Source organism: Candidatus Chloroploca asiatica (assembly GCF_002532075.1).
GTDB lineage: Bacteria > Chloroflexota > Chloroflexia > Chloroflexales > Chloroflexaceae > Chloroploca > Chloroploca asiatica.
In genome coordinates this window covers 57,672-166,125 of record NZ_LYXE01000157.1, presented here as the reverse complement: position 1 = coordinate 166,125, position 108,454 = coordinate 57,672, and the positions used below count along the sequence as shown (strand labels likewise).

Annotated in this window: 85 protein-coding genes and 1 tRNA gene (1 of these 86 running past the window's edge); 44 read left to right on the top strand and 42 right to left on the bottom strand. The window is 58.1% G+C overall.

Annotated features, from left to right (window positions below):
- Positions 1 to 249: 249 nt before the first annotated feature.
- The 3 genes from A9Q02_RS19350 to A9Q02_RS19340 are packed head-to-tail and all read right to left on the bottom strand — an operon-like array spanning position 250 to position 3,862.
- Positions 250 to 1,176: a prenyltransferase gene (locus A9Q02_RS19350; RefSeq protein ID WP_245860742.1), complete on the bottom strand. Its 927-nt coding sequence runs from the start codon at positions 1,174 to 1,176 to the stop codon at positions 250 to 252.
- Positions 1,176 to 2,072 carry a homogentisate phytyltransferase gene (locus A9Q02_RS19345; protein WP_097654715.1) on the bottom strand — a complete coding sequence of 299 codons (897 nt, stop codon included), beginning with the start codon at positions 2,070 to 2,072 and terminating at the stop codon, positions 1,176 to 1,178. The genes A9Q02_RS19350 and A9Q02_RS19345 overlap by 1 nt, the downstream gene beginning before the upstream one ends.
- A gap of 41 nt (positions 2,073 to 2,113) precedes the next feature.
- Positions 2,114 to 3,862 (bottom strand): long-chain-fatty-acid--CoA ligase, encoded by a 1,749-nt coding sequence (locus A9Q02_RS19340; RefSeq protein ID WP_097654714.1) that lies wholly within the window; start codon positions 3,860 to 3,862, stop codon positions 2,114 to 2,116.
- Positions 3,863 to 3,956: 94 nt separating this feature from the next.
- Here A9Q02_RS19340 and A9Q02_RS19335 point away from each other — a divergent pair, with 94 nt between their 5' ends.
- Positions 3,957 to 4,472 carry a protein-tyrosine phosphatase family protein gene (locus tag A9Q02_RS19335; RefSeq protein WP_245860739.1) on the top strand — a complete coding sequence of 172 codons (516 nt, stop codon included), beginning with the start codon at positions 3,957 to 3,959 and terminating at the stop codon, positions 4,470 to 4,472.
- Between the two features lie 138 nt (positions 4,473 to 4,610).
- Here the strand turns inward: A9Q02_RS19335 and A9Q02_RS19330 are convergent, their stop codons facing one another.
- From A9Q02_RS19330 to A9Q02_RS19290, 9 genes are all read right to left on the bottom strand, one after another.
- Entirely contained in the window at positions 4,611 to 6,128 is a 1,518-nt protein-coding gene (locus A9Q02_RS19330; protein WP_097654713.1) for a cation:proton antiporter domain-containing protein, read from the bottom strand.
- Positions 6,129 to 6,235: 107 nt separating this feature from the next.
- Positions 6,236 to 7,165 (bottom strand): 2-dehydropantoate 2-reductase, encoded by a 930-nt coding sequence (locus A9Q02_RS19325; RefSeq protein ID WP_097654712.1) that lies wholly within the window; start codon positions 7,163 to 7,165, stop codon positions 6,236 to 6,238.
- A gap of 231 nt (positions 7,166 to 7,396) precedes the next feature.
- Positions 7,397 to 8,344 (bottom strand): GHMP family kinase ATP-binding protein, encoded by a 948-nt coding sequence (locus A9Q02_RS19320; RefSeq protein ID WP_097654711.1) that lies wholly within the window; start codon positions 8,342 to 8,344, stop codon positions 7,397 to 7,399.
- Entirely contained in the window at positions 8,341 to 9,018 is a 678-nt protein-coding gene (locus A9Q02_RS19315; protein ID WP_097654710.1) for a CBS domain-containing protein, read from the bottom strand. Before A9Q02_RS19315 ends, A9Q02_RS19320 begins: the two co-directional genes overlap by 4 nt.
- 24 nt (positions 9,019 to 9,042) lie before the next feature.
- A complete protein-coding gene (locus A9Q02_RS19310) occupies positions 9,043 to 11,142 on the bottom strand; it encodes a dipeptide ABC transporter ATP-binding protein (protein ID WP_097654709.1) in 2,100 nt (699 codons plus the stop codon).
- Between the two features lie 42 nt (positions 11,143 to 11,184).
- Positions 11,185 to 12,174, bottom strand: a complete 990-nt coding sequence (locus tag A9Q02_RS19305) for an ABC transporter permease (RefSeq protein WP_097654708.1) — start codon at positions 12,172 to 12,174, stop codon at positions 11,185 to 11,187.
- Positions 12,175 to 12,186: 12 nt separating this feature from the next.
- Complete coding sequence (locus A9Q02_RS19300; protein ID WP_097654707.1) at positions 12,187 to 13,509, bottom strand: ABC transporter permease; 1,323 nt, start codon at positions 13,507 to 13,509, stop codon at positions 12,187 to 12,189.
- A gap of 74 nt (positions 13,510 to 13,583) precedes the next feature.
- Positions 13,584 to 15,293, bottom strand: a complete 1,710-nt coding sequence (locus A9Q02_RS19295; protein ID WP_172451161.1) for an ABC transporter substrate-binding protein — start codon at positions 15,291 to 15,293, stop codon at positions 13,584 to 13,586.
- A gap of 596 nt (positions 15,294 to 15,889) precedes the next feature.
- Complete coding sequence (locus tag A9Q02_RS19290; protein WP_097654705.1) at positions 15,890 to 16,720, bottom strand: double zinc ribbon and FHA domain-containing protein; 831 nt, start codon at positions 16,718 to 16,720, stop codon at positions 15,890 to 15,892.
- A gap of 242 nt (positions 16,721 to 16,962) precedes the next feature.
- Here A9Q02_RS19290 and A9Q02_RS19285 point away from each other — a divergent pair, with 242 nt between their 5' ends.
- From A9Q02_RS19285 to A9Q02_RS19275, 4 genes are all read left to right on the top strand, one after another.
- Complete coding sequence (locus A9Q02_RS19285) at positions 16,963 to 17,739, top strand: electron transfer flavoprotein subunit beta/FixA family protein (protein WP_097654704.1); 777 nt, start codon at positions 16,963 to 16,965, stop codon at positions 17,737 to 17,739.
- A gap of 13 nt (positions 17,740 to 17,752) precedes the next feature.
- On the top strand, positions 17,753 to 18,730 hold the full coding sequence (locus tag A9Q02_RS19280) for an electron transfer flavoprotein subunit alpha/FixB family protein (RefSeq protein WP_097654703.1): 978 nt from the start codon (positions 17,753 to 17,755) through the stop codon (positions 18,728 to 18,730).
- A gap of 930 nt (positions 18,731 to 19,660) precedes the next feature.
- Positions 19,661 to 19,831, top strand: a complete 171-nt coding sequence (locus tag A9Q02_RS24425; protein WP_172451159.1) for a hypothetical protein — start codon at positions 19,661 to 19,663, stop codon at positions 19,829 to 19,831.
- Between the two features lie 147 nt (positions 19,832 to 19,978).
- Positions 19,979 to 20,458 carry a lasso peptide biosynthesis B2 protein gene (locus A9Q02_RS19275; protein ID WP_172451157.1) on the top strand — a complete coding sequence of 160 codons (480 nt, stop codon included), beginning with the start codon at positions 19,979 to 19,981 and terminating at the stop codon, positions 20,456 to 20,458.
- Positions 20,459 to 20,552: 94 nt separating this feature from the next.
- On the opposite strand, the gene A9Q02_RS19270 is transcribed toward A9Q02_RS19275, so the two are convergent.
- Positions 20,553 to 20,629, bottom strand: a tRNA-Arg gene (locus A9Q02_RS19270).
- A gap of 231 nt (positions 20,630 to 20,860) precedes the next feature.
- Here A9Q02_RS19270 and A9Q02_RS19265 point away from each other — a divergent pair.
- The 4 genes from A9Q02_RS19265 (at position 20,861) to A9Q02_RS19250 (ending at position 25,193) form a co-directional block, all read left to right on the top strand.
- On the top strand, positions 20,861 to 21,877 hold the full coding sequence (locus A9Q02_RS19265) for an ABC transporter ATP-binding protein (RefSeq protein ID WP_097654701.1): 1,017 nt from the start codon (positions 20,861 to 20,863) through the stop codon (positions 21,875 to 21,877).
- A gap of 66 nt (positions 21,878 to 21,943) precedes the next feature.
- Entirely contained in the window at positions 21,944 to 23,047 is a 1,104-nt protein-coding gene (locus A9Q02_RS19260; protein WP_097654700.1) for an ABC transporter ATP-binding protein, read from the top strand.
- An 11-nt stretch (positions 23,048 to 23,058) separates the two neighbouring features.
- On the top strand, positions 23,059 to 24,252 hold the full coding sequence (locus A9Q02_RS19255) for a THUMP-like domain-containing protein (RefSeq protein ID WP_245860734.1): 1,194 nt from the start codon (positions 23,059 to 23,061) through the stop codon (positions 24,250 to 24,252).
- 20 nt (positions 24,253 to 24,272) lie between these two features.
- A complete protein-coding gene (locus tag A9Q02_RS19250) occupies positions 24,273 to 25,193 on the top strand; it encodes a branched-chain amino acid transaminase (RefSeq protein WP_097654698.1) in 921 nt (306 codons plus the stop codon).
- An 86-nt stretch (positions 25,194 to 25,279) separates the two neighbouring features.
- Here A9Q02_RS19250 and A9Q02_RS19245 read toward each other — a convergent pair whose 3' ends face one another.
- Positions 25,280 to 25,813 carry a single-stranded DNA-binding protein gene (locus A9Q02_RS19245; protein WP_097654697.1) on the bottom strand — a complete coding sequence of 178 codons (534 nt, stop codon included), beginning with the start codon at positions 25,811 to 25,813 and terminating at the stop codon, positions 25,280 to 25,282.
- A gap of 117 nt (positions 25,814 to 25,930) precedes the next feature.
- On the opposite strand from A9Q02_RS19245, the gene A9Q02_RS19240 reads away from it, so the two are divergent.
- The 3 genes from A9Q02_RS19240 (at position 25,931) to A9Q02_RS19230 (ending at position 28,369) form a co-directional block, all read left to right on the top strand.
- A complete protein-coding gene (locus A9Q02_RS19240) occupies positions 25,931 to 26,950 on the top strand; it encodes a UbiA family prenyltransferase (protein ID WP_097654696.1) in 1,020 nt (339 codons plus the stop codon).
- Between the two features lie 172 nt (positions 26,951 to 27,122).
- The gene (gene phoU / locus A9Q02_RS19235; protein ID WP_097654695.1) at positions 27,123 to 27,782 is read left to right on the top strand and encodes a phosphate signaling complex protein PhoU; all 660 of its coding nucleotides are present in this window, start codon (positions 27,123 to 27,125) and stop codon (positions 27,780 to 27,782) included.
- A complete protein-coding gene (locus tag A9Q02_RS19230; RefSeq protein WP_097654694.1) occupies positions 27,779 to 28,369 on the top strand; it encodes a nucleotidyltransferase family protein in 591 nt (196 codons plus the stop codon). The genes phoU and A9Q02_RS19230 overlap by 4 nt, the downstream gene beginning before the upstream one ends.
- 110 nt (positions 28,370 to 28,479) lie before the next feature.
- On the opposite strand, the gene A9Q02_RS19225 is transcribed toward A9Q02_RS19230, so the two are convergent.
- Both A9Q02_RS19225 and A9Q02_RS19220 read right to left on the bottom strand, forming a co-directional pair.
- On the bottom strand, positions 28,480 to 28,716 hold the full coding sequence (locus A9Q02_RS19225) for a ferredoxin (protein ID WP_097654693.1): 237 nt from the start codon (positions 28,714 to 28,716) through the stop codon (positions 28,480 to 28,482).
- 122 nt (positions 28,717 to 28,838) lie between these two features.
- Positions 28,839 to 29,495, bottom strand: coding sequence for a Crp/Fnr family transcriptional regulator (locus tag A9Q02_RS19220; protein WP_245860732.1), 657 nt, complete (start codon positions 29,493 to 29,495; stop codon positions 28,839 to 28,841).
- A gap of 54 nt (positions 29,496 to 29,549) precedes the next feature.
- Between A9Q02_RS19220 and A9Q02_RS19215 the strand changes: the two genes are divergently transcribed.
- The 5 genes from A9Q02_RS19215 (at position 29,550) to A9Q02_RS19195 (ending at position 35,010) form a co-directional block, all read left to right on the top strand.
- A complete protein-coding gene (locus A9Q02_RS19215; protein WP_097654692.1) occupies positions 29,550 to 30,323 on the top strand; it encodes an alpha/beta fold hydrolase in 774 nt (257 codons plus the stop codon).
- Positions 30,311 to 31,480, top strand: a complete 1,170-nt coding sequence (locus tag A9Q02_RS19210) for a mechanosensitive ion channel family protein (RefSeq protein WP_216361560.1) — start codon at positions 30,311 to 30,313, stop codon at positions 31,478 to 31,480. The genes A9Q02_RS19215 and A9Q02_RS19210 overlap by 13 nt, the downstream gene beginning before the upstream one ends.
- Positions 31,481 to 31,503: 23 nt before the next feature.
- A complete protein-coding gene (locus tag A9Q02_RS19205) occupies positions 31,504 to 33,552 on the top strand; it encodes an NHL repeat-containing protein (protein WP_097654691.1) in 2,049 nt (682 codons plus the stop codon).
- 130 nt (positions 33,553 to 33,682) lie between these two features.
- A complete protein-coding gene (locus A9Q02_RS19200; protein WP_097654690.1) occupies positions 33,683 to 33,895 on the top strand; it encodes a hypothetical protein in 213 nt (70 codons plus the stop codon).
- A 77-nt stretch (positions 33,896 to 33,972) separates the two neighbouring features.
- Positions 33,973 to 35,010 (top strand): helix-turn-helix transcriptional regulator, encoded by a 1,038-nt coding sequence (locus A9Q02_RS19195; protein ID WP_097654689.1) that lies wholly within the window; start codon positions 33,973 to 33,975, stop codon positions 35,008 to 35,010.
- A 72-nt stretch (positions 35,011 to 35,082) separates the two neighbouring features.
- Here A9Q02_RS19195 and rpmE read toward each other — a convergent pair whose 3' ends face one another.
- The 3 genes from rpmE to rplU form a co-directional block, all read right to left on the bottom strand.
- Positions 35,083 to 35,382 carry a 50S ribosomal protein L31 gene (rpmE, locus tag A9Q02_RS19190; protein WP_097654688.1) on the bottom strand — a complete coding sequence of 100 codons (300 nt, stop codon included), beginning with the start codon at positions 35,380 to 35,382 and terminating at the stop codon, positions 35,083 to 35,085.
- 104 nt (positions 35,383 to 35,486) lie between these two features.
- A complete protein-coding gene (gene rpmA / locus A9Q02_RS19185; protein ID WP_097654687.1) occupies positions 35,487 to 35,762 on the bottom strand; it encodes a 50S ribosomal protein L27 in 276 nt (91 codons plus the stop codon).
- Between the two features lie 14 nt (positions 35,763 to 35,776).
- The gene (gene rplU / locus A9Q02_RS19180; protein ID WP_097654686.1) at positions 35,777 to 36,091 is read right to left on the bottom strand and encodes a 50S ribosomal protein L21; all 315 of its coding nucleotides are present in this window, start codon (positions 36,089 to 36,091) and stop codon (positions 35,777 to 35,779) included.
- 401 nt (positions 36,092 to 36,492) lie between these two features.
- On the opposite strand from rplU, the gene A9Q02_RS19175 reads away from it, so the two are divergent.
- A complete protein-coding gene (locus A9Q02_RS19175; RefSeq protein ID WP_097654685.1) occupies positions 36,493 to 38,529 on the top strand; it encodes a DUF6541 family protein in 2,037 nt (678 codons plus the stop codon).
- 56 nt (positions 38,530 to 38,585) lie between these two features.
- Here the strand turns inward: A9Q02_RS19175 and A9Q02_RS19170 are convergent, their stop codons facing one another.
- From A9Q02_RS19170 to A9Q02_RS19140, 7 genes are all read right to left on the bottom strand, one after another.
- A complete protein-coding gene (locus tag A9Q02_RS19170) occupies positions 38,586 to 39,572 on the bottom strand; it encodes an ABC transporter permease (protein WP_097654684.1) in 987 nt (328 codons plus the stop codon).
- The gene (locus A9Q02_RS19165; protein WP_141509053.1) at positions 39,569 to 41,908 is read right to left on the bottom strand and encodes a hypothetical protein; all 2,340 of its coding nucleotides are present in this window, start codon (positions 41,906 to 41,908) and stop codon (positions 39,569 to 39,571) included. Before A9Q02_RS19165 ends, A9Q02_RS19170 begins: the two co-directional genes overlap by 4 nt.
- A 47-nt stretch (positions 41,909 to 41,955) precedes the next feature.
- Positions 41,956 to 43,311 carry a J domain-containing protein gene (locus A9Q02_RS19160; protein WP_097654682.1) on the bottom strand — a complete coding sequence of 452 codons (1,356 nt, stop codon included), beginning with the start codon at positions 43,309 to 43,311 and terminating at the stop codon, positions 41,956 to 41,958.
- A gap of 77 nt (positions 43,312 to 43,388) precedes the next feature.
- Positions 43,389 to 45,044, bottom strand: a complete 1,656-nt coding sequence (gene nadB / locus A9Q02_RS19155; RefSeq protein ID WP_097654681.1) for an L-aspartate oxidase — start codon at positions 45,042 to 45,044, stop codon at positions 43,389 to 43,391.
- Between the two features lie 59 nt (positions 45,045 to 45,103).
- Positions 45,104 to 46,075 carry a quinolinate synthase NadA gene (gene nadA, locus A9Q02_RS19150; protein ID WP_216361559.1) on the bottom strand — a complete coding sequence of 324 codons (972 nt, stop codon included), beginning with the start codon at positions 46,073 to 46,075 and terminating at the stop codon, positions 45,104 to 45,106.
- 181 nt (positions 46,076 to 46,256) lie between these two features.
- A complete protein-coding gene (locus A9Q02_RS19145; protein ID WP_141509051.1) occupies positions 46,257 to 48,728 on the bottom strand; it encodes a hypothetical protein in 2,472 nt (823 codons plus the stop codon).
- On the bottom strand, positions 48,725 to 50,689 hold the full coding sequence (locus tag A9Q02_RS19140) for a DUF6541 family protein (protein ID WP_141509049.1): 1,965 nt from the start codon (positions 50,687 to 50,689) through the stop codon (positions 48,725 to 48,727). The genes A9Q02_RS19145 and A9Q02_RS19140 overlap by 4 nt, the downstream gene beginning before the upstream one ends.
- 159 nt (positions 50,690 to 50,848) lie before the next feature.
- Between A9Q02_RS19140 and lspA (A9Q02_RS19135) the strand changes: the two genes are divergently transcribed.
- From lspA (A9Q02_RS19135) to mutL, 8 genes are all read left to right on the top strand, one after another.
- Positions 50,849 to 51,367, top strand: coding sequence for a signal peptidase II (lspA, locus tag A9Q02_RS19135; protein WP_245860730.1), 519 nt, complete (start codon positions 50,849 to 50,851; stop codon positions 51,365 to 51,367).
- Positions 51,368 to 51,374: 7 nt separating this feature from the next.
- Positions 51,375 to 51,941 carry a signal peptidase II gene (gene lspA / locus A9Q02_RS19130; protein WP_097654677.1) on the top strand — a complete coding sequence of 189 codons (567 nt, stop codon included), beginning with the start codon at positions 51,375 to 51,377 and terminating at the stop codon, positions 51,939 to 51,941.
- A gap of 7 nt (positions 51,942 to 51,948) precedes the next feature.
- On the top strand, positions 51,949 to 52,902 hold the full coding sequence (locus tag A9Q02_RS19125) for an RluA family pseudouridine synthase (protein WP_097654676.1): 954 nt from the start codon (positions 51,949 to 51,951) through the stop codon (positions 52,900 to 52,902).
- 119 nt (positions 52,903 to 53,021) lie between these two features.
- Complete coding sequence (gene mdh / locus A9Q02_RS19120; protein WP_097654675.1) at positions 53,022 to 53,954, top strand: malate dehydrogenase; 933 nt, start codon at positions 53,022 to 53,024, stop codon at positions 53,952 to 53,954.
- 189 nt (positions 53,955 to 54,143) lie between these two features.
- Positions 54,144 to 55,916: a GAF domain-containing sensor histidine kinase gene (locus tag A9Q02_RS19115; RefSeq protein WP_097654674.1), complete on the top strand. Its 1,773-nt coding sequence runs from the start codon at positions 54,144 to 54,146 to the stop codon at positions 55,914 to 55,916.
- Positions 55,917 to 55,949: 33 nt separating this feature from the next.
- On the top strand, positions 55,950 to 56,141 hold the full coding sequence (locus A9Q02_RS19110; protein ID WP_097654673.1) for a hypothetical protein: 192 nt from the start codon (positions 55,950 to 55,952) through the stop codon (positions 56,139 to 56,141).
- A 50-nt stretch (positions 56,142 to 56,191) separates the two neighbouring features.
- Entirely contained in the window at positions 56,192 to 57,193 is a 1,002-nt protein-coding gene (locus A9Q02_RS19105; RefSeq protein ID WP_097654672.1) for a PP2C family protein-serine/threonine phosphatase, read from the top strand.
- A 154-nt stretch (positions 57,194 to 57,347) separates the two neighbouring features.
- Positions 57,348 to 59,252 carry a DNA mismatch repair endonuclease MutL gene (gene mutL / locus A9Q02_RS19100; RefSeq protein ID WP_097654671.1) on the top strand — a complete coding sequence of 635 codons (1,905 nt, stop codon included), beginning with the start codon at positions 57,348 to 57,350 and terminating at the stop codon, positions 59,250 to 59,252.
- Positions 59,253 to 59,313: 61 nt separating this feature from the next.
- Here mutL and A9Q02_RS19095 read toward each other — a convergent pair whose 3' ends face one another.
- Positions 59,314 to 60,504, bottom strand: a complete 1,191-nt coding sequence (locus A9Q02_RS19095; RefSeq protein ID WP_097654670.1) for a C45 family autoproteolytic acyltransferase/hydrolase — start codon at positions 60,502 to 60,504, stop codon at positions 59,314 to 59,316.
- Positions 60,505 to 60,711: 207 nt separating this feature from the next.
- On the opposite strand from A9Q02_RS19095, the gene A9Q02_RS19090 reads away from it, so the two are divergent.
- The 3 genes from A9Q02_RS19090 to A9Q02_RS19080 all read left to right on the top strand — a co-directional run bounded on the left by A9Q02_RS19090 (position 60,712) and on the right by A9Q02_RS19080 (position 63,822).
- Positions 60,712 to 61,068 carry an SHOCT-like domain-containing protein gene (locus A9Q02_RS19090; protein ID WP_097654669.1) on the top strand — a complete coding sequence of 119 codons (357 nt, stop codon included), beginning with the start codon at positions 60,712 to 60,714 and terminating at the stop codon, positions 61,066 to 61,068.
- A 147-nt stretch (positions 61,069 to 61,215) separates the two neighbouring features.
- A complete protein-coding gene (locus tag A9Q02_RS19085; RefSeq protein ID WP_097654668.1) occupies positions 61,216 to 62,526 on the top strand; it encodes a polysaccharide deacetylase in 1,311 nt (436 codons plus the stop codon).
- Positions 62,527 to 62,703: 177 nt separating this feature from the next.
- Positions 62,704 to 63,822, top strand: a complete 1,119-nt coding sequence (locus A9Q02_RS19080; protein ID WP_097654667.1) for an AI-2E family transporter — start codon at positions 62,704 to 62,706, stop codon at positions 63,820 to 63,822.
- Positions 63,823 to 63,904: 82 nt separating this feature from the next.
- On the opposite strand, the gene A9Q02_RS19075 is transcribed toward A9Q02_RS19080, so the two are convergent.
- Positions 63,905 to 64,390: a hypothetical protein gene (locus A9Q02_RS19075; protein WP_097654666.1), complete on the bottom strand. Its 486-nt coding sequence runs from the start codon at positions 64,388 to 64,390 to the stop codon at positions 63,905 to 63,907.
- Positions 64,391 to 64,555: 165 nt separating this feature from the next.
- On the opposite strand from A9Q02_RS19075, the gene A9Q02_RS19070 reads away from it, so the two are divergent.
- From A9Q02_RS19070 to A9Q02_RS19060, 3 genes are all read left to right on the top strand, one after another.
- The gene (locus A9Q02_RS19070; RefSeq protein ID WP_245860719.1) at positions 64,556 to 66,946 is read left to right on the top strand and encodes an FtsK/SpoIIIE family DNA translocase; all 2,391 of its coding nucleotides are present in this window, start codon (positions 64,556 to 64,558) and stop codon (positions 66,944 to 66,946) included.
- 143 nt (positions 66,947 to 67,089) lie between these two features.
- On the top strand, positions 67,090 to 67,359 hold the full coding sequence (locus A9Q02_RS19065) for a hypothetical protein (RefSeq protein ID WP_097654664.1): 270 nt from the start codon (positions 67,090 to 67,092) through the stop codon (positions 67,357 to 67,359).
- A complete protein-coding gene (locus tag A9Q02_RS19060; RefSeq protein WP_097654663.1) occupies positions 67,350 to 69,743 on the top strand; it encodes an FAD-binding oxidoreductase in 2,394 nt (797 codons plus the stop codon). Before A9Q02_RS19065 ends, A9Q02_RS19060 begins: the two co-directional genes overlap by 10 nt.
- Before the next feature lie 134 nt (positions 69,744 to 69,877).
- Here A9Q02_RS19060 and A9Q02_RS19055 read toward each other — a convergent pair whose 3' ends face one another.
- From A9Q02_RS19055 to fabF, 4 genes are all read right to left on the bottom strand, one after another.
- Positions 69,878 to 71,038 carry a glycosyltransferase family 4 protein gene (locus A9Q02_RS19055; RefSeq protein WP_245860717.1) on the bottom strand — a complete coding sequence of 387 codons (1,161 nt, stop codon included), beginning with the start codon at positions 71,036 to 71,038 and terminating at the stop codon, positions 69,878 to 69,880.
- Between the two features lie 3 nt (positions 71,039 to 71,041).
- Complete coding sequence (locus A9Q02_RS19050; protein ID WP_245860715.1) at positions 71,042 to 71,911, bottom strand: SDR family oxidoreductase; 870 nt, start codon at positions 71,909 to 71,911, stop codon at positions 71,042 to 71,044.
- Positions 71,908 to 72,615, bottom strand: coding sequence for a ribonuclease III (gene rnc, locus A9Q02_RS19045; RefSeq protein WP_097654662.1), 708 nt, complete (start codon positions 72,613 to 72,615; stop codon positions 71,908 to 71,910). The genes A9Q02_RS19050 and rnc overlap by 4 nt, the downstream gene beginning before the upstream one ends.
- Before the next feature lie 111 nt (positions 72,616 to 72,726).
- Positions 72,727 to 73,971 (bottom strand): beta-ketoacyl-ACP synthase II, encoded by a 1,245-nt coding sequence (fabF, locus tag A9Q02_RS19040; protein ID WP_097654661.1) that lies wholly within the window; start codon positions 73,969 to 73,971, stop codon positions 72,727 to 72,729.
- 293 nt (positions 73,972 to 74,264) lie between these two features.
- Between fabF and A9Q02_RS19030 the strand changes: the two genes are divergently transcribed.
- From A9Q02_RS19030 to A9Q02_RS19020, 3 genes are all read left to right on the top strand, one after another.
- Positions 74,265 to 75,452: a M20 metallopeptidase family protein gene (locus tag A9Q02_RS19030; protein ID WP_097654659.1), complete on the top strand. Its 1,188-nt coding sequence runs from the start codon at positions 74,265 to 74,267 to the stop codon at positions 75,450 to 75,452.
- Positions 75,453 to 76,026: 574 nt separating this feature from the next.
- On the top strand, positions 76,027 to 76,527 hold the full coding sequence (locus tag A9Q02_RS19025) for a hypothetical protein (protein WP_097654658.1): 501 nt from the start codon (positions 76,027 to 76,029) through the stop codon (positions 76,525 to 76,527).
- Positions 76,528 to 76,529: 2 nt separating this feature from the next.
- Positions 76,530 to 78,482, top strand: a complete 1,953-nt coding sequence (locus tag A9Q02_RS19020; RefSeq protein WP_097654657.1) for a DUF5671 domain-containing protein — start codon at positions 76,530 to 76,532, stop codon at positions 78,480 to 78,482.
- Between the two features lie 72 nt (positions 78,483 to 78,554).
- Here A9Q02_RS19020 and A9Q02_RS19015 read toward each other — a convergent pair whose 3' ends face one another.
- The 5 genes from A9Q02_RS19015 to A9Q02_RS18995 form a co-directional block, all read right to left on the bottom strand.
- The gene (locus tag A9Q02_RS19015) at positions 78,555 to 79,730 is read right to left on the bottom strand and encodes an acetyl-CoA C-acyltransferase (RefSeq protein WP_097654656.1); all 1,176 of its coding nucleotides are present in this window, start codon (positions 79,728 to 79,730) and stop codon (positions 78,555 to 78,557) included.
- Positions 79,731 to 79,838: 108 nt separating this feature from the next.
- Positions 79,839 to 82,256 carry a 3-hydroxyacyl-CoA dehydrogenase/enoyl-CoA hydratase family protein gene (locus A9Q02_RS19010; protein ID WP_097654655.1) on the bottom strand — a complete coding sequence of 806 codons (2,418 nt, stop codon included), beginning with the start codon at positions 82,254 to 82,256 and terminating at the stop codon, positions 79,839 to 79,841.
- Positions 82,257 to 82,463: 207 nt separating this feature from the next.
- A complete protein-coding gene (locus A9Q02_RS19005; RefSeq protein ID WP_097654654.1) occupies positions 82,464 to 84,611 on the bottom strand; it encodes a glycoside hydrolase family 2 protein in 2,148 nt (715 codons plus the stop codon).
- Between the two features lie 11 nt (positions 84,612 to 84,622).
- The gene (locus A9Q02_RS19000; protein ID WP_245860713.1) at positions 84,623 to 85,585 is read right to left on the bottom strand and encodes a glycosyltransferase family 2 protein; all 963 of its coding nucleotides are present in this window, start codon (positions 85,583 to 85,585) and stop codon (positions 84,623 to 84,625) included.
- A gap of 2 nt (positions 85,586 to 85,587) precedes the next feature.
- The gene (locus tag A9Q02_RS18995; RefSeq protein WP_097654652.1) at positions 85,588 to 88,323 is read right to left on the bottom strand and encodes a beta-galactosidase; all 2,736 of its coding nucleotides are present in this window, start codon (positions 88,321 to 88,323) and stop codon (positions 85,588 to 85,590) included.
- A 124-nt stretch (positions 88,324 to 88,447) separates the two neighbouring features.
- Between A9Q02_RS18995 and A9Q02_RS23900 the strand changes: the two genes are divergently transcribed.
- Positions 88,448 to 88,675 carry a hypothetical protein gene (locus A9Q02_RS23900; RefSeq protein WP_141509046.1) on the top strand — a complete coding sequence of 76 codons (228 nt, stop codon included), beginning with the start codon at positions 88,448 to 88,450 and terminating at the stop codon, positions 88,673 to 88,675.
- Between the two features lie 73 nt (positions 88,676 to 88,748).
- Here A9Q02_RS23900 and miaA read toward each other — a convergent pair whose 3' ends face one another.
- Positions 88,749 to 89,645, bottom strand: a complete 897-nt coding sequence (gene miaA / locus A9Q02_RS18990) for a tRNA (adenosine(37)-N6)-dimethylallyltransferase MiaA (protein WP_097654651.1) — start codon at positions 89,643 to 89,645, stop codon at positions 88,749 to 88,751.
- Between the two features lie 146 nt (positions 89,646 to 89,791).
- On the opposite strand from miaA, the gene A9Q02_RS18985 reads away from it, so the two are divergent.
- Positions 89,792 to 90,394 (top strand): GNAT family N-acetyltransferase, encoded by a 603-nt coding sequence (locus tag A9Q02_RS18985; RefSeq protein WP_097654650.1) that lies wholly within the window; start codon positions 89,792 to 89,794, stop codon positions 90,392 to 90,394.
- 97 nt (positions 90,395 to 90,491) lie between these two features.
- Here A9Q02_RS18985 and A9Q02_RS18980 read toward each other — a convergent pair whose 3' ends face one another.
- The gene (locus A9Q02_RS18980) at positions 90,492 to 92,159 is read right to left on the bottom strand and encodes a PAS domain S-box protein (RefSeq protein ID WP_097654649.1); all 1,668 of its coding nucleotides are present in this window, start codon (positions 92,157 to 92,159) and stop codon (positions 90,492 to 90,494) included.
- A 522-nt stretch (positions 92,160 to 92,681) separates the two neighbouring features.
- Here A9Q02_RS18980 and A9Q02_RS24965 point away from each other — a divergent pair.
- Together A9Q02_RS24965 and A9Q02_RS18970 are read left to right on the top strand one after the other, a co-directional pair.
- Positions 92,682 to 92,900, top strand: coding sequence for a hypothetical protein (locus A9Q02_RS24965; protein ID WP_245860712.1), 219 nt, complete (start codon positions 92,682 to 92,684; stop codon positions 92,898 to 92,900).
- A gap of 381 nt (positions 92,901 to 93,281) precedes the next feature.
- A complete protein-coding gene (locus tag A9Q02_RS18970; protein WP_172451155.1) occupies positions 93,282 to 94,958 on the top strand; it encodes a sensor histidine kinase in 1,677 nt (558 codons plus the stop codon).
- A 77-nt stretch (positions 94,959 to 95,035) separates the two neighbouring features.
- Here the strand turns inward: A9Q02_RS18970 and A9Q02_RS18965 are convergent, their stop codons facing one another.
- Entirely contained in the window at positions 95,036 to 95,527 is a 492-nt protein-coding gene (locus A9Q02_RS18965) for a DUF427 domain-containing protein (RefSeq protein ID WP_097654646.1), read from the bottom strand.
- A gap of 223 nt (positions 95,528 to 95,750) precedes the next feature.
- Between A9Q02_RS18965 and recA the strand changes: the two genes are divergently transcribed.
- The 4 genes from recA to A9Q02_RS18945 are packed head-to-tail and all read left to right on the top strand — an operon-like array spanning position 95,751 to position 99,871.
- A complete protein-coding gene (gene recA, locus A9Q02_RS18960) occupies positions 95,751 to 96,815 on the top strand; it encodes a recombinase RecA (protein WP_097654645.1) in 1,065 nt (354 codons plus the stop codon).
- A gap of 13 nt (positions 96,816 to 96,828) precedes the next feature.
- Positions 96,829 to 97,497 carry a regulatory protein RecX gene (locus A9Q02_RS18955; RefSeq protein WP_097654644.1) on the top strand — a complete coding sequence of 223 codons (669 nt, stop codon included), beginning with the start codon at positions 96,829 to 96,831 and terminating at the stop codon, positions 97,495 to 97,497.
- Between the two features lie 42 nt (positions 97,498 to 97,539).
- On the top strand, positions 97,540 to 98,208 hold the full coding sequence (locus A9Q02_RS18950) for an MBL fold metallo-hydrolase (RefSeq protein WP_097654643.1): 669 nt from the start codon (positions 97,540 to 97,542) through the stop codon (positions 98,206 to 98,208).
- Between the two features lie 10 nt (positions 98,209 to 98,218).
- Positions 98,219 to 99,871: a CTP synthase gene (locus A9Q02_RS18945; RefSeq protein ID WP_097654642.1), complete on the top strand. Its 1,653-nt coding sequence runs from the start codon at positions 98,219 to 98,221 to the stop codon at positions 99,869 to 99,871.
- Between the two features lie 32 nt (positions 99,872 to 99,903).
- On the opposite strand, the gene A9Q02_RS24960 is transcribed toward A9Q02_RS18945, so the two are convergent.
- Together A9Q02_RS24960 and A9Q02_RS25095 are read right to left on the bottom strand one after the other, a co-directional pair.
- Positions 99,904 to 100,572 carry a hypothetical protein gene (locus tag A9Q02_RS24960; protein WP_245860708.1) on the bottom strand — a complete coding sequence of 223 codons (669 nt, stop codon included), beginning with the start codon at positions 100,570 to 100,572 and terminating at the stop codon, positions 99,904 to 99,906.
- 284 nt (positions 100,573 to 100,856) lie between these two features.
- Positions 100,857 to 105,968: a S8 family serine peptidase gene (locus tag A9Q02_RS25095; protein ID WP_172451153.1), complete on the bottom strand. Its 5,112-nt coding sequence runs from the start codon at positions 105,966 to 105,968 to the stop codon at positions 100,857 to 100,859.
- A 465-nt stretch (positions 105,969 to 106,433) separates the two neighbouring features.
- Between A9Q02_RS25095 and A9Q02_RS18930 the strand changes: the two genes are divergently transcribed.
- Positions 106,434 to 108,454, top strand: partial view of a histidine kinase N-terminal 7TM domain-containing protein gene (locus tag A9Q02_RS18930; RefSeq protein ID WP_097654640.1) — the 5' portion only. It continues 130 nt past the right edge of the window; 2,021 of the gene's 2,151 nt are visible here — the first part of the coding sequence; its start codon is at positions 106,434 to 106,436; its stop codon lies beyond the right edge, outside the window.

Genomic DNA, 108,454 nt, shown 5'->3' with positions numbered 1-108,454 from the left:
CTGGCCGCGTTGCAGCGGTCGCTGGCAGCCGCCATCGACCGCCTCCTGTTCCGTCGCTGACTTTGCATCAGCCCTGGGCGGGGAGTAGGGCGATTGCATCATACGAAACCGGATACAAAAAGACGCTCTATCAGGGCACCCGCAAGGGGTGCCCCTCCAGGCTGGGGGCCGGATCCGGTGTACGGGCACCCCTTGCGGGTGCCCTGGCGGGGTGCATACACGCAAGATGCAATCGCCCTAGGCGGGAGCCTATAGCATCAACAGAAACGCCCCGAACTCACACAAGGCGGTGCCAACAATCAGCCCGATACTCCAGAAGCCGAGGGCATTCCAGGTGGCCGGTTTGTACCACGCCCCACGGATCACCTGAAAGCCGAGCCAGAGCGCGATCGGTGCCGTGATAAGCACTGCAAGCGCAACGGGCCATGGCAAGCCAGCGACAACCAGCAAGGGCAAACTCAAGTAGGCGAGGGCGAGCATCGCCAGATAGGGGCCACGCATACGATCTGGGCCAAGCCAGACGATCAGCGTATGTTTGCCTACCAACCGGTCGCCTTCGGCATCGGGCACATTGACCGTCACCAGTTGCCCAAATTGCATCAGGCAGAGCGGAATCGCCACGAGCAGAGGCAGTAGTTCGAGGCTGCCGCGTTGCACCACAAAACCAAGGAGCAACGTAGAACCAGGCACGGTCACGGCACCAAAGAGCTCGCCGAGACGACGTCGATTCAACCAGAGTGGCGGGCTGCTGTAGCTCCATGCAAAAAAGGCCGCGACAAGAAAAACAACAACCGTCAGCAGAGGCGCAGGCGTTTGTGGGGCAAACCAGAGAATCAAGAGCAGACCGAGCACTGCGAAGACGAGCGACGCAATCAGGGCAACCTGCGGGGGAAGGTGCCCCGCCGGCAAGACGCGGCTCCCCCCGGACCACTGGGTCGGGTTGGGATTCGCCTGATCGGCATCAAAGTCAAAGAAATCATTGCTGTAGTGGGCCATCAACTGGGCCGCAAGCATCGCCAACAGACCCCCGAGCGCTGTAACCCAGCTGAGTGTAGCCCCGGCATAGATCGCCGTCACCGCCCCCAGACTATAAAAGAGCGCACCGCCAAGCAGATGCAATGGGCGGCCCAGGGCAATGAGACTCGCCGTTTGCTTCCAGAGGGTGCGTGGCATCATTATGAATTCACCCGAATTAATTCATAAATACTTAACACAATAAACTCAGCATAAAAAATTGCCCAGATAAGCATATAGAAACGCGTGATACTTTGATTGTCGCCCAGATCTACGCGCAGACTACCCCACCAGAAGATCGCACTCAAAACGATGTGGCTCAAGAGCAAAAAGAAGGGGGCGGCACCAGGCATCCAGACGAGGGCAAGCAGCATCGGGATCGCATAACAGACCGTCAAAATCACCCGCCCGCTATTGAGTACCTGGCGTGGCCCGAGGCGGGTCGTAAAGGTCTCGATCTGGTGCAACTGGTCGCCTTCGCGGTCGGGCAGATCTTTGTAGATCGCAATGACAAGGGCAAAGCCAAAAAAGAAGAGCCCGAGCAGACTCAGCGTCACCACCGGGATTTGGCCACCAAAAACTTGATTGTAGTGCAGCGCAAGACCGAGGTTAGCGATCAAACCACGGGCCAGTGCAATGCTCAGTGCCGCAGGAATAGGAAAGCGCTTGAGGCGCAACGGCGGCACCGAATAGATCGTCCCGATCGCCATGATTAGCGCAACCGTCACAAAGAGATAGGGGCCAGCAATCAGCGCCAGCACCAACCCGAGCGCTCCGGCGGCAAACGTAATGCGTCGCCCCTCTTGAGGGGAAAAGTCGCCCGCAGCCAGGGGCAAATGAGGCTTATTGATGCGATCAATGCTCACATCGGTCAACTGATTGAGCCCAACGACATAGAGATTCAGGGCAAGACATGTGATCAACGCCAGGCCAACCGGCCCCAGCGCCGCTGGCAGCGCCTGCAAACTCCCAACCACAATCAGGAAAATCGTGAAGACCTGTACACTCGTGGCAATAATCGTATGCGGTCGTGAAAAACGCAATAAAGTACGCAGCATATCATTTCCACAGAGGAGCCAGGCCCCTCCGCACCTCCTTATCAAGGGTTACCAGACGAACCTATATCAAGTGTAACGGGTTGCTGCTTGGTTTGTTCTTCTTCGATCAGCAACCGTCGGAGCACTTTGCCCACAATCGTCCTCGGCAAATCATCGCGGAACTCGATCTCACGAGGTATCTTGTAATGAGCAAGGTGCAATGCACAAAACGCACGAATCTCCTCAGCCGTAGGATTGGTATCGGGCTTGGCTACAATGAACGCCTTGACCGTATCATCGCCGCGCGCAGGATGCGGAATCCCAGCAACCACCGCCTCCATCACACTCGGGTGCATATAGAGCACCTCTTCGACATCACGGGGCAGCACCTTAAAACCCGAGGCAATGATCATATCTTTCTTGCGATCAACAACATAGAAATAGCCTTCGGGGTCAGCTTTGCAAATATCACCGGTATGGAGCCACCCCTCAGCATCGATTGCCTCAGCGGTCTCTTCTGGGCGTTGCCAATAGCCCCGCATGACTTGCGGGCCACGCACACACAACTCGCCCTGGGCCTGGTCATCAAACGGCAAATTGGCACCAGTTTCAAGCTCAACCAACCGGGCATCAGTATCGGGAAAAGGCACCCCAATGCTGCCCACCTTGCGTCGGCCATGGACAGGATTGCCGTGGGTCAACGGGGAAGCTTCAGAAAGACCATAGCCCTCCACCAGGCGGCCTCCGGTCAGTGCCTCGAAATGTTCTTGCACCTGCACAGGCAGCGGTGCCGAGCCACTGACACAGACCCGCACCGAGCGCAAATCATACGATGCAACATCTTTATGGTTAATGATGCCAATATACATGGCCGGCACACCCGGAAAGATTGTGCAGCGCTCGGCGGCAATAATCCGCATCACATTCTCAATTGGTCGTGGATTCGGCACCGTCACTATTTCAGCACCCAGGCGTATGCCATATAGCATCGCCGTCGTCATGCCATAGACATGAAAGAACGGAATCGCCGCAAGCAACTTCTCGCGCCCCGGCTGCCCATCAACCACCCACGCATCAACCTGAGTCACATTGGCGATCAGATTCTTATGCGAAAGCATCGCGGCTTTGGGAAGACCCGTAGTACCGCCGGTATACTGGAACAGCGCAACTTCATCAGGATCAATGTCCACCTTGGGCGGTGTCGGTGGATAGCGAAGCAAGTCGCTGAAAAAAAAGATGTCCTGTTCAGGACGCACTTCGACCCATTCTGCCGAACGCTGTTGACTCCGCTTGACCAGCAAGCTCGAAGGGAACTTGAGGGTATCAAAGACATGCGCAATGATCACGCGCTTGACTGACGTTTCAGGACGAATTTCGCGCAGGCGCGGCCAGAAGAGGTTGAGCAAGACAATCGTTTCGGCGCCTGCATCAGCGAGTTGCTGTTGCAACTCACGGCTGGTATAGACTGGATTGATATTGACCACCACCGCCCCGATCCGCATCGCGGCAAAAAAGGTGATCAGGTAGTGCGGTGAATTGGGCAACATAAGCCCAACCCGCTCGCCCTTGCGCACACCCAGTTGATACATGGCTGTCGCCATACGATCCACAAGCGTATCAAGTTGCTTGTAGTTGAGCTTCCCGCCAACCGTAAAACGCCCTCCAAGGATATATTTGAGGACGAAATTAGTCGCAGTATGCTCAGGATAACGTCTCGCCGTCTCGCGAAGCAGATCACTCAGGGTTTGTTGAGGATAGGTGAGGTTTGGCGCAACACCCTGCTCATATGCGGCCAGCCATGGTTTTTCCATTGTCGTGTAGATCTCCTTAGATGAACGGCTCTAGGGGGCACATGCCGCATCTATTTCAGTATACCACTGCATCAAAAGCACGGTATACTGCCTTATGATGAAAGTTCTTCCCCACGACAATTGTTACCTGGTTGCGCCCCAGTTGATTGCGGGCGAGTATCCAGGCGCGGCGGTGCCGGATCTGGCGCAACGACGTCTTGCGCTGCACCTCGATGCCGGCATCACCTCGTTCCTTGATCTCACCGAGGTCGGCGCGCTTGTGCCATACGAGGCGCTGCTCGCCACCGAGGCTCAGTTCCGCCAGATGACCGTGCGCTACCGGCGGATGTCGATTGATGACGGCAGCATTCCGCGTTCGCGGGACGCGATGGAGGCGATCCTGGACTACCTTGATGGCGAAATCGCCGCCGGGCAGACGGTCTATCTGCACTGTTGGGGGGGCATTGGGCGAACAGGCACCGTGGTTGGTTGCTGGCTGGTACGTCGCGGGATGCGCGGTGAAGATGCGTTGGCAACGCTTGCCCGTCACTGGCAAGGGGTCGCCAAACGCATCTACCACCCCCACAGCCCCGAAACACAGCAGCAACGAGACTATATTTTGCGTTGGTAAGGCTTACTCTTCAATGCGCGGCATCAAGGGCAAATCGGCATCAACCCATGCTTGCCAACCACCAACGAGGGCACGGGCACGGGGCCAGCCTGCTTTATGCAATTCTCGCGCCACCCGGGCGCTTGTCTCTTCGCTTCCTCAGGTGCAATACGCCACCACCCACGCCTCACTGGGCACGCCGTGCGCTTTGAGGGTCGCTACGGCACGGTCGGGTGGTACGCGCAACGACCCATCGGCCATTGTCTCGGTTGCACGATAGCTGCGCTCGGTACGCACATCAATCAGCACCACTTGCTCACCACGCGACTGATGCAGGCGCAACTGCTCAAGGTTCATCCGTTCCGGCAAACCTGGCGCAGGCATCAGCGGGATCGCTTCGATCTGGCCCGAAGCGGGCATCAGCGGGATTAGCTCACCCTCGGTTGGGCGCTGAGGGGAAGCAAGCACCGGTGCTGGCGCACCTGACGGGGTGCGTCGCCGACGCCGAAGCAGCGGCCAACCGCCCTGCAGCGCCACTGACACAAGGACAACCAGGCTCGCTAGGGCGACCACTCGTTCGCCATCGGGGAGGTCGCCAAAAACAGCGAGTAGCGCCAACAGCAGCGCTCCGAGGCCACGCGGCCCGTACCATCCCAGGGTCAGACGCTCGCGGACCGTCAACCCGACCGAGCCGAGGGCCACGGCAAAGATCGGCAGACGCACCAGCAGTACGATCGCCACAAAGAGCAGCGCCGCCGGCCCGATCACCCCGAGACCACTCCAGATCGGCGATGTACCGAGCAAGACATAGGTGAAAAGCAGCGCCATCTCGGCAGTAACCTGCCCATACTCAAGAAAGCAATCGCAGAGTTCAACGTCAAGCGACGAGACCACAAGGCCAGCGGCGAAGGCCGCGAGAAAGCCACTGCCACCGAGGGCTTCAGCGGCAGCAAAGGCAGCCAGCGCCACGCCGATCACATAGAGCGACTCATACTCGCGGCGCACCCCAAAGCGATCCCGCACCAAAACAAGCAAACGCACTGACGCCACGCCAACAAAGATTCCGGCGAGCGGCCCAAGCAAAAAGAGGCTGACCAGCAGACTCACGAGCGTCCCCGCAGACGGCGTTCCTCCGGCGATCCCAAACGCTAGTGCGATCATCACAATCGGCAAGAGCAGCACATCATTCATGCCGCTCTCGAGGCGCAGCGCAAGGTGCATCCTGGGTGGCATGCCGCTGCCCTGAAGCATGCCACGCAAGACCACCGGATCGGTCGAAGCCACCGCAGCACCGAGAATGATCGCGGCAACGAGCGGGAGATCGAGCAGCCACCAGGCTGCGCCGGCAAGGCCAAACGCAGCCAGTAGCGTCCCGGGGCCAAGAATCAATGCAGCGAGCGTCTTATTGCGCCGCACCTCACCGAGATCGAGCGTCATCGCATCGGTAAAGAGCACCAGCACCAGGCTGAGCGTTGAGACAACGCGCAAAAAGGGATCATCGAGGGTCATATTGACCAGGCCGAGGCCAAACGGCCCGAGCACAAGGCCCAGCAGCAGAAACACCGCTAGCCCCGGCAAACCGGTACGCTCGGCAGGCCCGGCCATCAGTGCGCCACCGATGATCACCGCGCCGATCAACCCGAACATCGCGATCAGTGTTTGCGTGTCAAAGATCATATGTTTTTGTGGTTCCTAGGTTACTGCTCGTGAAAGCTGCCAGCAAAGCTGGCAGCTTTCACGAGCAGTAACCTGTTTCCTGGCGCAACAGGCCCTCTTTTTCCGCATCACAACGCACGCCGCGCTGCCAGTTCCTGAGGGAGCAGGCAGTGGTAGATGAAGTTGTTCGTCGGCGTAGGAACCCCTGCGGCTGCGCCGAGATGAACAATGGCACCATTCTGAGCTTCGAGTTCCGAGGGGCGGCCTTCCATCATATCGCGCTGCATTGAGGAGGTACCAGCAGCGGGCATTTCGTCAATAAAGTTCATGACGGTGGCAACTCGCTCCATATTTAGGGCAACCCCACGGGCCTGGCCTACAGCAACAACTTCGGTCAAGACGGCTTCGGCAATCGCGCGGGTACCGGGCGCGGCACGCCATACACCAATCGGTGCGCGCGTAATCGCCCCCAGGCCACTCCATGTACAGATTAACATAAATTTTTCCCAGGTTGCCACCTGAATATCAGGCGGAACCGAGGCGCGGATCCCGGCGGCTTTAAAGGCCGCCGCGAGCGCTTCAGCGCGGGGGGTACACCGGTTATCACGCTCACCAAAAGCGAGTGACGGCTCAATGCCGCTATGCTTGATCAGGCCAGGACCCCCGATTGACGCCAGGATCCGACAGAGCCCATCCATCGCATGGTCGGGGCCAAGGATTTCGGCAAGGGTATCGCTCGCCTCAATGCCGTTGAGCAATGGCACCACCGCCGTTGTGGGGCCAAGCAAGGGCCGCATCGAGGTCGCTGCCTCGGCGAGTTGCCAACTCTTGACACCGACCAGCACATAATCAACGGGACCCACGTCAGCCGGGTTATCGGTTGCATGCACAGGCTGGATCGTGAAATCACCCAGAAAACTCGCGACCCGCAAGCCATGCTCGCGGATAGCCGCAAGATGGGCACCGCGGGCAATAAAATGGACCTCGTGACCAGCCTGCGCTAGGCGTCCACCAAAATAACCGCCGACACCACCAACGCCAACGATGGCAATACGCATACCACTTCCTTTTTCTGCTGGCTTCGTGTGTATGAAGTTGAGGGCTGCCACCCTAGACCCAATACCTTGCAAATAAGGCGATTGTTTTGACGCAAAGGCGCAACGTTTTTCGCGTACGCGAGCGAACCCTTCGCGTCTTCGCGCCTTTGCGCCTTCGCGTGAGCTTATTTGAAAAGTATTGGCCCTAGACTCCGTGCTTATACTGGCGAGAACATTGCAAAGCTTAACCTCTTACGAGCGCTTGCTCGCAATGGCAGCCATCACCATACCACCTGCAAGGCCAGGGTAGCGACGTAGCTGAGCCCGAAGAACCTGGCTTGCTGAGGCTCCGCCGATGAGCCCCCACCATGCGTTGCCGGTCAGACAACGGCCTTGCGCGATCGTACCGTGTGAGCGCATAAAGTCTAACACGTTTTTGTCGTCTGTTGTCAGTGCCGGCACTATCTGATTCTGTTCAAGCACTTGTCGCGTCTGGCTCTCGATGCTTTGCAGGCTGCGTGCGAAGGTTGCAAGATCATCGGCGGCGGCGGCGGCAAAGAGCTGTTCGCCAGTTTCTTCTGGATCTTCGCTGGAGGCAGACACACGGGCGATCTGGGCAAGCAAACCGCGTTCGTCGGGCAGCGCGGCACCAGGGGCGAGACGCGGCAAGACGAGGACAAAGACCCATGCATGGCGTTCGGGATGCGCAATAGGCTGCTGACGCACAAGGACTGGCAGGCCAGAAGGTCGGGGCTCATCACCCAGCGCAACCTCGACACCCAGCAAACCACCGTGCATTGCACCATAGATGGCAAGCGCATCAGTTGTATCGAGCCCCACAGCAGCCGCGAGACTCGGGAGATTGTCAGCTGGCAACGCATAAAACTGGGCAAGTGTTTGCGCCACCGTCAACGCCAGCGCGGCATCAGAGCCAAGCCCCTGCCCAAGTGGAACAGCCAGTTCAACCTGAAGTTCAACCTGCGCAGGGAGTGCGTAGAAACGCAGGAACGCCTCGGCGTACCGCAGCGCCGCATCAGCACGCGCCCCGGTGACGAGTAACCCATTGCAGGGCTGCGCAATAAGATGCACCGGCGGATGTTGCAACGAAAGCCCAACCAGGCATGGCACTGGCTGGGCTTGATGCGCCACCTTCGCCACACCAAAGGGCAAAAGAGCAGAGCCAACGACACTCGTTTTCATGACTTCACATACGCATAGCTTGCGGTCTCGCGAATATCCCGTAACACCTGGCCGTCAAGTTGCGCAATCGCGTCCACCAGTTCTTCGCGGGTACACCCCACGACCTTGAGCACAACATCCCAGTCATCAGGTTTCTTGGGGGTACGCACATTGCCCAGAGCCATGATCGTCCAGTCCCGATCAGTCACAGCACGAATGAGGCGGAGCAAATCACCGCGTTTGCCCTTGATCCGCACGGTGACGCGCCAACCCGGCTCGAAGGCACCGAGGAGATTGCTCAACTCGACCAGCAGATGATTGTCAGTAATCAGGCCAAGCACAACCGGGCCTTCAAGCACCGCCAGGCCACCGACTTTTGTTTTGATCATGAGCTGCGATGCTTCTTCAAGCGTAGCATGCGGGCCAATCGTCGGCAAATCTCGGGCCTTCAGCATTACCTTTTCGACCGTCAAATTGGCGAGATAATTCGAGATTTCCCACACATCCAGACTTGCCATACGCTCGGGGGGTATCGCAAGACGTGGAGGCGTGATCATTCCAAGAAAGCGCTTGCCATCGCCCACCACAGGTAGATAATAGATCTCATTTTCGACGAGCAACGCACGCGCATCGGCAAGACGTTTATGCGGTTCAATCATAATCGGATGCTGGAGCATATAATCCTTAACCAGCATAAGGCTCCTCCTGCGCCGGGGGCGCTATTCCTGGGACATCTTGACCGCAGGTTCAAAGGCACGCAGTTGATCGAGCGGAATATGACAGAAAATCCGATGTCCATCACCGGCCTCTTGCCATGGCGGCACGGTCGTTGTGCATAGTTTACCATCATCCGGCAAGAGGTGGCGGCGGGGGCAACGTGTGTGAAAACGGCACCCCGACGGCGGATCAAGCGGGCTCGGCACATTCCCCGAAAGCCGCACATGCGCCTGCTCAACCGTGGGATCTGGGATAGGCACCGCCGCCAGCAGTGATTCAGTATAGGGGTGGTACGGAGGCGCATAGATCGCCTCGGCAGGGCCAATCTCGACGATCTGTCCAAGGTACATCACCGCAATCATATCGGAAAAGAAGCGTACCACACTCAAGTCATGGGCAATCATCAAGAGCGTCGTGTTCTGCTGTTGCTGGATCTCGGCGAGCAAATTGAGCACTGCGGCCTGCACCGAGACATCGAGCGCCGACACGGGCTCATCGCAGAGCACAAGATCAGGCCGTCCGGCAAACGCACGGGCAATGCCAACCCGCTGCTTTTCGCCCCCACTTAACTGATTGGGCAAACGATCATAGTAGTGTTCGTCAAGCTTGACCGCTCGCAACAGGCGCACAACCTCGGCCCGGATCTCACTCGGGGGGACAATCTTGAAGCGCCGCAACGGGCGTTCAAGCTGGCGTCCAATGGGATAACTGGGGTTCATCGTTGCATTCGGATTTTGAAAGACCATCTGCAACTCACGGATCGTTGCCATGTCGCGTTTATTGACCTTGCCCCCCAGATCAACCCCCATAAACTCAATCTTGCCCCCCGACAACTCTTCAAGCCCAATGATTGTCTTGATCAGCGTGCTCTTGCCGCAGCCTGATTCGCCAACAACGCCGAGGGTGATGCCTTTCGGCAGGCTAAACGAGACATCATCAACTGCTTTGAGATAACGTGGTTTGGCGAGACCAATCAAGCTCAGCGCCGACGAACTGGCCTGGCGATAGTAGGTTTTGAGTGAGTCAACTTCAAGGATCGGCTCGCTATCAGGTGAAGCCTGCGCGAGGGGGATCAGCGCTTCACTGGGGGTCCACTGTGAGGCATCGATCTCTTCGGCGAAGAGGCAGCGTACACGATGGTTGGGTTGAAACTCGCGTAACGGTATGCGCTTGGCGCGACACGACTCGTGGGCATAATCACAGCGCGGCTCGAAGGTGCAGCCGGCGGGTTGGTTATCGGGTGAAGGCACACGGCCAGGAATTGGATAGAGGACACTGCTTGCCTTGCTGCGGCCAAGCCGCGGCACACAGCGAATGAGCCCCTGCGTATAAGGATGGCGCGGGTTGGCAAAGAGTTCGTGAACTGATGCGATTTCAACCACTTCGCCGGCATACATCACGGCAACCCGATCACAGACACGTGCAATCACGCCGAGGTTGTGGCTAATAAACATAATTGCCGTATCAAACTCGCGCCGTAAATCATCAACGAGATCGAGTACCGTTGCCTCGACGGTGACATCCAGGGCCGTCGTTGGTTCGTCCATCACCAACAGCGCTGGATTATTCAACATCGCCATCGCGATCACCACGCGTTGCTGCTGACCACCTGAAATCTGGTGAGGATACTTTTGCAACACCAGTTCTGGATCGGGCATATTGACTTTGCGCAGCATCGTGACACAGCGTTCGCGGGCCTCTTCCTTCGCCATCCCTCGGTGCGTCATCAACACCTCGGCCATTTGCTTGCCAATGCGCAGCACCGGGTTGAGCGATGTCATTGGATCCTGGTAGACCATAGCAATCTGGTCGCCCCGCAAGCGGCGCAATTCTTCGGGGCTACGCCCAACCAGTGATTGCCCCTGGAACGAGATCGAGCCATGGGCGATCTTGCCATTGCGCCCAAGATAATTGACCATTCCAAAGGCTACGGTACTCTTGCCGCACCCCGATTCGCCCACAATGCCAAGTGCTTCGCCTCGAAAGATCTCGAACGAGACATCACGTACCGCCAGCACATCGCCGGCACTTGTCTCGTAAGCGATGCCAAGGTTTTCGACTTTGACGACTGGGCGATTGGCGATGTCTTCTGACCTTCGCATAGCTATTCCTCTCTCTTCGACACGGACATTGATCGCAAGCCCTTAGCGATAGCGCCGCGTTTCCTCGGACATGCCATCGGCAATCAGATTCAGCCCGACGACCACCATCGCAATCGCCAGCGAACCCCAGAGTGCTTCCCAGGGGCGTCCGGCCTGGATTGAAGAACGTCCAGCCTGGACGATACTGCCCCAATCGGGCGAAGGCGGGGGCAAGCCGAGGCCAAGAAAGCCGAGCGTTCCAATTGAAAAGACGGCATAGCCTACGCGAAGCATCGAGTCAATAATGATCGGGCCACGGGCATTGGGCAGGATCTCAAAGACCATGATGTACCATGAGCGTTCGCCCTGGGTCTGGGCGGCAGCCACATAATCGCGGGTCTTGATATCGAGGGTGAGGCCACGCACCAGACGGGCAATGCCTGGTGCCCCGGCAATCGTGATGGCGATCAAGACATTGGTTGCCGACGCTCCAAATGAGGCAATAATGACGAGGTAGAGCAAGATCTGCGGAAAGGCGATGATCGCATCAAGAATGCGCATCGTCACCTCATCAACCATGCCGCCATAATAGCCCGCGAGCAAGCCAAGCGTGCCACCAACCAGCAAGGCGACCATCACCGAGATGGGGGCCAGGGTTAGGATCAGCCGTGACCCGTGGGCCAGACGCGCCCAGATATCACGCCCACGGGTATCGGTGCCGAGCCAGTGATCCCATGAAGGGCCTTCACGGGTACGTCCACGAAACTGCTCAACCGGTGAATAGCGCGAAAGCCACGAGCGATACTCGTCCGAAGTTGCCCAGGTCGTAATGTCATCGCCACGCACAATACCCGCATAACATGCCGGTGTAACGAGGCAATTATCGGCAAACAGGGCAACCACTACCCAGAAGCCAACCAGACAGAGGCCAACCAGAGCAATGCGTGAGCGGCGAAAGAGACCGAGTTGCGCCCCAAGGCGCTGCCAGCGCGACGTGCTCGTCGCTGGAGGGCTGGGCAACTGGTCACCAGCGGTCTGTTCTGCAGTAGCCATAGGCAAGTTCGCTCATGTATAACGAATACGCGGATTCAAATAGACATAAATCAGATCGGCCAGTAGTTGCGAGACGACCGCAATCACGACCAAGATCATCGTTGCAGCCTGGAGGGCAAAGACGTCATTGTTGAGGGCCGAGGCGAGCACATAACTACCCAATCCGGGAAAACCAAAGAGGGTTTCGACCACCACAATGCCCCCGATCAGCCAGTTGATATGCAGCATAATCACCGTAATCGGGGCCAGCAACGCATTGCGCAGTGCGTGGCGCCAGATGACTTGCCAGTAAGGCAAGCCCTTGAGCACAGCGGTACGAATATAGTTTGTGCGCAAGACTTCACTCATACTGGCCCGGGTGACGCGCAACACATAACCCAGTTCCACCAGCATCAAGGTCATAATGGGCAAAATCAGCATCTGGGGTTGCTCGAAAATCGAGGTTCCTGGTGGAATAACAACGGCACCAGGGAACCAGCCAAGCCAGACGGCAAAGATGACGATGAGAAAAACGCCGCTGGCAAATTCTGGGGTTGCCGTCGCAATCAGGCCACCAACCGACAAGATACGGTCAAGGGGGCGGCCTTCGTACAGACCAGCAATGACCCCGAGGAAGAGCGCTAGGGGCATGATGATCACAAACGCAATGCCGGCAAGAAAGAGTGTATTGAGCAGGCGCGGCACGAGCGTATCAATCACAGGTTGACGCGTAATGAGCGAAATACCGGGATCGCCCCGTAAAAGCCCCTTCTGGAGCGGAATATACGCGCTTGGGGCACCAGCCGTGCTAATCCAGCCGGCCCGGGTTAAGCGTTCCTCACTCTGGTTCAAGCCACGGATCCACATCGCCGCACGGCCATCTTCATTGACGCCCCAGAAGATCTCTTCGCCTTCGTCATTCGTCACCCAGATCTCATCGCCGAGGGTGACAATGCGTGATGGGCCAAGCTTGCCATCGGGCAACGTGTCCCGTTCAAGCTGTAAAATCGTTTCACCATCCTCTGAGCGATGACGATAAATCGTCCCCTCGGAACCACCCACCCACCAGCCGGTCTGGTTATTTTCAGCATCGTAAAACCGATCGACCGGGGCTCCAATTAGCCGTGCCGCTTCACGGTCACTGCCTAGCATCCAGCGCCGATAGCGGGTCAGGGCCGGTTGATCGAGCCCGTTCTGGGCATTAAACGACGCCCGCTGATCCGGGGTAATCGTATTACCCAACACATTCGTTGCCATATCCCCTGGTGCCAGTTCTGAGATCGCAAAGACGGTCACGGATACGGCAAAGAGCGTGACGATCAAGAAGAGAAAGCGGCGTAAGAGGAGTTTGAGCATAAAAGATCCTCTTCTAACGCATACGGTGCCTATGGCACCGTATGCGTTAGGGTTGGGGTTGGCGGCTCCAGAGCTTATGCCCTTGGGTCAAGGTCGGGATCGTACCAGACCCGCAACCACTGATTGTGCAGGGTGGGATGGGCGACCACGCCCTGGAAGGCCGGGTTAAAGACTTCCCAGACACGCTGCCAGACCGCGATCGCTACCGGGCCACGCTCGTTCTGGATACGCTGCAGGTCAGCCATGATCGCCCGTCGGGCTTCGATATCGAGCGTGCCCTGGGCTTGGCGCAGCAACGTCGAAAACTCTTCATCAACCCAGCGCGTCTCATTCCACGGCACGGGACTGCCCGCCTCATCGGCAATATAGGCCAGCGGCAAGAGCATCACCGCCAGGGGGCGATGCGTCCACGGGGTAATGCCAACCGTCGTTTCGGTCCAGATATCCCAGTAGGCATTGTTGGGCATCGTGTCGAGGGTAATATTGAAGCCCCCAGGCTGCGCATCCTGCTGAAGCGTCTCGGCATACGCAACCACATCGGCCCACCCCGTGCCAACCGAAAGATTGAAACTGAGCCCATCGGGGAAGCCGGCCTCGGTGAGCAGTGCTTTGGCTCCTTCAGGATCATAGACAGGGTCGTCCATCGGGGCAAATTCCGGCTGAACCGGTGAGACGTGAACATCGTGACCAATCAGACCCTCGTTGTTGTAGGCGACGCTGAGGATCTGTTCGCGATCCTGACACATCTTGAGGGCAGTGCGTACCCGATTGTCATTCCACGGCTCTTGATCAACCCGCATACGCAGCACGCGGGCCTGCGAGGTGTCAATGCTGTAGACGACAATATTGGGATCATCACGCAACGAGAGGTAGTTCTCGACATTGGGCTCGTACATCGTGTGGATGGCCCCAGTCTGCATTGCCGCCACATACGAGGTGCGGTCGGTGCCAAGATCGATGAATTCCACCGCGTCCAGGTAGGGCAACGGGTCACCATCATCCCCTAACTGCCAGTAGTCGTCACGACGGGTAAATTTGGCCCGCTCGTCAACAACATACTCGGTGAGCGTATACGGACCAGTGCTCGGGTTGGTACCAGTCTTGACGTCACCATTGAAACTGGGGTGCATGATCACGGCTGGATAGTGGTAGAGGTTTTCGGGCACATCCAGTTTCGGCGCGTTCAGATTGAGGCGGATCGTATAATCATCAATCACCTCGACCCCGTCGATCGTCAGGAAACCTTCCCATAGACCAAGGATCGATGAACCAACATCTGGGTTGAGCCACTCACCAAAGTTATAGCGAACATGGTCGGCGACCAGTTCATCACCATTCGTCCACTTGATCCCCTGACGCAACTTGAGGGTCCAGACCGTCAGATCATCGCTTGCTTCCCAACTCTCCAGCAACAACGGGTGCGTAATATTATTCTCATCGGTCTCAGTCAGATACTCAAAGACATGACGAAACGCATTGGCGCTCTCAGTCCACGAGAACCGTGCCGGATGATCAACCGCCTGCACAGCAATGCCAACCCGTAGTACACCGCCACGCTTGATTGCGCCAGGGGTCGGCTCCGCAGGAGCCACAGGCTCAACTGGAGGGGGAGCAGTTGTGGTCGTGCCGCCTCCACAGGCAGCCAGCACTGACGCAAACGGAAGTGATGCGCCGAGCAGCGTTGCTACACGCAAAAAATCACGCCGACTGATGCGGCCCTGTTGTAACTGCGCTTGAGCCTGTTCGATCCCCGGGTGAATGCGCGGAGTGGTATCTTCCTTCATCAGCGTGTGTTCCTCCTTACAATTAAGGTGTCTTCTCTCGTTACCACCGTCATAGTCTATGAACCTGCGCTTGTACGAGCAATGGTGAAGATCAAGATGAAGCCCACAGCAAAGCCCGACCTGCTGTCCTGCGATCAGCATTGCAACATACGCACTTTGCCACAATCAAGGGAAAGACACGCGAGGAAAGAGACAACACTGAACACTACCAATCAATAACTGGCAGGTGCAGGAGCTTATGAAATCAGACGATTAGGGTAATTTAGGTGGAAGAGAAGGAGTAACCACTGCAGGCTACATCTGCTCAACTTTGAAATCAGACGCCATGCATACAACAACAAGCTAACACGAATCAGACTGCCTATGGGTATGCTACAAGCATTGGAAAATCATTCCTTGGCTGTATGCAAAAGCGCAAAATGTACCCCTTTTTGCATCTGTTGGTGCCCAGTATAACACACGTATGCAGAAATGGAACCCGCAAATTGCTGCGAATTTTAATGAATCGGCCGTGACTTCAGGGCTACCGGCCTAAAAACCCGGCGTTCTTCTGACGCACGCTGCCAGCGTGCGTCAGAAGAACTCTTCCCATTCCCCTACAACTGAATGGTGATCACGAGCCGTCCCAGGCGCAATTCGTCACCGTTGATGAGCGGCACCGGCTGGCGAGGGGTAAGCCGAGCGTTGTTGCGAAAGGTGCCGTTGGTGCTGTCGAGGTCTTCGAGATAGATCTGGCCGCCATGCACAAAGATGCGCGCATGACGCCGACCAACACCATGCTCGACCGCACCGTAGGGGGTCAGATCGAGATCGGGGAAGAAGTTGCTGACCGGGTCGGCTCGCCCAAGAAGTGCTTCAGTCGCAGGGGGCAGCGAGAGCCGGGCGTTGTTTGCCCGCATGATCAAGACCGCCGGGGCAAGCATGGCGCGTGGCGGCGGCGGGGCCGGGCGCACTGGCGGCGGTGAAGCAGGAACGACCGGTGGGGCCGGGCGCACTGGCGGTGGTGGCGGCGGTGGTGGAGCCTGGGGCACCGGACGCGGTTGTGCAGCCGGGGTGACTGGTTGGGGTGGAGGGTAGGTTGGCTGTGCTGGGACGCCACCAAAAGGGAGCACTGGGACTGCCGCAGGCGCACTCGGGCGCATCGGGCCAAGCAGGGCCGCTCCACAGTTATCGCAGAACGCCTCGCCCGGAATCACCGATGTGCCACACTGCGGACAGACACTCGGCCCCGGTGAGGCAACCGCAACGCCCCCTTGCACTCCAGGGCTCGCCGGTACGACCGGAGGCACCGGGCGCGCTGGCGGTGGGGCTGGCGACGGTGCCGGTGGCAATGTCTGGGCGGGCAACGGAATCATCTGGGCACCACATTGGTCGCAAAAACGTGCTGAAGCAGGGTTCTGTGCCCCGCATTGAGGACAAAATGGCATTGGTTGTACCTTCCGTTCATTTGCTGGCACGAGAGGCCAGCGCCGCTGGCCTCTCGTGCCAGCAGATGAACGCTTCTGAAGACGTATCTCCCACGAATATTATACGTCAGGCAACCGAGAAATGATGCATCTCGCTTGCCTAAAAGCGTCTGACTGATAGGCTAAAAAGTGGTACAATCAACCCCGTTAGGGAACAGTCATAGCAGCGCACATTGTGCGCTAGGACATGCAAGGAGTTAGGTATGCACATTGTCGTGTGTATGAAGCAGGTACCACGCGATAACTCGGTCAAGATCAATTCTGACCTCAGCATTAACGCCGATGGGATCGAGAAAATTATCAATCTCTTCGACGAGTACGCCATCGAGGAGGGGCTGGCCTGGAATGAGAAGCACGGTGGCAAGTTGACGGTGCTCTCGATGGGGATCGATGAGTGGGTTGAGCAGATGCGACGTGCATTGGCCATGGGGGCAACCGATTCGCTGCTGCTCAAAGATGCGTCGTTTGCCAACCTTGACACGCTCGCTGCCGCCAAGGTTGTTGCCGCTGCCATCAAGAAACTGGGTGATGTTGACCTGGTCTTCTGTGGCCGCAATAGTACCGATGATGAGAGTGGCGCTTTTGCGCCGGCACTAGCGCGTGCCCTGGGATGGGCGCAGTTGACCTATGTGGGCAAGGTGCTCGAAGTTGACCCCGCTGGCAAGAAGGTGACCGCTGAACGCCATCTCGAGACGGTGATCGAGACGGTGACGGCAAGTCTACCGGCGGTCGTCAGTGTGATCAAAGATATTAATAGCCCACGGTATCCGTCGTTGTTGAAGATCAAGAAGGTGGCGAAGATCCAGCCTCCGGTCTGGACGGCTGCTGACCTCGGGGTGAGTGGGTTGAGCGCAGCAGCTACGATTTCGAGCCGCGTTCCACCGCCTCCACGGCCTTCGGGTGAGATCATTGATGGCCCTGATGCCGCAGCAAAGGTTCGCAAGCTGGTCGATAAGTTGCTCGAGAATCAGATCATCTAGAAGGAGCTTCCCAATGGCGGGTGTTCTCGTCTATATTGAGCAGGTCGGCGGTGATGTCGCCGCTGTCTCGCGTGAGTTGATGGGCAAGGGTCAGGAACTGGCGGCAAGCCTCGGCGGGCCGCTCAATGCCCTGGTGGTCGGTGGCGATGTGGCGGGTCTGGCAAATCAGGCCGTGGCCCTCGGTGCAGCAACGGTCTATACGGTGAGTGATGCATCACTGGCGACCTATACAACGGATGGTCACGTCGCCGCCGCCATCGCCGCTGTCGGGGCTGCTCAGCCAGCCTTGATGCTGGCGAGCGCCAGTTTCCAGATGCGCGATTTCGGCGCAGCGCTGGCCGCCGATCTCGATGCCGGGTTGGCCGTTGATGTGACCGATTTGAAGGTTGACGGTGGGGCCGTCAGCGCAGTGCGTCCGTCACACGGTGGCAATGTCATCAATACCTATAGCTTTGCCGCCGGGCGTCCGGTCGTAGCGCTCGTGCGCAAGCAGAGTTTTGCCGAGGCAGCAGGTGGCGCAAGTGGCGGTACGGTCACAAGCCTCCCGTTGCCTGCTACAACGATGCGTACTCAGGTCAACAATGTGGCCCCGAAGACTGGTGCCGTCAACCTAACCGATGCGGCAATCATTGTCAGCGGTGGCCGTGGCCTCAGCGATAAGGACAATTACTACAAGCTGATTCCACCTCTTGCCGAGGCGCTCGGTGGGGCGTATGGCGCTTCGCGTGCCATCGTTGACGCCGGTTGGGTACCCTACGAGCACCAGGTCGGGCAGACAGGCAAGACAGTCAGCCCCAAGCTCTATGTCGCCGCTGGCGTCTCGGGTGCGATCCAACATCTTGCGGGAATGCGCACCAGCCGCAATATCGTCGCTATCAACAAAGACCCCGAAGCACCAATGTTCCGCGTGGCGACCTTTGGCCTCGTCGGCGATGTCAATGAGGTCTTGCCCCTCCTCACTGCCGAGTTGCGCCAACGCCTCGGGCGTTAGTGCCTATGTGCAAACACAAACAGGCCAGCATTGCTGGCCTGTTTATTGTTGTCCTGTAAAGAGCAAGCATACGGCGTTTTAGTTCTGCCGTTACCTCCTAGGCCAGATCCCGGATCAGAAGCGTGCTTGCATGTATTGTTCCGAGTCGGTGCGCATGTGGTTGATGTGAGCTTGCTAGGCATGATTGTCCTCATTGCTATGGCTCGGCTGGTTGATCGTTCTGATCCCAGCCTACCTCAATGAGGGTTCACAAATGCGCACGCCTAAAATCGGGGCACCGCAATGCCCGATGCCTGTGCCCGAACGATGCCCCGCTGCCCGTGCTCCGCTGCCCGTGCTCCGCTGTCGTAAGGCCGAAGCACGCGCCCCATGCGCTGCGTTTGCCCCACGCGCCTAGGGTGGCGCGTGCTTCGGCCCCACGATGCCGCCGTACCGCTTTCCCGCCCCGCTGCCCGTACTGTGCTGCCCGTACTGTGCTGCCCGTACCGCTGCCCGTGCCCCGCTGCCGTAAGGCCGAAGCACGCGCCCCATGCGCTGCGTTTGCCCCATGCGCCTAGGGTGGCGCGTGCTTCGGCCCCACGATGAGGTTCTCTGCACTATGAAGCGGTAGGCTCTCGGTCGATGTGCTGGCGGAATGTGTTTCGCCCACACCCCGCGCCGCAGAACAAGCCCGTCAGGGCACGGCAGCGCCGTGCCCTGACAGGTGCGTGCGCAGAGTCGGCGCAATGCTGTCAGAATCTCTGTTGTTGCAACAACGCTGCAACAACGCCGCAACAACGCTGTAACAACGCTGCAACAGTGTCTGATAATAGGGGAAACGCGCAAGCCTGGGCGCGAGGGCGTCTCGCCTTGAGCTGCGGCATTCCTCCAGAGTTGAGCGCAGTGCCAGTGCAGACGCCAGGTTTGGCTGCAACAGGGGTGTTGACTAGCGTGGAACTGCTGGATTTGAGCATCAATCAGCTCACGCGTGAGATCCCGGCGGAATTTGCCACCTTGACAACCCTGACGAGGCTCGATATCTCTTACAACTTCCTGAGCGCAACCGATGCCGATCTCATCACGTTCCTGAATACAAAAGATCCGGATTGGGCTGCCCAGTAGAACGGCGGTCGCCCCAGCAACACCAGCATGGTCTACCTGCCGCTAGTTGTACGATAAGCCAGCGCCGCGATCACGCGGCGCTATGCCCTCGGCATAGCAAAGTGCAGTATAATCAACCCTGTGCATCGAACTGGTCTGGAGACATCATTGGCACAGGGGTTGTTTCGTCGCCATCAGGCAAAACTGCGCAAACTGGCCGCGCTCTCGTGGGCCGACCGCTGGTTGCTGGTCGAGGTCTTTGTGTTGCTGGGCCTCGCACGCCTCGCCCTGCGCGTCGTTCCGTTTCGCCGCCTCGCCCGCGTACTCGGCACGTTGCACGTCGAGATGCCCACCGAGGCACTGCCTGAACACCTTGCGCAGGCCCGCCGGGTGGGGCTAGCCATCGCTCGTGTGCATCGCTTGACCCCCTGGACAAGCAATTGCTTTCCGCAGGCGCTGGCGGCCCGATCCTGGCTCGCCCGCCGCCAGATCCCCACGACCCTCTACCTCGGCGTCGCCCTGAACAAAACTGATCCCGCCACACCGAGCACGATGGAGGCCCACGCCTGGCTGCGCTGCGGTCCGCTGATCGTCACCGGGGGTCGCGGCAGCGAACGCTTCACCGTAACGGCTTGCTTTGGATCATAACGCGCCTTCCGCAGGCGCACGATCGGGGCACGGCGCCGCCGTGCCCCAACAAAAAACAAGCGCCCAGTTTGCAACTGGACGCTTTATCTTGAACTGGCGACCCCGGTGCGATTCGAACGCACGGCCTTTTCCTCCGCAGGGAAACGCTCTAATCCACTGAGCTACGGGGTCGTATTTGCTCAACCAGCAAGAGTATACCACGCCTCTGGTGATTGTGCAACTGTTGTAAATTCTTGACAGTGTGCCGTGCTCGTGGTACGATCCATCAACACTAGATTTAGGCAAAACGAATGCGCCAGCAAAGTTGCTCTCTCTCGATCCTGGCATGATCGCCAGGCGGTGGTATGCCATACCACCGTCTCTCTTTATGTGCTACATCTGGATATCCAAGCGAGGATAGCGATGGCCCCATTGCTTGAAGTTCGGAACCTAGAAACCCATTTCCATACTCAGGATGGGGTGGTCAAAGCGGTTGATGGTGTCTCGTTTCATGTCAATCGTGGCGAAACCCTCGGTATCGTGGGCGAGTCGGGATGTGGCAAGAGTGTCACTTCGCTTTCGATTATGCGCCTTATTCCTTCGCCTCCAGGCAAGATTGCTGGGGGCCAGATTCTTTTTGATGGCGAGGATCTGCTGGCGTTGAGCGATGAGGAGATGCGCCATATCCGAGGTAATCGGATCGCAATGATCTTTCAAGACCCGATGACGTCACTTAATCCGGTGCTGACCATCGGGCGGCAGATTACCGAGTCGCTCGAATTGCATATGAGACTCTCGCGCAAAGAGGCGTATAATCGGGCTGGCGAGTTGTTGCATATGGTCGGCATCCCCAGTGCCTCCAAACGCCTCGATAATTATCCCCATCAGTTTTCAGGTGGAATGCGTCAGCGCGTGATGATCGCGATGGCCCTCTCGTGCAATCCCGAGTTGCTGATCGCCGATGAACCAACGACGGCCCTCGATGTGACCATCCAGGCCCAGATTCTTGAATTGATCAATCGCCTGCGGGAAGAACTCCAGACGGCTGTGTTGATGATCACCCACGACCTTGGGGTAGTTGCCGGGATGACTGACCGTGTGACGGTGATGTATGCGGGCAAGGTGGTGGAAGAGGGCAGCACAAGAGAGATTTTTGCGAACCCGCGGATGCCCTATACGATTGGTCTACTCCGCTCGATTCCACGACTCGACGAAGAACGCGGCCACAAGCTGAATCCAATTCGCGGGTTGCCGCCCAATCTGATCGACTTGCCCCAGATCTGTCCTTTTAGCCCTCGCTGTGACTATGTCCAGGAACGATGCCTGACTCAGACACCCCCGCTGCGCAATGTTGCCCCCGATCATCGTGCGGCATGTCTCTTTGATATTTCGATGGAAACACCAATTCCTGAACTCAAACTTGAGGATCAGGCTGCGTGAGAAGTCTGTGAACGAAGGTTTGCAAGCGATCACTGACGGTTGCTCTAGAGTGAAGGAAGACCGCGCATGACAGTTTCTGCCTATGATAGCACCAGTGGCGAAAATCTGATTGAGGTGAAGGATCTGAAGATGCATTTCCCCGTGACGCGTGGGATCATCTTTCAGCGTCGCGTTGGTACGGTCAAGGCAGTTGATGGCCTGAGTTTTACGATCAAGCGTGGTGAGACGCTCGGGCTTGTGGGTGAGTCAGGTTGTGGCAAAAGTACGACCGGGCGCGCTATTCTGCAACTCTATCGGCCTACCGAGGGCGAGGTGCGCTTTCAGGGTACTGACCTGACGGCGATACGCGGTGATGCCCTGCGCAAGATGCGCCGTAAGGTGCAGATGATCTTTCAAGATCCGTATGCCTCCCTCAATCCGCGTATGACGGTGGGCGATATTATTGGTGAGCCGATCCGTGTCCACAAGTTGCGTGAGGGGCATGCCGTCCGCGAACGGATCGAAGAGTTACTTGGTCTGGTCGGGCTCAATCCGGCCTTCGCCAGTCGGTATCCCCACGAGTTCTCGGGCGGTCAGCGTCAACGGATCGGCATTGCCCGCGCTCTGGCTGTCGAACCTGAGTTTGTGGTCTGCGATGAGCCAGTCTCGGCGCTCGATGTCTCGATCCAGGCCCAGGTGGTTAATCTGCTTGAAGAGTTGCAGGATAAGCTCGGGCTGACCTATCTCTTCATTGCCCACGATCTGAGTGTGGTTAAGCATATTTCGGATCGCGTGGCTGTGATGTACCTCGGCAAGATGGTGGAACTCGCCGAAGGCTCGAAACTCTATAGTATGCCGTTGCATCCCTATTCCCAGGCGCTGCTCTCGGCAGTACCAATTCCTGACCCAAGGGTGGAACAACAGCGCCGCCGCATTATTCTGCAAGGCGATGTGCCGAGCCCCCTTAATCCACCGCCCGGGTGCCACTTCCATACCCGTTGCCCGATTGCGATCCAGAAGTGCCAAGAGGAAGAACCTCCTTTTGTTGATTATGGTGATGGTCATTTTGCTGCTTGCTGGCGGGCGCGTGAGTCGGGTGAATTGATGCCGGCTGTGGCACGTCAGCAGGCCGAAGAACTGGCCGCTCGCATTCACGCCGATATTATGAAGGTGAAGGGTGCGGCAGATTAGTTGTGGATCTTGTGACGTTTTCCTGGCTGCTGACCAGCACAGGTCAGGCCGTGTTGGCTGAATTGACACCACGCCTGACCGGTGAGGCGACCGTGTTGCCCGAGCTTGAGCGGCTGCGACGCCTCTGCACCCCTGAGCAGGCTCGTGCAGCAGTCGAGACGGTGCAGTTGCGCCAACGTGCGCGTGCCAAGTTCTCGCAGGCTGAACGGCTCTATTTTACCCGTGAGGCCCTTGAACAGGCGAGTGCTGCCTCTGTCGCGGCTCATCGTGCAACCCGCTTGGGCAGGTATCGCCAGGTCGCGGATCTCTGCTGTGGCATCGGGGGTGATGCGCTGGCTCTGGCAACGGTCGGGACGATGGTTACGGCCGTTGACCGCGATCCTCTGCGCGTCGCGATGTGCCAGGCGAATGCCGAGGCGCTTGGTTTCGGCGCACAGGTTTCGGCGCGGGTCGGGGATCTGCTTGCAAGCCCGCCCCCGGACGCCGAGGCGCTCTTTTGCGACCCCGGACGTCGCCGCGGTGACCGGCGCCTCAAAGATGTCGATGCCTACGAGCCACCCCTGAACCATGTGCTCGGCTGGCAGAGCGTCACCCCAGCGCTGGCAATCAAGCTGGCCCCGGGGGTTCCACGTGAAGCCTTGCCCGGTGACGCCGAAGTTGAACTGGTTTCACTTGATGGCGAATTGAAAGAGACGACGCTCTGGTGTGGCCCCCTGGTCTCCACCCGCCGCCGCGCAACGGTACTGCATCACCTCGATGCAACGGGCGGCTATCAGGTGGCAACACGCAGCACCGAACACCCCTCGCCGCCTCCAGGCCATCGTCTCACGCCACCTGCGACCTGGCTCTATGAGCCCGATCCTGCGATCATTCGTGCAGGGATGGTGACCGATCTTGCCGTTGAACTTGATGCCGCGCAACTTGACCCACAGATTGCGTATCTGACCGCGCCTGTCCATATGCCAACCCCGCTGGCCCGTGCTTGGCGTATTCTTGCCTGGCTTCCGTTTCAACTCAAAGCCTTGCGTGCCCATCTGCGTACACTCGACGCCGGTGAAGTGACGGTCAAAAAACGCGGCTCACCCCTTGACACCGACCAGTTAGCCCGTCAATTGCGGGGCCCAGGCCAACGGGCACTTGTTGTTGTGCTTACCCGAGTCGCCGGACGTCCGGCGGCGATCATATGCGATCCGCTTCAAGTTTGAAAATGTTGTAGGAGTAGACCATGCCAGCCAACCGCTTCGCGTTTTTCAATGGTGCCATTGTTCCGATTGAAGAGGCTCAGATTAGTGTGATGACCAATACGTTCAACTACGGGACGGGATGTTTTGAGGGGATTCGTGGGTACTGGGTTCCCGAGCAAGAGCAGTTGTATGTCTTTCAGTTGCGTGCCCATATGGAACGACTGCATCGTTCGAGCCGCATTCTCTATATGAAGTTGGCCTATAGTGTTGACGAGTTGTGTGACATTGCCGTGGAACTGCTGCGGCGCGAGGGCTTTCGCGAGGATGTCTACATCCGCCCGCTCGTCTACAAGAGCGATCCGGCGATTGCGGTGCAGATGAACGGGTTGACTGACGCCTTTACGATGTTTGCCCTTGGCTTTGGCCAGTATATGGCCGGCGACTCGGTACGTGCCTGTGTCTCGTCGTGGCGACGCATTGACGACAATATCATCCCTTCACGCGCCAAAGCGTGCGGGGCCTACATCAACTCGGCCCTGGCCAAGACCGAGGCGCTTTTGAATGGGTACGATGAGGCCATCGTTTTGGGTAGTGATGGCCAGGTTTCCGAAGCAAGTGCGGCCAATCTCTTTATCGTGCGTGATGGCAAACTGATCACCCCTCCACTGTATAGCGACGTGCTCGAAGGCATCACCCGCCAGGTCGTGGTCGAACTGGCCCGCGAGCACCTCGGTGTGCCGGTTATTGAGCGTGCCATTGACCGCACCGAACTCTACGTTGCCGATGAGGCCTTCTTCTGTGGTACCGGGGCTGAACTGAAACCAATCGCCGAAATTGACCACCGTACCGTTGGTGACGGCAACGTTGGCCCGATCTCTGGCTTGCTGGTACGGCTCTATGCCGATCTCGTGCGCGCACGGCTTACTGCCTATCGCCGCTGGTGTACCCCGATCTACGCCTAAACCTCCAGGCCAACCTGAGGCCCTGCGAGGGCTCCCACACGTCAGCGTAGCTGACGTGTGGGAGCCCTCGCAGGAATAACGTAACCTTAGAAGGGAATATCCTCGTCATTTTCGATTGGCTGGGGCTGGTTCCGCGCAATGCTGCGGCTAGCCGTTGCCCGACTGCCATTCGATGGCGCCGCCGCCGGAGTTCGCCGTGGCGGCGCTTCCGCAGGTGGCGGTGGCGCTTCCTCGAACTGCTCGGCATCACCAAAATGCTCGTCACCTGCAGGCATGCCGCGTTCACCACGCGTCGAGAGCATAATCATATCCTGGGCAATCACCTCGGTGATGTAGCGGTCTTGATTGTCACGATCAACCCACTTGCGCGTTTGCAAGCGGCCCTCGATGTAGACCCGCGAGCCTTTGGTCAGGTACTGGTTGCAGATCTCGCCCAGTTTGTCCCACGCAACCACACGGAACCATTCGGTGTCTTCGTGCGCACCACCGTCACGGTCTTTCCAGGTGCGGTTGCTCGCCACCCGAAAGTTGGTGACGGCACTCCCCTGAGCAGTGTAGCGCATCTCAGGGTCTGCGCCAAGATGTCCCGTAAACTGTACTTTGTTCAGATCCTTTGCCATGATGGCTTCCTCCTCGTTGTCTTGTGTTTGCCTTGTCCGCCGTAACGAATACCGAGCAGAACTGAACTTATGTGCTGATTTTACCACGATTATCCTGGTTTGTCAAGAGAAGGTGTGATGAATTTCAAGGCTTGGCTGGATGATCTCTACCGTTTTGTGCGTTTTTCGGCGAGCGGCGCAACGATGGTGCTGCCGGTGCTCGGGGCAGTCAGTGTTGAGCCGCGGTTGTCACCTGGTGTAGTGATAAAGCTGATAGGTATGGGTGCGGCTTTTCATGTTTTTGCATATGTTCATAACGATCTATGTGATCACGAGCTTGATCGTACGCAGCCGCTTCGTGCCGACTATCCGTTGATCCAGGGGCGGATTTCACCACTCCAGGCCGGGGCCGTCGCTACCCTTGCGGTGCCCGCAGCGTTCGCATTGCAAAGCACGGGTATGGCATCAACCACACCGCTGCGACCTGCTCGGCTGGCCCTTGGGCTGGCTGTGCTGGCACTAGGAGCCTATAATCACTGGGGGAAGCGGGTGCGCTGGCCGATCCTCACCGATCTTATCCAGGCCCTCGGTTGGATGGCCCTGCTTGCGGCCGGGGCGCTCCAACGTGGCAAGCCTACGCGTCTCACGGCCCTGCTTGCCCTCTACGAGAGCCTCGTGATCATGCTGGTCAATGGCGTCCACGGTGCGCTGCGCGATCTCGCCAATGACCGCGCCCGTGGGGCGCAGACTACGGCGATCATGTTTGGGGCAACCATAGATGCCCATGGCAATCTGGAAGTTCCTTTGTTCATGAAAATATATGCCCTGAGCCTGCAAACATGCCTACTCCTCCTGCCTCTCTGGGGTGCCTCTACCAACCAGATGGCGCTGACACCAGCAGTGCAACGCGTGGCTCTTGGTACGGTGAGGCTTACTGCGCTGCTCACCGTTGCACTGCTTGGACAAGGGCTGCGCGGCAAACTCAGACCCGCCGATCTTGGCATGCTCCATCTGATCCTGTTGCTCTCGATGCCCATTGCCCTCGTGAGTCCCGGCATGGCCCCGACAAGTCGGGGACTCTTGCTCACTATCCATATTGTGCCGCTGCTTGCCAACGGGATGACATGGCAAGCGCTGCAGCGCCTTGGGCGACGCTAAATCCTGCGACAACATTCGGCCTCCGGCTGAGGATTTGCGCACCTATGGCCCGCAAATCCTCAGCCGGTAATCAGACCTCTCTCTTTTGTGACCGAATCTCTCGTTGCACTGAAACGGTCTGATCGGGTACACTGAGCAAAGAAGAGAGCTGAGCAGTTACACGAGGAGGTGTATGATGCGCGTACGTGATCATTTTGATGCCGAACTTGCTTCGTTGCGGCATCAGGTGCAAGATCTTGGTACCCAGACGAATATCGCCATTGAACGTGCGTTGACGGCGCTGACAAATCAGGATCGTGAACTGGCACAAGAAGTTCAACAAGATGATCGCCTGATCAATACGGCCCAACGTGCGCTGGAGGATCATGCCATCGCCCTGGTTGCCTTGCAACAGCCCGTCGCGCGCGATCTGCGGAGCATCCTGAGCATTATTGCCATTGGGAGTGAACTCGAGCGGATTGGCGATTATGCCAAAGGCATTGCCCGCATGGTGCTTGGGGGCGAGGAAGCCGAGCCACTTGAGCCACCAGCCGATCTGATGCAACTTGCCACGATGGTACAGGGTGTTTTTGGGCGTGCGCTTGATGTCATCAGTAACGGCGATTTCGCGGCGGCCCAGGTGCTGGCTGCTGAAGAGGCCGAAGTCGATCTGCTCTATCGGCAGGTGAAGCATACCCTGGCCCACGGTCTGGCAAGCCATCCCAATCCCGCCCGGGCGGCCGATTTCTTGTTGATCGCACATAAACTGGAGCGTATTGGCGATCGCTCAACCAATATTGCCGAGCGGGTTGTCTATTGGCTGAATGCCCAGGTTGTTGAACTGAACCCGTGATCTATGGGGTTCTGCTGGCCGCCGGTCAGTCACGCCGGATGGGGTCACCCAAACCGTTATTGATCTGGCAGGGGCAGCCGCTGGTTCGCCACATCGCCACGGTTGCTCTCGCCAGTCACCTCGCCGGGTTGACGGTGGTGCTGGGGGCCGAGGCCACGTCCGTACGGCAGGCCCTCGGCGATCTGCGCAGCCGTGTGCATGTTGTAGAGTGTGCCGCCTTTGCGACTGGGCAGGCGGCCTCGCTCATCTGTGGGCTGGCAAGCTTGCCCACCGAGGCAACCGGAGCGGTGATCATGCTCGTTGACCAACCCCTCGTCACGCCAGGGTTCATCAATCAACTGATGACCACATTTGCCGCTCACCCCGAGGCTGACGCCATTGTGCCACGTTACCAGGGACAGCACGGCCATCCTGTCTTGCTTGCCGCCACGCTTTTTGCCGCTGTTGCAACCCTTGAAGGCGATACAGGCGCACGCGTACTGCTGCGGAAGCCAACCACACGCGTCCACTGGCTTGATGTAGCTGATCCTGCGGTCTGCATTGATCTTGATACTCCCGAAGGCTATCAAGCCTTTGTGCAAGGCTAACATCCTGAAAACCAAGGGTGCTTCGCGTGTAAAAGCCCAGCTTTGCTGGGCTTTTACACGCGAAGCACCATGTTTCTTACGGGTTGCTTCTTGACAGCTTTGCCGCCAAATCAGGCACCAAAGAAGGTGCGGTTCTTCTCGATATAGCTCTTCCACTGCTCAGGCACCGAGTCGTCAGCAAAAATAGCCTCAACTGGGCATTCTGGCTCGCAGGCGCCACAGTCAATGCACTCGTCAGGGTTGATGTAGTACTGATCTTCGCCCTCGTAAATGCAATCAACTGGACAAACGGCTACGCACGACGCGTCTTTGGTTCCAATGCAGGGTTCGACAATAATGTACGGCACAGGCTTGCTCCTCATTAGCTCAAACTGAAGAAAGAGTGGTTCGTAAACAGATTACTATAATGCCTATGCCCTCGTCTACCACTAAAGTCTCATAACTCCACAAACCTTTCGTATCGCAAACTTTATTCTTCGATCACGCGTGCCAGGCCCTCGGGGTCAAGCACAATAACGCGCCCGCGTTCGAGCCGTACCATGCCCTCTTCGGCCAGACGGCGGAGCGCCCGTCCGGCGATTTCGCGCACGGTACCAGCACGTTCGGCCAGTTCTTGATGGGTCAATTCCGCCGCACCGCTACCCGCTTCGGCCAGCAGTTGCCGCGCCATCCGCGCCCGTACCGAACGAAAGGCCAGGTCTTCAACGAGGGTGACAAGCTCACGCAATTGCCCGGCCATCGCGTTGAGCGCCGCCAGGGCAAAATCGGGATGCTGACGGATCAGGGCAATCAGGTCTTCCCGTGGCAAAAGCAGGCAGATCACCGGGCTCATCGCGCGGGCCGAACTCGGGTTGGGGTTGCCATCGAAGAGCGGCACGGCGTTAAAATGTTCTCCAGGGCCAACCATCGCCAGAACCTGCTCACGTCCATCAGCCGCCATGCAGGAGAGCCGCACACGCCCACGCTGCACAAAGAAGAGCCCAGGCGGTTGCTCACCTTCCTGGAGGATCTGCTGTCCGGGGCGAAAACTTGAACGATGCATGCGACGGGCCGTATCGGCAAGCGTTCGGTCATCGAGCAAGGCAAGGAGCGGAATGGCTCGCAACTCATCAATCGTCATGGTCATACTGCGCTTCGGCTATAATAAGAGGGTGCTTGTTACTATTATAGGGGAATTTATATGCACCACGTTGTGCTTGATGATCTGAATCTTGCCTATTATGATGAAGGTGCAGGCCATCCCTTGCTCTTGTTGCACGGCTTTACGGGGACGGCACGTAGTCACCTGGGTGACTTGATTGATCATCTGAAGACAAACTGGCGGGTCATCGCCCCCGATCTGCGGGGCTATGGGGCAAGTCGACCCCCGTTCCGTGACTTTCCGCCTGATTTTTACCAGCGTGATGCCGACGATATGATCCGGCTGCTCAATCATCTTAATCCGGGGCCAGTCGTCGTACTTGGCTTTAGTGATGGGGCCGAAAGTGCATTGCTGGTGGCGGCAACGAGGCCCGATCTTGTCTGTGGTGTGGTTGCCTGGGGTGTCGCCGGGGTCATCTCGGCCCCAATGGCCGCAGCGGCTCAGCAGTGGCTCCCGGTCAGTGCTTGGGATGCCAGCCGTGCCAGTTGGCGTGACGAGATCATTGCCAACCACGGCGCAGATCAACTCGCTCCGTTGATCGAGGGTTGGGCGGCAGCGGCGCAGGCGATCTATGCCGCTGGTGGCAATATCTGCTACGACCAGGCCGACCGCATTGCCTGTCCAGTGCTGTTGCTCAATGGCGACGGCGAAGTCAATAATCTGACAACCGATTTCTTTCGGCTCGCCGAGCGCATTGCGCACTGTCGCGCCACCATCATTGAGGCAAGCGGTCACGGCATCCAGTTTGACCAACCAGCACAACTGCGTGACCTGATTCGGACGTTTCTTGAAGAGGAGTTATGCCTGAACTAGAGGAATTGGAAACCGAACTTACTGAATTGCTCCAGCCAGTCAATGAGTGGATGACGATCTTTGGCGATCTGACCGCGATCTTTACGGCCAATTCACCAACACGCTGGCTGATTGCCCTGATCATCATGGCCGTCATCTTTCTGGCGATCACGCTGCTGCAACTTGGCTTGCGGTGGCGCTTTGCTCGTCATCCCGAGACAACCGACACCTTTGTTGATGACGCCATCGCCATTGTCACCAAAAAGACCAAGGGGTGGATCAAGTTTGTTATTGCCTTCTATCTTGCTTCAACCATCCTGGTTCTCCCTGATGGTTTCGCAGATATGATCAGGACGGTGGCCGGGATCGCGTTTCTGATCCAGCTCGGCATCTGGGGCAATGCCCTGATTACGGGATGGGGTGAGCAGTATACCCAGCGTCATCTTGAACTTGACCGTGGGCGCGTGGCGACCGCCCAGTTGCTGACGACGATTGCCCGTCTGGTGCTCTATTCGATCGTTCTGCTGCTCATCCTCGAGAATCTGCCCGGGATCAATATTACGCCGCTGCTCGCAAGTGTGGGGATCGGCGGCATTGCGATTGCCCTGGCCGTGCAAAATATCCTCAGCGATCTCTTTGCGTCGCTCTCGATTACGCTCGATAAGCCCTTTGTGCCGGGAGAGTTTATTGTCGTGGGGACGATGTCCGGTACCGTCGAGCGCATCGGCATCAAAACTACTCGTCTCCGGAGCATCTCGGGTGAGCATCTGGTCTTTTCCAATGCCGATCTGCTCAATAGTCGCATTCAAAACTTCTCGCGCATGCAAGAACGGCGGATCGTCTTTTCGCTCGGGGTTATCTACGAGACGCCCCCCGAACTATTGCGCAAGATACCCGTAATTATTCGCGAGTCGATTGAAGCCCAGGCCCACACCCGCTTTGATCGCGCCCATTTTCAGAAGTTTGATAACTTTGCCCTGACCTTCGAAGTGGTCTATTTTGTCCTCTCCCCCGAGTTTCTGGTCTATATGGATACGCAACAGGCGATCAATCTAGCTCTTTTTGAGCGGTTTGCCGCTGAAAATATTCAGTTTGCCTATCCAACCCAGATGCTCTATGTCAATCAGGCCAACCATGATCCTCTCAAGGCAGTCCCAGAACCTGTGCGCTCGACGTAGCGCCGTGGCCAGGAGGAGTTGTGATGCGTCACGTTTTCATCTTCGTGTTTGCGTTCGTTTTGAGTGCCTGTGCCCTCATCCCGCCGGCCACGGAGGTGCCATCCCCCGAGCCGCCACCAACGGTCGCCCCTTCGCCGACACCCATTGTGCTGGCGAATACGCTCACAGCCGAGATTCAGGGTTTCCGCCTCAGCTACCCGGCTGGCTGGGTCACGCGTCAGACCGATCAGGTGCTGCAACTCGCTCCTGACGAGGTGACCCTCGATCGCGCTAGTCCCGGGCCTGCGTTGGTGTTGAGCATTGACGCTATCCCTCTTGATGAACTGACCGGACGCTTTGGTGCTGCGATTGCCGAGGATGCCGAGGCCCTGTTTGCTTGGAGTAGCGTGGCCGCCCAAGAGTCCGGCTATGTTATCAGTCCGACGCGGGCGCTCATGCTTGATGGCGGGGCGGGCGTCACCGCCGAGTTGCGTGCGCCAGGTGCAGCCGGTCAACTTTCTGCGGTGTTGGGATCGCAAATGGCTCTGCGGGTGCTTGGTCAGGCTTCAGCCGAGGCGTGGCCTGCCGAGGCCTCCCTTTATCAAGCGATTCTTGAGAGTATCCGCTTGATCCCGTTGCCAACCCCGACGCCAGTGCCGATTGTTGATCGTGCCGAGCAGCCGGTGGTCGTTGATCGTGGCCCCGACGGTTTTGTTTTACGGCTCGGCGGAAGTGCTGGTCCACCTGATGGGCGTTTTGTGGCTGCCCGCGGGCTTGCGACCGCCCCTGATGGCACGATCTATCTCGCCGAGAGTCGCCGTGGCGTCTGGATCTTTGCCGCCGATGGCGATCTGATCGGCACGTTTGAACCTCAGACACTCCTTGATGCGTATGATGTCGCCTATGGATCCGAGGGCGATCTCTTTGTTGCCGATTTTGGGCGCAATGCAATTGCTCGTTTCACTGCCGATGGCACGTTTGTCGAACGCTGGGGCAGCGCCGGCAGTGGCCCTGATCAGTTTGGGTTCGCCTCGCCGCAACGCATTGCGGTTAGCCCCGAAGGCAATGTTTATGCGCTGGATGCTCGCCCCGGCCCCGAGAGCGGTCGGATCGTCAGCAGCATTGTGCGTTTTAGCCCCACAGGGCGTGCGCTTGGGCGCATCGAGTTACCGCCTGACCTCTCGCCGACCGATCTCGCGGTTGATGCCAATGGCAACGTCTATCTCGCCGATACCTTTGGCGGCGTTGTCAAGCTTGGGGCCAACGGGCAAGAATTGGCACGCTTTGGCGATCCGGCGCTCCCCGAACAATTTGCCGCCGGTGCCATTGATGTAGATGCCGATGGCTTCATCTATCTCGCCACCTACACCGAGGGCATCCTCCAACTCGCTCCAGGCGGAAGGGTCGTCGCCCGGGGCGGCCAGCCCGTCACCCGTGGCAATCTGCCCGCCCCCGGCGAATTCAACCTTCCCAATGGCCTTGCCGCCGCACCTGGCGGCATCGTCTGGGTTAGCGACAATAGCGGCGAGTATAGCGCCATTACCGCTCTCCGCCTCCAGCTTGACCAGGAGGCCCTTGCGGCTGCCGACGAAGAGACCAGTGCGACGGCTGAAAGTTTGGGGGAAGAAGCCGCTCTCATACCGACGCTCAATCCAGAAACTCTGATCCGTCAGTGGGCCAGCGAGGCGACGGCCTCAAGTTTTTATGCCCCCGATTACGATCCGGCAGGCGCTACCGGGCCGCCCGATGTTGTCGGCTGCCAGGATAGCCCCAACGCCTGGGCTGCCGCGACCCCTGATACGCTTGAGACCCTTGAATTACGCTATGCAACCCCGGTCTTTGCGGTTGGTGTGGTGATCTATCACAGCTTTAACCCGGATTTTGTCAACCAGATCGAACTGATCGACGAACGTGGCGAGGTCTTTACCGTGTACACCGGCGAGCCAGGCCCATCTGAAACGTGCCCCCTGGCCCGCGAAATCACCTTTCCCCAGACGCTCACCCGGATTGTTGGCGTCCGGCTCACCATTGACCAGCGGAGTGGGGCCAACTGGAACGAAATTGATGCCGTCGAGTTGCTTGGCGTTCGCTAAAGCAGGCGAACTTGGCAACAGTCTTGTGAGCATGCTGCGGCTTGGGGCAAGGCCCCAGTCGCAGCATGGTATAATGGCGTGTTGATAGTGGCAGCGTCACCGTAGCGTGACCAAGTTCAAGGATCTTCTCATGCCCAGCACTTCTCGCTCGCAACAGCGTCGTCGGCAGCCGATCCGCAGCCTTCAGCAGCGGCGTCCAGGGCCAACCACTGTTACGCGCCACCATGCGCCTGCGCCTGACTATACGCAGGACTATATGTATGTCCGGCGCGATTTGCGCCTGATCACCATCCTGAGTTCCGTCCTGTTTTTCGGCATGGTTGCCGTCTCCTTCGCCATCTAAATGCGCCTGGCTGGGCGAACAAGTCAGCGCCGTTGGCTTGTTCGCCCAGCCAGGTAGCACGGATTGGGAGTCGCACGATGCACAAGCTCGATGACGCTGCAATTGCAACCTCAGCCGTTCAGAGTAGTTATGCCGAGGAGGAGGAGCATCGCGTCGCCAGCAAAGCGGCTCGCCTCCGCCGGATCGAGCATCGGCTCTACAATGCACCCGAGGGCTTGCGCGTCAGTGATCTGGCCCGCGATTGTGGGGTGACCCGCCGCACCATCTACCGCGATCTGGAAGCCCTTGAATCAATGGGTGTTCCGATCTGGGAGGATAGCGGACGTTTTGGCATCAACCGTGCCACGTACCTCTCGACGATCCGGCTCAACCTCAATGAAACGGTTGCGCTCTACTTTGCTGCCCGCTTGCTGGCGCATCATAGCGACGAACATAATCCGCACACGGTCTCGGCCCTCGACAAGCTCGCCGCAGGCATGCCAGCAGGTACCGTTGCTGAGCACATTGCCCGGGTTGCCGATCTTGTTCGTGAACGCCCCGTACGCACTGCCTACGTACGCATCCTCGAAGTCCTGACCCTGGCCTGGGCCGAACAACGCATGGTCCGGCTCCGTTACCGTGCCCCCAATCGTGAACTGACCGAACGTGACGTAGCGCCCTACTTTATTGAGGTTTCACGCAGTGCGCCAGCGGCCTATGTGATTGGGCATGATCGCCTACGAGCGGCGATTCGCACCTTCAAAATCGAGCGCATTGAGACCGCCGAGTTACTTGATGAAAGCTACACGGTGCCTACTGACTTTGACCCGTACGCCTTTCTTGCCCGTGCATGGGGCGTGATGGACGAGACTGAGGTAGAAGTGCAGGTACGCTTCAGTGCCCGTGTGGCCCCACAGATCCGTGAGAGCCTCTGGCATCACTCGCAGCGACTGACCGAACTAGCCAACGGTGGATGCGAACTCGTGATGACCATTGGTGGCATCCGTGAAGTCTTGCCATGGATTCTTGGCTGGGGTGCCGACGCCGAAGTCCTCGCCCCACCTGCCCTGTGCGCAGAGGTGCAAGCACACGCCAGGCGCATGGTGGCCTTATATGACGGCGGACAAGCGTCCTGAGGCGCGTTGGATAACAAGAAGCGCACTGGCCTGGCCAGTGCGCTTCTTGTTATCCAACGCAAGCGACGCGAATTACGCGTCGTCGCCATAGAGCTCTTTGAGCAAACTCTTCTTGGGTTGGGGCTGATTTTTGACCGTGCGCTGCTTTTCGATGGCGGCCTGGCGATCCTGCGAAGCACTGAGGCGCTTCATAAAACGATCAACCTGACCGGCAGTATCAACAATGCGCTGCTCACCGGTATAAAACGGGTGGCAATTCGAGCAAATCTCAACACGCAGATTCTGGCGTGTCGTGCCAATTTGCCAACGGGTGCCACAGGTCGTGCAAACCACGCCATCGGTATTGTACTTGGGGTGAATACCCTGCTTCACAACTACGCTCCTCGTTACGGAAGGCGAGAGCTCAGCGCTCTCATCAGGCCTTCCGGGCTATCTCAACGGGCCCTATGCGCTGCATAGAGCCAACAAAAAGCTGGTTAATCAGCGCTCGCAGCAACCTCGAAGGGGATGACACTCACCATCTTTTGGTTGCGCGAATAGGGCTGAAACTTGACGACACCCTCGATCATTGCATAGATCGTGTAGTCACGCCCGAGGCCAACGTTTTTGCCAGGCTTAATCTTGGTGCCGCACTGGCGAACGATAATATTGCCAGGAGCGACGCGCTGCCCGCCATACATCTTGACGCCACGCATTTTGGGTTTGCTATCGCGGCCATTGCGCGAACTGCCTACACCCTTTTTATGTGCCATGACTTGTTCCTCTTCTAGATCGTAATCTCGTTAATTTTGATCTGTGTATAGCGCTGGCGATGGCCGGTGCGACGGCGATAGCGCTTCTTGTTGCGGTAACGGAAGACGACAATTTTGTCGCCCTTGACATGATCAAGCACCTCGGCCCGTACGATAGCCCCACTGACCAGCGGCGAACCAACCGTAACCTTTTCACCATCACTGACCAGAAGCACTTCGCCAAGCTCAAGCTCAGCACCAGCTTCGGCATGTGCTACGAGATCAATGGTAAGAACCTGACCCTGCTCAACGCGGTACTGCATTCCGCGATCACGGATAATCGCATACACGGCAACATTCTCCTTCGACAGCTGCATGACGAGTAGCAGGAGCCCGCTGCAGGTCTGCTGGTGCTGCGGCCAACAACTCGTTTCTCGACAACATGAAAATAGAGCGGGAACACCGCCCTTAACCCCGTGCATTATAGCAGAGCGTGAGGGGACTGTCAAACGTGGTGCAACGGCACCGTTGTACCACGTTTGGGCAACGACGCCTCCGGCGGGGGATTTGAGGGCCTACGGCCTCCAGGAAGCTTTCTTTGCTGAAAAAACAGCCAGCTACGCTGGCTGTTTTTTCAGCAAAGAAGCCGGGTGTGGGAGCGCAGCCCCTAGCGATAGCAGCTCAACCGTAGGCAGAGACGTAGTACAATACCCTACGTGTACCGCAGGCTCTAGTGTAGCGAGGATGTGCGTTGCAATCGGTCGTTCAGGATCTGCGTCAGCAGCGACGCTTGCTTGTGGTGGGGGTGGTGCTTGCCCTGGTCGCAGGACTGGCTGCACCGCAGGGTCGGCTGGTTGTCGCTATGGCCGTGTTGCTCGTTGCCCCGGGGTATCTCGTGGAACGCTCTCTGGTGCGGGCTTCGTTGCCATGGCTGCCCCGTTTGACTATCTGGCTCGGACTCAGTGTGAGCCTGGTGGCGTTGCTTTACCAGTGGCTGTGGCCTCTTGGTCTGCCCGTCAGTACCCCGATGCTCTGGGTAGGTAGCCTTCTCTTGGGAGGCGCTACCCTTGTGACGGTCTGGCGTGGTCGTGATGCGGTTCCCCCTTCGCCGCAATGGCCCTTGATGGCGCTGTTGACGCTCGCGGTCTTTGGCTTCACTTTGCTCCAGCGCATGACCGAAATTGATGGCATGGCCCTGCCTCCCTGGGTTGACTCGGTGCATCATACGTTGCTGGTGCGCATTACGGTCGAGACCGGGATGGCTCCGCATTCGCTTGAGCCTTATCTGCCCGTCAATGACCTGCCCTACCACTGGGGTTATCACGTGGTCATCGCGACGCTCGTGCGCCTCAGCGGGGTGGCCCCAGTTGAGGCGATTCTGCTGACTGGCCAGATCTTCAATGCGCTTCATACGCTAACGGTTGCCAGCCTCGCACTGGTGCTGTGGCGGCGTCCCGTGGCGGCACCAGTGGCTGCCCTGGTCGTAGGGTTGCTCTCGTTGATGCCGGCCTATTATCTGTCGTGGGGGCGCTATACCCAACTGGTGGGTTTGCTGATGCTGCCCGGTCTGGCGCTGGTGTGGCATCAGGCATTGCGTGGGTATGGGCGTGGATGGTGGGTGCTCGTGGCCCTGTTGATGGCCGGCCTCAGCCTGGTGCATATGCGGGTTGTCTTTTTTGCCGGGGCGTTGCTGGTGGCCCAGGCCCTGCTGTGGGCCAGTATGCGCCCGTGGCCTGTCGTGCGCAGTGCGCTCAGGGACGCGTTTGTCGCGACGGTTGCCGCAGGCGTCTTGACGCTCCCCTGGATCCTGCTGCTCGTGAGACGCACCCTCTTGCCCGCTGCTACCTCGGGTGGGCTCGCTGGCAACGAGGATTACAATGCCTTGAATGAAGGCTTGCTTTGGGTTGATCATACCCGGTTGCTGGTTGCCCTGGCCCTGAGCAGTGCGCTGATTGGGCTCTGGTACCGCCAGCGTGCTGCGGCGATCGTGGTGCTCTGGGTCGGGTTGCTGGTGGTGATGGCGAATCCCTGGCTGACGCCCTATCTCTTGCCGGCAATGGGCCTGGTGATGTTGCTCAATGGACTACGCGTACGTCATCTCGCTTTGAGCCTGGTTGGTCTGGGCTTGCTGCTGCTCAATCCGTTTTTCGTTCGTCTGCCCTACCTCTGGCTGCTGACCAACGATGCCGTGGTGATCTCGCTCTTTCTGCCCCTTGCCGTGCTGATTGGCGGTGGGGCGGCACTGGTGAGTGAGCAACTGGTGAGGGTGGTGCGCCCGGTGTTACGGCCTGCCATCTATGCCACCGGGCTCATCGGCCTGGTGGCGGCAGGTATCTGGGGGATACAAACAATGAGTGAGGTGCCGAATACGGTGACCGTCCTGGCAACCCCTGCGGATCGTGTGGCGCTTGACTGGGTCGCAACCAATACGCCATCCGAGGCGCGCTTTCTCGTCAATGCGGCCCCCTGGCTGCCCGCCGCACGACGGGGGGTTGACGGCGGGTGGTGGCTCTCACCGCTCGCCGGGCGTTGGACAACGGTGCCGCCAGTGCTCTTCAGCTATGGCGATCCGGCCTATGTCGCCCACATGCACGCCCTTGGCGACCGCATTATTAACCATACGCCCGAGAACCGGCAGGATATCTTTGATCTGATCGCCAGCGAGTCGATTACCCACATCTATCTGGTTGAAGGGCGCGGCCCTCTTCAGCCGACGCTCTTTGCCAATACGCCCGGGTTTCGTCAGATCTATGCCGACAATGGGGTGTTTATTTTTGCGGTTGAGTAGGAATATTTCTGGTGAACGAGGCTAGTTTTGCTAGCCTCGTTCACCAGAAGCAACGTTCACCCCCGTGTCAGCCCGGCCATCCACCAGTCGCGGGCACCATACGCCAGGACGAGGTAGCCAAGCAGGATCAGGAGCAGCGCCAGATCAACCTTGCCAGGGCGCCAGCGACGGCGTGGTGTTGCCAGGTGCAGGGTTAGCCAGAAGAAGATTAGGCTCAACCCACCATAAAGCATCCAGGTCGCTCGGTAGAGGGGCAAGACACCCTGCGCACCGGCATCAATCACGCCGCGGGTAAGCAGGTTGAGCAGCACCAGCGGGCGCAGGCCGCCCGTAAAGGAGATAATGTCGGGTGGGCGCGCCGGCACCAGGGCCGCAGCCATCGCCGACAATGGGTTGGCAAAGACGTAGATCGCCGGAGCAGGCAGCATGCTGTTGAGGAGTGACCAGAGGTTGGCCGCGAGCAGGGTGCCACCCACAAGGCTGATCAAGAGCGCATAGCAGAGCAGGGTAGCACTGTAGGTCTGACGGGTTGCCGCCGAGCAGAAGAGCCCGAAGACGCTGCCGAGCAGGGCCGTGATCAGCATCGTACTCAAGACCCGCCCGAGATCCGCAAGGCTTACCCCGCCAAAGAGCAGCACGACCGCAAAGACCGGCAAGACCGCCAGGATCAGGATCAACAACAGGGCGAAGGCGGCGATCAGTTTGCCAGCGACCAGTTGAATCGGGGTCATCGGGGTCGTCTGGAGCATCGCAAAAGTACCACGCTCGTGCTCGCTGCTGATCGCATTGACGGTTGTCGCCGGGGCGAGAAAGACGATCAGTGCCTGGATGACCAGACTGAGTGTAATGAAGAGAATTTGCCCGATCTGGGCACTGACGAGCGGTGCCCCACGGTCAAGTTGCCCCACAATTGCGCCGTAGATCAGGCGGGCCGCAATGGATGCCAAGCCAATCAAGAGCGCCAACAAGAGTGCCGAACGGCTGCCCCGCATCTGCACGGCAAATTCTTTGAAGAGAATCGGCATCGACGGGCCGCGGCTCATGGCAAGACTCCTTGCAAGCGTGCGCTCAGATAGAGGCAGCCAGCTTCGACAATGCGGCCATCGAGCCGCAGTTGGAAGCGGCCATTGCGCAAAAAGGGTGCGGGGTTGGCGAGTTGCAACTCACCAGGGCCATCAAATGACTGTTCCACCCAGCGTTCACGCTCCCAATCATAGACCTCGGTGATCACGCCCGCATTCGGCCAGGTGCGCTCACTCTCGAGCACCAGACTGAGTCGTTCAGCGCGTAGCTCGGCCAGTTCAACAGGAAGCCGCAACTCCACCATGGTGGGTGCCATCGTCGCCGGGACACCCGCCCCTCGCGAACCAAAACATTGCGTCTGCTGTGAGGCCACCCAGTCTGGTCTGAGCCAACCTTCGTTGAGCAAGATTGGCCCGCTGCCGCGGAAGACCGGGCGCAGTGACAGCAACGTCACCTCCTGGACGGCAGCGGGAGCATTGACCTGCATACCGAGTGGATTCTGGTCGAGCCACGCGAAGACGAAGGGGCCTTCTTTACTGAGCACATTATTCTGAATGACCGCCGCATTGAGCAGCGCCTCGCGTGCCAGAACATTGCGACTCGCCGCCTGCCCCGGCCCCTGGCCGGCCTCCAATTCTTCGCTGAGCACCAGGAAACTGGGGGCCGTATTGCGTGCGACAGCTTCAGGTGGATCGAGGGGCCACGGTTGCGACGCTGTTTCACCTGGATTGAGCGTGCCTAGCCTGACAACCCGCTCACCAAAGACGGCCACGGCGTCGCGCAGCACCAGATCGCTCGTGTTGACCACCTCGATCTGCAGCATACCATCAACCAGCAGCATCGTCGCCTGGATGCCTTCCAGGGGTATATGGGCTTCCGCCATCACCCCTTGGATCTGCCAGGCCTCAAGCGGCAGCGGAAGCTCGGGGCTCAACTGCGCCAGATCGCCAACGACACCATTGACCTGCCCAAACACACCTGCGGCGGGACGAACAGGGCGGACGAGGGCTTCAGCACTCGTTGCGAGCCGCACCTCTTGTGGTTGAGGCACGAGTATGCCAACAAAACCGCGCACCCGGGCAAGGTCGGGTGCGGTCATTTCTACCAGGGCTAGACGGCTCACCAGCCGTTGTTCGGGTCGAATGGCGAGGGCGAGGCCAACAACCAGTGCCCCGGTTGCGAGCGCAACCCCTGGCACAACCACCCAGGCCCAGGCCTGGCGATCGAACTGGCGCAAAATGAGCGCAATCCCCGGCCCAATCAGGATGGTATAGAGGGCCAGTACCAGAAACATGAGATCAACTGGTGGTAACGTCAGCGCGGGCAGATTCGACAAACCGGCGGTAACGACCTGTTCTTGCAGGATATCAACGGTGCTCTGTGTGCCAAACGGTGTGGTAATGCGTTGCTCAGGGCGCAGTAGATTCTGCCAGAAGGCCGGGGCTTGTGCCCAACGAACCAGGGCAGGCGCGCCAGGATCAAACGCGAGTTGGGTCACACTCCCACGACCGACTTGGCGACTCACCCATGCCGGAGCGTCAACAGTGCCAGTCGCAATTGCTCCAGGCACAGGCAACAACGCGAGGCCAGGCAAGGCACCGGGGCCAGGTGCGGTACTCAACGCAACCAGCGGTGCATCATCGATCTGGCGCGTTGCGCCGAGCGTAGCAGGCAAGAGCGTCGTCGGCATACTGGCGATCGTACGGGCAGCCGTTGGCCCACCACCAAGCAGCAGATGACCACCGGCATAGACCCAACCGATGAGCGCCTCCTGCTGGGCAGGGCTCAGATTCGCGAACGGAACATCGTGAAGCAGCACAAGATTCAGGCTACTCAAGCCTGCCATGCGGTCAGGGAAGAAGGCCGGGTCGAGAAGGAAGGTATTGAAGGGAAAGGTTGTGACATCTTGGCGACGGGGCAGGTTCAACTGGGGATCAGACGCGACAAGCAAGCCGAGCATCCGTTCATCGCGACGGGGCCGCAGCTCAAACTCAGTTTCAGCGAGCACCAGATTCTGCTGCTCAACCTGCACCACCAGTGAGCGTACCTCTTGATCGAGCGCAACGTAGAGCGTCAGTTGCTTGACGGCTCCAGCGGGCAATTCAACCCGTTGCCCATGGCGCAGCGACGAGCCAGTGGCCCCGGCCACAACCAGCACATCAATGGCTGGGCCATCGTTGCGCAGTTCAAGTTGCACCGGCAACCAGGTGCCAGGTGTATAGTTGCCCTCAAAAGCAGGAACAGCCGTCAGGCTCAGGTTTGCCTGAGCAGCGACTGGCGTGACAGAGAACACCCCACAAAGGAGCACGGCCAGGAGCAAGAGCAAGCGCCGCACAAGCATCTGGAAGGAGGGCATCACCAGGATAACACCATATCCTTTCCTGAAAGAGCCCGTAACGCCCGTTACAACTCACGAATGCTCAAATTGCGAAACAACGCAACAACTTCAGGCTCACGGGCAAGGGCAATCATCCCATAGCGCGAGGTTGGCGGTGGCGCCTCAACAACGAGGGTTGCCACGGCTTGCCCATTGATGCCCAGGGCAACCTCAAGCCCAGCGAGGCGGGCAACAAGACGGTTGGTCGCCTGTGGTTTAGTGGCAATCGCGGGATGCGCCTCATCGCGTAGGCGGTTATCATTCCCGTTCACCCGTTGCTCAAGTCGATACCGGCCTGTCGCGGGCTCAACAAAAAAGGCCAGAAAATTGCTTTCGGCAAAGCGCAGCATCAAACCGGCGGCCCCACCGGTGACCGTCAGATCAACACCGATCAGGTAATCCATCCCGGCCGGTGAGGTATTGAAGGCCCAGATATTGCCGGCGCCACGGACGGCGGTAATCCGATAGCCATCCTGGGCAAACCCGACATTCCACCCACGTCCACCGACTGAGGGCCACCCCTCACCCGACGTGAGATCGTTGGCATAGGCGATTGGCCCTGTTTCCGGCAAGGTGACGGGCGTGGTCGTCACGGGGGGCGCGGTGGGTGCGCTGGTTGGTACCGGTGCGGTCGTTGTGGTGGCCTCGGGCGTCACCGGCGCGGTCGGCACCGTGCTGGTAGGGGGTGACACTGGGATCCCCGTTGGCGCAGGCGAGGCCGGTGGCGTTGTTGGGGAGGGCATCACATCAGCTTGTGGTGCCTCGGCAGTTGCATTGCTACTGAGCCGGTCGCGCAATCCCCAGCCAAGCGCTCCAAGGCCGGCCATCGCCAGTGCACCGACACCCCCGAACACCAGTGTACGCCGACTCTTATCAGTTTTTTGGGTTGGGTGAGCCTTGGAAGCGGCCCGCGTAGCCTGACGGAGCGCGGCCTCGGCCTGAGCCAGCAACACCGCACTATCACGATAGAACGGGTTGATCTGCTGGATGGTACGGAAATCAGCAATGGCCTGCGTGTACCGTCCGGCATCAAGATGGTCACGCGCTTTGTCGTATAGGTCAGCGAGCGTATCACGAGGCGGGGTTGGAGGTGGCGCGGCCGAGGCACGTGTCGGTGGCGCGGCCACAGGCTCAGGGTTCACAGGGGTCAAGCGACGATTATAGGCCGTACGTGCCACAAAATCACTCAGCACCTGATAAGCCTCATTAATCCGTTGCGCTCGACGACTCGCATACGCCTGCTCATCTGAGTTAGCATGGACGTACCGATCAGGATGGTAGAGTACCATCTGCTGACGGTAGGCTTTTTTGATCGCATCGATCTTGGCATTGCGTTCAACGCCAAGGAGAGCATAATAATCAAGGTGCTCGAACTCTTCCATTCCGGGTTTGATCCTGAAGCTTACCTAGGTTGCAGTATATTTTTGTATTATAGCATAGAGCTACTTGGGGCTTTGCCTCAATCAGCTGCGTGAGCGATCGGCGCAAAGTGAGCTAGACTGGCAAGGGTGGCTGGTTCACGCGAACGCTGCTGGACACTATGGCCCCGCCAGATCTCACTAGTCTCGGGAAAATCGCGGCGAAAATGCCCACCCCGGCTCTCCTGGCGCAAACTGGCCGCCCGGATGATTAAACGCGCAGTTATGGCTGCATTGACCGCAGTAATGGCCTCAGGATCATCGGCGGCTGCCTGCACGGGCCACTGGGTGAGTTGGACATGCCCTTCGCCGAGGCCAGTGCCATCACGCAGTGGCCCAGCATAGCTCTGCATAAGCGTAGCCAGACTGTCCCGCCAGGCGGCTGGCGCAGGTGACGAGGCGAGGACAACAGTGCGTTCGGGAAGCAATTCTAGATGGCTCCCTTCGCGGTGTAAGCCCTCTGTATCGGCCCATTGCAGCGCAGCTTGGCCTGCCCGTCGTCCAAAGACGATGCATTCGAGGAGCGAGTTGGACGCAAGGCGATTGGCCCCATGCACACCTGTACAAGCCACTTCGCCAGCGGCAAAGAGACCAGGAAGACTCGTCGCGCCGGTGAGATCGGTACGCACGCCACCCATCAGATAGTGAGCTGCGGGGGCCACGGGGATAGACTGACGCACCGGATCAAGGCCATGCTCACGCAGCCGGGCGCAGATCGTGGGAAAGTGCTGTTCGATACGGGCCGATGGCAGATGTGTCAGATCAAGCAAGACATGGTCGCTGCCAGTGCGTTGCATCGCAGCATAGATCCCGCGCGTCACAATATCCCGCGGGGCAAGTTCGGCCCGTGGATCATAGGCTGGCATGAAGCGTTCGCCGGTTGTCGCAAACAAGATCCCGCCTTCGCCACGGGCCGCCTCGGTAATCAAAAAGCCCTCGCCGGTCGGCATACGGTAGACCGTCGGGTGAAACTGGACAAACTCCATATCGGCAATCTCAGCCCCGGCGCGATAGGCCATTGCAATGCCCTCACCGAGGGCGGCTGGTTGATTGCTGGTCAACCCATAGAGCGCCCCGGCCCCGCCACTTGCGAGCACCGTGGCGCCAGCCAACAAACGATGCCACTGGCCCTGCGGATCGCGGGCAAGTGCACCAATGATCTGGCCCTGACGATCAAGAAGATCGACCGCCTGCCAACCTTCGAGCAGATGAATACGCGGATGCGCCCGTGCCTCGGCAATCAGCGCAGCCGTGACGGCCCAGCCGGTCGCATCACCGACATGCACAATGCGACGGGCAGAATGGCCGCCCTCGAGCCCAAGGGCAAAATGCAGCGCATCGGCGCGCTCGAAGGGAACGCCGCGTGTCGCCAGTTCGCACATCAAGGCTGGCGCCTCGTTGGCTAACACGGTCGCCGCAACTTCGTCGGTCAGCCCGGCCCCGGCGACCAGCGTATCCGCCACATGCGCTCGGGGTGAGTCAGCGGCATCAAGGGCTGCCGCAATGCCTCCCTGGGCAAGGGCTGAATTGCTCTCGAAGAGTGGCCCTCGCGCCAGCACGAACACATCGGCATGAGCCGCTGCCGTCAACGCGGCGGTCAAACCTGCCGCCCCCCCACCAATCACCAGCACATCAGTATGCCGGTTCAAGAGAACGCTCGGCAACGCTGCGAGCGCATAACGCGGAAGATTATTCATAATACGCTCTCCCCATCTTTGCTTCTGACACGGCTGGAGCCGACGCCAGCAGACCAATTTCAGAGCGCCACCATGCGCTCGATGGCCGTCCGTGCGCGTGCCGCGAGTGTCGGCTCAACCGTCACCCGATGGGTCAGGTCGCGTAGACTATTCCGCACCTTTTCCAGCGTAATCATCTTCATATATTTGCAACTAATCGACTCATCAATCGGTACAAATTCCTTGGTGGGGTTGGCCTTCCGCATCCGGTGGAGCACGCCGATCTCGGTGGCAACCACAAACTGCTGCGCTGGGCTCGCAGCGGCGTGGCGGATCATGCCCTCGGTCGAGAGAATATGGGTTCCCTCGGGCTTCAGCGCCCCAGTGGCAAGGTAGTGCATCGTACTGCTCACACAGCCACACTCGGGATGGATCAGAAAATCGGCACCGGGCAAGGCTGCGCGCTGGCGTTCAACCATGGCGGGGCGAATCGCCGCGTGAACATGGCACTCGCCGGCCCAGATCTCGATGTTGCGCCCCGTTTGTTGGCGCAGATAGCTGCCAAGAAACATATCAGGCAAAAAGAGGATCGTCTTATCTTCGGGGATCGCCCGGATCACGCGCTCGGCATTGCCCGAAGTACAGCAATAGTCGCTCTCCGCCTTGACTTCAGCCGTAGTGTTTACATAACTAACGACAACAGCGCCGGGGTGCTCGGCCTTCCAGGCCCGCAACTGATCAGCATTGATCGAGGCTGCCAGCGAACAGCCGGCCTCAGGATCAGGGATCAAGACGATCTTTTCGGGCGAGAGGATCGCCGACGTTTCGGCCATAAAATGAACCCCACAGACCACCAGCACCGGGGCCTCGCTGCGGGCAGCGTACTGGGCCATGCCCAGCGAATCGCCGACATAATCAGCAAGATCCTGAATTTCACCATACTCATAGTTATGCGCAAGGATCACCGCGTTGCGCTCGGCCTTCAACGCAGCAATTTCTTCGATGAGCACCGCCGCAGCCTCGGGCGGCGTATGATAGAGCGACACTGACACCTCGGAACCTCCCTTGCTTAACACGTACTTATTAGTGTACATTAAACACTATCTACACCGACAAAAAGAGCCATGCGACCGAACGGGGTATTGTCATATCGACACTAACAGCCCGTAGCAAAAACGGTCGCACGGCCTGTTGTAGATCTGACACTAGTATACGCCCTGAGTGAGGCTATTGTCAAGGAGACACTAGTGCTTTGGCAAAGGTAGGCAACTCAAGCGTTCCTGCCGTGCCAGTGATCCGCACACTGGTAGCCGCATTGTCTGGCCCTGGATCAACGGTGGCCCCTACCCATGATCCCGTTAGCAGAACGGCGACTGAGCGTAACGTCGGGCCATTGCTTTGCACCATGATGCGTTGTGGGCCGTCATGTTCAATCCTCGCACGGTCCAGCGGGATCAGAACGAGTTCGGCATGTTCCGTGAGCCTGATCCGTCCGGCCTGATGTGTCCCTAGAGTGGCCAAATTCCACATCAGGGCCGCCTCGTCACCACGCGCACCTTGTGCTTCATCAACAATAAGCGTGGGTTCCCCTACACAGAAACGTATCGTACGGTGGTGATCCCATCCGCGCCAATCAGCAAGGCTCGTTGTGCTCACCGTACACTGTTCATCAGTTGTAAACTGGTCAACCTCGGCAAAGAACGGCGGATCCTGGGCCCATCTACTCCCAATGCCACTCAATAGGGCTTGCACAGCGTTGATGCCACTCTGGCGTACCACAAGGCCACTCACATGCTCACGCGGAATGCGCTTGTCGCGTAATAAGCTGCGGCCACGAGGCAACCACGGCACATAGTGCGCCTCAAGCTGATCAGCAATCAGATCGCCCTGATAATAGGCCAGGGTGATGGTATTGGTGGCTTTATACCGATGCCAGCCTGTAAAACGTAAATTGAGCATGACATAGGTTGCATCTTGCTCCCAGCTGTCACGAAAGACAATTTTGTCGGGAGCCAGAGGCCCAACCCGAATGGGGGTGCCCGTATCACCGTAGATCAGACAAGACCCTTCTGTTGGTGATTGTGCAATCAGCGGCAGCGCCTCGTTCACACCAGGCTGGGCGACGATGAAGTCAAAAAAGCGCGCCTCGCTCATTGCTGTTCGCCCTGCTGCCCACAAATAGCGGGGATCGTTCAACAGGGTTGCGCCCAACGCCAGGGCACCCTCACGGGTGATCGGGTAAGGATTGTTGTACGAAACTGGACGACCATCAGGAACCATCTGCAGCAGCAACCATTCGAAAGACTGGCGTACCTCTTCAGCAGGGATAGTACCATCTCGGAGTGCCTGAAAATAGGCATTTGTGACCCATTCACTCTGATAGTAGTACGTATCATCAGAGTTACGCGTGCGCCCTTCCCACCCACGAGGCCGTTGGTCAAGGTACTGCTGCCCGGCCTCGACAAGCGCCGGATCACCCAGTCCGGTTGCCGCAAGCAGGGCCAGCAGGCCAGCGCCATTTTCCTGGTTTTCATAGGGGCCAGCAGGCCAGTACGCAAGTGCCAGCGCATAGAGCCAGTCAACCCATTCGACGGTCAGGGTACGCTGATTGATGGAAGCAAACCAGGTCTGAATGGCTGCATCCTCATCGCTGCTGAAAAGTTCCGGATACCTTTCACGCATATGGACATAATAATAGACCCGTTGGGCTGCGTACCATTGTCCGATCTTGACACTGTTGGCTGGTTCAGTAAAACGCCCCGCGCTCATTTCAGCCAAGAGCGATGTGCGAAACAGCTCGATCCATGCGGGGTCACCACTACCCAGCGCTAGCATGCCATATTCGGGCGGCCCTTTTTGCGGATGCGCCTCAACCAGGGCAAGCATCTGGGCAAACACCTCTTGCCCGGTGTAGGTCTGCCCTGCGGGAGCGATCTGCCCACAGAGCACTGGCTGTTCGGCACTGATCCCAGGATAAGGCGCCGGTGGAACTGGAAAAAAGCTTTGTTGATAGGCCCGTACGAGAGCGACCATCGCAACAAGCACGCTCAAACCAAGGCTAGCAGCCACCCATCGTCGCTTGATTGCTAGCCTCAGCCCACCCTGGCGAAGCCTCGCAGACCACGTTGCCAAGGCACCCAGATCAACTGCCTCTTCATCTACGTGATGGGTTACAACCAACCTAGACAACCCTTGATAGGCCCTGAGGGTCAACATCCAACCACCGGCCATACTAAGACCGGCCAGCGCTACAAAAAACTCCTCTTCACTGAAGCGGCTCTCCAGCAAGGCAAGGGCGACCGTTGCCCCCGCAGTTATGCTTGCCAGCGCTGTGGCAATGCTGACCCGAATGACACGTGACCGACGAACGATCAACACGTCATACAACCAGAGCGCGAGCACCCATCCAGTTAAGGTGAGCACCCATGCCGCCACTGTATGCTGTGTCACATAATAGAAGCCTCCGGCCACCAGACTCGTGACAACAAGCATAACGCCGGGCCAGGGCAGGCGCCAACGCCGCCCCCTTTCGCAGACAGGTTGACCAGCCACCGCGGCAGCGAGCACCCCACCAAGAAAGAGCACACGAAAGATGGTTGACTCTGGCCCCGGTTGATCCGCTACGCGGGCAATGCTCTCGAACCAGACAAGCGGCAGCACGAGGCGGACAAGCAGCCTCACAAACGAAGAAGTGCGTTGCATCATAATGCAGGCCTGCGCACCGATCGCCCTTCGCGTGAGGAGCACACCGCTTGATCAAAAGCAAAAATCGCGACCTCATCCTGCGTATGCATCAGGGTAAAATACGGACTAGCGTGCAGATCATCAAGCCGAAAGAGCGGTTCAGCGCCAAAACCAGCTTGCCCCTGCCGTTGACCATAATAGGCATAGGTGACACCCCATGCACACAGCTGATCGATGACCTCTGCATCATCCAGGGGCCGAGCCTCCATCAACAGCACAAGATCAACCACACGCTGGGTATAATCGGGTGGGTCAGGCCGTTCACTCAACATTGGATACTGCGGTGGCATCGTATTTTGTCTGCCTGTCAGCAATGGAATCCACCAACCGGCATCAGCCCCCACCGCCGACGTTCCCTGAAAGATCGTAAAGCCTTGCACAAGAAAGAGATCGGTTGGCTTCGTATTCCGCTTAATCCAGTCCATTGCCTTCATATCGGGTTGCGTGACGATAGCATAGAACGGGTCAACTATGTGGCGTTGCTGCAACGCTCCCCAAGCAGCGAGCAGCACTACAGCAATAAGGGGCAGAACCGCTTTGAGGCGAGGTGTCGGTAAGAAAGCGATCATCTCGGCGGCTAACCATCCACAGAGCAGAGCGACAGGCATATAGATTGCAATCATGACCGAGAAGCTTTGCAACATCACAGCCCCGGGGAGACCAACCAGCGTCCCAGCAAAATACAAAACCAGTAAACCGATCCAGAGCACAAGACCCACGATCATCCACGCCCGACGCACCAGTGCCCAGGCCACAGCCAACCCGCTCATCCAGAGCAAGAGCGGGGCAATATACGTTGTCACTTCTTGCCAGTTCTGGTAATCATGCCAGACAAAACTCGTAGGCACACCTGTGGTTGACGCTACAGACACCATATCAGCAAGAAGGCTATTGGTGACCCGAAAGACCCATGGCAGCAACAGTCCGGCGGCAACCAGAGCCGCCAGAATCAGTGGTGGCAAGGCCTGTAGCCAGGTAGAGCGCTTCGTACGCCAATGCGGTAGAACCCAGCAGAGCACGAGTACCACGATAAACGCGGCATAGAAAAACCCCATACGATAATAGCTCAGCGTCATCCCAGCCACAACCAACCCCAAGAGGCCAGCACTACGCCACGGAGGTCGTGGCGCAGCAAACATCTCCCAGGTCAACACCATAGCAATAGGTAAGATGACCTGCCCAGCAAGTTGAGCATACCGCCCCCAGTTGACATAGAAGCTTGGCACGACCGTCAATAGACCAGCGACCAACACCGCGACCAGACCCGCGACCCGGCGTCCATCAGCCAACCGGACGGCCAGGGGATACAAGACCAGGGCTGCTGCGGCATTCAGCAACTGACCCGTGACAAGCACCGCCTCAACAGTTGATATACCAGTAACCCAGGGAAACCCTGCGACCATGGCAGGAAAGCCAAACTGCACCGTGAACGTCTGATACGGGGCATATGGTTCCCACGAGCGGAAGAGGCCTCCATTGTCAATAATCAGCTGAGCGATCATCGTATGATGGTACGCATCACCCCACATCGGAGCCTCAAGGGGCGCAACGATCGCCAGGCGGACGACAACAATGAGCAAGAACAAGGCTCCAAGTGCTATGTCGTAGCTATCCAAAGGAAGGGGCGAGGAGTTAGGTCGGCGTTGATGGCGTCCGTGCCAGACCAGCACAACAACACTGAGCAAGGCTGGCAGCCAGACATTCATTGCTCCGAGGTGCCATCCAAGCATATCTGTCCAGAGCAGCCAGACAGGCAGCCACGCCAGACTGATCCCAATCGCCAGACTAAGCTGTTCAAACCAGGAACGGCGACGTTCAGGTCGATCGAAAAGAGCCAGCAACGCCAGTCCGGGTAAGACCAAGACCATAAAACCAGTCATCATCAGCGCAATAATCAGCCATACGAGAGAAATGTACGACATATGCATGCAAGCAAAACCTTAATGGCTACACCAAAACGACTCGTGACAATCTACGCACCCACAGACCCTGACAGATCTCCAAAAAACGCGCATAATCCATTATAATGGAACAGAGGCTATCTTTTTGTGAGATTCCCAACTCTTCAAAGGAGCGTATCTGTGCAGCGTTCGCACACTATTCGTATATGGGCCGTACCGCTCGCCATCGCAAGCACCTTTCTCTTGCTTGACCAGGCGACCAAGTGGTGGGTTGTGCAAACCCTTGGCCCCGAGACCATGGCGCGGTCGATCACCCTACCTGGTGGATGGATTCGCCTCGTCTATTCACATAACACCGGGGTTGCGTTCAGCATGTTTCAGGGGCACCCCGAACTACTCACCATCGCGGCTCTCTGCATTGTTGCCGGGGCGATCTATTTTTATACCGCCCATCTCGATCATCACCAGCCCCTTATTCAGGCGAGCATGGGCTTGATTATGGGGGGGGCCTTTGGCAACCTGATTGATCGTATCAGGCTCGGGTATGTGGTCGATTTCATCAGTGTTGGGTGGTTCCCGATCTTCAATGTGGCCGACAGTGCGATCACCATCGGGGCAGTGCTGCTCATCTACCAGTTTTTGCGTGAAGATCTGGCCGAGCGCCGTGCACGCAAGCATGAGACGTTGACCAGTCAGTGAGACAACCTTGAGAGCATCAGTATCTCCATCTACCCAGACGCAACGCTGGCTGCTTCCACTGCTTGTGGGGGTAAGTATCTTTGTCCTTGATCAGATGAGCAAAGCCTGGGCGGTCAATGTGCTCGGGCCAGAACCCCATCAGCGTAGCCTCTATCTGTTTGATGACTGGTTGATACTGATCTATACCCGTAATACTGGCGTGGCCTTTGGTCTTTTCCAGAACTTATCAGCGCTCTTTATTGTGACATCACTGCTGATTACCGGTGGCTTGATCTACGCTTATATCGCCTATCTGCCCAATCAACGGCGGCTCATTCAAGGTGCAACGGGCCTGATTGTCGGGGGGGCCCTGGGCAACGTGCTGGATCGGATCCGTCTTGGGTATGTGGTCGACTTTATCAGTGTTGGGTGGTGGCCGGTCTTCAATCTGGCCGATAGCGCCATTACCGTTGGCACGCTCACCCTTGCAACCTATCTGATCTTTGTCGGCGATGAACCCGCCCCAGCGCCCCTGCCCCCTCCACGTGATGATACGCTGCTGGGTGAGTTATTGAGCAAAGATGTTGAGGTATAAGTGCCCTATGGATAACGTCACAGAGCCTGATTCGTTTGAGCTCTTTGTCCCTCCTGATGGCTCTGGTGAGCGGCTTGATCGCTTTGTGGCGCGGAGTGTCGCGGATCTGTCGCGGTCATATGTGCAACAGTTGATTGACGAAGGTCGCGTGGTTGTCAACGGGCGGATGGTGCGTGCGAGCCACAGTTTACGCGGGGGCGAACGGGTGATGGTAACGGTACCGCCACCGCAGCCAACAAGCCTGGAACCCGAGGCTATTCCGCTGTGCATTGTCTACGAAGATGCCGATATTGTGGTGGTCGATAAACCAGCGGGGATGGTTGTTCACCCTGCCCCCGGACATCCCGGGGGCACCCTGGCGAACGCCTTGCTGTCACGCTACCCCGAGATGCAGGTCAATGGCGGGATCCGCCCGGGCATTGTCCATCGCATTGACCAGGATACGTCAGGGTTGCTGGTGGTAGCGCGCCATGATCGTGCGATGCAAGCGCTGACCGAGCAGCAACGCGCACGTCAGATGCTCAAGATCTATTTGGTTGTCGTAGCAGGGCGCTTCAAACAGCATGAAGGCGTGATTGATGCCCCCATTGGTCGTCACCCATCTGACCGATTGCGTATGACGGTCACCCACCGGCCAACCGGGCGCGACGCCCGTACCCATTACCGTGTACGCGAAGAGTTGGGGGATTATACGTTGCTTGAAGCACAGTTGGAGACCGGGCGCACTCATCAGATTCGGGTGCATATGTTGCATACCAACCATCCCGTGCTCGGTGACCAGACCTACGGCGGGAGGCGTTCGCGCTCGAGTTTTGGCTTGAACCGCCAGTTTTTGCATGCGCATCGCCTCGGTTTCTGCCACCCCCGCGATGGCACCTGGCGCGAATTTGTCTCGCCACTCACCGATGATCTCGAAGCAACGCTGACGAAACTCCGTGTTGCCGCCGGTTCGCATCGATGAACGCCAGGTTGCCCGATCTTTCGTCCAGTGTGCTACAATGCACACGTATCATTTGGCTCTTGTTGTGGTACAAGGCATCTGCTATCCGAGCGCTCAGCGCAGAGGTTTAGGAGTAAGCTATGCGAAAAAAGATTAGCATCATTGGTTCCGGGTTCGTCGGATCGACCACCGCCCACTGGGTAGCCGCCAAAGAGCTTGGCGATATTGTCCTGCTCGATATCGTTGAGGGTATCCCTCAAGGCAAGGGGCTTGATCTCTATGAGGCCGCGCCAATCGAAGGCTTTGATTGCAAGATTCTTGGCACTAACTCGTATGCTGATACGGCCGACTCTGATATCATTGTGGTCACCTCGGGTGCACCACGCAAGCCAGGGATGAGCCGTGAAGATCTGATCAAGGTCAATGCCGATATTACCCGTAGCTGTATCTCGCAGGCCGCCCCGCTCTCTCCCAATGCCGTGATCATTATGGTCAACAACCCGCTTGATGCGATGACCTACGTCGCCGCAGAAGCCAGCGGTTTTCCGAAAGAACGGGTGATGGGGCAGGCTGGCGTGCTTGATAGTGCGCGCTATCGTACGTTTATTGCGATGGAGACCGGAGTGTCGGTCGAGGATATTCAGGCGATGTTGATGGGTGGGCACGGCGACGAGATGGTGCCTCTGCCCCGCTTCTCGACGATTGGCGGTATTCCTGTCACCGAGTTTATTGGCCCCGAACGCCTCGCGGCCATCGTTGACCGCGCACGTAAGGGCGGCGGCGAGATTGTCAATCTGCTCAAGACGGGTAGTGCCTACTATGCACCCGCCGCCGCAACGGCCCAGATGGTCGAGGCCGTGCTGAAGGATAAGAAGCGGGTCATTCCCGTCGCTGCCTATCTCACCGGGCAGTATGGGCTCAATGATATCTATTTTGGGGTTCCCGTGATTCTTGGGGCCGGCGGCATCGAGAAAATCATCGAATTGCCGTTAAATGAAGAAGAGACAGCGTTGCTCACCAAGTCGGCCAGCGCCGTGCGGAGCACGCTCGATATCTTGAAGACGCTCGGCTAGTCTTTGCGCCACGAGAGGGGGGGCCTGGATACTCCACGGTCTTCCGAAACGCCGGTTGTTGGTAGCAAAGCTGCCAACAACCAGTACATAACCCATCATATGGGGCAAGCACCAGCGCCGCACATATACGTCCTATTCTGTCAATAAAGATGGTTCTTAGATGTGAAGGCCACCACAACAGCGAGTGAAATGTCTGGTTCGCAACCTCTCCAGACGAAGCAGTGGATCCTGCCTGGGGGCGAGCGTTTTTATGCGCTCGCCCGCTGGTTGACCATCCTGCTGCTCTTTTTAATTACCAACTTTCTCACTGATCAACCTGTATGGCCTGTCTCTAGTGCCAGTCCTCCCCTGGTTGTTGTCTTCTGGATCTATGTTGCGGTGAGCGTTCTGGCAACGCTAGCGCTCTTTATCCCACCGCTTGCTACCCGGCTCGAACTCACGTATCTCATCGACATTGGCTTCATCTCTCTGATGATGTTTTTTGGTGGCGAGCAGATCGTCATCTTTTTCCCCCTCTATCTTGTCCCATTGATCAATGCGGCCATCCGCCAGACAAAGCTTATCAGCTTGCTCTCGGGGATTGTCGCTGCCCTCTGCTATATCGCTGCCTTTATCGGCTGGCGGCGGATCTTTGCCGCTGACCTTGAGACAACGTTCCTTGAGTATGTCGCCCTCTTCTTGCGCGGTTTGACCTTGATCTTTGTGCCCTGGATTACTGCCGGGCTGGCTGAACGCTGGAGCGAGAATAACCGGGTGAGTGTGCAAAATGCCCGCCACGAGGCTGAAAAGGCGCTCGAAGAGGCCCATGCGTATCGCGCCCAGAGCCGGTCGCTCTATGAGGTGGCCTATACCCTGTCGAGTACCGTAGACTATGGGCAAGTCCTTGAGGTGACGCTCCGCGAGAGTTATAAGCTGACCCCCTATACAGCAGGCATGGTGCTGCTTTCGGCGGGGGTGCCCGACGAACTGTATGTTGGCGCAAGCCATCGTTTGAGCATCAGTGATCAGGCGCGGCAGATCAAGGTCACGGCTGGGCTCGCCGAGGCGTTGCATAAACCGAACCCTCACATTCTTGATCTTGCCACCCCCGATCCCGACCTGCTGCTCTTTGATAGCCTGACGAACTGTCGGTATGCCTGTCTCATCCCACTCCGGGCCAACTTGCGCACCTATGGCATTGTGGTCTTTGCCATCGAGCGGGCGGAAACGTTTGCCGAAGATGAGATCGCTGGCTTGACTGCCCTGGTCAATTACGCCATTATTGCCCTGCATAATGCCCAGTTGATCTTCGATCTCCAGGAAGAGCGGAATAAGCTTATTTCGAAAGAAGAGGAAGTTCGTCATCAGCTTGCCCGTGATCTGCACGATGGGCCGGCCCAGGCCGTTGCGGCGATCACGATGAATGTCGAGTTTATCAAGCGGTTGCTTGAACGCGACCCCGAGCGTGTACTCGATGAACTCGATAAGCTGAGTGCCCTGGCCAAACGTACGACTTACGAGGTACGTACGATGCTGTTTGAATTGCGCCCCCTAGTGCTCGAAACACAGGGCCTCAAAGTGACGCTCGAACAGTACTTGCAACGCTTTCAGCAGAATAGTACCGGTACCAAACTGGTGCTTGAGGCTGATGGGCTTGATGAGGTTCACCTCGAAACGAAGACCGAGGGGACGCTCTTTAATATTATTCAAGAATCAATTAATAATGCGCTCAAGCATGCGCGAGCCAAACATATCTGGGTGCGTCTCCAACGTGATGGCAATAACCTGATCGCCGTCGTGCAAGACGATGGAATTGGCTTTGATCTGAATGAAATTATGCGCTCATACGAAAAGCGTGGTTCGTTTGGGTTGCTTAATATTGATGAACGTGCCCGCCTGGTGAATGGGACGGCTGAACTGGCCTCTACCCCAGGGCAGGGGACAAAAGTTACGATTACGGTACCAATCAACACCAATGGCTAAAATGAAAGGAACAACGGGTCTTCCCTATTCTTCATGAAAACATCACCACCCGAGCCTGATGAAGTGGCAACAAGCATCGCCCGTGTCCAGCGTGGCTGTCTCTTTATGGCAGCAATTGTGGTGGCACTTGCGATCTTGTTAACCAGTTCAACCGGCAATCTCTTCTTTCTGACGCTGCTCGTTGTTGCCGCTGCTATGGTCATTTTGCCCCGTCTGCTGAAATAGAGCGTCGGAGGAACTGACCCATGTTTTGTAGCTCGCCCGAGGAGTAACCGATGCGTGTGCGCTTCAGTGCCCGTACCCATGTTGGTATGCGGCGCGAGGTTAACCAGGATGCTTACGCGAGTAAGCAACTTGGTTCAATCAACCTGCTGGTTGTCTGTGATGGTATGGGTGGCCATGCTGCTGGTGAGGTTGCGAGTGAACTTGGGGTAGAGACGATTATCTCTGCGTTTCGGCCCGAGGTCGAACCTGAGGATATGCTACGTGAGGCCTTTATCGGGGCCAATCGGGCGATCTATGAAGCAGGGCGTGGCAGTATGGGCACCACCGGCGTGGCGGCCCTCTTTACCCCTGGTGGTCTCTATGTCGCGAATGTTGGGGATAGTCGGGCTTATCTTGTCCGCGAGGGCCAGATTACTCAGATTTCGCATGATCATTCGTTTGTTTCTGATCAGGTGGCAGCCGGCCTGATGACTCCTGCTCAGGCCCGTTCTTCCAATATTCGCAATATTATTACCCGCGCTCTTGGCCATAGTTCCGAGGTGGAGGTCGATCTCTTTGCCCTTGCCCTCCGCCCTGGTGATACCGTGATCCTTTCGACTGATGGGATGCATGGCTTGATTACCGATGAAGAGATTGCCGAAATCGCGGGGATGCTGCCGCCTGATGCGGCCGTCGAACGCCTCGTTGATCTCGCGAATGAGCGGGGTGGCGTTGATAATATTACGGTGATGGTGGCTCAGGTTGATACCCTTACCGGCGATGATGATGAGCCACGCACTCATACCGCTGATGCCCCCAGCGTCGTGACTGCCCCCCGCAGCGCACCGGTCGAACGCCCTCTGAACCCGCTGGGGGGCCTGCTTGCGCTGGCGCTGCTCTTGCTCCTCGTGAGTACGGTGAGTTATGTCTGGCTCTCCCTTCCGGCTGGAGAGCTCCCCGCCGCCCAGCCCTCACGTGTCCCTCCTGCCGCGACCCTTTTCCCTCTCCCTCCCTCCATGCCTACCGCTACGCCCTTGCCAACACCTGCCAGTAGCCCGACCCCAGATTTGTAGGAAGGTATGCTGGCGCAAACGGCCAGTTTCGCTGGCCGTTTGCCAGGGCTACGTTGAAGATGGGGGAACTTGGTTCCCCCACGCCCCTGTTTTCCTTAGCTTCTTGGGGTATGGTATACTAAGCACGCAAACATGTTCGCACAAGGAGGGTGTGATGCCTATTCGGCTGCTTGATGCGACGGTTGCGGCGCAGATTGCCGCTGGTGAGGTAGTTGAGCGCCCGGCCTCGGTCATCAAGGAACTGGTGGAGAATGCGCTTGATGCAGGTGCGCGCCGCATTGCGATTGAGGCGCGTGGCGGTGGCCTGCGTGAGTTGAAAGTGCAGGACGATGGGGGCGGGATTGCGGCCCACGAGCTGGAACTCGCCTTTGAACGGCATGCAACGAGCAAGCTCACTACCTCCGAGGATCTCTGGCGTATTGGTACCCTCGGGTTTCGTGGTGAGGCCCTGCCTTCAATTGCCAGTGTCGCCCAGGTCATCTGTGTGAGCCGTACCGCTGCCGAAGAGGTTGGCACTGAGTTGCGCCTGGCCGGGGGTGAGGTGCAGTCGCGTACCCTGCGGGGTTGCTCGCCGGGGACGAGTTTCAGTGTGCGCAATCTCTTCTACAATACGCCCGTGCGTCGTGAGTACCTGCGGAGTGAGGCCACCGAGTTGAGTGCGATCAGCGCGGTGGTGCAACAGTATGCCCTGGCCTATCCCGAGGTGCGCTTTACGCTGCAGCTCGAAGGACGCCTGGCCTTGCAGACCAGTGGTGATGGCGACTTGCGTGCTGTGCTGATCGAGCTCTATGGCCTTGATGTCGCCCGCCAGATGCTGCCCGTCGCCGCTGAGGTTGGTGAAGGTGAGCAGGAGATCCGGGTGGATGGCTTGATCTCGCCGCCCGGCCTGACCCGTGGCTCGCGTAGCTATCTGCATCTCTTTGCCAATCGGCGCGCGTTGCAGCCACGCGGGGCGTTGCCTGCGGTGGTTGAAGATGCCTACCATACGATGTTGATGCGCGGGCGCCATCCACTTGTGGTACTGAATCTCTTTGTGCATCCTCTGGCGGTTGATGTCAATGTGCATCCCACCAAGAGTGAGGTCAAGTTCCGCTATGCGCCAAAAGTGCATGGTACCCTCGGGCGGGCCGTGCGCGAGGCGCTGGTCGCCGGGGCCGGGGTGCCAACATGGGAGGTTGATGAAGCGACGGCGCAGCGCCGGTTCGAGTTGCGCCAGCTTGGGCAAGCGGCCCCGAGTGAACCTGAGCCATCAGCGTGGGGGGTTGGCGCATCGGCATGGGATCGCGAGCGCAGTCGTTGGGATGCCGGAGGGGACGAAGCCCCCTTCTCATCTGGCGAAGCTCCTATTCCCTCAGTTAGCCCACCGCCAACGGCAGGCTTGCAAGGCGATGCTTCCGGTCAAGCCGCAGATGACTGGCAGGGCTCCCTGCCGCAGCCCCGTACGGCAAACAATCTTCCCGCAGCCGAGCCGCTGCGTCAAAGCGGTAAGCTGCCACCGTTGCGTGTGGTCGGGCAGGTCGGGTTGACTTATATTATCGCCGAGGCCCCCGAGGGGATGTATCTGATCGATCAACATGCCGCCCACGAACGCATTACATATGAACGCCTGATGACCCAATTTGCGGGGGGCAGTGTTGAGTCGCAGGGCTTACTGATGCCTCGTTCCGTGCCCCTGATCCCGGCGGCGAGTGCGCTCCTGCTTGGCAATCCTGAGCGTCTGGCCGAATGGGGCTTTGTCCTCGATGAGTGGGGCGAAGGTGTCATGGTCCGCGCTGTGCCCGCCACCCTTCCTGCCGATCAACTGCCCCGTGCCTTGCACGAACTGGCCGATCATCTGGCTGGGCGCGGCGGTTCGACGCCGCTCGACTGGCGCGAAGCGATGCTGACCACCCTTTCGTGCCATACCTCAGTGCGCGCCGGGCAGACGCTCTCGCTTGAAGAGATGCGCCAACTTTTGCAGCAACTCGAAGCCTGCACCAGCCCGCGTACCTGTCCGCACGGTCGTCCGACGATGATCCTGATGACCCCGACGCAGCTTGAACGCCAGTTTGGCCGATGAAGGGCCTCTTCGCCGGTTCAAAGGCCAGCCTGGCTGGTGTTGGAACCGGCGAAGAGACGGATCACGCCAAGGTGACCGCCGTAAAAGCTGCCTGACAGGGCGCATCAGGCGCCACATAGATCACGCCGTCGTGAGGATCAAGCACCAGCCCACAGATGCTCTCGCCCCGGTCAAGTCGGGGGACACGCATATCGGGGAGGCGACAGATGCAGCGCGGTGCATCATGGCGGTCGCGCAGGATCGCTTGAAGGGTCAGTACATCAAGGGCACCATACCCCATCCGCAGCAACTCCCAGGCGCGCCCCTGGCGTTCACGCGAGGTCGAGGTTGCCTCGAGCGGGCATTCGCCAGCGGCGGCGGTTTGATCAACGCAGTGGTTCGCGTGCGCCAGCAAACCATCTTTGGCCCAGACCTCAGCCACACCAGTCGGGCTTATTTCGAGGCTAACCAACTGGCCCGTGGTACTCGCAATGGTGACACAGGATGATCCGCCAGCGGGAACGCGATCGGCCAGGGTACGAGCATCCGCAAACGTCGTTGCCTGCAACATCTTGCGGAGCAAGATATGGACAGGCATGCCAACATGTTGCCCGTCACTCTGCGAGCGTAAGAGATTCAACCCGACCACCAGGCCAGCGCTATTGAGCCCAACCTTAGCCAGCATCCCGGCTTCGGTCATCGTCAAAATTGCTGGTTCACCCGGTGCATGCACCCGCAACATAAGGCACGCAGCGCGCTGATCACCCTGCCAATCCCAGGTTTGGGCCAGCAACATACGGCCATCAGTCGTAGCTGGGCCATAGGCAGCGGCGGTCGTACACTCGCCGGCATCACGGTCGAGTTCAGGCGCATCGGCGACCATCCCCCGGTTCAGCGGCTGCTCGTCGGGATGTTCGGGCACTCTGGCGGCGCGATTACGCGCCATCGCGGCAGCGCCATCGGGGTGATAATAGCCAATTGGGATGCCCGCCATCAACTCGGTACGCACATTCAGTGCCACAATCTCGGCCAGCGCGACCCCGGCACCATCGGCAAGCCCACGCATCTCTTCAAGCAGATCAGGGGCCACCTCGGTCAACAAAGGCACAAAACGCAGTGCCTCGGCCTGGCTTGCCGCCCAATCGAGGGCGCGGCGATAGGCAAAAAGGCGCGCATAGCTCGCGATACTATGTCGGATATGCGAAGGAACTGCCGCACCGTACATATGCCCACGTTCATAGGGCGTACCAGCAATGGTAATTTCGGGAAACATGAGGGCCGCCTTCATCACGCTCTACCCTTCATTTGCTAGCTTCAAGATGGATGATGGTGTATTATACGTCCAAACGTGAGGGCTACGGCCTCATCCGCCGTAACTTTAGGGCAGTCACCCTAACAGCCCGCGCCTGTCCTGGCCATTTTCGCCAACACAAGCGCAAGGCTTGAGAATTCTATGGCCCCCAACCCCCGCGAGAGGCCTATGCTCAACACACGCGACCGCATCTTGAAATTAGTCGAAACGGGCCAAGTCTCTTCGGATGAGGCGGCGCAGTTGCTTGATGCACTGGCAGCCGAGACAAGCTCAGTACAACAGGGGCAGACACGTCTGGTACGAGTGCGTGTCACCGATCTCCAAACAAGACATCAGAAGGTCAATGTAGCGATCCCTGTGGGCCTGATCAATGTCGGCCTACGGCTGGGGGCACGGCTCATCCCGCATCTCAGCGAGGCCGCACGGGACGAATTGCTGGGGAGCATAGCCCGCGGTGCGACGGGACGGTTGCTGGTATGGAACGACACTGAAGAGGGAGAGCAGATCGAATTGCTGGTTGAGTAGCTAGGGCATAAGCCTCGGCTGACTAGACATGAGAGTGAGGGGCATGCTATATTGCAAGTAGGCAATGAGTGGTACTCAGCGTAACAGCATTCCTTTGGCGGTCGTGCATACATAGTGTTATGAGGGGCAGGTGTAAGCAGCGTGGCAGTGGCAATACCCTTTCAGATCGCCATTAGTGGGCAAGGAACGACTGGATATACCCTTCGTGCAACGAGTCCGGGCGGAGATATTGAAACCCTGATCGAGTTGCCCGTGCTCACCAATGATATGGTGACCAATGGTGAAATGCTTGGGCCGGTGCTTTTTCCCCCGCCGGTGCATCAATTGCTACTTGAAGCCGCCCACACAGCCAGCGAAGCGGGGAACCACGTCCAGATTCAGTTGCACATGGCCCTGCCTGAGGTGGCGATCCTGCCCTGGGAATGGATCACGCTGGGGCGTTCAACCCCGTGGCAACCAGCGATCCGTGACGATTACCCGCTGATTCGGGTTGGCCGCATTACCCGTTCGCGTCCCGCTTTGCCTTTGAGCGGCCCGATACGTCTTTTGATTGCGTGCGCACCAGGGGCGGCAGCGGCAGCAGCGGCACCACTGGGCCATGCCCTGGCGCAACCAGTGCGTGAGGGCCGCCTGGTCGTTGATCTGTTGCGCGATGCTGACCCGTTCATGCTGCGTGAGGCCCTAGCTGAAGAGCCGTGCCATGCGCTCCACCTTGTTGCTGCTGATGCAACGGGTCAGGGATCAACAGCGCGCCTGCGCTTGGGCCGTGCGCTTGATGCGGCAGGGTTGGCCGGGATTATTGGTGATTACCAGGAGCTACGCTTGCTCACGCTTGCGGCTGATCTGGGGGCTGAAGCGGTAGCCCTGGCGAGCATTGCAGGGGCAGTGCATGACCGGCTTGGCATTGCCACCCTTGCGCTGGGCGACCTGGATAATGCAGGTGTTGCCACCTTTTGTGGGCCATGTTATGAAGCGCTGGTGGCCGATGAACCAGTTGATCTGGCCACAACCGATGGACGAGCAGCGCTTGCGGAGGCTGAGGATGCCTGGGGATCGCCGCGTTTGTGGGTTGTTCCTGGGAGTGAATATCTCTTTAATGCCCGCATGGCGAGCGTCGCTCGTCAGTCTGTGCCCGCTGATGCGGTTGCTGGCGAGGCTGCGCCGGTGGGCAAGCCACTGCGTACCGAGCGTACGTTCGCCGGGGCTGGGCAAATGGCTTCGCGGGCCTTGACGAGCGCCAAAGCCTTTGTTGTCGGGACGACGACCGTAGGTGAGCCGGCCCAACGCGCACGTAACGAGGCCCCGCGCAAGCAAGGCTTTTCACCAAAACTGGTGGCGCTGATTATTGCCGTCCTGGTGCTCATCTTGCTGATCAGCCAGGTGCTGCCCTCCTCTACTCCTCCGCCCCCTGTGCCAACTGTAGTACCCACGTCGGCGTTGCCACTGTTGGAACCCTAGTCGGGGAGAAGGTGCGCGAAAACCCATTCCTTCACTGACCAACAAAACTAGCATAGCTAGTTTTGTTGGTCAGTGAAGGAATGATTCTTGAGGCCGCAGGTTGGCAAAAAGCGTTACCTAAATCCTCAGAAAACGGTATACTAAGGGAGAACCATTTTGACTGAGTGAGGAGTGGCTATGGAATTGCCCCAGCCTCAGGCGACAACGATCTTGCGCCCTTTGTTGATCATCGCTTCGCTGGTACTGATCCTGGGAGCTATGCGGGTTGCAGCGCCGTTGCTCAATCCACTGCTGCTAGCCCTCGTGATTACCTTGTTGTGTAATCCAATTTATCTCTGGCTGCAAAAACGTGGCATCCCTTCGTGGTTTGCGCTGCTGATCATGGTGTTGGGCATGATCGCGTTTGCCGCGATGTTGACCACCGCACTCGGGATATCAATTACCCGTCTGACATCACAACTTGGCACATATCAACGTCTCCTCGCGCAACAAGAGCATGTGCTCCGTGAGTGGTTGGCAAGTTATGGGTTTGTTGCCAACGAGTTACAATTTTTTGGCTTGCTCAATAGTGTTTCGCTCGTCGGAGTGTTGGGATCGATCCTGGCAGGCATCGGCAACGTGCTGGGCAATTCGTTGATCGTGACCGTGCTGGTACTCTTTTTTCTCATCGAAATGCCGTCGCTCCGCAAGCGCCTGAGCTCGGGTCTCGGTGAGCAAAGCCCCCTGCTGCATCGACTTGCCACCTTTGGAGGCAGTGTCGTACGTTATTTTGGCGTGCGTACGTATATCAATCTTACGGTTGCTGTTGGCTCAACGATTGGGATGGTCTTGCTCCAGGTTCCATTCTCCTTGCTCTGGGGGGTCTTGATCTTTGTGTTAGGGTATATTCCCTATATTGGCATCCCAACGGCAGCCTTGCCAGCCTTTTTGCTCACCCTGGCTGAACACGGCTTCGTGCGAGCCCTGATTGTGCTCTTGATTATTACGACGATCAATTTGACGATTGAAAACCTGATTGCCCCATCGTTGATTGGACGCGAACTGAGTCTGTCGCCAGCGGTTGTGTTTGTGGCTTTCTTTTTTTGGACGTGGATTCTGGGGCCGCCCGGCACCTTTCTCTCGATGCCAATTACGGTTCTGGTCGTCGTGCTGCTCGATAGCTATGACGAGACACGCTGGATGGCGCGTCTGATGGGGCTGTCGCTCACGGATAAATTGGCGGAACAGGTCGAAGAATATGCGACGGGTGCAGCCTCGACGACTGCATCCTCACCGTTGTCTGATCATCAATCGTAGGGTAAATCCGACGCATGCGTTGGATGCGCAAAAAGCCAGCTTAGCTAAGCTGGCTTTTTGCGCATCCAACCACATGCTTACATCACTGTGCCTCGGGCTCTTTTTTGCTTGTCTTCTTGGCGACAAAAAAGCCCAGGCCGAAACCGATAAGCAAGCCAAGCAACGTGGGCATAATCCAGCCACCGGGCTTTTCAGGGACTGATTGCTGGCTGATCGTGGCGATCTGCTGACCACTATGCTCAAGATTTTCGCCCACCTGCGAGGCAAGCTCTCGTGCGTCACGGGCAACTTTACCGCGGGTCTTTTCGAGATCCTTGATCGCCCGATCGACCCGACGGCTCGCCTTTTTCGCCGCTTTTTCCAATTTTTTTCGCCGTTGCGCAACCTGGTCACTCAAATCGAGTTCATCAACCCGACGGGCGAGCTGGTTCAGGTTCGCGGCTACTTCTTGGCCTACTTCGTTATCAAACCGACTACGGATCGTGCCGGCAAGCTGACCAACCGCTTCAGAGGCCTGTGTTTCAAGCGTATCCAACTGACGCTCAAACTTGTTTTTCCGTCGCCACATTTGCTTCTCCTAATCACTACAACGCGCATGTGTGCTATACTACCATCTTGAGGGATCGCCACGCGGCGAGGAGTAAAGATGGCCGCACAAGGCAATAAGAAACCATCCACTGGGCGCAAACCTGCTACCCGTACCAGCAAAGCACCGCGAAAAAATACGCGTGCTATGCCTCCCCCTATTTTGATGCGTCCTGAACATCAGCGCGACCTCTTTGCGCTTGGATTGTTGACACTGGCCCTGGTAACCGTGATCTTTTTTACGACTGGGATTGCCGGTAGGGCTGGGGCGCTGTATGTTGAGGTGATGCGCCAAGCCTTTGGCGGGGGCGCTGTTGTTGTACCAATTATACTCGGTTTGTTGGGTATTGCGATCTTGATTCAAGAGCAGTTTCGTGACTCGCGGCTTACCACAACCCACCTAATCGGGACACTTCTCATTATTGCCTCGATTCTCAACCTGCTTGAGTTTCCTGTGCATGATGTGGCATTCGAGGCTCGGCTCAAGAATGAGGGGGGCGGTTGGGCCGGTTTCTGGCTGGTGCAGGGCTTTGATAGCATTATTGGGCGCCCGGCCGCCGTGCTCGTGACGGTTGTGATTGGCCTGATCGGTGTGCTACTGACGTTTGATCTGACGCTGCGCGAGTTGCTCGGTGGGACGGCGGCACGGACGGTGGCGTTCTGGCAGTTGCTCTGGAGTGCGCCGCGTCGTTCGCCCGTTTCCCGTCGGCCTGAGCCTACGGCACGTGCCGATACCGATCTTCCGTTTACGCCGCCACCTCAGGGGGCCGACGATTCGATTGTGCCCACGCCAATTGCGGCCCGCCCGACGCGCGCCAGCCTCTTTCAACGACCCGGGACGCTAGCCAAATCCGAGCCAGCGATCACCGTGGTGCCTCCTCCGGCTCCTCCGGCTCCACCCGCCCCTGGGGTGCCTCCGGTTCTGGCCAAACCGCCGGTCGAACTGCCACCGGCCACGCCACACGAGATCGTGCAAGAGGCCCTCGATGGCTTCGAGCCAGCCTCGGTACATCGAGCCTGGCCCCTGCCTTCGCTGGATCTGCTTGATCCGGTCACGATCGTGAGTCAGGTTGGCGATGATGTGATTCGCCATCGCTCACGGTTGATTGAAGATACCCTGGCGAGCTTCAAGGTTGAGGCGCAGGTCGTTCACGTTAATCCTGGGCCAGCAGTGACCCAGTTCGAGGTGCAGCCGGCGGTAGGGGTCAAAGTCAGCAAGATTACCTCGCTCGAAAAAGATCTCGCGCTGGCGCTCGCCGCCTCGTCGATTCGCATTGAGGCCCCGATTCCTGGCAAATCAGCGGTAGGCATCGAGATTCCTAATTCCTCGATTGCGATGGTCAGCCTGCGTGAAGTGATGGATGGCGAGGAGTTTGAGCAGAGCCGCGGTCGGCTGAAACTTCCGCTTGGCAAGGATGTGAGTGGGACGCCGGTGATTGCCGACATGACCCGTATGCCCCACTTGCTCGTCGCCGGCGCGACCGGTTCGGGCAAGTCGGTGGCGATCAATACCTTCCTCTGCGGGCTGCTGCTGCGCCATACACCGGATGAACTCAAGCTGATCCTGGTTGACCCCAAGATGGTCGAGATGATTGTCTATAATCATATCCCGCATCTGCTCTCACCTGTCGTCACCGAGCTCGAACGGGTGGTGCCGACGTTGAAGTGGGCAACTCGTGAGATGGAGCGCCGCTATAAGATTTTTGCTCGCCACGGGGTGCGCAATCTTGATAGCTATAAGCAACTTGCGCGCAAACGCGCTGACCTCGAGCCAATGCCCTATATTTTGATCATTATTGATGAGCTTGCCGATCTGATGATGATGGCCCCCGATGAGATCGAGACCTATATCTGTCGCCTCGCCCAGATGGCCCGTGCGACCGGCATTCATCTCATTATTGCGACGCAACGGCCCTCGGTTGATGTCATTACAGGGTTGATCAAGGCCAATTTTCCTTCGCGCATTGCCTTTGCCGTCACATCACAGGTTGATAGCCGGGTCATTCTTGATGTACCTGGGGCTGATCAGTTGCTCGGACGCGGCGATATGCTCTATATGGCCGCTGATGCCGCCAAACTGGTGCGCATCCAGGGTACCTATGTCTCGGATCGTGAGGTGGAAAAGATTGTCGACTTCTGGCGTAAGGCGTTGCCTCCTGACGAGGCTTCGGCTGATCCGACCCAGAAGCCCGGTGGTTCGCTCGGGGTCAATGGCCCGCCCTTTAGCGGAACCTTGCCCGGGCCACGTCCGGCTGCGACCGGAGCGCAAGCGGCCGGAACATCTGATGAGACGTTCAAGCCCCCCGCCGAATTTCTTTCGGTTGATGAACAGGACGCGCTCTTGACCCAGGCGATCGATCTGGTGCAACAACATCAGCGTGCCTCGGCCTCACTGTTGCAACGCCGCCTCCGGATCGGCTATAGCAAGGCTTCCCAGTTGATCGATCTGCTTGAACAACAGGGCATCGTCGGGCCAGCCGAAGGGGGGCGCTCACGCGAAGTGTTGCGCTCGTCGTCGCCTGAACGCGAGCAGCGTTAGGGCCAATACCTTGCACATAAGACGGTTGTTTTGACGCAAAGGCGCCAAGGCGCAACGTTTTTAGCGTAGGTGAGCTAACCCTAAAAGCCACAAAGTTCTCCCTGCCGTCGTATAATGAAGAGAGTACGATCAGGGAGGTTGTTATGTCGATTGAGTCTTTCCGCGATAATGCACGCGAAATCCTTACCAATATGCTGGCCGAAACGCCTAGGGCCGATCGGCACGAGTTGATCGAGGTCTATACCGATGCGATGACCCGCCTCTATGCAGTCGAGGCCCATCGTCTGCTCAGCGAGGTCATTGAGGATAGCCGAACCCGTCTTGATGCACGCCTGTCGCCTGACCCGGTGCGCCAGACGATCGCGGGTGTCCAGACGACCATTCAAGACATCTGGGATAATCTGTGGAAGTAGTTGCTGTTGAGCCCGGGGCCTTGCTTGTCACTGCCCCTGCAACCACGTTGATCGCGAGGCTGCACGAGGAGCTTGCGCCTTATCGGCTTGCGTTGCCGATCTTTCCGCTTGTGCCTGGTCTGACGCTGGCCGATCTGGTCGCCTGCAATGCGGGCGGTCGCCGCCGTTTCGGCTATGGAACCATTGGACGCTATCTACGTGCGGCGCAATTGATGTTGCCCGATGGCACAAACCTGAGCATTGGTGGACCGACGATCAAGCGAGCCACCGGCTATGGTCTGCATCGGGCACTCGCTGCAAGTCAACTCGATCTGGGAATTGCCCACGAGTTTACCTTTAGCCTGCGGCCACTGCCCGCTGAGCGTGCCTCAACGCTTCTGCATTGCCCGTCGCTGGCCGAGGCATGTCGCCTGGCTGCCCAATTGGTGAACGCGGGGCTTGCGCTCAGTGCCCTGCCAGTTGCCGAACAACCGGATGGCAGCGGAGTGTTGCTGGTTGAGCTTGAAGGACTGTCAGCACTGCTGGTGCGCCAGGTTGGTCTGGTGAGGGAGATCGCGGCTACCACTGCCGCAACGGTGATGCCTGTCGGCGAGGGCGATCCGTGGCACCAGTGGTATGACCTGGCGGCTGCGCATCTGCATCCGGCAGCGCTGCGTCGTGATCTGACGCTCCCCCGCTCTGCCTTGCCCGCTTTTGTGGCCCGCGCCCGCACGCTTGCTGTACGATACCGCCTGCCCCTCACGCTCTGGGGCGATGCCGGAGTCGGGACAGTACACCTCGGTCTCGCTACGCCAACTGATGAAGCTGAACAGTTGTTACGCATTCTGCAGGCGCTTGCAACCGAGGCCGGTGGTACGGTCACCACCGAGATGGGGATGCCACCACCAGAGGCCAAGCACGACCTGATGTTGGCAGGCTTGCGCGAGACGGCCCTCGCTCCATTGTCGCCATTGCTAAGCTCGTCCGACCTGGCGTTGCACGAACGCCTGATGCGCCAAACTGGTCGCGAGCAGATCCTGACAACCCTGCGCTCGGTGGTTGGGGAAACTTATCTGCTGACGCGCAGGGAAGATCTTGCCTGTTACGACCAGGATGCCTCGATTGCACAACCGCTTGGACAGGCGCTGGCGGTTGCCTTGCCAGCAACTACTAGCGAGGTCGCTGGCTTGATGCGTGCTGCGGCAACCTACGGCTTGCCAGTTGTCGTACGCGGGGCGGGCAGCGGGCTCGCTGGTGGATCAACGCCAACGCCGCATGCACTGATCCTCGGCCTCAATCGGCTTGACCAGATCACGCTTGATAAAGAGCAGATGGTTGCCCACGTCGGCGCAGGCGCGATTACCGCCGAGATCCAACGGGCCGCCGAGACACTGGGCCTCTTTTATCCACCTGACCCCTCCAGCCAGACGGCGTCGACGATTGGGGGCAATCTGGCGTGCAATGCCGGTGGGCCTCGTTGTGTCAAATATGGCGTGACGTCTGACTATGTACTGGCGGTCACGGCGGTGCTTGCCGATGGTACGATCGTGCGCTGGGGTGATGGTCTCGCCGGGCAAGGAACCGAACAGAGCCTTGCCCAACTGCTGGTTGGCTCAGAGGGCACACTTGCCGTGATCACCGAGGTGACCCTGCAGCTTGTGTCGCTGCCGCCTGCCCGGCGCACCACGATGGCCCTCTTTGCCAAGCTTGAGGATGCCTGCGCAACCGTCGAACAGATCATGGCCTCGGGTCTGGTGCCGTCGGCGCTTGAGTTGATGGACGATACGACCCTCGCCGCCGTCGAGGCGTACCTGCACCTTGGCCTGCCCCCCGAGACGGGGGCCATGCTGTTGATGCTCAGCGATGGTGAGCCTGAAACAGTAGCGCACGACGCCGAGGCCCTCGCCACGCTGGCCCGCGCCGGGGGCGCCCGGCTCGTCCAGGTTGCGCAGAGTGTCAGCGACGAAGCGAAACTCTGGCAAGCGCGCCGGGCCGTCTCGATCGCGCTGGCCCGCATTCGCCCCAACCGACTTGGCGAAGATATCGCGGTGCCACTGACGCGCATTGCCGAGAGTGTGCGTTTGATCAAAGCACTCGCTGAAGAACATCAGTTGCCCATTGTCGTCTTTGGGCACGCCGGTGACGGCAACTTGCACCCGAACATCCTCTTCGATGCCCGTGACCCTGCTGAGAGTGCGCGTATCTGGCCGTGCGCCGAAGCAATTTTCCGCATTGCGCTCGCCGTGGACGGCACGCTCTCGGGGGAACATGGCATTGGGACGCTGAAATTAGCGTTTATGCACGAGGCGCTGGGGGCAACACAGCTTGCGGTGCAGCACCGCATCAAAGCCTGGTTCGACCCGGGGGGGCGCCTCAACCCTGGCAAGGTCTTGCCCGCGCTGTGACGAAGGAGTCTGTAGCGTACGTTTTCTGCTCTAGGTATTGGCTTCGACAAGCTCAGCCAACGGCGGACGATGGGCGTTGCGAACGGACGGAGGCTGAGCCTGTCGAAGCTTCCGCTGGGATCAAGAAACGTAGGTTACACACTACTATGTGCGGGCCCCGCGAGTCCCTCATACACACGGAGCGTGCCAAGGGCCGTGCGGCGCCACGAAAAGTCGCGGGCACGCCGGGCACCGCGGGCCGCGAGATCGCGGCGCAAGAGCGGATTGTTGAGCAACCGCCAGAGGCCTTCGGCCATTTCAATCACATTGAACGGATCCACCGTGAGCGCGGCCTCACCCACGACCTCGGGCAGACTCGAAGCGTACGCGCAGATCACCGGCACACCACAGGCCATTGCCTCGAGCGGGGGTAGCCCGAAACCCTCATAATACGACGGGAAAGCAAAGACAGTCGCACCACTATAGAGCGCGGGCAGGTCTTCATCGGCCACATTGGGCACAAAGCGAACCCGGTCGGCGAGACCACGCTGTTTGACAAACTGGTGCAGACTCGTCTGCCCGCGTTCGGCATGACCGGCCAGCACCAGCGTCCAGGCACCGGGGGTCTGGCGCGCTTCAAACTCCAGCATCCGTTCCCACGCCCGCACAAGGCGTTCAAGATTCTTGTGTGCCTTCTGTGAACCAACATAGAGCACATAATCGTTGGGGAGCGCATAACGCTGGCGCACCTGGGCGATAACTTCTGCTGGTTGGGGTTGAAACCGGCGTTCGGCGGCGAGCGGCGTCACCACGAGGCGACTGGCGGCACGGGGGTAGACATACGCAAGATCGGCGCGCGAACTCTCCGAGATCGTCAGGATGCGCGTTGCGGTGCGCAGCGCCAGATCCATCGTCAGGCGGTAGAAGAGCCGCCCCCGTGCCGAGAGCGTGCGCGGATAGCGCCAGCCGATCAGGTCATACACGGTGACGACCGACGGGCAAGGCAGGCCAAGATACGGTTTGACCACATAGGGCGAATGCAACACATCCAACCCGAGGCGACGAGCGAGGGATGGCAGCGCAACATGCTGCTTGAAACTAAACGGCCCTGCCGCCAGATGCGCCGTCTCGACCCCGGGCATCGCCGCGATCGCCGCCAGATCATAACGACTCTCGCGCAACTGACGGGGATCAACAATGAGCACCAGCGTATGGCCGTGGCTAATCTCGGCGAGCGCACGGGCGAGACCGATGGTATACCGGCCAATCCCTGGAAAATGCTCGGTGGCATAGCGCGCATCAAACCCAATTCGCATCCATCACACCCTTCCCCGGCGCTCACCGCCCCGCTCACGCAGCACCTCATCGATGCCTCGCAGGCGGGTCTGCAGCAACGCCTGGGCACGTGTAATCGCGAGGCGACAGTTGCGGGGGCGCCGGATTGGACTCGTGGCACTGAGGCCGGCGGGTATGCCGGTGGGATCGATCTGCCACGCTTGTGCGATCAGGCAACCCATTGCATAGCGGCTGACACAGCTTGCCCCGGCGATATGCAACACACCCTGGTAGGGGAGTGTAAGCAATTCGAGCAAGGCAGCGGCGAGATCTTCAACAAAGATTGGGCAACGGTACTCATCGGTGAACAAAGCCGCAGCGACACGCCCCGCGGCGACATCGAGGACAAAGCGCGAAATCTTATCAATTGGGTCGAAGCCATAGATCAGTGACGTGCGGACAATGGTTGCCGCGGGATGCGCCGCCGCAACCAGGACCTCAGCGTGCGCCTTGGCGCGCCCGTAGTCAGTGACGGGATCCGGCGGGTCATCTTCGGTATACGGGGTATCACGCTCGCCATCGAAAATAACATCACTCGACAGATGGATCAGGCGTGCGTTCACCGCAGCAGCCGCAACCGCAACATGGCCGGCCCCTTCGCCGGTAATTGCCATCACCTCAGGGCCGTTCTGCAAAAAAGCCGTATGGATAACCCAGGCGGGCTGCACCGCTTCAACGAGCGACCGCACGGCGTGCGGATCACGCACATCCAGCGCGGCCCAGGTCACCCCAGGCACCGGCACAGGTGGCTGCGTATAATGGGTCGCGACCACAGCATAACCTCGTGCGCATGCCTGACGGATCAACTCCTGCCCAAGATAGCCCGTACCACCCGTAATCAGACCTCGCGTCATGCTGGATCATCCTCAACAACAGCAAGGCGCTGCAACGCCTCCTGGGCAGCGGTCTGCGCTGCTGCTTGCTTATTCAAGCCGCGACCAATGCCGAGCACCTGCTCACCAAGGCGAACTTCCATCGTAAAGACACGCTGATGGGCCGGCCCATCCTCATCAATCACCCGGTACGTAGGGGTCTGGCTATAACGCGCCTGCGCAACCTCTTGCAATTGGGTACGATAGTTCACCTCGCCGCCGCCCTCTTCAATTGTCTTCATCTGGCGTTCGAGGAAGGGCGTTACAAAGAGCGACACCCCTTCAACACCCTGGTCAAGATAGATCGCCCCGAGCACCGCCTCAAAGATATCGGCCAGCAGCGCATCACGGTTCCGTGCCGCAGGCGTATCTTCGCCACGGCTGATGCGAATATAGGTGCCAAGATCGAGTTCACGCGCAAACCCGGCCAGGGTTGTTGTCTTGACCAGCGCCGAACGAAGGCTGGTCAATTCACCCTCGCTGCGATCTGGGTAGCGCACAAAGAGCCACGCCGCCGTCAGGAAATTGAGCACCGCATCACCAAGGAACTCAAGCCGTTCATTGGAAGAGAGCCCCGGCACCCGTTCGGGATGTTCATGCATGAACGAACGATGCACAAACGCACTCTGCAACAACAGTGGATCGTGGAAGGTAACGCCAATAATCTCTTCTAAGCGGCTCGGCATAAGCATGATTACCTGGTGCATCATAGAGGGCTACCGCCCGCCAACATCGAAGCGCGACACTTGGGGGCTACGCCCCAAACCTGGCCCGAAGGAGTGTATCAACGAACTCCTTCAGTCAACAAAACGCTTGAGCACGAGACACACATTATGCCCACCAAAGCCAAACGAATTGCTCAGTACAACATCAATCTGGCTGGGGCGGGGCGTATTGGGAACATAGTCGAGATCGCAGGCAGGATCGGGACTAGTCAGGTTGATCGTGGCAGGCAAGAGCTTATGCTGCATTGCCAGCACGCCAACGACCGTCTCGATCGCCCCGGCGGCACCCAAGAGATGGCCGAATTGCGATTTGCTCGCACTGACGGGCGGGGCGGTTTCGCGTCCGCCAAAGACCTGCTTGATCGCCCGTGACTCGACCGGATCGCCCGCGGGCGTGCTCGTCGCGTGGGCATTGATGTAATCGACCTGATCAGGGGTTATCTCAGCACGCTTGAGGGCCAGGCGGATCGCACGGGCGACGCCTTCGCCATCCTCAGACAGGTTCGAGATATGGTACGCATCAGAAGTCGAGGCATAGCCGGCCACTTCAGCCAGAATTGTCGCCCCCCGGCTGATCGCCTCTTCGGCATCTTCCAGGATGAGCGAGGCGGCACCTTCACCCATCACAAAGCCGTCGCGGGTCGCATCAAACGGGCGTGAAGCCGTCGCAAAGTCGTCATTATTGGTCGAAAGCGCTCGCATCGCATTGAACCCGGCAATTCCGATTGGCGTAATGCTCGCCTCGCTGCCCCCGACGATCACCGCCTTGGCCCAACCCCGCCGAATCGTCTCGGCAGCCTCGCCAATCGCATGGGCTGAACTCGCGCAGGCCGACGTGAGACAATAGCTCGGCCCACGTGCCCCGGTGACAATCGAGACCTGGCCTGCCGCAAGATTGGTAATCATCGAAGGGATCAAGAATGGGCTGATCCGCCCCGGACCGCGTGCCCGCAACACATCAAGTTGCTCGCTGAGGGTGCCAATGCCCCCAATGCCACTGGCGATAAAGACCCCAATCTCATCACGGTTCGCTTCAGTAATCTTCAAGCCTGAATGATGCAGTGCCTCATTCGATGCGGCGACGGCCAGTTGCACAAAACGATCAGTCCGCCGTGCCTCTTTGCGGTCCATAAAGTTCGCCGGATCGAAGTCCTTGACCTCAGCAGCAAAGCGCGTGTCAAAGCCGGTCGGGTCGAACAGGGTCAACGGGCCAACGCCACTGCGCGCCTCAACAATGCCCTGCCACAACGCGGGAACACTCAGACCTAGCGGGCTGATCGCCCCCATTCCCGTCACAACGACACGCCGCTCCTTCATAATGCTCTCCTCACCTGTAGGCTGATAACCTCAACGTGCGGAATTATACCATGCCTGCTTTGCCCGAGATGGTTCATTCGAGGTGATGGTATACTATCAGCAATAAGCCTCTGTTCTCGCCTCTGCGGGGGCGAGACTTGGCAGTCTACGGTTGCCAAACATCTTTGCTGGTCGAAAAAGCCAGCGTAGCTGGCTTTTTCGACCAGCAAACTACCGGGTTTTAGGGCGACAGCCCTGATCGTGATGGATATGAGCCGTAGGCCCATATCCATCACGATCGAGGAGAAAAACATATGCTTGACCGTGCCAATGCGCTCGCCGCTGAACTCGTGCGTCTCCGGCGGGATCTTCATACGCACCCCGAATTGAGCTTTGCTGAGACACGGACGGCGGCCATGGTGGTCGATACGCTGGCCGAGATTGGGGACATCACGATACGCACGGGTATTGCGCGCACCGGCGTTGTCGGCGAACTTGGTCCCGGTGGCGGGCCAACGATTGCGATCCGCGCTGATATGGACGCCCTCCCGATTATTGAGGCCAACACAACCGCGTATGCTTCACAGAATCACGGCGTGATGCACGCCTGCGGCCATGATGCGCATACCGCCATGTTGCTCGGAGCGGCCCATCTGCTCCGTGAACAATTTGCCAATGAACGCCTCCGCGGGCGCGTACGCTTCATCTTTCAGCCCTCAGAAGAGAGTTGGGATGACGAAGGCAAGAGTGGTGGGCTGCGTATGGTTGAAGAAGGGGTGATGGAGGGCGTCGACGCCGTGATTGCGCTCCATGTTGATTCGACGTTGCCAATGGGCAAAGTGACCATCCGTGGCGGCTGGACCTCGGCGGCCGTGGATGATTTCACCGGTTCCTTGCTTGCCACAGGTGGCCACGGGGCCGCACCCCACGAGGGCACTGATCCAATCTATATGCTCATCCCGGTGCTCACCGCACTCTATGGGATCAAGGCACGGCGCATTGATCCCGTCGAGCCAACGGTGCTCAGCGTTGGTGTCGTCGAGGCGCAGGGGGCATCGAATGTCATTCCGAGTGAGGTGCGCCTGCAGGGAACCTTGCGCAGTTACAATCCGCGGGTGCGTGAACAGTTGATCAGCGAGGTCGAGAAGGCGTTTGCCGTGACCCGTGCCTTCGGCGGTGATTATCGCCTGAAGATCGGGCGCGGCTATCCTGCAGGCTGGAATGACGAACGTGTTGCAGGCTGGCTCGAACAGGTAGCAGGCGCGATGCTCGGCAGTGATGCCTTTGACCATGCCCCGGCAGGGCTTGGGGCCGAGGATTTTGCCTATATGTGCCAGAAGGCTCCTGGAGCAATGTTGATGCTCGGGGCCGCCATTGATGATGGTGTGGTACGTGCCCATCATACGCCGATCTTTGACATTGATGAGCGCAGCCTCCCTCTTGGCGCGGCTATCCTCGCCGAAACAGCGTTGCGCTTCCTCCGCGGCACCGTACGGCTCTAAGACGCATACCTTGCAAAGAAGGCGGCGGTTGTTTTGACGCAAAGGCGCAAAGGTTTTCGTGTAGGTGCGCTCACCCTTCGCGCCTTCGCATGAGCTTCTTTGCAAGGTATTGGCCTAAGCCCCCACACACAGGTCTTCAAGACCTGTGAGCACTCCTCTCTAGATGGAGCAAGGTGGCTAGGGGGTTACCTAGCTACGTTACCTGTGCTTTTTCCACCTTCCGGCTGATCGTTTTTACGTCATCACCGCGTTATACTTGTTGTGCGGGCAGTGCCGGGCGAGTTGTTCGGGCCTCAACGTGATGCCGATCGCATCCAGATGCGCTGCACCCAAGTGCAAATCTGCAACCGCACTAGTGGCATGACACGATGATTCTGCTGGATGCCCGCGTGCGCGGGCATAACAATGGAACTGACTTGGCGCATTGGTCGTTCCCGCGTATATGGAACTGATTTGGCGCACTGGTCGTTCCCGCGTATATGGAACTGATTTGGCGCACTGGTCGTTCCCGCGGATGCGGGAACCCAGCCGCCTCCATCACCTTAAGTGGCTCGAACCACTAGGAAGAAAAACGATGAAAAGAAAAGACACCTTTCTGATCGGCATTGTTGCCGGTATCATCCTGCTTGTTGTGGTTGCGTTTGTCGTCGCGATGATGCGCCCCGAGCCAACATTTCAGCCTGAAACAACGCCCGAAGGGGTAGCCCATAACTATTTGCTTGCCCTGCAACAGCGCGATCTGTCGCGTGCGTATGGCTACCTTGATCCTGGCTTGCCCGGGTTTCCCGCAACGCTCGATCTTTTTACCCGCGATCTTACCCGCTATACCGGCGCTCTCGATACGAACCAGGGTTCATCATCCTGGGATGTTTTGTCGAGTACGGTGACGAATAATCGGGCATCGGTGGATGTGCGCGAGACCTATTTTTCGCAGGGGGGGCTCTTTGGCAGTGGTCAGTATAGTTCTACCTTTGTCATGTCACTCGTGCGCGATGCCTCCGAGGCAAACTGGAAGTTGACCGGTGCTGATCGCTACTGGGCTTGGTGTTGGAATGAGACGGAAGGATGCAACTAACGATGGCTACCATTCGACGTTGGTATATCCTGCTCGTCTGCGCCGTCAGTCTTCATGCGACCACCTGGGCCACGATTGCCCTGCTGCGCGGAGTTTTGCAGACCGATGGCCGCGATCCGGTGGCTGCCGTCGCCTTTCAGCTTGCCGTGATCATTATTGGCTTGCCAATCTTTCTCGGTCACTGGATCTGGGGGCAACGCCTCGCGAGCGGCGATCCGGAAGAACGTGGCAGCCCCGAGCGCCGTTTTTACCTCTATGCAACGATGGCCGCGCTGCTCTGGCCGGCAATTTTCAATGGCGTGAGCCTGGTGCAAGCGCTGCTCACCCTTATTTCAGGTGGTTCGGGGTCCGACTTCATCGGTCGATTTACCCCAATTGAACAATTGCTACGTAGCATCATTGCGATCGTTGTCCTTGGCTTGCTCTGGTGGTACCACCACCGCATCGTCAGCGCCGATCGTGTGGAACTCCCCGAAACCGATCTCACGGCTGGTTTCCGCCGGTTCTATCTCTTTGCCTTTAGTACCACCGGCTTGATCATGGTCGCCTTTGCGGCGACAAGTCTGCTCCGCTGGCTACTCTTTCAGTTCGGATCGGGGCCAGGCCTGACAGGCTCGCTCCCCCTCTTGAGCCTCTATGATGACATTGCCCGCCTTGCCATCGGCGTGCCAGTCTGGCTCATCTTCTGGAGTTGGGCACAGGCGCTCTTTGACGGGCCAGATCAAGACGAGCACGCATCGGCACTGCGCAAGCTCTATCTCTATGCGATTGTCTTTGTGACGGTGCTGGCGGCGGTGACCAATGCGACTTTTATTCTCGCCGGCTTGTTGCAGCAGCTGCTCGGTCTCTCACCCGAAGGCGATCTGCGTGAGCCGTTGACGATCATCATCGCGTCTGGCGTCTTCTGGGCCTATCATGCGCGTGTGTTGCAGCAGGATGCCACACGATCCAGCGAGGTTCCGCGCCAGGCGGCAGTGCGTCGTACCTATCTCTATCTTGTGGCCGCGATTGGCCTGGCCGCGGCGCTTGTGGGTGGGGGCGGCATCCTCAGTGTGATCATCCGTGCCTTTGCTGAACGCGCTTTCACCGATCTGCTCAGTACCCAACTGGCATGGTTCACAGCGGCACTGATAGCTGGCCTTGCCGTCTGGATCTGGCCCTGGCGCCGCATTATGGTGGCAGCCGAACTCTCTGGGCCAGTGGGAAGTGCCGAACGCACGTCGCTTGTGCGCAAGATCTATCTCTATGGATATCTCTTTGTGGCAACGATGGTGGTGCTCAGCGGGGCGATCTATGTCATTGCCCGCCTGCTGCGCCTGATTCTCGGCGACCCGATCGAAGGCAACTTGTTGAGCGATCTTGGTCAGGCAATTGCCTTTACCATCCTCGCTGGCCTGGCCTGGCTCTACCACGGATCCGAGGTGCGTGCCGACGGACGTGCCCAGCGGCGCGAGCTTGCGGCCCGCCTCGCTGCTTTGCGCGTCGCTATCATTGCGCCAGGCGACGCTAGCTTTGGGCAAGCCGTCGCTTCCCGCTTGCAGCAGGAACTTCCTGGCCTTCAGCTGGATCTGATCAGACCTGATGGTGAGGTCAGCGTTGCCGCCGCTCAACTTGCCGAGGCAGGCTTGATTGTCGGGCCGTGGACGATGGCAACAAGTGGCCCAGAGGGTCTGTCACCCGAACTTGTCCAACTGGTGCATACCAGCCCGGCCCGCAAACTGGTTGTCCCTACTCGCAGCAATGCGTGGCAATGGATTGGTGTCGAATCATCCAGTACCGAAACCCTGATCACGCAGACGGTACGCACCGTCCGGCAGATCGGCGAAGGCGAAGAGGTTCGCTCATCGCGGTCGCTCAACCTGGGCAACATCCTTGGCCTTGTCGTGCTCGGGTTGGTGGCGTTATTCATTCTTTTGTCGCTGGTGCTCGGGTTTGTGGGGAATTTGTTGTTTTAGGATCAGCGTACCGAAAACCGCCAGTGTAGCTGGCGGTTTTCGGTACGCAATGAATGATCGGTCGTTGCTAGGTTACAAGCGCTCAAAGATTCCGGCGGCACCCATGCCACCACCGATGCACATCGTGACCATGCCATAGCGCCCGCCGCGCCGCTCGAGTTCGTCGAGGATCTGAACGGTGAGCTTGGCCCCGGTGCAACCCAGCGGATGCCCGAGCGCGATGGCGCCACCGTTGACATTGAGTTTCTCCATGTCAAGGCCAAGTTCACGCGCAACGGCCAGCGCCTGTGCCGCAAAAGCTTCATTGAGCTCGATCAGGTCGATCTGGCTCAATTCAAGCCCGGCCAACTTGAGCGCCTTGGGAATCGCGACGACTGGCCCGATGCCCATTACTTCCGGGGCCACGCCGCCCACGGCGAAGCTGAGGAAGCGTGCGCGAGGCTTGAGCCCCAGGGCATCCGCTTTGCGCCGACTCATCACCAGCACGGCGGCGGCCCCGTCGCTTGTCTGCGAGCTATTGCCTGCCGTCACGCTACCAGTCGCGCTGAAGGCGGCCTTGAGTTTCGCCAAGGCTTCGAGTGACGTATCGGCCCGCGGCCCCTCGTCACGATCAAATACCATCGTCCGCGTCTGCGCCCGTCCGTCAACTAGTTCGGTCAGTTGCACCTCAACCGGTACGATGCCAGGAGCAAAATAGCCCTCTTTTTGTGCATGCAGGGCCTTCTGGTGCGAACGGAGCGCAAAGGCATCCTGGTCTTCACGGCTGATCTTGTGGTCACGGGCGACATTCTCTGCCGTCAGACCCATGCCGAGATAGACGGCCGGATCGTGCTGGGCGAGGTGTGGATTGGGCGAGAACTTGTTGCCCGACATTGGCACCATGCTCATGCTCTCGGCCCCACCGGCGATAATCACGTCAGCCTGCCCCATCATGATCTGCTGCGCGGCCATCGCAACGGTCTGCAGACCCGAGGCACAAAAACGGTTGACGGTAACGCCACAGACGCTATCGGGCAACTCGGCCCGCTGGGCGGCGACACGCGCCAGATTGAGCCCTTGCTCACCCTCGGGCATCGCACAGCCCATAATCACATCTTCGACCTCACGCGGGTCAAGCCCTGGTGCGCGAGCAATCGTCGCCTGCACAACCAGTGCGGCCAATTCATCGGGGCGAGTCGTGCGCAACGTACCACGGCCTGATTTGCCAACGGCGGTACGGGCACCAGAAATAATGACGGCTTCGTCCATATGTGATTGTTCTCCTGATATATCCTCTTGTCTGATATCGGTACCGTGCGTATGCTGGTGCAAATGGCGAGCGAAGCTAGCCGTTTGCACCAGCATACGCGAACTTCCTTAATTACGCAGGGGCTTGCCGGTCTCCATCATATGTTTGGCTCGTGCAAGCGTACGCTCGTCCTGGCCGAGAACCAACAGCGCTTCACGCTCAAGGCTCAAGAGGTATTGCTCATCAACGAATTGTGGGTTGCTCAATTCGCCGCCACAGAGGATATGCGCAATCTTTTCGGCAATAACCGCATCATACTCAGTGGCGAAGTTGCCCTGACGCAACTGGTAGATGGCGATACGCGCTGCGGCCAAGCCGTCACGCCCGAGGGCATAACAGTGGTTGCCCGGCGTAGGCGGCGTATAGCCCTCGCCAACGAGGCGCAGTACTTCACGTTTCGCTTCGCCAATCAGGTAGTCCTGATTGAAGACAATGCGATCGGTAGGCCGCAGATAGCCGAGGTCACGCGCTTCGAGGGCGCTGGTTGCGACCTTGGCAAAGGCCAGGGTCTCGAAGACCTGCTGGAAGGCCTTGAGCGTATCGCCGCCATTGCGAGCTGTTTCCGCAATAATGCGCCGGTTGAGTTGCGTACAACCACCCCAACCCGGCACTAGACCAACGGCAAACTCGGGTAGACCCATATACGTTTCAGCCGCCGCAACCGTCACGGCACCGTGCATCGCGAATTCAGCCCCACCACCAAGGGTGTGGGCAAATGGTGCGGTCACGACCGGCTTGGCTGCGTAGCGCAGATTGTAGAAGGTCTGCTGCACCAACTCGATCAACTCGCCAAGGTCGTCCCAGGCCCCCATTTGCACCGCAGCGCCCAACTCGTTCAGGTCGAAGCCTGCCGAGAAGCGGGCACCCTGGTTGCCGATGACCATGCCGACCCACTTGTCGTTCTTCAACTCTTCCATTGCGCCGAGCAGGATCTCGACAACCGGCCCGCCGATGGCATTGGCCTTCGAATGGATCTCGAAGCAGAGCACGCCGTCACCAAGGTCAATCAGGCTCGCCGCAGCATTGCCAAGCACCTCGTGCCCTGCGGCCTTGAGCGCAGCCAGATCGATAGCGCGTGGGTCACGCACAAGCGGCTCATGACGCCCGGTGGCAACATTGTAGGCTGTGCCGTCGCCGTAGAACTGGGCCTCGCCTTTGGCGATCAACTGATCAACCCAGGCGGGCACGTCCAGGCCCTGGCTCTTCATCAGATCGGCGCCCTCAGCGACACCGAGCGCATCCCAGATCTGGAACGGCCCAAGTTGATGCGCAAAGCCCCAACGAATAGCACTATCCACATCGGCGACGCTATCGGCAATCTCGGGCAACCGACGTGCCGCATAGGCGATCATTGGCAAGATGGCCAGCGTGACAATCGCGGCCCCCCGGTCATCGGGTTGCTCGGCGGCACGACGCAGCATAAACCGCAAACGCTCAGGCAACGCCTTCTGCTTTTTGGCCTCGTTGATAAACGCATCAACCGACGCGGTGCCTTGCGGCGCAACATACTCGAAGCTCTGCAAATCGAGAGCCCAGAACTCGCGCTTCTTGCCCTCACGCATCTCTTTGTAAAAACCCTGGCCGACCTTCTTGCCCAGACGACCGGCAGCGACCATGCGCTCAAGCAGGTCATTATTGGTATAGACCTCGCGGCTCTCGTCTTCGGGAATAGCTTTGTAGAGATTTGATGCCACGTAGTGCATCACGTCCACGCCAACCTGGTCAAGCAGGCGGCAACTGGCCGTATTGGGTCGCCCGATCAGCGAACCCGTCAAGGCATCAAGCTCTTCGACCGTATAGCCACGGGCGAGCGCCTCATTGAGCACAACCTGGCCGGCATAGCTAAAGATGCGGTTGCCAATGAAATTGGGCCGATCTTTGCAGATCACCACACCTTTGCCGAGCGTATTTTCGGCAAAACTGCGGAAAGCCGCCACCGCCGCCGGATCACTGGCCTCACCAGGGATCAACTCAAGCAACTTGAGATAGCGCGGAGGGTTGAAGAAGTGCGCCCCAAAGAAATGACGCTTGAACTCATCACTGCGCCCCTCGGCAATCAGCCCGATGGGAATGCCTGAGGTGTTGCTGGTGACAATCGCACCCGGCTTGCGCACCGCCTCGATCCGCTCCATCAAGGCCTGTTTGGGGCCAAGTTGCTCGATAATGACCTCGACAATCCAATCGACATCGGCCAATTTTGCGAAGTCATCCTCGGTATTGCCAAGGGAAATGAGTTGCGCACTGTTTTGATTGTAGAGATTGGAAGGGCGAGCTTTACGCATCCGGTCAAAACCGGCCTGCACAAACCGATTGCGAACAGCGGGGTGAGCGAGTGACAGCCCCTTGGCTTCCTCTTCGGGAGTGAGTTTGCTGGGCGGCATGTCGAGCAAGAGCACTGGCAGACCCGCACCGGCAACCAGGCCAGCAATCGCCGCACCCATTGTGCCAGCACCAATCACGGCCACACGCTTGATCTGATAGGGCATCTGGTCCTCCTTGACCGTTGGTGTTCAGACGTTCATATTACGCGATGCGTTATAGATATCAATATCATACCACATCTTTCGCTCATCTGGGGAATCTTTGGGGGCCTGAGGTTTGCGGGCCGCTGCCCCAAGCACTCCATGCGTGTGCTGGCCGTTTTCGCCAGCACACGCATGGAGTGCAAACCCCACCTCTACCCGCCGGAGGCACTACCCTACGGCAATTTCGTAGATCTGGTGAATCTCGTGATCCACGCCGGTCAGTTCGATGGTTAGGGCGTAACGGCCAGCTTGCGTTGGCGTGAGCCGCAGTCGATCAACAATGATCGGGAGGCAATCAGCTGGCAGGTTGACCCGGTGACGCACTTCGGCGAGCACATTGCCACCAGGATCGCTCAGCCGCGCTGCCAGTTGCGCCCCGACAATGCCCCGCCGCGCGTCGTTGACGACACTCAACGCGAGCGTGATGGCCTCGCCAATGCTGTACATCCGTGGATCAAAGATGCAGTAGGCGTATTGTGGGCTGTAGGCCATGCGCATAGCCTCGTAAGAACGCTTGGGTACCCGCCAGTAGTCAACGACGCTCCAGAGCACCGCCGGGTAGGGGTCGAGCAAGAGAAAGGCGATGATGCCGCCCGTTGGACGGTATTTGTTGTTGCGCAGCCGATCAATGTAGTAGCGGTTGATGAAGATCTGGTAGTCCTGCGAGAGTTTGATGACGTTGGCGAGCGATCCGGCCTGCCGCCACGGGAGCCAGTTGTCCATGATTTCCGCCTGTAAGCCATGGCGCGTGGCGAGTTGCGTAATTGCTTCATCAGTCAGCGGATCAGGCATAAAACGCAAACTACTCTCAAGATTTGGAAAACTCTGCGTGCCAAATTCGGTTACAAAACGCATGTTATTTGAAAATCGTTTTTGCATCACCTCGGCATCACGCAGGTCGCCATAGTTGCGGTACCAGCCAAAGTAGGCGTGGCCGTCAGTGCCTTCCCGCAAATAGGTGATGTCGAGTTCGCCCGATGAGCGCACCACAGGCCGCGTCGGGTCTTCTTGCTCAACAATCGCTTTGAGTTGGGTATCCATCACATTGCGATTCCAGTTTGGCCCAAAGACGCTCAGTTGCATTTTGATCCGTGTCCAGATGCTTTCATCAGCCGTATCTTCGATCAAAAAGGATTCGTTGTGCATACACCAGATCGCGACCGAAGGGTGGCTGCCAAGTTGATGCACCATCACGCGCACCTGGCGCCGCGCTTCTTGGAGAATGCTCGACGCATAGAGCCATTGCAACGGGAAGTCTTGCCAGAGCAGGATCCCCGCCTCGTTGGCCGCTTCGTAAAAGGCCGGGTGATCAACATGGGCATGCACACGCAGCATGTTCATATGACAGTCCCGTGCTAGTTCAAGATCGGCGGCACACCGGGCTTTGTCCATCGTGGCAATCCGCATATCGCCCGGCGGGTAGTTGTTGCCTTTTACCAGAAAGCGTTCACCATTGAGATAGGGCAACCAGTTGCGCAATTCGAAGGTACGCACGCCAAAGGTGATGGGTAGAACATCGCTTACGTGCCCGTCAACCAGCACCTCAACGGTCACATCATAGAGCTCTGGACGCCCCAGGTCGTGCGTCCACCAGAGCCGCGGTTCGCGCAGTTTGATCAGCCCGCCAAGCTGCTGCGGGCCATGTCCAAGGCTGCGTTGCTGCTCGATCTGTTGCGCTTCACCGGCAAAGGTGCGCGGGGTAAAGGTCAGGCGCACGGTTGCGTCGCACGCGGTTGCCGCGTCAACTTCGAGATCAAAGCGGATCTGCGCAAAACGATCATTGCACGTGAGCGTCAACAACCGCCCCCGCGCCAGCCGCACCGCTCGACTGTGATGCAGTTCGACCGGTAACCAGATCCCGCCCGGATTCGCCTGCGGATCAAGACAGTCCCAGTGCGAAAAGACGCCGGTGATCATCGTCTTCCCGCTCTTGTTGCGTTCATCAGGGCACTCAACTTCTACCAGCAACGTATTCTCGCGCTGCAACAGGCCCGTGATCTCGCGTTCGTGCGGCTCGAAATAACCGGTATGTGGCCCGAGATCAACCCCGTTCAGGTAGACGCGCGAATGATAAAAGACGCCATTCAGCCGCAGCCACCGGCGGCACATCGCTTGATCCGCTGCCTCTGCATCCGACCACGGAAACCGGCAGCGGTAGACAACTCGGCCTGCATAGTGCTCAAAGCCACTCAGTTGTTGCCAGTGAGCGGGAACATGCGCCGGAAACCAGCCTTCATTGTCACGTGGATAGATGCCTTGTCGGAAGGTGTCAACCGGGTGGATCTGCCAGTGGTCGGCAAGCGTTTGATCATACATAGCAACACTATCTATAAGGTTCGCAAAAGATCGCGATACAGTGCTATCCGTGTCCGACGAAGTTCAGGACGGTGCCCAAGGCGTAATTTGAGCCATTCGTTGACCAGTTCATAGGCAAAACCCAGGCGCAAGAAGCTGCGCAGGCAGGCTGCCCAGCGCCAGCCATACCAGATTCGCGCTAACAAAATGCGGCTCTGACTAAAGTTCAGGTGACGGGCAGCTAGCGCTTGCTCGCTGCTTTTGCCTTCGTAGTGGATCATCACTGCGTCGGGCACAAACCTGATCCCACCCCACGCCTGGTGCAACCGGGCCTGCCACTCCAACTCTTCACTATACATAAAAAAGCGCTCGTCAAGCAAGCCAGCCCGCATGATCGCCTCGCTTCGCACCAATAGTGCGGCCCCGACAAGCCAGTCGACCGGCTGCGCCACGGTCTCAGGCGTTTCGGCACAGCGGTACTGCCCTGCCCACGGATTCGCAGGCCAGAGCCGATCAAGCACGGTGCTCTCCCAGAAGAAGGTCGCACGGGTCGGAAACCGACGCCGCGACGGCTGGATCGTCTCGTCACCATAGCGCAACAATGGGCCGACCGCCGCCAGTTCGGGATGCGCTGCCAGTTCATGGACCAGCCGGGGGATGGCTGCGCCAACAACCTTGATATCGGGGTTGAGCAACAGAATATAGGGACGACGTTCGCCTTCTGTGGCAATGATCTGCCGTAAGGCCAGGTTATTGCCTCCAGCAAAACCAAGATTGTGCCCCGGTTCAAGCAGAACCACCTGCGGATAGAACGTGCGCACCATCGCTGGCGTGCCATCGTGACTCGCATTGTCCACGACGATAATCTGATACTCCAGTTCACTCCCGGCTAGCGACGCCTCAATGCTCGCGAGGCACGCTTGCAGCAACTCACGCACATTCCATGACACAATGATAATGCGCAACCCAGGCATAGGTGGCTGTCTAACCCTCATACTCACTCATTCTGTCCCCCGGCGATCAGGGTGACCTCTGCAGCTGTTCCCGTCTCGGCAAAGATCCACAGTTCATTCTCGGGCAACAGCCACGCGACAGGCACTTTATACTCTTCTTGTGGCCCGGGTTGCCAGAAACGGGCCAGGTTGCGCCCATTGAGCCAGATGTGCCCTTTGGCAAAGCCGTCAAGCCGTAGGCTCAGGCGCACCATGCGCGCTGATAACTCGTTCCGGGCAAAAGCGACCCGATAGAAAGCTGGCCCGGTTACACTGGCTTTGGCCGGAAGATCTGGGGTCACTCCGGCGCGAAAACTCCAGCGAGCCTTCAACGGGCGTTTGAGCGGATAACTCACCAGGGTCGCCTGCCAGGGGGTTCCGGCATAACCCTGTAAAAAGAGGGCCAGCACATTCGCCCCTGGGCGCAACCAGTCGGTTATGTCGTGCTTGAGAAAGCCTCCACTACGATGACGGCTGAAACGCTCGATGGCTTCACCATTCACAAAAAGTGCCCCCGAACTCCGATCACCAGTGATGTGCAGAAGATAACGCCGTCCAGGTTGCACCTCAAGCGTCCGCAACAACCAGACCGCAGGCCCGCTAAAGGCAAAATGGCGCAGGTCGACCGCATCCTGGTCGGGTCGAAACGCGCCGGGTTGCGCATGCGCCACGGCCTCACCCGCAAACTGCACCTCCTGCCAGAGCGCCGACCAGCCATGAGAGAGATCCTGCTCTTCGCCATCAAGATAGAGCGTGTCCAGCAACCCCTTGAGTTCGCCAAGCTTCAACCCATAGTTAAAGCGCCCCAGGTTGTCAACCAGCAGGCGCACGTCGTGCTGCCCAGCTTCAAGCTTTAGCGGCAGCGTATACCGTGGCCCGTGATGACTGACCCCGAACCAGCCGACATCCACGCCATCAACCAGCAGACAGCCCCGATCATGCAACCATGGCGCAACCAGCCGTGTTTCGAGCGGCGCATCCAATTCCAGGGTCGCTCGGTACCAACCGTACCCATAATCGCATCCCAGGCGCTCGAGCGGTTCGGGGCGGGTAAGGTTCCGCCAACCCTCATTCGTGATCATTTCGACTACGCCAAACCGTTCGGTCGAGAGCTTCAGCCGGGTCTCCTGCAGAGGCGCAGGTGGCGACGGGATCTGAAGCGAGCCGTCGGGCAGCAATTCGCACCGCGCCGCCGCAGCGTCGGTCAGGAACATCAAACGCAGCGAGCGTGCGCCACAGTGAAGATCGAGAATGCCAGGGTTCTCGTTGATCCAGTAGGTTACCTCGATACTATATTTGTGCAACGAGGCCTGGAGGCCAGGTGAGGTCATTGTCACTATTGGCGGGGCCTCACCACGCTGATCAAGCAGTTCGACCATGCCTTGCTCGCCAGGTTGCCCATAGATGATCAGCAGATCGCGTTCGCGGTAGCGCCAGAACCCGAGAACGCGCCCGGTATGACACACCAGGCGCAACTGGTCGTGTAAAGGCAGATGCGCAAAGATCGGGCGGATCGTTGCTGGCTCAACCTCGACGGTCAGATGACGCGCAGGATGCGCCAGAAAGACCTGATAGGTCTGCCCTTCTAGCCCGGCATTCACCAGGAACGTAGCCTGAAAATCGCGCCACGCCTCTGGAGCGTTCGGGCTGGCCCGTACCGTCCGATACGGCTCAGTGCCTGGCTCACTGCGCCCATAGACGGATGGCGGGCTCAGCACGGTCAGCCCACCCGGCACCGCATCGGCCAGGATCGGCGCCAGGCGTGCGCCCAGGCTCCCCAGAAAGAGGTGATGCCGACGCGCCACGAGCGCCTTGGCGCGCAATTCGCCATATTCGCTCACTGGGGCATCATAGTCATAACTGGTCGTCATAAAGACCAGATCGCCGCCGACCGTGCGCCCACCCCACGAACCAAAATTGGTGCCACCAGCCCACATCCAATGCGAAAAGCCAGCCGCACCGACAGCCGTCAGTTGATGCAACGTCATATCGAGTTTCGCTGCCGTTTTGCGCGTCTGGCGACTGGTACTCCAGCTATCAAACCAGCCACTCCAGAGTTCACTCACAATCAGTGGATTATCCGGCCAGAGGCGCCGAGTCTGGAGAAGCTTTTCGGCAAGGCCACTCCAGCCATTGCGCAATTCAGGTCGTCCGGGCATCGCCCCGACACACGTATATTGCGGCACCTCGATGCCGCGCACCGTCGCTGCCGCTGCAAGCGTCTGCTGATGAAAATCGTGGGCATAGACCCCCGAGGCCCAGTGCTCATTCTCGATCTGACAGAGGATAATCGGGCCGCCCCTGGTATACTGACGTGGAACGAGCACCTCCATCAACCGGTCAAACCAGCGTTCAACAGCTTTGAGCGCATGCGGATCATCAACACGCAAACGTAGCCCAGGGGTAGCCGTCAACCAGGCCGGTAGGCCACCATTTTCCCATTCGGCACAAATATAGGGTCCCGGACGAACAATCACTTTGAGCCCAAGCACATGACAAAGATCGAGGAAAGCCGCAAGATTGGCCTCATCAGCAAAATCAAAGTGACCAGGACGGGGTTCGTGACGATTCCATGGGATGACTGTATCAATCGTATTCAACCCCGCCCGGCGAGCCTGGGTCAACAACGAGCGCCATTCTGCGTAAGGCCAGCGGAAATAGTGTATACAACCAGCCAGGAGATAGAAAGGTTGCCCGTCAAGCAACAGCCCATCACGCCCAAGCGTTACCGCAGGTACCACGGCACTCTCCCTTAGCTCTACTGCACCACCATTTTCTATTGTACTTCATCTTCAGTGCTCTTGACGATTACCAAGCAACAGACTACACTATTCAAGTAGATCAACCAGGAGGAAAGGAGCCCGTATGACTCCCGTCTGTTCAAATACGCAGCCATCTCACATGTATCTCCCTATCGCCTCCTCAGGTGATAGTGTAACTGTCTCACCTATGGCGCTGCGCGCGTTGCTATTGTTGAGTGAGGCTGTCAGTCCTGGTGATGCGTCACTTGCGCGTCTCTCTGATGAGGATCTGGCGCTCCTCCGTATGATGCTCATGCGTCTTGGCGGCAGCGAACGCAGAAATATTGCCTGACGCCCTGCAACTTCGTGTGGCGAGGGCAAGTGGCTAGCTTTGTTAGCCGCTTGCCCTCGCCACGCACGACAAGTTACCCCACCCACTCAGGATGCCCAGGGGCCCATTGCTCAAGCTGCGGAAGTCGCCGAAACCATGCGCCCTGACGTCGAATAAAGCTGTGGGTATCGTATTTCAGCCGCTCGATGCACGACTGCAGGGCGGTCTCACCTTCGAGATACGGTTTGAACTGGATATATCCGAGGCTCGACATTGCTGGGAGGTGCCAGCCGTACCCGGCGGCAACCAGCGTCTTCACCTCTTCAACGAGGCCAGCCGCTATCATCGCCTCCACACGCGCATCGGCCCGCGCATAGAGTTCTTCACGTGGACGCGTAAGCCAGATGGTACGGATTTGGTACGGCAGTGGTTGCCGCGTCTGTTGGGTCGAAATTGGTTCGCCAGTCACGAGATAGACTTCGAGGGCACGAATAATGCGACGCACGTTGGTCGGGCCAATCTGTAGGGCGGCCATTGGATCAACTTCCGCCAAACGCTCATAAAGCCTTGCCCCGCCGTCGCGCTCGGCTTCGGCCTGCAATTCGGCCCGCAACGCAGGCTGCGGGGCCACCCTGGGGATCTGCCATCCTTCAAGTACCGCCGCAAGGTACTGACCGGTTCCCCCTACGAGCAAAGGCACGCGCCCACGGGCGACCACCTCGGCAATGCTCGCCAGCGCCAGATCCTGATACCGCGCCAGCGAGAAGGCTTCATCAGGTTCACACAGATCAATCAGGTGATGCGGCGCAGCAGCTCGTTCGGCTGCCGACGGTTTTGCCGTCCCGATCTCCATCCGTCGGTAGACCTGTCGTGAGTCAGCCGAGATAATTTCGCCATCCAAGCGGTGCGCCAGGGCAACGGCAAGCGCCGTCTTGCCTACAGCCGTAGGCCCCACCAGGGCGATCAAGGGTGCCGTCAAGCGAAACTCCATCTTTGGTTATCCATTGGTAACGTTTGTATGATACAATACCATCATGACGCACTGCGGCATAAGCTGCCCCTTAGACAGTGCAGCGATAAGCGCCGAGACATACGATCAATATCCATTGAATTGTGCCACGGCCAGGAGTAGAAATCATGAGGCCATCATTAGCCTTAGAGCAACCAGATTCACGAGCCATCGTCACCCTCGAAACTCGTGATGGCCGCCGGGTGAAGGTGCGCCACATGCGCCGCGAAGATGCCGTGTTGCTCAAGCGGATGTTTTACCGTCTCTCCTCTGAGACACGCTACCGGCGTTTTTTCGTACCCCTTGATAAGGTTGAGGAAGAACGGGTTGATCTTGAAGCGCACCGCCTGGCCTCGATCGATCCGACCCACGAGTGTGCCCTCATCGCCCTGATTGAAGAGAATGGGCGCGATGAGTGCATCGGGGTCGCCCGCTACGGTCTTCTGGATCACCGCCGTGATGCCTGTGAAGCGTCGGTCGTCATTCGTGACGATTATCAAGGCGCTGGCCTTGGGGGGCTACTCTTTGATCTGTTGGTTCAGGTCGCCCTTGCCAGTGGTCTGCACCACATGATCCTGTTGACCCACGCCGACAATCTTGGCATGATCGCCCTGGTGAAACGCGTTGGCCTGCCCTTCAAGGGCCACCATAGCGCCGGTCTCTACGAGATTGACCTCATGCTCTGCGATGCGCTCAAGCCGTTTTTCCCCTTTACCTCAGCCGAAGCGTGATTGGCTCGGCATAACCTCAGTTGTGTCGTTACCTTGCTTCGCTGCACTCAGCAATGACAAGGCCGGGAGCATCTCAGGAAATAATGTACGTTACCCACTAGTATGGCCGCCATGGGAGGCTCAGGGTAAACCGACTGCCCTGACCAAGACTGCTGGTGACGGTAAGGTCGCCTTGGTGCAACTTTGCGAGCCGCGAAGCCAGCACAAGCCCCAGACCAACCCCACCATAACGCCGCTTTAGGCCACTGTCAATTTGCACAAAGGGCTGAAAGAGACGTGAGAGATCAGTTTCGGCGATCCCGATGCCCGTGTCAATAATGTGAAAGAGCGCAAGACCCTCGTCTGCATTACCACGCAGTTCGAGCCGCACTACGCCCCCGGTATGACTAAATTTCACGGCATTGCTCAACAGATTGACGAGCACCTGTTTGATCCGCCGATGATCACCATACAACGCTGTCACCGCAGGATCAAGATCAAGTTGAACCGTAACTTGTCTTGCTCTTGCGGCTTCGGCAACTACGCGCACACACGCAACACAGAGTTCGTAGACTTCAAGCAACCCAGGCTGCAACTCTAACGTCCCTGCTTCAATCCGGGTCAAATCGAGCAGATCGCTGATCAAAGTCTGCAAATGCCGCCCGTTCCCCTCTAGATCTTCGATCGTACGCTGTTGCCAGGCATTGAGCGGGCCATACAACTGAGCCCGAAGCAACTCTACCTGTCCAAGCATGCTATTGAGCGGCGTACGCAACTCGTGGCTGAGATGGGCCAGAAATTGGTCTTTGGTGCGGTTTGCCCGATCAAGCTCTTGATTCGTGATCAAGAGCGCGTCACGGCTCTGCTGTAATTGTTCAGCGGCCCGCTTGCGCTCGGTAATATTGCGTGCGATGCCTTCAATGGCAGCAAGGGTGCCGTGGTCATTGTGAAGAAGCGTGCTCCGCACTTCGAACCAGATGGGCGAACCATCACGGTGCTGCCCACGCAATTCGAACGGGCCAATCAGCAACGTTGGATCAGCGATGCCCTGCGTCAGCATCGCCCGATCTTCGGGGAAGAGAATGTCGCTCACCAACAGCGGCGAGACATAAAACTCTTCAATGCTATAGCCTGTAATCGCTGTGATGGCCGGACTGATATAGGTGATGCGCGGTTCAGGTTGCAGATCCACGCGGTAGACAATATCAGGTGCATTCTCGGCAAGTCGCCGGTAGCGCTCCTCACTCTCGCGCAGCGCCTGTTCAACCCGAGCGCGTACCGTGATCTCGGCCTGCAAGCGTTCATTCGCCATGCTTAATTCAAAGGTGCGTTCAGCAACCCGTTGTTCGAGCGTGGCATTGAGTTCGCGGAGGGCTTCTTCGGCCGCTTTGCGGGCGGTAATGTCCTCGATAATGCCCAGCGCCTCAATAATGTTGCCTGCAACATCATAAATCGGCGAAACCGTGACCTTGACCCAGATGATTGCGCCGTTCTTGTGATACAGCCGACGCTCGAGCGTATAGGTTCGCAGTTCACCACTCAAGAGTTTGAGGGCTAATACGCTATCGGCTTCGTTATCATCAGGATGCGCAAAATCGTGCAGCGTTAGCCGGGTTAATTCGTCTTTGGTGTAGCCGACAATATCACAATACCGCTGATTGACGCGCATAATCAGGCCATCATAGCGGATATGACTCATCCCAACGGCCGCCTGCTCAAAGGAAGCACGAAAACGCTCTTCACTGGCACGCAGTTCATCGAGGAGTTGTTCTTCTGACGACAGCATCGATAGACACTCGATCTCTCAGTCAAATAAAGTTAAGGGATTGTCTATAGGGCAGATTATAACACGTTCTTCCTTGATCTAATTCTGACACCCTATGGTGACAACTCGGCCAAGTTGTGGTATACTCCTCGGAATACAGATCTTCGATATTAATTTAGATGCTATTTCCGATCCATCCGGCAACGTTCAAGATTGTGGTGCCGTTGTTCACACTCATTGAGGTGTAGGTGGTGGCAAACACTTCGTTGCGACTCGAGCAGGTACAACTGTGTTGCACCTGCGATCTGGCTGTGGGCCACGACACCAAGATCAGTCAACCTGCATTGCTGACCTTGCTCCGCGAGGTTGTTGTCCAGAACCGGCGCGGTGCCGCGTACCCCGGATGGGCCGTAGATAGCAGAAGATATCTGCATAAAAATAACATCAGGAGACGTATATGTTCAACTCTGCTCTAAAACACGCTACTTTCTTGCTGTCCACGGGGCTGGTCTAACGAATATGATCTTCCGCCGAGATCCCCCTATGAGTGTCCTAGAAATCCATGCTGAGAATTTCGTTAATGACGATTTCAAAAAAATGTGTGGTGAGTGGGGCTTCGGGTTTGACCGACTAGCATGCCGACCAGATAATACCCCAGCTCCGCAAGCAAGCATCTGGATTAACCCTGAGCAGTTGAAGCTGAAGATCGAGCAGATGCTCAACCAACCCTATAAAACAGCAACTCCTCCGCAACAAGCATGATCACACTAGTCTAACCCTGCTCACGTGGTCACACGAGATGCCAGGAACCACAGTTCCTTGGTTCAGAGCCGTGAACCTTATGCGCACGGGATAAGCCCCACAGGCGCTCGCGGCGCTGCGCAACAGCCTCCTGGCGCTGTGGCGGCGTGCGGGTTAGACGAATATTGCCGCTTCCGTGCGGGCGACCGCGGCTTCCGTAGGGGCCGCGCTTGCCCTGATTCGTGTCCCTCCCACTTTGACGTAGCCCTACGAAAAAGGTGCATGCTCTGCCAAAATAGACCGACGTGTGTTAGCATGAGTTGCAAAGCTCGTTCTTGATAACATAAGGCACACGCTGGCTGGAGGATACGCCCTGGCGCAAGGATGATTGAGAAGAACCGTATGCAACCAGGTGAAGCCGACATTCTACATTCATTCTCAGCGCAGGCTCTCCTGGATTCCCTCTTTGCTTTTGTTGGTGTAGTGACGTTTGATGGCATCCTGATCGAAGCGAATCAGTCTGCCCTCAAGGTGGCTGGCTTGCAACCATCCGATGTCATTGGTAAGCCATTTCACGAGACCTACTGGTGGTCGTACGATCCTGACGTTCAGGCCGAACTATGCCTGGCCCTTGCGCGTGGCCAGGCTGGTGAGACCTCACGGTATGATGTGATGGTGCGGGTCGCCGACGAGCGCCTGATGATGATCGATTTTATGCTGGCCCCGCTCCGTGACGCATATGGCAATATCCGTTACCTAATTCCTTCGGCGATTGATGTCAGCGAGCGCTATAGCATCCAGCATGAACGAGAGTTTCTCCTTGCCCGTGAGCGCATTGCACGCCAGATGGCCGAGCAAGCTGTGCGACGGGTAGAGCGTCTTCAGACGATTACCTCAGCCCTTTCTGAAGCCGTCACGCCGCTAGATGTGGCGCGTGTCGTCGTTGAAGAGGTGCGGCAGACCCTCGATGCCCACCAGGTAGCAATGTATGTCCGCAGTGTCGATGGTACGGCGCTGGAGGTCTTACACAGCACCAATGCCCCCCCCACTGATACTACAGCCCCTGTGCCGATCACGATGCTACTCGACACCACTCATCCGCTTGGCGAGACCTTGAAGACTGCGCTCCCAGTCTTTCTTGTTTCACAGGCCGATAGGGAGGCGCTCTATCAATCAGTTACCCTTCCACCGCCACTCGCGGCAGATGCGCACGGTCTGGCTCTGCTGCCACTGGAAGTCGAGGGCCAGGTGATGGGCGTCTGTATGGTTAGTTTTGCTGAGCCGCGTCAATTTCCCCAGGATGAACGGGCTTTTCTGTGGGCGATCGCGGTGCAATGTGCCCAGGCGCTGCAGCGGGCCCGCCTCTATAGCACGATGCAAGAAGCCGTCACCACCCGCGACCATTTCATAGCTGTCGCTTCACACGACTTGCGTACCCCTCTCACCGTGATGCTCGGCCAGGCGCAGTTGCTCGACCGCCGCATGCAACACGCCCAGCTTGGTGAAGCCTTTACCCGCCCGATTCAGGCGATTGTTCAGCAGAGTCTGCGTCTCAACCGGATGTTGACGTCGTTGCTTGATCTATCACGCATTCAGACCGGCCAATTGGTTATCGAACGCGACTGGTTTGATCTGAGGAGGCTGGTCGAGCGGATCGTGGCCGAGGTGAGCCCGACGCTGAGTCGGCATACCCTTGAACTGCTGGCCACCCCTGATCCGCTGCGGATCTTTGCTGACGAACTGCGCATTGAAGAAGTAATTCAGAATATCATCAGCAATGCCATCAAATATAGTCCGGCAGGAGGCCCCATCCTCCTCACCCTCGAGCAGAGAGACGAACATCTTTGTGTGGCGATCAGCGATCAGGGTATTGGTATCCCTCTCGAGGCACAACAACACTTGTTTGAGCAGTTCTATCGTGCCGCCAATGTTCAGCACAGCTCGTTCACTGGTCTGGGCATTGGCCTGTACATTGTTCGCGAGATTGTGCAGCAGCACGGCGGCATGATCAGTTGTACCAGCCAGGAAGGCCAGGGGACAACCTTTACGATCTGCCTCCCACTGAGCGACCATAACTAGGCTGTTGCCCGAGCAACGCATGCATGTGTGGTGGCAAACAGCCAGTTTCATCGGCTGTTTGCCACCACACAACGCGTCTACCATCCCCAGGTTCCAGGCCCCCCCTTGAAAGGCCCGACAATATCCGACGTAATCCAACCCCCATAGAAACCGCCTGGTTGCGGCGTCACCCGTTCGCCATCAACAAAACATCCATCCATTGGGTCAGGGTAAAAGGCCAGAGCATTGGCAAGCGCCTCAAACCCCCGGGTTGGTCGTGGATAGGCCCAGGCAACATCTTCAACACGCTGGTTCTCAATCTGAAGCGTATAGTAGATCGCCTGGCCTTTGAATTCGCAGAAACTACTGCGCGCTGTACGAGTCAAATAACGCATCTGCACATCCTCGGGAGGGATATAGTAGACCGGAGGATGGCTGGTTTCGAGCACCCGAAAGGCCCGCCGCGTATCGGCAAGCAAAATGCCTCCAAAATAGATCTGAAGATGGCGCGAGGTCGCTTCGAGTCGCGGTGGCCGAGGATAATCCCAGACCGACTCCTGACCTTCACCCGGTGGAATGCGACGTATCATCTTTAATTCCTCCTTTCTTTCACTATAACATAGCTTCGCGGCGTATCCTTTGGCGTGCGGCAGCGGTATAAATCATGCAAGCAACTTGCCAAGCACGCACGGGCGTGCTATAATAGAACAGATTTGCGGGCGAGTCAATCTGCGTTGACAGCGCCCCTCCCTCATAGTAGAGTAGAGAGAAGGAGAAGCACGAGTGTCAGCACATAACGGAGGAGCGCCCGCGATGGCAATCGCGCCCGAAAAAGAGAAGGCTCTGGCTGCCGCAATGAGCCAGATCGACCGCAAATTCGGCAAAGGCTCGATCATGAAGATGGGCGAGCTCAACTCGCGTCTGGCGATTGAGGCGATCCCCACTGGTTCGATTGCCCTCGACATTGCGCTGGGCATCGGTGGCTTGCCCCGCGGTCGCGTCGTCGAAATCTTTGGCCCCGAGAGCAGTGGCAAAACAACGCTGGCCCAGCATATCATTGCCGAAGCCCAGAAACTCGGTGGTGTCTGTGCCTTCATTGACGCTGAGCATGCCTTTGACCCGATCTATGCCCAGCGCTGTGGTGTCCAGATCGATGATTTGCTCGTCTCACAGCCCGACACCGGTGAACAAGGGCTTGAGATCTGTGAAACCCTCGTTCGTTCCAATGCCATCGATGTCATCGTCATCGACTCAGTGGCGGCCTTGGTGCCTCGCGCTGAAATCGAAGGCGACATGGGAGACAGCCTCCCCGGTCTCCAGGCCCGCCTGATGAGCCAGGCCCTGCGCAAGCTCTCCGGGGCCATCAACAAGAGCCGAACCATCGTTATTTTCCTCAACCAGTTGCGTATGAAGATAGGAGTGATGTTCGGTTCGCCCGAAACCACTACGGGTGGGCAGGCACTCAAGTTTTACGCTTCGGTGCGCCTCGATATTCGCCGCATCGAGACGCTCAAGTCGGGGCAAGAGGTGATTGGTTCACGGGCACGCGTCAAGGTGATCAAGAATAAGGTGGCCCCACCCTTCCGTCAGGCCGAGTTTGATATCCTCGCCAATGAAGGCATTTCGCGTGAGGGCAATATCCTTGATGTTGGCGTCGAGATGAATATCATCCGCAAGAGCGGGGCCTGGTTCTACCTTGCCGAAGACCGCCTCGGACAGGGGCGCGAGAATGTGCGTAACTTCTTGAAGGAGAACCCGGCGCTGACTGAAGAGATCGAGCGCCTGATCAAAGCCCAGGGCCTCTCGAATCCGATTGCGCTGCCCGTCGCGGCCATTGCCGACGATGAAGACGCCGGCCTCTTTGAAGACGAGGAGTAGTTAGCCAGCCACGATGCCCGCAGGCACCATTACCGCCATCACTGCGCAGCTTCACGATAGCCAGCGTGTCAATATTTTCATTGATGGGGCCTTTGCCCTTGGGATAACCCTCGCAACCCTCGCCCGTGAGGGTTTGTGGGTCGGTCTGACCCTTGATGATGCCGCCTGGCAACGCCTGGCGGCATCAGCACAGGTAGAACAGGCCCTCCTGTCTGCTATGCGCTTGCTCGATGCCCGCCCTCGTAGCCGCGCCGAGGTGCGCTTGCGTCTGCGCCAGAAAGAGCATCCCCCTCAGGTGATTGATCAGGTGCTCGAGCGTCTGCAAGACCTTGGGTTGCTTGATGATGCGGCATTTAGTCGCTACTGGGTCGAAAACCGACAACGGTTTCGACCACGGGGGGTGCGTGCGCTCGTTGCCGAGTTGCGCGACAAAGGCGTAGATCGTGATACAATCGCAACAGCACTGGCCGAGGTCGGTGCCGATGCCGAAGGAGAACGGCAGGCGGCAGAACAGGTTGCGCGATCAGTTCTTGCACGGTACTGTGCATGCCCTGACCGCACCACGTTTCAACGCCGTCTCGGCGGTCTCCTCCAACGACGAGGCTTTGCCCTCGCTGTCATTCGTCCGTTGCTCGAAACCCTCTGGCATGAATGTTCTGCATCACAGGGTGACGAGACGTGAGGCGGGGTATGGCCCCGTGTCTGATATTAAAGAGGCGCGCTGATGCCTGATGTGCAATTTCTTGGTCATGCCTGTTTTCGCCTGCGCGGGCGCGATGGCACCGTGCTCTGTGATCCCTTTAATCGCTCGATTGGCCTTGATATCGGTCGCCCAACCGCCCATATTGTGACGATTAGCCATAATCATGCTGATCACAATAATGTGGCCGCCGTCAAGCCATTGCGCGAAAAGCTCTTTGTGGTTGAGTCGCCCGGTGAGTATGAAGTCAGTGGCATCATGATTACCGGGGTGCGTACCTACCACGATAAAGAACGTGGGGCTGAACGTGGCTACAATACGGTCTATGTCATCCACCTTGATGAGGTGGTCTTCTGTCATCTCGGCGACCTCGGTCACGAGTTGACCCAGGCCCAACTCGAGGCCATCGGCAATGTTGATGTGCTCTTTGTGCCGGTCGGTGGCGGCGAGACGATTGGCCCAGCCGAAGCGATCAATGTGATCAGCCAGATCGAGCCGCGGATCGTTGTGCCAATGCACTATGCTCTCGCGCAACTCTCGTTCGATGAGCCTTTGCTGCCCCTCGAACGCTTCACGACCGAGATGGGCCTCAAAGAGATGAGCGCCGAAGATAAGCTGACGCTCAATGCCTCGCAGTTGACCGCCGAACGCGAAGAGACACGCCTGGTTGTGTTGCGCCCGATCCTGGGCTAGGAGTAAAGAAATGGTCAAGTACATCTTTGTCACTGGTGGTGTTGTCTCATCGGTCGGCAAAGGTATCGGGGTGGCTTCCATTGGTCGCTTACTCAAGAGCCGTGGCTTAGGGGTTTCGATCCTGAAACTCGACCCCTATCTGAATGTCGATCCCGGCACGATGTCACCCTATCAGCACGGTGAGGTTTTTGTCACTGAGGATGGGGCCGAAACGGATCTCGACCTTGGTCACTACGAGCGGTTTATTGATGAAAATCTGACCCGCTTGAGCAATGTGACCACTGGGCGGATCTATTCATCCGTGATCGCGAAAGAACGCCGCGGCGATTATCTCGGTGGTACGATTCAGGTTATTCCGCATATTACCGATGAGATCAAGGCTCGCATTGTCGCCGTCGGTCAGCAGAGCAACGCCGATGTGGTGATTGTGGAGATCGGTGGGACGGTCGGTGATATCGAGAGTCTGCCGTTTCTTGAGGCGATCCGCCAGATGCGTAAGGATGTCGGACGTGATAATGTGCTCTATATTCACGTGACCCTGTTGCCCCATATCGGGTCAACTGGTGAACTCAAGACGAAACCAACCCAGCACTCGGTGATGGCGCTGCGCAATGTCGGCATTACCGCCGATGTGATCCTCTGCCGCGCTGATTTCCCGATTACTGATGAGATTCGTGACAAAGTAGCTTTCTTTGCCGATGTGGATGCTCGTGCCGTCATCCCTGTCCAAACTGTTGAATCGATCTATGAGGTTCCCCTGGTGCTCGAACAGGCCGGGCTTGGCGAATATCTCTGTGATAGCCTTGATCTACAGAATATCGCCCCCGATCTCAATGTTTGGCACGATCTCGTCAGGTTGATCCGGCAACCCAAGCGCGTCTTGCCGATTGCCCTGGTCGGCAAATATGTCGAATTGAAAGATGCCTATATCAGTGTGGTCGAGGCCCTTCGCCACGCCGGATTGCATCAAGAGTTTGATATTGATATGCATTGGGTCCACGCCGAACAGGTCGAACGCGAGGGTCCTGAACGACTGCTTGCCAAGGTCTATGGGATTGTGGTTCCCGGTGGCTTTGGCGACCGTGGCATCGAGGGTAAGATCCTGGCGGCTGACTATGCGCGGCGCAACCAGATCCCCTACCTTGGGCTGTGCCTCGGGATGCAGTGCGCAACCATTAGCTTTGCTCGCCATGTGCTCCAGAATGCCGAGGCCAATAGTACCGAGTTTATGCCGGATACGCCCCATCCGGTGATTGATTTGATGCACGATCAGCGCGAGATTACCCAGAAGGGCGGTACGATGCGCCTCGGCGTCTATCCATGTGTGTTGACCCCAGACACTCGGGCGTATGCAGCATATGGCGTTGACCAGATCAATGAACGGCATCGCCACCGCTTCGAGTTTAACAATGCCTATCGCACGGTGCTCGAAGAGGCCGGGTTTGTGATTAGTGGCCTTTCACCCGATGGTCGCCTCGTCGAGATTATTGAACTCCGCGACCACCCCTGGTATGTCGCCAGTCAGTTTCATCCCGAGTTTCTCTCGCGCCCCAATCGCCCCCATCCGCTCTTTCGTGAGTTTATCGCAGCCGTGGCGCGTACCCAGCGCGCCAGTGAGCCTGAACAACTCCCCCTCGCCGAGCCCGAGGAGATCTTGCCATAGAACCGATAAGGAAGGGGCCATAGGCCCCTTCTTTACCAGTCCATATCTTCCTCGTCCCAGTTGCGTCCAATGCGTGGTGCTGGCGGCGGCGGTAAGGGGCGTGTATACGAGGGACGACCACCATTCCCGTTGCTGTGGCGGGTTGTGATTGTCCGCGGCGTGAGCGGGGGCGGTGGATCAAGGCGCGCCGTGATGATGCGCGAGGGCGAGTGCATCTCGGCGGCAACGGCCCGCGCCACTGCGGTCGGCGGTGGGCCAATGGGTTCGGGTTCGGGCATGATCATCGGGGCCGGGGAAGGACGGGCATATTCCTGGAAAGACGGGAGATCCAGGTGTACTGTGTGGGGCGGGGTGCCTCGATTGCCACGCAAATACTGCAATGCCTCGTATTCGTCGCCAAAGAGACCAATCCCGCTGACGAGTTTCACGAGGGGGGCAAAGATCAAGAGATGATGCGTGTTGACGACAAAGGCCAGGTGGCCTAAATGAGGGTGATGAGCGATCTCTTCCGTTCGTCGGCGCGCTCCGGGTGACGCCCCGGCAATGTAACGTCCGTCAACAAGAAGATCAGTCGGCATCGGGCAGGTTTCGAGCAGGGACCACATCTCGGCATAATAGTTCTCGGCGTGATCGCGACTCAGGTGGCCTTCAATAGTGACCCAGACGAGATCATCGCCATGACGAGTAATGCGGTAGGGCATCGTTCGCACTTTCTAGGAAGCTATCCGAACGAGCAAACGTCATGGGCCGGCCCAGATGCCGGACAGTATCGTGCGTAGATAGCTCCGGGCTCAAGCGCCCATCGGGGGGAAACGCTGAGACGAGTAGCGGGTGCGTGCCCATTATACAAGTCTCGTGCTTATATGTCTATAGCTTGAAGTGAGAAGTAATCACAATTTATCGTATACATTTGCTTACCGAAAGAGGGGCACCTCAGGTGCCCCTCTTTTCGTTTTGATGTGCGCTTAGGATGATAGGTGCAAAGCTATTGTGGGCTGTTCCAATCTACCATGATCAGTGGTATCCAGAGCGAGTAGCGGGATGGCACGGCTCTCGTGCTCGTTGTGAGGATGGACTGTGCCGTTGTATCGGGATTGCCACTTGAGGTAGCTGTGATGGTGACGGTATCCGTCATCCCGCCCGTGGCTGTGACCGGGATCGTGACGGTGAGCACCAGAGCAGTCCCTTCACCGGCGGCGAGCGTGACTGTCGGGGGCACCGTGACGGGCCAGGTGTTGCCCGCCGCGCTGAGGCTGACGCTATCGGTCAGGTTGCCGGTATTGGTCAGCGCCAGGGTGTACGTGACCACCGTGCCCGGCAGCGCGGTCTGGGTGTCGCGTGGTGGCAGGAGCGTCACGCCGTAGGTCGCCTCGGCAGTCGTGGTCAGCGTGCTGGTCGCCGTGGCGGGTGGTGTGCCCGGATCGGCCTCGGAGGTCGCGGTGACGACCACCGTATCAAGCATCCCGCCCGTGGCTGTGACCGGGATCGTGATGGTGAGCACCAGAGCTGTCCCTTCACCGGCGGCGAGCGTGACTGTCGGGGGCACCGTGACGGGCCAGGTGTTGCCCGCCGTGCTGAGGCTGACGCTATCGGTCAGGTTGCCGGTATTGGTCAGCGCCAGGGTGTACGTGACCACCGCGCCAGGACGTCCCGAGCCAGTTGATGTAGCGGCTAGCAGATCGACCCCATATTGCACAGCTTCCACGGTCATACTGACCGGCACTGTGATCAGTGGCTTGACGGGATCATTGCTATGCAGGCAGAGATACGCTTCATACGCACCGGGGGCAACCCCTGTCGCATCGAGGGTCACGGTCACCTCGCTTGAAGCCCTGGGCAAGGTCGTACCGCTGGTGGGAGCGACAGACATCCAGGCGATATCAGATGGATTGCCGCATCCCACCACTCTTCGTAGCTGGAAGGGCACACCCTGATTGGTACTTGACCCGGTATCCTGCAGTGGCACCCAGCCAGTGTCGTTGCGTTGCAGAGCATTGCCGGTGACGGTCTGACTGATGACCGTAATCGGAGGCTGCCATGGCCCCGAGGCGAGGCTGCCAGCCAGTTGCCAATCGAGCCAGTAGGTGCCAGGTGACAAATCAACGCCTGCACGACCAACGATCGCCATAATGGGGCGTTGGGTTGTGGTGAAATTGCTTTCAGAGACCCGGTAGGCATTGGTCCAACTACTCTCAACAAACCGGTTGGTCGTCGTATCACCAAAGATAACCCTACTCACCGGATCATCTGGTGGGCCATCCCAGATCTGGAAGTTCACCCCTGTGAAGGTAGAAGTAGTCGATGATCCGCTCTGGTACGCATAAAAGACAACCTCATCAACCCTCCAACCGCTGGCATCGGTCACGGTAAAATGATCAGAGATGCGGAAATGAGGGCCTGAATCATTCAGTCCTGTGGCAAACCCAAGGGTGGTCATCCCCAGGCTCGTCTGCAGCAAGCTCAGATCAGCACCACCTGGCCCATCACCAAAGCTGGTAATGAAGGGGCCATTGTTGTACAGCACCGTTACCGTAGGTACGGCTGATGGTGCCAGGCCAACCGATGCTGCGCCTGGAGCTTCTTCGATGTACCAGGTCAGATCGGCCAGACCTGTATTGCTGATTGTGAGCGCGTGCGTTGTGGTCGTCTCAACAGGTTGGAGAGCGGCAATGGCCGCGACGTCAACCTCAATCTCGGGAACATTGACCACGTCGAGGTTCACTGGCACTGCGACCACAGGCTGAATCGGATCGTTGCTATTGACACACAAAACGGCCGCGTACTGACCAACTGCCAGACCAGTGGCATCAAGCGTGGCCGTGACTGCCGTCGTGGCACCAGGTGCAGTTGTGCCACTCGTCGGCTCAATGGATAACCAAGGGACATCAGCGGGTGCCAGACAGGCATTGCTACTCGTTCCCTGAGCACGGATCATCCAGTTACCGGCCAACCCAAAGGTGTCAATGAGATCAAAGGTATCCAGCGGCAACACCGGTGGGTCGCCAGGTGTCGCATCGTCGAAACCGGCCCACGAACGCCGTTGGCTGTTTGTCTGATCAAGCGCTGCCGGGAAAACACCTGCTGTGACTGAGCCACGATTCACCACCCCAATCAGCACATCACCAGGGCCATTCAGCGTAACAGAGATCGGATAGGTCGAGAAAGCATCCAGAGACTGTACCGTCTGCCCGGTCAGCGAGGCAACATGGGTTGCCCCATTGCTCGGATCACCGTCAGCATCCTCGTAGACATAGAGATCAACCGCATCACCAATTTGTGGTCCATTCTCTGAACGGAAGAGCACCTGGATCTGCTCGAGGGTCAAGGGATAAGCAGTTTCCACCGGGGTAAAGCGGTTCAACCAGAGAAACTGCCCCCCTTGACTGTGACCAACGGCATTTTCTGCCGTGCCATCATCCAGGACGAGATTGACCTGACCGGGAGCATTCGCTGGCAGCATAACGCTGCTCACCGTGGGCGAAGCTTCACCCTGGAGCGTCGCTGCACTCACGAGCTTTGGATGCAGGCTGGGCGCACGACGTTCTCGTACCGTGTCTTCTGACAGTTCCAGGAGAACGTTAGATTGAGGCGCTTCATCAATTGACCAGTTCAGATCGGCCCCACCCTCGTTGCCAATCGTCAACACATGCGTTGTGATCGCATCCACCGGTTGTGTCGCAGCCAGTAGCCCCGGGGTAACCGTTATACCTGGGGTCGCAGCAATCGGCAAAACGACAACAGGAAGATTGGTGACCGCAACGGGGCGTGTGCTGGTCGTACTGCTCGGGTTGAGCAACGGCGCTGGATGCGTTGCACTTGTCTGCAGGGTGATGCGGCCAAAGGCAAATTCACCCAGCGGGAGCCCTGAGACGTCGGCTGTCATGGTGAGCACCTGGGTCGCCCCAGGGTTGATCGTAAAGGTTGCCGGGGTAACTGTTGCCGACATGCCAGCCGGCCCAGCAAAAGAGGCTGTGTAGGTCACGGGCTGGGTCAGCACACTCTTGACGGTGCGCGTCCAGGTGCATTGGTCGGCGCAATTGTAATTGACCAGGCCGGGCTGGTTCAAGGTTTTAGGATCACCACCGGCTAAAGGATCGGCGGCAAGATAATTCGCGCCAGTTTCATCAAACACGAGGCCAACGGTACTGGCCCGGGCGAGGTCTAGCCGTCCCGCGCCAACATCAAAGGCGTTAGCGGGCGTTAGACCATCCTCTTTGCGCAGGTCATTCACGGCTGTAGTTGCCATTGCCGACCGGATCTCGGCGGGCGACCAGGAAGGGTGCAGCGCCATCATCAGTGCCGCTGCTCCAGCCCCGTGGGGTGACGACATCGAGGTGCCCTGTAAAAAGCCATATTGCACTGCATCGCCGGCATCAGCAGCGACAGCGGCAAGGATATTGACGCCGGGGGCGGTATAGTCGGGCTTGATCACCTCAAACTGACTGGGTCCACGCGAACTGAAACCACCCACAATATGCTGCCAGGCATCCTGGTAGATCAGCGACGTTGCGGCATTGATCCGCACCTGGGTGGTTGTCGGATTGGCAAGGACATAATCACGTAGCGCTTCGCCACTCGCAAGATCGAGCATCACCACCGGCGGCGTGCCAGTCAAACCGCCAGCAGTAATGGGTGGCCCACCAACATTGTTGAAGAGCACCACCGCCGTTGCGCCGGCATTGACAGCATTTGTGGCCTTGGTTTCAAACGTGCAGCTACCCCGTTGAATCAGCGCGAGGTTGCCTGTGAATGTCCCTGCGGCAAACGCCTCACAACCAAGATTATTCGCTGCATCATAACGAAGGCCACCCGTGAAATTGCTCGCAATCAGCGTCCCTTCACCGGGTACAACTGGGAGAGTTTGCAACTCAAGGGGCGCGGTCGGTGCCGTTACATCCAGGGTCTGCACGATGGCCCGATTGTGGGTACTTGCTGCAACTGCCGCATTCCACGGACCCGTTTTGGCAACCGTGCTTGGGCCAGGGCCTTGATTGCCGGCCGAGGCCGAGACAAAAATACCGGCATTGCTTGCGTCAAGGAAGGCCAGGTCAACCGGATCAATCCAGGGATCATCGCTCCCCGAGATCGAGTAGTTGAGCACGTCAACCTGATCATGGAGCAGAGCCGAATTGACCGCCTGAATACTACTGGTACTGGGACAAGCGGGATCACACACTTTGTAGGCGACAATGTTTGCACGTGGAGCGACGCCCTGAATGGGAAGGTTGTACGTGTCTGACCCAACGTTGAAGGTAGCAGTGTGGGCATTGCCGCTAGCAGTACTGGCCGTGTGGCTGCCATGACCATCCGTATCTTCGGGGCTACCGCCATTAGGATGGAAGTTGTAGGCACCAATGAGCTTGCTATTGCAGAAGCTAGGATTAGCCACACACCAGCCGCGGTAAACACCTGCCCCATAGGGGTTGGTGTGCGTATACCCATCACCATCTGTCGCTGCAAACGACGGATGTTGTGCATTGATCCCCGAGTCAATCACCCCGATCACGATCCCTTCACCACGACTGGCGACTTGCCCACTGGTCTCACCATTCCAGATCGCAGGGGCACCGATCAAGCCCGGACCAACATCGGTGGCAAGTTCACGGATTGTGTCGGCATAGACCGCAACCACATCGGGCCGTGCTGCGATACGTTGGGCCTCGTCGTGGCTCACGCGCACGGCGATGGCATTGAGCACCCCGACATAATTGAAAGCAACTTCGACGGGCCGTTGCAGCATCTGGTCAAGCGCAACCGCAAACTGTGTCTGCTTTGTGGTAAGGTACTGGAGATACGCCTGTGACGCAGCTGTGTTCACATCGAGCCTGCGCGCCCCGGTTGCCTCGGGGCTGGTCGCCGGTAGATTGAGCAAGCCCCCTGTGTAACTCGCAAGGGCAGGCTCGGCAAAACGAACAATATACAGGCCCGTCGCGCTCACTGCAAGCTCAGCAACTGTTTCAACCTCGGCACTGATTGGTGGATCAACCAATTCCTGATCCGCAGTCTGGGTCTGAGCACGTAACCTAGGTCCAGCAGACACCAATAGCATGAACAGAATGATTAAGAGCAAAATAGATGCGGATCGATGCTTTGTCATGTCAGCCATCCTTTTACTTGAGGGTTCAGGGGTGAAGATTTCGTAAAAACGCGTTGTGGAGCATCATTCTGGTGGTGTATAGGGGAGCAAGGTTTCTCAAGCATAGCATAGCACACACCGTGTGTTGGTGGTGTAACCAAACTTTTCTGTTGCGTAGAGATTGTTTTATGCTATTTTAATCATATGCAAACAATTAAATAATTTTGTCGTAGTTCTACATGTGGTTCACAGCCCCCTTCATGAAGCCCCCAGCGTACCTGTTCACACTTCTCCTGGGAGCGCGTGCGGCTCGCCCGCTCTGGTCTGGATGCGGGCGTCTCGCCCGTGCTCCCAGGGTGGTGCTTTACCCCACGTCTGAAGAGTTTCCCCTGGCAATGATTTGGTAATAGAGATCCAGTATAATGAGAACTGCTGGTGGTCTCCCATGAGCCCAGCTAGATAGCCATCCCGTGATAGAGAGCTTGCATGCCTTTCAATCCCTACGCACTCATCCTGATTATCTCGGCCATCATCTCGGGGTCGCTGGCTGTCTATATCTGGCAGCGGCGCGCATCTATTCCGAGTGGCATCCTCTTTACCTTGATGATGGTGTCCATTACGATCTGGTCGCTGGCTTATGGCCTTGAGTTGGCGAGTAGCGATTTCAGAACGATGCGCTTCTGGCTTAGCGTAGAGTATTTTGGTATCGCGACGGCACCGGTCTTCTGGTTGCTCTTTACCATCCGTTATACCGGGGGAGGCGATTGGCTTGATGATTGGCGCGTGGCGTTGCTCTTCCTTGTGCCTGCCCTGACGATTATCCTCAATCTTACCAATGAGCTCCACTATTTTTACTATTCGTCGATCGAACTTGATACCAGCGGCCCTTTTGCGTTGCTTGCGCTTGAACGTGGCCCCTGGTACTGGTTCAATGTGGTCTATAGTTATCTTGCGATGGTGCTGGGGACGCTTATTCTGGTACGCTTCTGGCATCAGACGCCCCGGCCTTATCGTGGCCAGACGACGGTCTTGATCCTGGCAGCGGTTATTCCCCTGGGGCTCAATTTCCTCTATTTGCTCGGGTTTCGACCATTTGCACATCTCGATCTCTCACCGGTTGCTTTTACCGCCACTGGGATCTTGATGGCGCTTGGCATTGCTCGTTTGAGTCTGTTGAGGCTGAACCCAATTGCCCGCAATACGCTTTTTGAACATCTGCGTGATCCTGCGCTCGTGATTGACCACGAAGGTCGCCTCACCGATTTCAATCAAGCCGCGACGATGGTGCTCGATCCGGTGCTCTACCAGCGTATCGGCTGGTTTACCAATACGGCCCTGAACCAGTGGCCGACCCTCGCTGATTTTTGTTATGCGCAGAGTGAGGAACACGCCGAGATCCATCTGGCCACCCGGCCCGGTGAGATCTATGAAGCAGTTCGTACCCCTCTCACTGATCGTCGGCGTCGCAACGTAGGCCAGATTGTCGTCTTGCACAATATTACTGCTCGCCATCAGAGTGAACAGGCCATGCGGATCAGTACGGCCCTTGCCCACGAACGCGTACGTACCCTCGAAGCCCTCAGTGCTACCTTTGCCGAAATTGCCACCGAGCATACGACGGATCGTTTGCTCCAGGCGATTGTGAATCGTGTGGCGACGTTGCTTAAGGTGGAACTGGCCGACCTGCTGATCTACGATGAGGCCGCCGATAATCTGATGGTCGCTGCTTCGTATCCTCCCGATCCGCAACGCTATGGCTGCCATCTCGCGTTCAACGAGACGCCCCTGGGCTATGTGGCCTGTACCCGGCGGAGCCTGATCCTGCGGGCGAATCAGGATTGGGCCGAGGCGCTTCCCGGGATGTTGACCAGTGAGATGAAGATGAGCCTCGCGGTTCCGTTGTTACAAGGTGAACAACTTGTTGGGGTGCTTGGGGTGAGTAGCAATTTGCGTGAACGCGATTTTGACGGCGACGACGAGCGTCTGTTGATGCTTTTTGCCCAACAAGCGACCGTCAGTCTGCTCAATACGCGGCTCTATACCCAGTTGCTGCTCGATCCATTGACTGAGATTAATAATCGCGGGCGCTTCTTCGAACTGGCCGAGAAGACCCTCGCCAATGCACTCGCCGAGGGGCGTTCGCTCGTGATTGCGTTGATCGATCTCGATCACTTCAAACGGGTCAACGATACGTATGGGCATCGTATGGGCGACGAGACCCTGCGCCATATTGCGGTGCAATGCCGTGATCAGTTGCCTCCCGAAGCCCTGCTGGGGCGGATTGGGGGTGAGGAGTTTGCGGTGCTGGTTGAGGACGAAGATGTGACCAATATCTATGCCCTGCTGGAAGCCGTGCGTGAAGCGATCGCTACACAACCAATTAAAAGTGGCGAGCAAGTCATGCATATTACGGCCAGCATCGGCGTTGCGGTTCTCAAACCTGATCACCCCGAGAGCATTGACGCGTTGCTCGAGCGCGCTGATCGTGCGCTCTATCGTGCGAAGAG

Excerpts from the sequence above, each read along its gene's own strand:
- A9Q02_RS19260 (WP_097654700.1), top strand. The coding sequence starts at position 21,944 with ATGACAGTTTCTGCCTATGATAGCACCAGTGGCGAAAATCTGATTGAG.
- A9Q02_RS24965 (WP_245860712.1), top strand. The coding sequence starts at position 92,682 with ATGAGTGTCCTAGAAATCCATGCTGAGAATTTCGTTAATGACGATTTC.
- A9Q02_RS19195 (WP_097654689.1), top strand. The coding sequence starts at position 33,973 with ATGCACAAGCTCGATGACGCTGCAATTGCAACCTCAGCCGTTCAGAGT.
- A9Q02_RS18965 (WP_097654646.1), bottom strand. The coding sequence starts at position 95,527 with ATGATACGTCGCATTCCACCGGGTGAAGGTCAGGAGTCGGTCTGGGAT.
- A9Q02_RS19295 (WP_172451161.1), bottom strand. The coding sequence starts at position 15,293 with ATGAAGGAAGATACCACTCCGCGCATTCACCCGGGGATCGAACAGGCT.
- A9Q02_RS19210 (WP_216361560.1), top strand. The coding sequence starts at position 30,311 with ATGCCTGAACTAGAGGAATTGGAAACCGAACTTACTGAATTGCTCCAG.
- A9Q02_RS19090 (WP_097654669.1), top strand. The coding sequence starts at position 60,712 with ATGCTCAACACACGCGACCGCATCTTGAAATTAGTCGAAACGGGCCAA.
- A9Q02_RS19010 (WP_097654655.1), bottom strand. The coding sequence starts at position 82,256 with ATGCCCTATCAGATCAAGCGTGTGGCCGTGATTGGTGCTGGCACAATG.
- A9Q02_RS19240 (WP_097654696.1), top strand. The coding sequence starts at position 25,931 with ATGAATTTCAAGGCTTGGCTGGATGATCTCTACCGTTTTGTGCGTTTT.
- A9Q02_RS19140 (WP_141509049.1), bottom strand. The coding sequence starts at position 50,689 with ATGTCGTACATTTCTCTCGTATGGCTGATTATTGCGCTGATGATGACT.
- A9Q02_RS19315 (WP_097654710.1), bottom strand. The coding sequence starts at position 9,018 with ATGCTGGTTAAGGATTATATGCTCCAGCATCCGATTATGATTGAACCG.
- A9Q02_RS19245 (WP_097654697.1), bottom strand. The coding sequence starts at position 25,813 with ATGGCAAAGGATCTGAACAAAGTACAGTTTACGGGACATCTTGGCGCA.
- phoU (WP_097654695.1), top strand. The coding sequence starts at position 27,123 with ATGATGCGCGTACGTGATCATTTTGATGCCGAACTTGCTTCGTTGCGG.
- rnc (WP_097654662.1), bottom strand. The coding sequence starts at position 72,615 with ATGCCGAGCCGCTTAGAAGAGATTATTGGCGTTACCTTCCACGATCCA.
- A9Q02_RS19340 (WP_097654714.1), bottom strand. The coding sequence starts at position 3,862 with ATGGAAAAACCATGGCTGGCCGCATATGAGCAGGGTGTTGCGCCAAAC.
- A9Q02_RS19055 (WP_245860717.1), bottom strand. The coding sequence starts at position 71,038 with ATGCGAATTGGGTTTGATGCGCGCTATGCCACCGAGCATTTTCCAGGG.
- A9Q02_RS19070 (WP_245860719.1), top strand. The coding sequence starts at position 64,556 with ATGCCTCCCCCTATTTTGATGCGTCCTGAACATCAGCGCGACCTCTTT.
- A9Q02_RS19110 (WP_097654673.1), top strand. The coding sequence starts at position 55,950 with ATGAAAACATCACCACCCGAGCCTGATGAAGTGGCAACAAGCATCGCC.
- recA (WP_097654645.1), top strand. The coding sequence starts at position 95,751 with ATGGCAATCGCGCCCGAAAAAGAGAAGGCTCTGGCTGCCGCAATGAGC.
- A9Q02_RS19330 (WP_097654713.1), bottom strand. The coding sequence starts at position 6,128 with ATGATCTTTGACACGCAAACACTGATCGCGATGTTCGGGTTGATCGGC.
- A9Q02_RS19000 (WP_245860713.1), bottom strand. The coding sequence starts at position 85,585 with ATGAGGGTTAGACAGCCACCTATGCCTGGGTTGCGCATTATCATTGTG.
- A9Q02_RS19170 (WP_097654684.1), bottom strand. The coding sequence starts at position 39,572 with ATGAGCCGCGGCCCGTCGATGCCGATTCTCTTCAAAGAATTTGCCGTG.
- A9Q02_RS19065 (WP_097654664.1), top strand. The coding sequence starts at position 67,090 with ATGTCGATTGAGTCTTTCCGCGATAATGCACGCGAAATCCTTACCAAT.
- A9Q02_RS19345 (WP_097654715.1), bottom strand. The coding sequence starts at position 2,072 with ATGCTGCGTACTTTATTGCGTTTTTCACGACCGCATACGATTATTGCC.
- A9Q02_RS18980 (WP_097654649.1), bottom strand. The coding sequence starts at position 92,159 with ATGCTGTCGTCAGAAGAACAACTCCTCGATGAACTGCGTGCCAGTGAA.
- A9Q02_RS19320 (WP_097654711.1), bottom strand. The coding sequence starts at position 8,344 with ATGAAAACGAGTGTCGTTGGCTCTGCTCTTTTGCCCTTTGGTGTGGCG.
- A9Q02_RS19165 (WP_141509053.1), bottom strand. The coding sequence starts at position 41,908 with ATGCCCTCCTTCCAGATGCTTGTGCGGCGCTTGCTCTTGCTCCTGGCC.
- A9Q02_RS19265 (WP_097654701.1), top strand. The coding sequence starts at position 20,861 with ATGGCCCCATTGCTTGAAGTTCGGAACCTAGAAACCCATTTCCATACT.
- A9Q02_RS18985 (WP_097654650.1), top strand. The coding sequence starts at position 89,792 with ATGAGGCCATCATTAGCCTTAGAGCAACCAGATTCACGAGCCATCGTC.
- A9Q02_RS19280 (WP_097654703.1), top strand. The coding sequence starts at position 17,753 with ATGGCGGGTGTTCTCGTCTATATTGAGCAGGTCGGCGGTGATGTCGCC.
- A9Q02_RS19115 (WP_097654674.1), top strand. The coding sequence starts at position 54,144 with ATGTCTGGTTCGCAACCTCTCCAGACGAAGCAGTGGATCCTGCCTGGG.
- A9Q02_RS19200 (WP_097654690.1), top strand. The coding sequence starts at position 33,683 with ATGCCCAGCACTTCTCGCTCGCAACAGCGTCGTCGGCAGCCGATCCGC.
- A9Q02_RS19220 (WP_245860732.1), bottom strand. The coding sequence starts at position 29,495 with ATGACCATGACGATTGATGAGTTGCGAGCCATTCCGCTCCTTGCCTTG.
- A9Q02_RS19015 (WP_097654656.1), bottom strand. The coding sequence starts at position 79,730 with ATGGACGAAGCCGTCATTATTTCTGGTGCCCGTACCGCCGTTGGCAAA.
- miaA (WP_097654651.1), bottom strand. The coding sequence starts at position 89,645 with ATGGAGTTTCGCTTGACGGCACCCTTGATCGCCCTGGTGGGGCCTACG.
- A9Q02_RS19215 (WP_097654692.1), top strand. The coding sequence starts at position 29,550 with ATGCACCACGTTGTGCTTGATGATCTGAATCTTGCCTATTATGATGAA.
- A9Q02_RS18945 (WP_097654642.1), top strand. The coding sequence starts at position 98,219 with ATGGTCAAGTACATCTTTGTCACTGGTGGTGTTGTCTCATCGGTCGGC.
- A9Q02_RS19025 (WP_097654658.1), top strand. The coding sequence starts at position 76,027 with ATGAAAAGAAAAGACACCTTTCTGATCGGCATTGTTGCCGGTATCATC.
- A9Q02_RS19125 (WP_097654676.1), top strand. The coding sequence starts at position 51,949 with ATGGATAACGTCACAGAGCCTGATTCGTTTGAGCTCTTTGTCCCTCCT.
- A9Q02_RS19310 (WP_097654709.1), bottom strand. The coding sequence starts at position 11,142 with ATGCGAAGGTCAGAAGACATCGCCAATCGCCCAGTCGTCAAAGTCGAA.
- A9Q02_RS18955 (WP_097654644.1), top strand. The coding sequence starts at position 96,829 with ATGCCCGCAGGCACCATTACCGCCATCACTGCGCAGCTTCACGATAGC.
- A9Q02_RS19300 (WP_097654707.1), bottom strand. The coding sequence starts at position 13,509 with ATGCTCAAACTCCTCTTACGCCGCTTTCTCTTCTTGATCGTCACGCTC.
- A9Q02_RS19145 (WP_141509051.1), bottom strand. The coding sequence starts at position 48,728 with ATGATGCAACGCACTTCTTCGTTTGTGAGGCTGCTTGTCCGCCTCGTG.
- A9Q02_RS19020 (WP_097654657.1), top strand. The coding sequence starts at position 76,530 with ATGGCTACCATTCGACGTTGGTATATCCTGCTCGTCTGCGCCGTCAGT.
- mutL (WP_097654671.1), top strand. The coding sequence starts at position 57,348 with ATGCCTATTCGGCTGCTTGATGCGACGGTTGCGGCGCAGATTGCCGCT.
- nadB (WP_097654681.1), bottom strand. The coding sequence starts at position 45,044 with ATGAATAATCTTCCGCGTTATGCGCTCGCAGCGTTGCCGAGCGTTCTC.
- A9Q02_RS19050 (WP_245860715.1), bottom strand. The coding sequence starts at position 71,911 with ATGACGCGAGGTCTGATTACGGGTGGTACGGGCTATCTTGGGCAGGAG.
- A9Q02_RS19005 (WP_097654654.1), bottom strand. The coding sequence starts at position 84,611 with ATGTATGATCAAACGCTTGCCGACCACTGGCAGATCCACCCGGTTGAC.
- A9Q02_RS19350 (WP_245860742.1), bottom strand. The coding sequence starts at position 1,176 with ATGATGCCACGCACCCTCTGGAAGCAAACGGCGAGTCTCATTGCCCTG.
- mdh (WP_097654675.1), top strand. The coding sequence starts at position 53,022 with ATGCGAAAAAAGATTAGCATCATTGGTTCCGGGTTCGTCGGATCGACC.
- rpmA (WP_097654687.1), bottom strand. The coding sequence starts at position 35,762 with ATGGCACATAAAAAGGGTGTAGGCAGTTCGCGCAATGGCCGCGATAGC.
- A9Q02_RS19030 (WP_097654659.1), top strand. The coding sequence starts at position 74,265 with ATGCTTGACCGTGCCAATGCGCTCGCCGCTGAACTCGTGCGTCTCCGG.
- A9Q02_RS18970 (WP_172451155.1), top strand. The coding sequence starts at position 93,282 with ATGCAACCAGGTGAAGCCGACATTCTACATTCATTCTCAGCGCAGGCT.
- A9Q02_RS19205 (WP_097654691.1), top strand. The coding sequence starts at position 31,504 with ATGCGTCACGTTTTCATCTTCGTGTTTGCGTTCGTTTTGAGTGCCTGT.
- A9Q02_RS18950 (WP_097654643.1), top strand. The coding sequence starts at position 97,540 with ATGCCTGATGTGCAATTTCTTGGTCATGCCTGTTTTCGCCTGCGCGGG.
- A9Q02_RS19080 (WP_097654667.1), top strand. The coding sequence starts at position 62,704 with ATGGAATTGCCCCAGCCTCAGGCGACAACGATCTTGCGCCCTTTGTTG.
- A9Q02_RS19285 (WP_097654704.1), top strand. The coding sequence starts at position 16,963 with ATGCACATTGTCGTGTGTATGAAGCAGGTACCACGCGATAACTCGGTC.
- fabF (WP_097654661.1), bottom strand. The coding sequence starts at position 73,971 with ATGAAGGAGCGGCGTGTCGTTGTGACGGGAATGGGGGCGATCAGCCCG.
- A9Q02_RS19105 (WP_097654672.1), top strand. The coding sequence starts at position 56,192 with ATGCGTGTGCGCTTCAGTGCCCGTACCCATGTTGGTATGCGGCGCGAG.
- A9Q02_RS19095 (WP_097654670.1), bottom strand. The coding sequence starts at position 60,504 with ATGTTTCCCGAAATTACCATTGCTGGTACGCCCTATGAACGTGGGCAT.
- A9Q02_RS19250 (WP_097654698.1), top strand. The coding sequence starts at position 24,273 with ATGCCAGCCAACCGCTTCGCGTTTTTCAATGGTGCCATTGTTCCGATT.
- A9Q02_RS24960 (WP_245860708.1), bottom strand. The coding sequence starts at position 100,572 with ATGCCCTACCGCATTACTCGTCATGGCGATGATCTCGTCTGGGTCACT.
- A9Q02_RS19290 (WP_097654705.1), bottom strand. The coding sequence starts at position 16,720 with ATGCCATTTTGTCCTCAATGCGGGGCACAGAACCCTGCTTCAGCACGT.
- A9Q02_RS23900 (WP_141509046.1), top strand. The coding sequence starts at position 88,448 with ATGACTCCCGTCTGTTCAAATACGCAGCCATCTCACATGTATCTCCCT.
- A9Q02_RS19160 (WP_097654682.1), bottom strand. The coding sequence starts at position 43,311 with ATGGAAGAGTTCGAGCACCTTGATTATTATGCTCTCCTTGGCGTTGAA.
- A9Q02_RS19305 (WP_097654708.1), bottom strand. The coding sequence starts at position 12,174 with ATGGCTACTGCAGAACAGACCGCTGGTGACCAGTTGCCCAGCCCTCCA.
- A9Q02_RS19335 (WP_245860739.1), top strand. The coding sequence starts at position 3,957 with ATGATGAAAGTTCTTCCCCACGACAATTGTTACCTGGTTGCGCCCCAG.
- A9Q02_RS19075 (WP_097654666.1), bottom strand. The coding sequence starts at position 64,390 with ATGTGGCGACGGAAAAACAAGTTTGAGCGTCAGTTGGATACGCTTGAA.
- A9Q02_RS19325 (WP_097654712.1), bottom strand. The coding sequence starts at position 7,165 with ATGCGTATTGCCATCGTTGGCGTTGGTGGTGTCGGCGGTTATTTTGGT.
- A9Q02_RS25095 (WP_172451153.1), bottom strand. The coding sequence starts at position 105,968 with ATGACAAAGCATCGATCCGCATCTATTTTGCTCTTAATCATTCTGTTC.